The organism is Streptomyces olivaceus, assembly GCF_000721235.1.
GTDB lineage: Bacteria > Actinomycetota > Actinomycetes > Streptomycetales > Streptomycetaceae > Streptomyces > Streptomyces olivaceus.
In genome coordinates, this window is the sequence record NZ_JOFH01000010.1 from 1 (window position 1) to 112,902 (window position 112,902).

Below are 112,902 nucleotides of genomic sequence, written 5' to 3' on the forward strand. Positions count from 1 at the left end.
GGAAACGCCCGGTTACATTTCGAACCCGGAAGCTAAGCCTTACAGCGCCGATGGTACTGCAGGGGGGACCCTGTGGGAGAGTAGGACGCCGCCGAACAAATATTGCGAGAGAAGCCCTGTACCGGGAACGGTGCGGGGCTTTTCTGCGTTTAGGGTCGGGGTATGCGCTACGACCTGGTGATTTTCGACAACGACGGTGTGCTCGTCGACAGCGAGCCGATCTCCAATCGGCTGCTCGCCGGCTATCTGACCGAGCTGGGGCATCCCACGTCGTACGAGGACTCGCTCAGGGACTACATGGGGGCCGCGATGCACCGGGTGCACGACCTCGTCCTGGAGCGGACGGGGCGGCGGCTCCCCGGTGACTTCGACGCCGTGTTCCACGGGCGGGTGTTCGCTGCCTTCGCGCGTGAACTGGAGCCGGTGCCCGGGGCCGTCGGCGCGCTGGAGAAGCTCGCCGCGGACGGGGTGGCGTACTGCGTGGCGTCCTCGGGGAGTCACGAGCGGATCCGGGTGGGGCACCGGAAGACCGGCCTTGACCGGTGGTTCGACGACGGGCGGATCTTCAGTTCCCAGGACGTGGGACGGGGGAAGCCGGCCCCGGATCTGTTCCTGTACGCCGCCGAGCGGATGGGCGTCGCCCCGGCGCGGTGCGTCGTGGTCGAGGACAGTCCGCTCGGCGTGCGGGCCGCTGTAGCCGCCGGGATGGACGTGTACGGGTTCACCGGGATGACGCCGGCCGCCAGGCTCGCCGGTGCGACGCGGCTCTTCGGCGACATGGGAGACCTGGCCGGCCTACTGGTGCCGTGACTGGATCTACCCACGGGTAAGCCGGGGCCCTACGCTCGCCGCCATGACTGATGTGCTGCGGCGCGGTAGGGCTTCGCTCGCGTTCGGTTTCTTCGCCCAGGGGGTCGCGTTCGCGCTGCTGGTGACGCGTATCCCGGCCATTCAGGACCGGTACGGCGTCTCCGACGCGCTGCTGCCCGTCTTCCTCGCCGCCGTGCCGGTCCTGGCCGGTGTCGGGAGTGTGCTGAGCGAGCATCTGGTGCGGCGGGTGCGGCCGAGCCGGCTGCTGCGCTGGTCCCAGCCGGTGGTGCTGCTGGCGCTGCTCGGGGTGGGGACGGGGGACCGGGTCGCCCTGCTGGCCGTGGCACTGGCGGTGTTCGGGCTGGCCGTCGGCGCGCTGGACGCCTCGATGAACATGCTCGGGGTGAGCCTGCAACGGGCGTACGGGCGCAGCATCATGCTGGGCTTCCACGCGGCGTACAGCCTGGGCGGGATTCTGGGGGCCTCGCTGGCCTGGGCGGGGGCGCACTGGGACCTGGCGTTGTGGGTGTCGTACCTGCCGGTGGTCGTGGTGCTGGTGCCGGCCGCGCTGGTGGGGAGCCGGTGGTACGTCGACGGGGGCGGCGGTGGTGCCGCGGGGGAGGCGGGGACCGGAGGGGGTGCGGGCGGGGCCGAGGCCGGTGTCGGGGGCGGGGTCGGGTTCAGGGTGCTGCTGCCGCTGTGCCTCGTGATGACCTTCGCGTACATCGGGGACTCCACCGTCTCCAACTGGAGTGCCAAGTACCTCCAGGACGTGCTGGGGAGTTCGGAGCAGCTCGCCACCGTGCCGTACAACGTGTACATGGTGACCACGCTGGTCGGGCGGGCCGTCGGGGACTTCGGGGTGCGGCGGTTCGGGGCGGTGGCGGTGGTGCGGGGCGGGGCGGTCGTGGCCGCGGTCGGCTTCGCCGTGGTGGCGGGGGCGCCGGGGGCCTGGGTGGGGATGCTCGGGTTCACGCTGCTGGGGCTGGGGTTGTGCGTGCTGGTGCCGCAGACGTTCGCGGCGGCGGGACGGCTGGCCGCGGAGAGGGACGGGCGTCCGGGGGCGTCCGACGCCGCGGTGGCGCGGCTCAACGTCTTCAACTACGTCGGTTTCCTGATCGGTTCGCCGTTGGTGGGCGCGCTCGGGGGCGCCTGGAGCTACCGCGGGGCGATGCTCGTGCCGATGGTGTTGGTGCTGGTGACGGTCGTGTACGCCAGGTCGTTCGGGGACCGGCCGGACCGATACGGTGGCGGGCATGAGCGGTCGCGCACAGCTGATGTGGGACGAGGCAGTAACGGCCTATGACTTTGGTCCCGAGCATCCGATGGACCCGGTCCGGCTGGCCCTGACGCGAAGTCTGGTCGGTGCCCTGGGGCTCGACCGGGAGGTGGAGGTCGTCGCGGCGCGGCCGGCCGGGGAGTCGACGTTGCGGCTCGTGCACCGCGGGGACTACGTCGACGCGGTGAAGGCGGTGTCGGCGGATCCGGGCGCGGCGGACGGGTCGTACGGTCTCGGGACGGTCGACGATCCGGCCTTCGCGGGGATGCACGAGGTGTCGGCGCTGATCGCCGGGCAGTCGGTGGGGGCGGCGGAGGCGGTGTGGCGCGGGGAGGCGTTGCACGCGGTGAACTTCACGGGCGGGCTGCACCACGCGATGCCGGGAGCGGCGTCGGGGTTCTGCGTGTACAACGACGCGGCGCTGGCGATCGCGCGCCTCCTGGAGCTGGGGGCCGAGCGGGTCGCGTACGTGGATGTGGACGTGCACCACGGGGACGGGGTGCAGGCGGCGTTCTGGGGGGACCCGCGGGTTCTGACGGTGTCCTTGCACGAGCATCCGAGCACGCTGTTCCCGCAGACCGGCTGGCCCGAGGAGACGGGTGCGGACGGTGCGGAGGGGACAGCGGTGAACATCGCGCTGCCGGCGGGGACGGGCGACGCGGGATGGGTGCGGGCGTTCCACGCGGTGGTGCCGGAGGTGCTGGCGGACTTCCGGCCGCAGGTCCTGGTGACGCAGCACGGGGCCGACACGCATTTCGAGGACCCGCTGGCGCATCTGGCGGTGTCGCTGGACGCGCAGCGGGCGGTGCAGGTGGCGTGCCACGAGTTCGCGCACGAGTACGCCGGGGGGCGGTGGGTGGCGCTGGGGGGTGGGGGATACGCCGTGGTGGATGTGGTGCCGCGCTCGTGGGCGCACCTGGTGGGGATCGCGGCGGGGCGGCCGGTGGATCCGGAGACGGTGATCCCGGAGGGGTGGCGGCAGGAGGTGTTCGCGCGGACGCGGCAGCTCGGGCCGATGCGGATGACCGACGGGCGGTGGCCGGTGTCGTGGGCGGGGTGGGAGGCGGGGTACGACCCTGCGGATCGGGTGGATCAGGCGGTGCGGGCGGCTCGGCGGGCGGTGTTTCCACTGCGGGGGTTGTTGGCGTAGGGCGCGGGATCCCTCTCGGGGTTGCTTCTCCGCCGTTGCCGGGGGCCTCTGCGCTGGGGCTGGCCGGGGGCGGGGTGCGCGGCCCGGCGCTTACGGGGTGCCGCTGCGCCCACCCGTGCCGCCCCAGCGGCACGACCGCCCGCAGCTGGCGGGCGGGTGGGGCGTTGTGTCGTCCGTGCGTAGGTTGGGGAAATCGGGGGGTTGGGGGGTTGGGGAGCGGCAGGATGCGTGGGGTGGTGGATCGTGGAGGGCTTCGGGCTCATCTCTTGGATGCGCGGCTGGCCGGTGTGGTGGCGACTGCCCGGGAGGTGAGTCTGCGGAGTTACCGGTTGTTCGCCGCGCGGGATCCCCGGGTGCTGATCGGGATCGATCCGCAAGGGGAGTGGGGGCAGCGGGACCTGCTCGGGCTGATGGCCGAGAGGTGTGGTGTTTCGGCCGATCCGCGGGACACTTCCGGTCAGGACGTGATCGACCCCGATCGCACCCTCGCGGCCCTCGACTCCTTCGCCGACCGGCTCGCGGCCGTCGCCGAGCGTCGCGCTCCGGTGTTCCTCGGCACCGGGCACCCGCACCGGCTGCTCGGTTTCTACGTCGCCTTGGCCGAGGCGCTGTCGGCGGCGGGGTGTGCTGTCCTCACCCCGGCGCAGGGTCGCTCTGTCGACATAACGACCCGGTTCGGTCTACGCACCCACAACCTCGACTACGTCCGGGGCGTCGCGCTGGTACGGGAGCCCGCGGCCGGGCACGCCGGTGGTGAGCCCGGCGCGCACACGCACTCGCCACTGCCGGTTCGGGCGGCGCTGGCGGCCGCGGCCGAGGCGGGCGGGCCGCTTCCGGAGCTGGTGATCGGGGATCACGGCTGGCTCTGCGGGGCAGGTCAGCTGGGGTTCGCGGCCATCGGGCCGGCCGATACGGATGATCCCGCGCCCTTCGTGGGGGAGGCCGAGGGGTCGGTGTCCGTCGCCGTTCCACTTGATGACGCTGTGCGGTCTGAGTACTACCGGCCGCTTACCCGCTACGTACTCAATCGGGCGTGTCTGTCACGGTAGGGAAGTGATGGGTGCACCTCTTCCCCATTCGCATCACCCGCCCCTACATTGGGGAGTGAGCACGCAGCGACGAAGAGTCACCGGAAGGGGAAGCCGGTGGCCGGTCGAGTGCGGAAGGTTCAGGTGTGTCATGGCTGAAGCTGGCGAAAGGCCTCTGAACGAGGTTCAGTTCCTTACCGTGGCGGAGGTTGCCGCGGTGATGCGCGTGTCCAAGATGACCGTGTACCGGTTGGTGCACAGCGGTCATCTGCCCGCGATCCGGGTGGGACGGTCGTTCCGCGTCCCGGAGCAAGCGGTTCACGAGTACCTCCGCGAGAGCTACGTGGGGGTGGAAACGGCCTGACGAACCTCGATTACGGACTCAGCGCTCGGGCGGGTAGGCTGGCCCCTCGTAGGTCGTGTGGGCCCATGGCGCTCACCAACCGAGTGATGAGAAGTGAGCGAGGATAGTCGTGGGCTCTGTTATCAAGAAGCGGCGCAAGCGGATGGCCAAGAAGAAGCACCGCAAGCTGCTCAAGCGCACGCGCGTGCAGCGTCGCAACAAGAAGTAGGCGACGCCGCGCCGTCAGCGTGGCTCGTGGCCCCTCACCGCATCCGGTGGGGGGCCACAGTCGTTGGCGGCGGTCCTTTTTCCGTCACCCGCCGCGTCCCGTGGTCGCCACGGCGCGACACCGACCGGCTAAGTTGGCCCGCAGAACCGGTACCGGCGTGAGAAAGGCGCGGATCTTGGGCAAGGTCGTGCTCGTGACCGGAGTGGCCCGGCCGCTCGGGGGCCGGTTCGTCCGGCGCGTCCAGCGTGATCCCGACGTCGAACGGGTCGTCGGTGTGGACGCCGTCGTGCCGGAGCACCACCTGGGCGGCGCCGACTTCGTGCAGGCCGACATCCGGCAGTCGGCCATCGGGCGGGTGCTCGCCGAGACGCGGGCGGACACGGTCGTCCACCTGGACGTGACGGGCACGCCGCTGGGCAGCGGCAGCCGTACGTCGGTCAAGGAGACCAACGTCATCGGCACGATGCAGCTGCTCGGCGCCTGCCAGAAGTCGCCGACAGTGCGGCGGCTGGTGGTGAAGTCCAGTACCAACGTCTACGGTTCGGCGCCGCGCGACCCGGCCGTGTGCACCGAGACCACCGCGCCCAAGTCCCTGCCCAGCGGCGGCTTCGCCAAGGACGCGGTCGAGGTCGAGGGATACGTGCGGGGCTTCGCGCGCCGCCGGCCGGACGTCTCGGTGACCGTCCTGCGGTTCGCCAACATCCTGGGCCCGGCCGCGGACACGCCGCTCGCCTCGTACTTCGGGCTGCCGGTGCTGCCGACGGTCTTCGGCTACGACCCCCGGCTGCAGTTCGTGCACGAGGACGACGTGATCGAGGTGCTGCGCCTCTCCTCGCACGAGCCGCGGCGGTCCACGCTGAACAGCGGGACCTTCAACATCGCCGGGGACGGAGTCCTGCTGCTGTCCCAGTGCTCGCGCCGCCTGGGCCGCCCCACGGTGCCGCTGCTGCTGCCCGCGGTCACCTGGGCGGGCTCGCTCGTGCGTACGCTGGGGATGACGGACTTCTCCCCCGAGCAGATCCGACTGCTCACTCACGGGCGGGTGGTGGACACCACGCAGATGCGCGAGACCCTGGGTTTCCGGCCGACGTACACGACGGCCGGGGCGTTCACGGACTTCGCGCGCGCGAGCGGTGCCGGGCTGCTGCCGCCCGAGGCCCTCGCGGGGGCCGTCGACCGGATCGCGGAGCTGTCCCGGCGGGGCAGCGGTCACCTCCCGACGCAGAGCGCCAACTGAGGAGCGCATCAACGATGGCGGACGCCAAGGTCATTCCGTTCGACGACGACCGGTCGCGGGGGAACGGTGCGAGCGGTACCGGGAGCGGTGAGAACGGCGGGAGCGCGGCTCCGCGCCCGTCGCGGCGCCGTGGCGGGGCGGCCCGGCGCAAGGGCGCGACGGGTGCCGCGGGCGCGGCACCGGCGGGCGAGGTGCAACCGCTGCCGGTGCGCGGGGGCGCCGCGCGGGAGGACGACGGCACCGCGCCGCACGGCCCCTCCGGGACCGCCTCCGGCCGGCCGGCCGGCGACGACGGCGTCCCCGGTGACGACGGTGCCGCCGGGGGCGACGGCGGCCTGGAGCGGCGGATCGCGGGGGGCCTGGCATTCCTGCGCCGCCGGCTCACCGGGAACTACGAGATCGACGACTTCGGCTACGACGCCGAACTGACCGACCAGGTCCTGATGTCGATGCTGCGCCCGTTGTACGAGAACTACTTCCGGGTCGAGGTGAAGGGCGTCGAGAACATCCCCGCGGAGGGCGGTGCGCTGATCGTCGCCAACCACTCGGGGACGCTGCCGCTCGACGGGCTGATGATGCAGGTCGCCGTACACGACCACCACCCGGCCGACCGGCACCTGCGGCTGCTGGCGGCGGACCTGGTGTTCGTGCTGCCGGTGGTCAACGAGCTGGCCCGCAAGCTGGGCCACACCCTGGCCTGCGCGGAGGACGCCGAACGGCTGCTGGCGCAGGGCGAGCTGGTCGGAGTGATGCCGGAGGGCTTCAAGGGCATCGGCAAGCCGTTCGGCGAGCGCTACAAGCTCCAGCGCTTCGGGCGGGGCGGGTTCGTGTCCACGGCGCTGCGGCAGGGGGCACCGATCATCCCGTGCTCGATCGTCGGGGCCGAGGAGATCTACCCGATGATCGGCAACTCCAAGACGCTGGCGCGGCTGCTGGGCTTCCCGTACTTCCCGCTCACGCCGACCTTCCCGTGGCTGGGGCCGTTGGGCGCGGTGCCGCTGCCGACGAAGTGGACGATCCAGTTCGGCGAGCCGATCCGGACGGACGGCTACGCGCCGGAGGCCGCCGAGGATCCCGTGCTGATGTTCAACCTGACCGACCAGGTGCGGGAGCAGATCCAGCACACGCTCTACAAGCTGCTCGTGCAGCGGCGGTCGGTGTTCTTCTGAGTCGCGGACGGGGGTGAGCCGCGGACGCGTACGGCGGTGGGGTGCGCCCCCACCGCCGTACCCGTGCCGCGTCGGCTCAGTCCGCGTCCTCCGCCTCGATGCCCAGGCCGGGCAGGAGGCCCGGGAGGAGGGGCGGGAGGGTGACGTCCGGCTTGACGGGCGGGGTGTTGTCGCCCGTCGACGGGGACGAGGGGGTGGTGTCGTCCTTCGGCGGGTCGAACAGGCCGCCCGTACCGCCGCCGAGGAGGCCGTCGTTCTCCTGGCCGGAGTCGGCGGACTCGCTGGGACCGCGGCTGTCGGAGCGCCCGCGGTCGGACGTGCCGTCGTCGCCGGTGCTCGGTGCCGAGGAGTGGCCGGAGCCGGGGGTGTCGCCGGTCGCCGGGCCGGAACCGCCGGGACTGCCGCCGTCGCCGCTCTCCTCGTCCTCGGCCGGTGGCTGCGGCAGCATGGACTGGAGCGGGGCCACGTCGTCGTCTATGGCGTCGAACACCGACGACACCTGCTCACTGACGTCCCCGAGCTGCACGGGCAGCCGGTCGCGCAGCGCTCCCCAGCTCTCCCGGTGGGACTCGGAGAAGGCGGAGAGGGCCTGCATGGGGGCGAGCGAGTCGGGGTCGCGGGCGTAGAGCGCGCTGAGCAGGCGGTGGCCCTCGGAGGCGTCGTGCCGCATGCCGGAGAGGGCGCGGCGGACCTCGCCGAGGGACTCGTGGTCGAGGGAACCGCTGCGGCCGCGCTCCATCAGCCGGCGGGCCTCGTTCATCCGGGTGGACGCCAGGTCCAGATAGGCGCGGCCCCGCTCGTCGTTGCCGTCGGCGAGGCCGAGGCGGAAGTCCTCCATGCCGCGCTTGAGGCCGTAGAGCGAATCGCCGGGCAGGGCGTCCGAACTGGCCGCTGCGACTCCGCCGAAGGCACCGGCGGCCACGCTCACGCTCAGCCCGCCCGCGGTGAGGCCCTTGGCCAGCCGCGACCGGGGCCGGAACCTGCTCAGCGGGGCCGCCCGGTGGGCGCCGCGCGCCCGGCGCTGCTCGGGTACCGCGGTGTCCGCCGCCCCGCCGCCCGCGGTGCCCTCCTGCAGCATGGCCTCGAAAGCGGCCACGAGCCGGGCCCGCTGGACGACCTTGACCTCGGGGTCCAGCTCGGGCCGGGGCAGCGTCTCCAGACCGTGGGCGAGGGTCACCAGCTGACCCTGCTCGGTCGGGTCCGCGGTGGCCCCGGTGGTCGCCGGTCCTTCGGACTGCTCGGCCGCCGGCCCGGGTTCGGACTGCTCCTCCACGGCCTGGGCGAAGGCGTTCGCCCGCCGGTGTGCCGATACGTTCGCGATCACTGGCGGCACCTCCTCTCGTCATGACGGTCGACTCCCCAGGGGGTCCTGAGGGTTCCACACCCGGACCGGAACCGCCCGATCGAGTGATCGGAGTCGGCCAGGGGGTGACCACAGGGAGCCTGCATCCCGCACAACGAGCGGCGCGGCACTTGGGTTACGGACGCTGGACGATCGGACGGCTGTCTCAACGGACTCTCACCGGTGGTGACTTGGGAAACGCGGAGAGTGGTGGCACCGGCGCGGGCTCTCGGGGAGCCCGGCCGGCGCCGGCGGATCAGCGGGCGTCGTCGGGGAGCAGGCGGGCGAGGGTGCGTACGGCCCGGTACTGGAGCGTCTTGATGGCGCCCTCGTTCTTGCCCATGACCCGGGCGGTCTCGGCGACCGAGAGGCCCTGGAGGAAGCGCAGGGTCACGCACTCCTGCTGCTGCGGATTGAGCCGCCGCACGGCCTCCAGCAGGGCCGCGTTGGAGAGGGACTCGAGGACGGAGTCCTCGGGGGAGCGCTCGACCTCGTTGGCGTCGAGCATCTCGCCGGTGGTGACCTCGAGGCGGAAGCGGCTGGACTTGAAGTGGTCGGCGACCAGGTTGCGGGCGATGGTCACGAGCCAGGCGCCGAAGTCGCGGCCCTGCCAGGTGAAGGTGCCGATGCGCCTGAGGGCCCGCAGAAAGGTCTCACTGGTGAGGTCCTCGGCGGTCGCCTTGCCGCCCACGCGGTAGTAGATGTAGCGGTACACGGTGTCGCTGTACTGGTCGTAGAGCCGGCCGAAGGCGTCGGCCTCGCCGGCCTGGGCCCGCTCGACCAGCTCCATCATGCGGGCGCTGTCGCTGTCCGCCGCGGGGCGGCGGTGGGTGGTGGCGGCCCCGGACGACGAGGACCGCGCGCGTCTGCCGACGGCGGCGCTTCCTTCGGCCAGTGCGTAGCACGGGCCGGCGGGCACGGCGGCCGCGGCGAGGGCGGGGACGGCGTACGCGGTGGGGACGAGGCCGCGCAACAGATCGTGGGCTGATTTGACCGTTGCGCGCAGCGTAGCCAGGCCCGAGGCGTCAACCCCGACGTGTGGGTACACGGGACTCCCAGAGGCAGAGCTTCCATCACGTGCAGTACGGAACCATTCACCCGTCGTAGCGAAGGTGGGGCACCGGAATGCGTCTGAGGAGAATAACGCTTCGTACAGGTGCTGCTACGCCCAGTTGCTCAAATCATCGATTACGTCGCTTCTGTGCCCGATTGGCGCTCGATCGCTTGCCGCAGAGTGATCAGTGAGTGACCGGAACCGATCGAATTCGGTGTGACTACAGAGCGTGTTGTGGTCGAAGTGAAGAAAAGCGCGAGGAGTGGACTGGGGTGGGCGCCGCCGGGGTACGTCACTTCGGCTGGTTCACCGGCGGCGGCGGTGCAGCGCGATGGCCGCCGCGGTACCGCCGGCCACCGCGCCGACGCCCGCGGCCGCGGGGATGCCGACCTTGGCCGCCTTGCGGCCGGTGCGGTAGTCGCGCAGCCGCCATTCCAGGTTGCGGGCGTGCTTGCGCAGCTTGGAGTCCGGGTTGATCGCGTAGGGGTGTCCGACCAGCGACAGCATCGGGATGTCGTTGTGCGAGTCGCTGTAGGCGGCGCAGCGGGACAGGTCCAGGCTCTCCGCGATCGCCAGCGCCCGTACCGCCTCGGCCTTGGCTGGGCCGTGCAGCGGCTCGCCGACCAGCTTGCCCGTGTAGACGCCGCCGATCGACTCGGCCACCGTGCCGAGCGCCCCGGTCAGACCGAGGCGGCGGGCGATCACCTGGGCGATCTCCACCGGGGCCGCCGTGACCAGCCAGACCCGCTGGCCCGCGTCCAGGTGGGCCTGGGCGAGGGCGCGGGTGCCGGGCCAGATCCGCTCGGCCATGTACTCGTCGTAGATCTCCTCGCCGATCGACCTCAGCTCGGAGACGCGGTGGCCCTTGACGATCGACAGCGCGGAGTCGCGCGCGTCCTGCATGTGCTCGGGGTCCTCGGAACCGGCCAGCCGGAACCACGCCTGCTGCCAGGCGAACCGGGCGAGGTCGCGGGTCTCGAAGAACTTCCGCTTGTACAGGCCGCGGCCGAAGTGGAAGATCGAGGCGCCCTGCATCACGGTGTTGTCGAGGTCGAAGAAGGCCGCGGCCTGCTCGTCGCCGTGGACCGGGAAATCCGCCTCGGCGCCCTTGTCCGCGTCGGCGGCGCTCTCCTGCGCGGCCTGGGCGGACTTGCGGGCGGCCTCCGCGGAGGCTTCGCCTGCCAACACGCTCCGCGCCGTGGCGGAGCGCCTACGGGGAGTGAGCCATCGAAGAGCGGCCATGCCCGTGAGCATAGCCAGTTTGTTCGGGGGCTTCGGAGTCGAGAGGTTCGGAGGCCGTGAACTCTGGGCGACCGCGCCGTTAAGGGGCCGCCTGCCGCCCCGGGGCCGCCTGTCCGCGGACCGCTCGCCGGACCACCTGCCGGGCCGCTCGCCGGCCCGTCCGTCCGCGCGAGAATGGCCGGCATGAGTCCCCTCTTCCGCCGGAAGCCCGAGCAGTCCCCTGAGTCCTCCGAACCCGCCGAGGCCCATCTCGTCACCCTCATCCGCAAACCCGGCTGCCACCTGTGCGACGACGCACAGCTCGTCGTCGAGAAGGTCTGCGCCGAACTCGGCGTCCCCTGGGAGGGGAAGGACATCACCGAGGACCGCGGGCTCCACGACCAGTACTGGGAGCAGATCCCGGTCGTGCTGGTCGACGGCCGGCAGCACACCTTCTGGCGTGTGAACGAGGAACGGCTGCGCAAGGCACTGACCGATCAGTACAAGTAGTCCGTATGGTCGCTTAGGATCGATGGTGACCAGGTCTCGGGGGCGTTGATCGTGAGGAGTGTGTGCGGCTTTGCCCCCGATGAGTGAGGAGCGCGGGTGCGTGTGCGCCGGTTCCCGTTCCGTGCGCCGGGGGCGCGTGACCCCGGTCACGTTGGCCGGGCAAATCGGACACCATCTTTGTGCACGCGTTCACAAAGACATAGCCTGCATTCGACGGGGCGGTCATGTAGGGACGTATGACCGCCTACAGCCCCGCTCTACCCGCAGGAGCACCGTGGCAACTGGCCGAACACACCGACCGGCGACCCGCAGCCGAGGGATTCCCGAGGCCACCGTCGCCAGGCTTCCGCTGTACCTCCGCGCCCTCACCGCGCTCTCCGAGCGTTCGGTGCCCACGGTCTCCTCGGAGGAGCTGGCGGCCGCGGCGGGCGTCAACTCCGCGAAGCTGCGCAAGGACTTCTCCTACCTCGGCTCCTACGGGACCCGGGGCGTCGGCTACGACGTCGAGTATCTCGTCTACCAGATCTCGCGCGAACTCGGCCTCACCCAGGACTGGCCGGTTGTGATCGTCGGTATCGGCAACCTGGGCGCCGCGCTCGCCAACTACGGCGGCTTCGCCTCCCGCGGGTTCCGGGTCGCCGCGCTCATAGACGCCGACGCGGGAATGGCCGGAAAGCCCGTCGCGGGCATCCCGGTGCAGCACACCGACGAGCTGGAGAAGATCATCCAGGACGACGGTGTCTCGATCGGTGTGATCGCGACCCCCGCCGGTGCCGCCCAGCAGGTCTGCGACCGCCTCGTGGCCGCCGGCGTCACGTCCATCCTGAACTTCGCGCCGACGGTGCTGAACGTCCCCGAGGGCGTCGACGTGCGCAAGGTCGACCTCTCCATCGAGCTGCAGATCCTCGCCTTCCACGAGCAGCGCAAGGCCGGCGAGGAGGCCGCGGCCGACACCGTCGTGCCGCCCGTCGCCGCCCGCAAGCAGCCGCACTCCACCGACCAGGGACCCGACGGGGACGTACCCGCCGTGATGCAGGCATGAGCCTCCTCGTCGTCGGGCTGAGCCACCGCAGCGCCCCCGTCAGCGTGCTGGAGCGGGCGTCGCTGAGCGTGGACGCGCAGCTCAAGCTGGTCCAGGACACGGTCGCCGCCGAACCGGCCGCCGAGGCCGCGGTGCTCGCCACCTGCAACCGCATCGAGCTCTACGCCGACGTGGACAAGTTCCACGCCGGTGTCGCCGAGCTGTCCACGCTGCTCGCCCAGCACAGCGGGGTCGGCCTGGAGGAGCTCACCCCCCACCTCTATGTGCACTACGAGGACCGGGCCGTCCACCACCTGTTCTCGGTGGCCTGCGGACTCGACTCGATGGTGGTCGGCGAGGGGCAGATCCTCGGCCAGATCAAGGACTCCCTGGCCCGCGCCCAGGAACTGCACACCGCCGGGCGGCTGCTGAACGACCTGTTCCAGCAGGCCCTGCGCGTCGGCAAGCGCGCCCACCACGAGACCGGCATCGACCGCGCGGGTCAGTCCCTGGTCACCTTCGGCCTGGAGCAGCTGTCCGCCGGGGCCGACGTCCAGCAGTGGGCGCGGGGCAAGAAGGCCCTGGTGATCGGCGCCGGTTCGATGTCCTCGCTGGCCGCCGCGACGCTGGCCCGGGCCGGGGTCACCGAGATAGTGGTCGCCAACCGCACCTTCGAGCGCGCCGAGCGCCTCGCGCAGATCCTCTCCGAGGGCGACGACACGGACGTGCTGGCCCGCGCGGTACCGATGGACTCGGTGCCGGGCGAGCTGACACGTGCCGACGTGGCCGTCTCCTGCACGGGTGCGACCGGCCTCGTCCTCACGGCCGACGCCGTGGCGGCGACGGTGGAGGCCCGCACGGGTGAGCCCGCCGCCGGCGTCGCCGGGGGCCCCGCCGACGAGGCCGGTGCCACCGGCGTACGGGACGGGCGTCCGAGTGCGGAAACGCCACTGCCGGGCGCCGGCACCGCCGCCGACGGCGACGAGAACTGCCCGCTGGACCTCTCCTCCGTGTCCTCCGTACCGTCCGGCTTCTCCGTCATGGGCGACGCCGCCGTGGCCGGCCTGGACGCGGCGACGCTGGAGCAGCACGGGGCCTGGGCCGCGGGCGGTACGGCGGTGGAGCGCACGCGCGAGCCGGGCCGCCCCGGTCCCGAGGCGGACGCCGAGCTGATCACCGCGCTCGCCGCGACGGCGACCCGGTCCGGCCGGATCCCCGAGCGGCGCCGCCCCGAGCCGGTGGCCGAGGTGCCGCGCCCGCAGCCGGTCCTCTTCCTCCTCGACCTGGCGATGCCCCGCGACGTCGACGCCGCCGTGCACCGGCTGGCCGGCGTACGCCTGGTGGACATCGAGTCGCTCGCCGACGCCTCCGCGGACGCGCCCATGGCGGCCGACGTCGACATGGTCCGCCGGATCGTCGCCGACGAGGTCGCGGCCTTCGGTGCCGCCCAGCGGGCCGCGCACATCACGCCGACCGTGGTCGCGCTGCGCAGCATGGCCGCGGAGGTGGTGGCGGGGGAGATCGCCCGCCTCGAAGGACGGCTGCCGGGGCTCGACGACAAGCACCGCGCCGAGATCACCCAGACCGTCAAGCGTGTGGTCGACAAGCTGCTGCACGCACCGACGGTGCGGGTCAAGCAGCTCGCGGCCGAGCCCGGCGGTGCCGGGTACGCGGACGCGCTGCGCACCCTGTTCGACCTCGACCAGGAGACGGTGGCCTCCGTCTCCCGCGCCGGGAACAGCACTGAGAAGAACCGAGGGCCGGCATGACTGAGAAGGCACTGAGGCTGGGGACCAGGCGGAGCAAGCTCGCCATGGCCCAGTCCGGGCAGGTGGCGGACGCCGTGAGCCAGGTGACCGGTCGGCCCGTTGAGCTGGTCGAGATCACCACGTACGGCGACACGTCGCGCGAGCACCTGGCGCAGATCGGCGGTACGGGCGTGTTCGTCGCCGCGCTGCGCGACGCGCTGCTGCGGGGGGAGGTGGACTTCGCGGTTCACTCGCTCAAGGACCTCCCCACCGCGCAGCACGAGGGCCTGGTGGTGGCGGCCGTACCCGAGCGCGAGGACCCGCGCGACGTGGTCGTCGCCCGGGACACGCGCAAGCTGACCGACCTGCCGGACGGGGCGCGCATCGGTACGGGTGCCCCGCGCCGCATGGCGCAGCTGAACGCGTACGCCCGCGCCCACGGCGTGGAGATCGAGACGGTCCCGATCCGGGGCAACGTCGACACCCGCATCGGATACGTCCGCAGCGGTGAACTGGACGCCGTCGTCCTGGCCGCCGCCGGACTGAACCGGGTGGGCCGCATCGACGAGGTGACCGACTTCCTGTCGGTCGACACGGTTCTGCCGGCCCCCGGCCAGGGGGCACTGGCGGTCGAGTGCGCGGCGGACAACGCCTCGCTGATCGCCGCGCTCGCCGAACTCGACGACCCGTTCACGCGGGTCGCCGTAACGGCCGAGCGGTCACTGCTCGCCGCCCTGGAGGCCGGCTGCAGCGCACCCGTGGGGGCGCTGGCCGACATCCTGGCCGACGGGCAGACTGTCAAGGAAATGCGCCTGCGCGGCGTCGTCGGCACGACCGACGGCTCGACGCTGGTGCAGCTGTCCACCACCGGTCCCGTGCCCGAGACGCACGAGGCGGCGCTGGCTCTCGGCCGCGAACTCGCCACCGAGATGCTCGCCCAGGGCGCGGCCGGTCTGATGGGGGAGCGAGCACATTGAGCCCCACCACCTTTCCCGCCGGTCCGGAACAAGGGCACGTCACCTTCCTCGGTGCCGGCCCCGGAGATCCGGGACTGCTGACTCTGCGCGCCGTGGAGGCGCTGGCGCACGCGGACGTCCTCGTCGCCGAGCACGAGGTGCTCGACGTCGTACGCACGCATGCGCGGCAGGGCGTGTCGGAAGTGCACACGGACGCCGATTCCTCGGATCCGGGCACGGGCGCGCCCCAGCTGACGATCGTTGACGGTGCGTCAAAAACCGTCGGTGTTCCCGCCGTGCGGGATGCCGCACATCTTGTCATGGAGGCCGCGCGGGGCGGCAGGCGGGTCGTGCGTGCGGTGACCGGGGACCCCGGGCTCGACACGTACGCCGCCGAGGAGATGCTGGCCTGCGCCGCCGCCGGGGTGCCCTTCGAGGTCGTACCCGGCATCGCGAACGCCGTCGGCGTGCCCGCGTACGCCGGTGTGCCGCTGCGGGACGCCGAGGGCGCCGACGTGCGGTTCGTGGACGCCCGTACGGCGTCGGCGCGCTGCTGGACCGAGGTGGGCGCCTCGGACGGCACGGTGGTCGTGTCGACGACGCTCGACTCGGTCGCCGCGGCCGCCGGCGAGCTGGTCTCGGCCGGCCGCAAGCCGGACACCCCGCTCACGGTCACGATCGCCGGTACGACGACGCGGCAGCGCACCTGGGCCGCGACGCTGGGCACGGTCGCCCAGACCCTGAAGCAGGCCAAGGTCCTGCCGTCCCCGGACGGCGGCCGCCCGGTGATAGCCGTGGTCGGCGAGCGCAGCGCCTCCGCCCGGCGCGACCAGCTGTCGTGGTTCGAGTCCAAGCCGCTGTTCGGCTGGAAGGTCCTCGTCCCGCGGACGAAGGAGCAGGCGGCGTCGCTCTCCGACCAGCTCAGGTCCTACGGGGCCGTGCCGAGCGAGGTCCCGACCATCGCGGTGGAACCGCCCCGCACCCCGCAGCAGATGGAGCGGGCGGTCAAGGGCCTGGTCGTGGGCCGCTACGAGTGGATCGCGTTCACGTCGGTCAACGCGGTGAAGGCGGTCCGTGAGAAGTTCGAGGAGTACGGCCTGGACGCCCGCGCCTTCGCGGGCATCAAGGTCGCGGCGGTGGGCGAGCAGACGGCGAACGCCCTGATCGCGTTCGGCGTGAAGCCGGACCTGGTCCCGAGCGGCGAGCAGTCGGCCGCGGGCCTGCTGGAGGACTGGCCGCCGTACGACCCGGTCTTCGACCCGATCGACCGCGTCTTCCTGCCCCGGGCCGACATCGCCACGGAGACCCTGGTCGCCGGGCTGATCGAGCTGGGCTGGGAGGTCGACGACGTCACGGCCTACCGCACGGTCCGCGCCTCGCCGCCGCCGGCCACGACCCGGGAGGCCATCAAGGGCGGCGGCTTCGACGCGGTGCTCTTCACGTCGTCGTCCACGGTCCGCAACCTGGTCGGCATCGCGGGCAAGCCGCACAACGTCACGGTGATCGCGTGTATCGGCCCGGCGACGGCCAAGACGGCCGAGGAGCACGGGCTGCGGGTCGACGTCATGGCCCCGGAACCGTCGGTCCTGAAGCTGGCGGAGGCCCTGGCCGACTTCGGCGCCCACCGCCGCACGGCAGCCCTGGAGGCGGGGGACCCGGTGACCCGGCCGAGCGAACGGCGGCCTGGGGCGCGGAGGCGGCGGTCTTCGACCTGAGGCGGAACGGGGGCGCTTCCTGTTCGGGGGCGCCCCCGTCGAATCGAGGATTGGGCACTTTGTCCCGCCCCAGCGATCGAAAGAGCCTGATCACAGGCATGGGGAGCTGGGACGAACTGTCCAATCCCATGGGCCTCTGCGATCGCGGAGACGTTGCAGCAGGCACGCGGCGGGGACTCGGAGCCCAAGGTGACTCCGGCCACCGAACTGAAACGCACGTAACGGCCCGCACCCACCCCACGAACTCGGGTGCAGGCCGGCGGGGTAGCTTCCGTCAGTGCCCGGACGCGTACGGCAGGAAGGTCGCCCAGGCGCCTGAGGTGAGGTCGAGGCGGGGGCCTGCGGGGTTCTTGGAGTCGCGGACGAGGACGTGACTCTCGTCCGGGGTGGCCACCTCGACGCAGTCGGGGCCGCTGGACGTGCTGTAACTGCTCTTTATCCACTCCAGCTTCATGTCTCTCCAAGCACTTTCTCGATGAGGGCCTTGGACTCCCGTGGGCTGAGAGCCTGTGCCCGGATGATTCCATACTGGATGTCCAGGAGCTGCACCTCCTTCGGCTCCGCGATCACGCGGCTGATGTGCGCCACCTCGACATGACCGACCGCCGTGCCGTCCCCCAGCCTGAGTAGCCTGAACGGGCCGTCGAGCCCCGAGTTCTCCTCGCGGCTCAGGGGAAGCACCTGAAGGTCGACGTTGTGGAACGCGGAGGCTTCTAGAAGCCGTTCGAGTTGTTCGCGCATCACCATCTTGCCGCCGATGGGCCGACGAAGAGTCGACTCACACTGGACGAAACTGAAGACGGCCTGGGCCGACGGGTCGTTGACGATGTCTTGACGAGCAACGCGGGCCGACACCTGCTGGTCCAACTGGTCGGCGGTGAAGGGCGGACGGCGAGCGCCGAGCACGGCCCGTGCGTACTCCTCGGTCTGCAACAAGCCGTGAATGACGGAGTTGTTGTAGGCGCACAGCTCCGTGGCCCCCGCCTCCAGCTTCTTCAAGTCCCGAACCTTCTTCGGGTACCGGACCTCCGTCACATCCTGTTTGAGGGCTGCGATCTTGCCGCCCGCATCCAAGACCTCGTCCGCACGGTCCAGGTACTCCGGCCGGGGAATCCGCCGCCCCCGCTCCACCGAGGACACCAGCTCTTCCCCGTACCCGATGGCCGCCCCGAACTCCGCCTGGGTGAGGCCTGCCGACTCTCGCCACAGTTTCAGTTGCCGTACGACGGTGCGCATCACCGCCCCGGCCTCTTCGTCGTCCAGCCCCGCTTCCCACTCGCTCATGTCGCTGCCCTCCCGCCGTGCCCTTCCCCGGACCAACCTCCGCCCCTCGCGGCCGGTCACCCCGTGCAGCCCGGACGGAACCGGGACGTGCCACGGACAGCCACCGACCGCACGGGCCAGCCGTCTTCACAGCGTAAGCACGCTTGAACACGCTGGGTGACATGAATCAGGGAATCTCCACCCGCAGTGTTCCGCTGCACCACTTCTCGGTGCCTCTCTCGGCCACGCGTCGCGGGGCCCGGCTTGCCCGGCTGCTCGCGGCCGAGAAGTTGCTGGCGTGGGAGCTGCCGTTGGATCCGGCCCGGCTGATCGTGGCCGAGCTGGCGACGAACGCCGCCTTGCACGGCCATGTGCCCGGCCGGAGTTTCCGCCTCGCCCTTTCCGTCGTCGCACCGGTCACGCTTCGTATCGAGCTGACCGACACTCGGGGCGACCAGCTCCCGGTCAGCCCTCGAACCACCGTCGCCGCGCATGCGGAGTCGGGGTACGGGCTGCTCCTCGTCGAGGAGTTGGCCGACCGGTGGGGCGTGCGGTGCGGGCCGGTGCCGTCGAAGACGGTGTGGGCGGAGCTGGATCTCGGCGGTGGGCCCTCAGCCTCGCGGTACGAGACCACGCAACGCATCGACCAGGGAAGCCGCACGGACGTCGTCTGAGCCTGCCACCACGTGATTCATCACGTACCCGAATGCGATGCCGTGCTCCGGGCCGGCGAAGGCGAGTGATCCGCCTCGGCCGGTGTGGCCGAAGGACTTCGGACCCAGCATCGGGTTGGTCTCGGTGGGGAGCATGTAGCCCGTGCTGAAGCGGCTGGGGATCAGCATCACCTGGTCCTTTCCGCCCGCCTGCTCCTCGGTCGCCCAGGTCAGGGTTTCGGGAGTGAGCAGACGGACGCCGTCCACTTCGCCGATCAGCGCCGCGTACATGCGCGCAAGCGCGTGTGCGGTGCCGATGCCGTTGGACGCCGGTAGTTCCGCGGCCTGCACCTCGGGTGAGTCGAAGTCGATCCCGGGTGGGTCCGTCACCGCGTAGGCCCTGTTGCTGAGCGAGCCGGGGTCGCGCCAGGCGGCGACCTGTTCGCGGAGGTCTTCGGGCAGCGATTCGTCGGGCACGGTGGTGAGGTCGACGTCCGGGCGCCGGTACGCCATGCGGCTGACCCGGCCGCGCTCGCCCGGCGGCAGGCCGATGTAGAAGTCCAGGCCGAGAGGGGAAGCGATCTGCTCGGCGAAGAAGGTGCCCGGTGAGCGGCCGGATACTCGGCGGATTACCTCGCCGACCAGCCAGCCCCACGTCCGGCCGTGGTACCCGTGTGCCGTGCCCGGGGTCCATTGGGGGCGTTGGGCTGCCAGTGCCGCTGCCATCGGGTGCCAGGTCAACGCGTCCCGCAGAGGCACTGGTCGGTCCAGCGCGACCAAGCCGGCTCGATGGGACAGGAGCCAGCGCACTGGGATGTCCGCCTTGCCGTTCGCGGCGAACTCCGGCCAGTACTTCGCCACCGGCGCGTCAAGGTCCAGCGCGCCGCGTTCGGCCAGCATGTGGGCCAGGGTGGCGGTCGCTCCCTTGGTGGCCGAGTAGACCAGTTGGATCGTGTTCCGGGTCCACGGACGGCCGGTTGCAGGGCCGGCCACGCCGCCCCACAGGTCCACCACCGGCCGGCCGTACTGGTACACGCAGACCGCCGCGCCGATGTCCCCGTGTCGGGCGAAGTTCGCCTCGAACGCCTCGCGGACCGGTTCGAAGCCGGCCGCCACCTCGCCGCCGATCGTCGTCATGCCGTTCATCCTGGCAGGGGCCGGACTTCCAGACTCGCCCGCATACCACAGTGGTTGGGCGGTCTTGGCGGCAATCACTGTATTTACCCTGTTGAGGCGAAAAGCGTCTGTTCGAGTATTCAATCCGATGAGCGTGTGAAGAATCAGGCTCGTGACTTCTTCATCGGGGCGGGTTCAGCGGGTCTATCCGGTCCTGATGGCCGGCGCCCTCGAGGACGGCGAGAGCTGGGTGCACTGGCCCAGCAGCAGCGCGATGCTGTTCGACACCTACGAGGTGGTGGCGCTCAAGGCGCGTCTCGACCACGGCCGCGCCGCACCGGAGGACCACGATGATCCGCGACTGGTTGGCAGGGTGGCGCGTTCCACCGCCGCCCAGGCGGACGCCGCGCTCGCCGCGGCCCGTGCGGCGCAGCCGTTCTGGGCGCGCGTTCCGCTCGACAGCCGGCTGGACTTCGTCCGCGATTTCCACCAGCTGCTGCGCGAACGGGCCGAGGAGATGCTGTCGGTCCTCGTCGCCGAAGGGCACCCGCCGGCCGTGGGGCGGTGGGAGTTGTCCGCCGCGCTGGACGTCACCCACCCCGACACGGTGGCGTACGCCCGTGACGCGATGGTGTGGGAGGGCCGCCAGGCCGGCCGACTGGTACGGCTGGTGCGCAAGCCCGACGGAGTGGTGTGCCTCGACCCGGCGCGCAACGCCCCCATGATCACCGCGCTGTCGGGGGTGCCGGCGCTGGCGGCGGGCAACGCGGTGGTGGTCAACGTGCCGCCGACGATCCCGCTGAGCACCGCGTACCTCTACCACGAGCTGGTCGCTCCCCTGCTAGCCGGGTACGGGGCGCCGCCCGGCACGTTGAGCGTGCTGTGCGCGCCGGCCCGGCCGATGCTGCGGGCCTGGCTCGCCTCGCCGCACTGCGACGACGTCTTCTTCTTCGGCGGTTCGGCCCAGGGCGCCGAACTCACCCGTTCCTGCCTGGAACACGGCAAGAAGCCCATCATGGAGCTGGCCGGCAACGACGCCCTCGTGGTCTGGCGGGACGCCGACCTCGACGGGGCCGTCGACGCGGCGCTGGAACGCTACCTCGGCTCGGGCCAGCTCTGTGTGGCGCCGAAGTTCGCCGTCGTGCACCCCGAGGTGGCGGACGACTTCACGGAACGCCTGCACCGGAAGGTGGCCGCCCTGCGCGTGGGGCCGCCGGACGATCCGGAGGTCGTACTCACCCCGGTGATCAAGCGGAACCAGTGCAAGGAGGTGCTGGACGACGCCGTGGCGCGCGGCGCCGAACTCCTCTGCGGCGGCGACATGGTCGACGTGCACGGCCGTCCCTCGCTGCGGGGGCCGTTCCTGCGTCCCGCGTTGCTGCGGGTGCGCGGGCTGGAGCGGGCGTCGACGATGAGCGCCGTCACCGAGGAGACCTTCTTCCCGCTCATGTGCGTGGTCGTGCCGGAGAACGAGCCGACGGCGGCGTCGGACGAAGCGCTGCTCGACACCGTCCTGGCGTACGTCGACGCCAACCGCTACGGACTGCGCAACTCGCTGTGGTCGCGCGACCCGCACGTCATCCACCGGTTCGCCGCCGAGGTCACCAACGGCGGCGTGCTGAAGGTGAACGACAGCCACGTCGGGACACTGCCCGTCCTGCCCGTCGCCGGCGGCACGGGACTGTCGGGCGGCGTCTTCGGCGAGGCCAACATCCCCTTCCTGCGCACCACCCGGCTCCAGGGCATCAGCTTCGGCGGCCCAGGGGGCGCCGCTCGACCCGACGACCACGGCACCACCTCCGACGGGACGCTTCCGGCTCCCCCGACCGCCCCCTCCACCCCGATCCCCGTACCGGAACAGTCCGGCACCGGCAGAAAGGCCGACGCATGACCACTCTCTCCGGCGGTACGCCCCTGCTCCACCGCAAGATCGACGTGTGCTTCCGGCACTTCGACACCGACGACAACGGCAGCATCGACCGCGAGGACCTGCTGACCCTGGGGGCCCAGCTGCTGTCGAAGTTCGGCGAGCCCGTCACCTCGCCCAAGGGCGTCGCGCTCATGGACGGGATGACCCGGTTCTGGGACGCCCTGGTCGCCGCCGCGGACCAGGACGGCGACCAGCGGCTGAGCCTCGACGAGTACCGGGCCTGTATGACCGGCGCCTTCGTGGAGTCCCCCGAGGGCTTCGACACCTCGTTCCGGCCGCTGGCGGAGGCGGTGTGCGCCCTGCTCGACACCGACGGGGACGGACAGGTGGACGAGCGGGAGTTCCAGGCGTGGCAGGAGGTGTTCCGCACCGCGCCCGAACACCGGGCCGAGGCCTTCCGCAAGCTCGACACCGACGGCAGCGGCAAGCTGACGGTGGACGAACTGCTGGCGGCCGTACGCGAGTACTACCTCAGCCCGGACGCCGACGCGACCGGCAACTGGCTCTACGGGCCCGTCGCCTGAGCACCTGAGCCGTCTGCCCGGGCACACGGTCCGGCCACACGGCCACACGGCCCGGACACCCCGGTCGCCGCCGCGACTGCTGTGCGTGGCGACCGGGGTGCCGGTGCGTGCCCCACCGGTCAAGGGGTGCGGACCGGATCAGTAGGCGAGGGCGTCCGCGAGGTCGTACTGCCACCAGGTGACCGCGGCGGTGCTGTCGAGGTAGACGCCGTCGCCCGGGAGGTCGAGGGTGGCCCAGTCGTTGGTGTCCTCGTCGGCGCGGTCCTTGAAGTGGACCTCCAGGGTGGTGGCGGTGCGGCCGTTCGTGCCCTCGCCGGAGGGCAGGGAGGTGCGGATGCCGGCGTAGCCGGACTCGCCGGGGTTCAGGGTGACCACGGCCTGGGGCTGGCTGCTCTCCAGGACGGGGGTGGCCGCCTGGGCGTCGTCGAAGCGGAGGGCGGGGGCGTAGTAGGCGTTGCAGGGGGTGTCGCCGGTGTTGGTGACGGTGAGGAGGAGGTGGTTGACGGGGCGGGAGACCTCGCTGACCGTCGTGCTGGAGTTGGCGGCGGTGCAGGCCTGGGTGACGGGCTCGTCGCTCGACGCGGAGGCGGTGGCCGCGGTGGTCAGGCCGAGGACGGCGACGGCCGCGGCGGCGGCGGAGGCGGCGAGGCGGGTGGTGAAGGTGAAAGCGGGCATGGCTTCTTCCTCACGTGGTGCGGAGATGCGGTGTCGCCCGGCCCGGTGCCGGGGACTGATCACAGCTTGTGCCGTGATCCGTCCCAGCTGCCAGCACCGCCCGGCAGGTCGGGACGGTGGGACGCTGGAATGCCCCTGACCAGCGGATATGGCGGAGGTCTGGGACGCGTCGCGGGGACGGGGAAGGCGGGCGGCGTCACGCCGGGAGGTTCAGCCCCGTCAGGTCCAGGGGCGGAGCCGGGGGGAGCGGGCCGGGGGTGGCCGGAGGGTGGGCCTGGAAGGACTGGAAGAGGTAGGTGAGGAGGCGGCGGGCGGCCGGGAGGGCGGTGTCCGGGGGCTGGGAGGCCAGGCCGGTCACCGCGAGGAGGAGCAGGGGGATGTCGGACGGGGCGAAGTCCTCGCGGAGTTGGCCGGCGTCGCGGGCGCGTCGGATCAGGCGGGCGAGGCCCTCCTCGGCCCAGGCGCGTTCGCGGTCGTAGTCCAGTGCGCCGGGGAAGCCGGTCATGAGGACCGTGTCGAAGCCGCGGTCGGTGACCAGGGTGGTGCACACCTTCTCCAGGAGGGTGTAGAGCCCGTGCCCCGGGTCGGGGTCGGCCAGCGCCGTCTCGAAGAAGACCGCGCACTCGGCGAGCTGGTCGTCGAAGGCGGCGGTGAGGAGTTCGGTGCGGGTCGGGAAGCGGCGGTAGAGGGTGGCCACGCCGACCCCCGCCCGGCGGGCGACCGCGCTCATCGGGGCGTCCGTGCCGTGGGCGGCGAAGACCTCGCGGGCCGCCTCCAGGACGCGTTCGCGGTTGCGTCGGGCGTCGGCGCGCAGGTCGTCGTGACGAGGGCCCTGGCCGGTGTTCCCGGAGGGCTTGTGAGAGGGCTGGGCAGGCATGTTTCTCACTTTCGGGCCAAGTGGAGGGGGTCGTCCACTTACCGGCTTAGCGTGAGCGTAACAGCGGGCGTGCGCCACGTGCCGCGACTCCCGGACACGCAAAGGAACACCTGATCATGAGTGAGATGAACGCGGTTCTCTTCGACCGGTACGGCCCTCCCGAGGTGCTCCACGTCGCCCGGCGTCCGGTGCCCGCCGTCGGTCCCGACGAGGTGCTGGTGCGGGTGCGTGCCGTGGGCGTCAACGGGGGCGACCTGCTGGACCGGAAGGGGAAGGTGGGGCTGGTGACCGGCCGGGCCTTCCCCAAGGCCACCGGCATCGACTTCGCGGGCGAGGTGGCCCGGGTCGGTTCGTCGGTCGGCGGGGTGCGGGAGGGCGAGCGGGTGTGGGGGCTGCTGGGGCGGAAGACCGGCAGCATGGCCGAGTACGTCGCCGTCGGCCCGCGGCGGATCGCCGCCGCGCCGGAGGGCCTCACCCCGGAGGAGGCCGTCTCGCTGCTCGCGGGTGCGAGTACGGCGGTGACCGCGCTGCGGGACAAGGCCGGCCTGCAGCCCGGCGAGCGGCTTCTGGTGCGGGGCGGGAGCGGGGGCGTGGGCAGCGTCGCCGTGCAGGTGGGCAAGGTGCTGGGCGCGCACGTCGTGGCGCTGGCGGGCGGGGGCAACCTCGACTTCGTGCGGGGGCTGGGGGCCGACGAGGCGGTGGACTACCGGGGCGCTCCGCTGTCCGGGCTGGGACGGTTCGACGTCGTCCTCGACACGGTCGGGACCGGGCAGGCCCGGCTGCGGCGGCTGCTCGCGCCGGGCGGGCGCATGGTCGCCGTCACCGTCGACTTCGACCGGCCCCTCGCCGGGATCGCCGTCGTGCTCGGCTCCACCGTGCACGGCAGGGGCCGGATCCGCGCCTTCAGCGGCAATCCGGACAGCGCCCTGATCAGGGAGGTCGCGCGGCTCGCCGAGCACGGTGACCTCGTGCCGGTGGTCGACACCGTCCACGACCTGGACCGTGCCGCCGACGCCCACCGGGCACTGGAGGCCGGGGGAGTGCGCGGGAAGCACGTCGTCCGGATCGGGTGACCGGGGAGGGGGAGGACGGGAGGGGCGGGGCAGGGAGGGGGAGCAGGGTGTTCAGGGAGGCGGGCCGGGGCGTCCGGGCCGACTGGCCGTCGGCAAAGGCACGGGTGGGGCGGGCGTAGCGTAGGTGGTATGACGACGTACGGATCCTTCCCCGGCACCCGGCCCCGGCGGCTGCGGACCACCCCCGTGATGCGTCGGATGGTCGCCGAGACCCGGCTGCACCCCGCCGACCTCATCCTCCCCGCCTTCGTCCGCGAGGGCGTGCGCGAGCCGGTGCCGATCGCGGCGATGCCCGGCGTCTTCCAGCACACGCGGGACACGCTGAAGAAGGCCGCCGCGGAGGCGGTGGAGGCCGGCGTCTCCGGGATCATGCTCTTCGGCGTGCCGGAGGAGGGGAAGAAGGACGCCGCGGGGACGGCGGGCACCGACCCCGACGGGATCCTCCAGGTCGCGCTGCGCGACGTGCGGGCCGAGGTCGGGGACGAGCTGCTCGTCATGTCCGACCTGTGCCTCGACGAGTTCACCGACCACGGGCACTGCGGCGTGCTGGACGAACAGGGGCGGGTCGACAACGACGCCACCCTTGAGCGGTACGCCGAGATGGCGCAGGTCCAGGCCGACGCGGGCGCGCACATCGTCGGGCCCAGCGGGATGATGGACGGGCAGATCGGCGTCGTCCGGGACGCGCTCGACCAGATCGGGCGGGAAGACGTCGCGATCCTGGCGTACACCGTCAAGTACGCCTCGGCCTTCTTCGGGCCCTTCCGGGAGGCGGTCGGGTCCTCGCTCAAGGGCGACCGCAGCACCTACCAGCAGGACTACGCCAACGCGCGCGAGTCGATGCGCGAGTTGGCGCTGGACCTGGCGGAGGGGGCCGACATGGTGATGGTCAAGCCGGCCGGGCCCTACCTCGACATCCTCGCCAAGGTCGCCGACGCCGTGGACGTGCCCGTCGCCGCCTACCAGATCTCCGGCGAGTACTCGATGATCGAGGCCGCCGCCGAGAAGGGCTGGATCGACCGCGACCGGGCCATCCTGGAGGCACTCACCGGGATCAAGCGGGCGGGCGCGCGCAACATCCTGACGTACTGGGCGACCGAGGTCGCCCGCACGCTGCGCTGACCGACCTGTGCCGGCCCGCCGCGCACGGGGTGCGACGGGCCCGTGGACCCCTTCAGTACTCGAGCGCGTTCGCGGCGCTGGTCTGCCAGTAGGTGACCGTCAGGTCGTTGTCGACGTGCACGCCGCCGGAGGGAAGCTCGGCCCGGGCGATGGAGCCGTCCTCGAAGGGGATGGTCAGGGTGCTCACCTCGTGGCCGCCCTCCGCGCTGCCGTCGCCGGACGACAGCCGCACGCCCGCGTAGCCGGACTCGCCCGAGGCGAGCGTCGTCAGCGCCTGCGGCTTGCTGGACTCCGCGACCGGCGGCACCGACTGGGCCTCGCCGAACCGGGCCGCCGGGTACTGCGGCAGCGTGCACGTCTTCGAGCCGGTGTTGGTGGCGGTCAGCAGCAGGTGGTTGATCGGGCGGGGCGCGTTCTTCGCGGTGATCCGGACGTCGGACGCGGAGCACTTGCCGGGCAGGTCCGAGTCGGAGTCCGAACCGAAGCCGGAGTTCGAGTCCTTGCCACCGCCGGTGTTCTTGCCGGAACCCTCGCCCGAGCCGGAACCCGTCCCGGACCCCGACGCGTCGTCCTTACCGGCGGAACCGCTCGACCCCGCGCTGCCGGTGTCGTCCTTCGCGTCGTCCGAGGGCCCGGTGCTCTCGTCCGCCGACGCGGAGGACGAGGCCGGCTTCGGGGAGCCCGTGTTGAGCCCGTCGCCCTCGCAGGCCGTCAGGGAGAGCGCGGCCAGCGCGACCGTGGCGGCGGCGAACAGACGGGTACGGGTGGTGCGTGCGGACATGAAAGTTCCCCCTGGGAAGTGGAGTTCGGGTGAGCCGCTCGACCGTTCGCCGGGAGCGGCTGCTTGGATGGCCCTAGCTTGCGGCCGTGTCCGTCCCGGCCGCCAGCGACGGGGGAACATGCGGGACGATGGAACGCCGGGAACGCTCTGACCTGCGGGAACGGCGCCTTCCTGGGACACGGTACGGGGATGCGACAGGGTGCGAGGAGAGGGAGGAACGGTGGCGGGGGACGACTTCGCGGGCCTGCTGCGGGAGTTGAAGGAGCGGTCCGGACTCAGCTACGGGGCGCTCGGCAAGCGGCTGCACATGAGCGGTTCGACCCTGCACCGGTACGTCAACGGGGAGGTGGTGCCGGTGGAGTTCGCCCCCGTCGAGCGCCTCGCCCGCGCGTGCCGGGCGACACCCGGGGAACTGCTCGAACTCCACCGCCGCTGGATCCGCGCGGACGCGCTGCGCGGCGTCAAGAAGGGGGAGGAGAGCGAGGAGGGGGCCGGCAAGGACGGGACCGTCACGGACGGCACCGTCAAGGAGGAGGCCGTCGCGGAGAATGAGGGGGACTGCCCCGGCGGGGAGGAGGGCAACGAGCCCGCCGCGCCCGCCCCGCCCGCCGCGCCCGCCGTCCCGGACGCCCCGCTCGTACGGGACGCACCCGTCGCAGCCACCGCGCCCGCCGTATCCGTCCCGCCCCGCCGCCGCGTCCCGCGCGTCGCGCTGTACGCCGCGACCGGCGTCGTCGCCGTCAGTGCCGCCGTCGCGCTCGCGCTGAACCTCCTGGCCGACCCGGACGAGAAGGAGCACCACGGTCCGGCCGGGGCGGTCGCACAGAACTCCGCGCCGGAGTCCGAAGCCGCCACCGGATCGCCGTCCCCGAGCGGCAGCGAGACCTCGTCGCCGTCCGCGTCCGCGTCGGCCTCCGTGTCCGCGTCCGGCTCCGTCTCCGCGGCCCCGTCGGGCCCCGGCGCCGCCGGGCCGAGCCGCGAGGCACCCGACGACGGGCCCCTGTTCACCGTGTCGACCACCCCGTACCACTGGGACGTGCCCTGCGACCACGCCTTCCTGGTCGACCGCAGCCCGAAGAACGTGCCGAAGCCGCCTCCGCTGCAGGGCGCCGTCGGCTGGGCCGTCCCCCTCAAGGCGGTCTCCGCGAACCGGCAGATGGCCGTCCTCACCGTGCAGGGCACCGGAGCGGACACGGTCGTCCTGAACGACCTGCACGTCCGCGTGGTGAGCAGCGGACCGCCGCTGGACTGGAACCAGTACGTGATGGGCAACGGCTGCGGCGGCCAGGTCGACACCAAGGCCTTCGACGTCTCGCTCGACCTGGGCACCCCGCTGGCGACGCCGATCGGGGGGCAGCGGGACTTCCCGTACAGCGTCACCAAGAACGACCCCGAGGTCTTCTTCGTCAACGCGCACACCAGCGGCCACGACGTCAGCTGGTACCTGGAGCTGGAGTGGTCCAGCGGCGGCCGGCACGGCATCATGCGGGTCGACGACCACGGCCGGCCGTTCCGCACCAGCGCCTCCCGGGACGACTCCTACTACGCCTACCCCCTCGGCGGCAAAGGCTGGGAGCTGGTGGAGGGCGGCTGACGCGAGTGATGGCAGGGCGAGGGCGGGGCGGGCCCGTAGCACGGTGTCCGAATCGCGGAAAGTCTGTTGTAGGTGGCACGCACTTCCCTACGCTGCGGACATGACCGCGACCGAGACCCCGCCCATCGCCGCCACCGCCCCGCTGCCGCCGCTCGCCGCGCGGGCCCGGTCGATCGGCGGTTCGCCCGTACGGGACATCCTCGCCGTCACCGCCCGGCCCGAGGTGATCAACTTCGCGGGCGGGCTGCCGGCGCCCGAGCTGTTCGACGCCGACGGCATCGCCGAGGCGTACCGGGCCGTCCTCGCCGAGGAGCCCGCGCGGGCCCTGCAGTACTCCACCACCGAGGGCGAGCCCGCCCTGCGGGCCGCGCTCGCCGCCCGCACCTCGGCCCGCGGGCTCGGCACCGACGCCGACGACATCCTCGTCACCACCGGTTCCCAGCAGGCCCTGTCGCTCCTCGCCACCGCCCTGCTCGAACCCGGCGACACCGTCCTCGTCGAGAGCCCCTGCTACCTGGCCGCGCTCCAGGCGTTCGGCCTCGCGGGCGCCCGGGTGGTGGCCGTGCCCGGCGACGAGGACGGGATCGACCCGGAGGCACTGGAGGAACTGGTGGTGCGCGAGCGCCCCAAGCTGCTCTACACGGTCCCCACCTTCTCCAACCCCACCGGCCGCACCATGCCGGCCGCGCGCCGTGCCGCCGTGGCCGAGGTCGCCGGACGGTGCGGGCTGTGGATCGTCGAGGACGACCCGTACGGGGAACTGCGCTTCGAGGGCGAGCGGGTGCCGTGGATCGCCTCCCACGAGGGGGCCCGCGACCGGACCGTGCTGCTGGGCTCCTTCTCCAAGGTCATGGCGCCCGGCCTGCGCCTGGGCTGGCTGCGGGCGCCCGCCGAGCTGAGCCGGGCCTGCGCGGTCGCCAAGCAGGCCGCCGACCTGCACACGCCGACCGTCAACCAGCTCGCCGCCGCCCGCTACCTCGCCGACCGCGACCTGGACGCCCACGTCGCGCGCGTCGCCGCCGCCTACTCGACCCGGCGGGACGCCATGCTCGCGGGCCTCGCGGACGCCCTCCCGGCGGGGTCGGCGTGGACCCGGCCCGAGGGCGGCATGTTCCTGTGGGTCCGGCTGCCGGGCTCGTACGACACCACCGCCCTTCTGGCCGACGTCGTCCGGCACGACGTGGCGTACGTCCCCGGCGCCCCCTTCTACGCGGGCGAGCCCGACCGCGCCACACTGCGGCTGTGCTACGTCACCCAGACGCCGGACGAGATCGCCGAGGGGCTGCGGAGGCTGGGCGAGGCGTTGCGGTAGGCGCTGCGCTCCCCGCCGTACTCCGCTGCTCCGCGGGCGGGTCCGCGGTCTCGCGCCCGCCCACGCGGGCGTCCACGCACTCCCGTCCGGCGTCGGCCGCCGCGGGCCGGAAGCAGGCCCGGACGACGGTTCCGGGGCGGGCGGCGGTCATGACCGTATAGACGTAGGACTCGGTGTCGACCTGCCCCTCGACCTCCGCGCGGTGGGTCGGGCCGCCCGCCGCGATCTCCAGCCGGTCGCCGGTGCGCGTCCGCCACATCCGGGCCCAACTCGCCTCGCACCGGGGGCTGTAGCGCAGTTCCACCCGGGCTCCGGTGCTGGTGCGCTCCGTGGTGAGGGTGTCGGGTCCCGCCCCGCAGAACATGTGGATCGGGTCCTGGCCCTCGCAGGAGGCGCCCCGGCAGCGGGGGCCGGGGGCGGACGGTGCGGTGGGCGGGGGGTCCGAGGCACCCTGCCGGTCCGACAGCATGACGACTACCGCGGTGACGCCGCCGAGGGTGACGGCGCACACGGACGTCAGCACCGTCAGCAGGCGCTTCCGGTCCGGGCGCTCGGGGCGCTCCGGGCGGTCCGGGCGCTCATGGCGGTCCTGGGTCGGCTTCCGCGGCGGCTCGGGAGAAGGCGGTCCGGGCGACGACGGCGGTGGTCCGGACGAGGGCTGCGGGGTGGCGGGCGCCTCCGCCGCGCGTCCGCTCCACTGCGACTCCGCGATCTCCCACAGCGCCAGCAGCCGCCCCTCCGGCTCCCCGGCCAGCCGGCACAGGTCCTGCACCGCCCGGCGCGGGGGCAGGTTCCTGCCGTTGAGATAGCGCTCCCAGGACGACTTGCTGTACGGGGTGCGCTCAGCCAGCGCCGCCAGGCTCAGTCCCGTGCGTGTGCGCAGCTCCCGCAGCGCCGTGGCCAGGCGGGAGTGCTCCGGCGTCGCTTGGGGCGTCAATGCGGTGCCGCTCCCCGCAGCGCCCTCCAGGTGTGCGGGCCGACGATGCCGTCCACGACCAGACCGTCGCGCTGCTGGACGCGCTTGACCGCGCGCTGCGTCAGCGGTCCGAAGATCCCGTCGACCTCGCCCGGCGAGAGGCCCGCCCGGTCGAGCAGGCACTGGACCTCGGCCACCTCGGGACCGGCCTCGCCGAAGGCCACGAGGGCTTCCTGGGTACGGCTGTTGCCGGCGTACCAGTGGCCGTCCTCCCGCCGGACCCGGCACGTGTAAACGGGCTTGGAGCCGGAGGCCGACGCGGTGACCGGCGCGGCCGAGGCCGCCGCGGGGTGCCCGTCGGAGTCTTCGTCGCCGGAGCCGGAGGCGCCGGTGAACCGCACCGCCAGCAGGACGGCCGCGGCCACGGCCAGTACGAAGGCCACCGCGCCCGTGATCCGGACGGTGCGCGACCTGCGCGATACGGTCACCTCGTCGTGGTACCCGGCCTCGGAGGCCCCCGGGTGCTCCGGCCTGCCGGACTCCGCGGCCTCCTCGGGTGCCCCGGGCAGGGCGCCGCGCGTGCGCGGCCAGTGCTCGGAGGCGACCTCGTGCAGCGCGAGCAGCCGGGTCGGGTCCTCACCGGCGATCCCGGCCATCGCCTCGACGGCGTCCCGGGGCGGCAGGGACCGGCCGCCCAGATAGCGCTCCCACGACTTCGCGCTGTACCCCGTCTTGGCGGCCAGCTGCCGCATGCTCAGCCCGCCGTGATCCTTCAGCCGCCGTAATCGCACCACCAACTGGCGCACCCGCGGATCCAGTTCAGCGGGCAGCTCTTTCCAGCGCGACATGATCCCCCACTCGCGTCCGGGCTTGCTCGTCCGGTTCCCGTTCCCCCGGCCCCCATTCTGCCCCAGCGCCCACGACACGCACCGGACCGAGGTTCTCCCACCCTCCGGAATCGGCCATCCCGCCGTCCCGCCGTACGGACTTGGCGGACGGTGTCCCCGCAGGTCAGCGGGTGGGACGTCCCACGAGGGCGTCAGTTCGACGGCACCTGTGGCGGCTCCCGCCCCACGTCTCGCATGCTCATTGCCGAGCCGGTCCGCGGGGCCGGCCCGCTCAGACTGCGAAGGGGGAACCGCATGAACATCACGAGGAAGCTCGCCGTCGCGGCCACCGGTGTCGCGATGACCGGTGGCCTGCTGGCCGGGACCGCGGGCGCCGCCCAGGCCGCGCCGGCCGCGCCGACGGCCGCGAGCGACTGTCCGTCGGGCTGGTTCTGCGTCTGGTCCGGGAAGAACTACACCGGCCGGATGCAGAAGGTCGCGGGGGACAACGCGAACCTGACCCAGTTCGCGGTCTTCCAGGGCTTCAAGTCCTGGTACAACCACGGTGCGTCCTGTGACTACCGGTGGTACGGCGAGACCAACTACCGCGGCAACACCGCGGTCCTCAAGAGGGGCGTCAAGGGAACCGGCGACAAGGTCTGGCACCAGAAGTCCAACAAGTGGGTCAACTGCCGCTGAGGCACGGCCCCGAGCGGCCAAGCGGCCACCACACCAGCGCGGCCCGTCCTCCCACGGGGGAGGAGGACGGGCCGCGCGCTGTCGCAGGCGTTCAGAGCCGCTCGGGCGTCCTGATGCCCAGCAGGGCCATGCCCCGGTGCAGGGTGCGGGCCGTGACGTCGCACAGGAAGAGGCGGTTCTCCACCTGAGCCGGCGTCTCGGCCTTCAGGACCGGGCACTTGTCGTAGAACGACGTGTACAGCGACGCCAGTTGGTACAGGTACGCGGCCAGCTTGTGCGGGGCGTACTCCGCGGCCGCCTCGAAGACCGTGTTCCCGAACGCGTCCAGGTGCAGACCCAGCGCGCGCTCCGCCTCGTGCAGGGCCAGCTCCGGGTGGGCGGCGGGGCGGGCCTCGCCGGCCTTGCGCAGGATGGACCGGATACGGGCGTAGGCGTACTGCAGGTACACGCTGGTGTCGCCGTTGAGCGAGACCATCTGGTCCAGGTCGAACTTGTAGTCGCGGTTCGGCGACGTCGACAGGTCCGCGTACTTCACGGCCCCGATGCCGACCTGCGCGGCCCGCTCCTGGATCTCGTCCTCGGTGAGGTCCCGCGCCTTCTCCCGCACGACCTCCGCCGCCCGCTGCACCGCCTCGTCCAGCAGGTCCTCCAGGCGCACGGTCTCACCCGCACGCGTCTTGAAGGGCTTGCCGTCCGCGCCGAGCACCGTGCCGTAGCCCATGTTGTGCGCGGTGACGTCGTCGTTCAGCCAGCCCGCCCGGCGGGCCGTCTCGAAGACCATCCTGAAGTGCAGCGACTGGCGTACGTCGACCACGTACAGCAGCGTCGTCGCGTGCAGGTCCCGGACGCGGTTGCGGATCGCGGTGAGGTCGGAGGCCGCGTAGCCGAAGCCGCCGTCGGCCTTCTGCACGATCAGCGGGACCGGCTGGTCGTCCTTGCCGCGGATCTCGTCGAAGAACACCACGAGCGCGCCCTCGGAGCGCACCGCGACGCCCGTCTCCTCCAGGATGCGGGCGGTCTCGGGCATGCCCTCGTTGTACGCGGACTCGCCGACGATCTCGTCGTCGCGGATCTCCATGTCGAGCTTCTCGAAGACGGAGTTGAAGTAGACCTTCGACTCGTCCACGAACTGCTGCCACAGTCCGAGCGTCTCCTTGTCGCCGGACTGGAGCGCGACGACCCGCCTGCGGGCCCGCTCCTTGAACTCCTCGTCCGCGTCGAAGACCGCACGCGAGGCCTTGTAGACCCGGTTCAGGTTCGACATGGCCTGCTCGCCGTCGACGTCGCCGGCCGGGGCCAGCTCGCCGGGGTGCTCGAACAGGTACTGGATGAGCATGCCGAACTGGGTGCCCCAGTCGCCGATGTGGTGCCGGCCGATCGTCTTCTCGCCGGTGAAGTCGAGCATGGCGCGCAGGGCGTCGCCGATGACCGCGGAGCGCAGGTGGCCGACGTGCATCTCCTTGGCCACGTTCGGCTGGGCGTAGTCGACGACCGTGACGCCCGGGTCCTGCTTCGGCGGCACGCCGAGGCGCTCGCCGTCCGCGTGCCGTGCGGCGAGGTTCTGGACGATCGCGCGGTCGCCGAGGGTGATGTTGAGGAAGCCGGGCCCGGAGACCTCGACGTCCTTGATCAGCTCGTCGCCGGTGGTGATCCGCGCGACGACCTCGGCGGCCAGCTCCCGCGGATTCTCCTTGGCCTTCTTGGCCAGGGCGAGGATGCCGTTGGCCTGGTAGTCCGCCCGGTCGCTTCGTCGCAGCAGCGGGTCGGCGCCGGCGGCCTCCGGCCGGGTGGCCGTGAGGGCGGACGCGAGCTGCTGCTGGACGGAGTCGCTGAGGGACGTGACCGAGGCCATGGAGTGGATGCCGTTCTGCTCGGGTTCCGGAGTAGTACAGGAACCGAGTATCCCATGCGGTGAAAAGCGGTTTTCGCGGATGCGGGCCGGGCTGGGAGAATGGAGCGGTCAGCCGTGCGACCGCGCCGGCTGCCTCCGGGCCGGTTCCGGAGGGGTTTCAGGAAGTTTCAGTATTTTCAGGGAAGAGGACGTGCCGATCGTGGCCCAGAGCACCGAGACCACCGACTGGGTCTCCCGTTTCGCGGACGAGGTCATCGCCGAGGCGGAGCGCCGTGCCCCGGCCAAACCTGCTGTCGTCGTCGCGTCCGGACTCTCCCCCTCCGGCCCCATCCACCTGGGCAACCTGCGCGAGGTCATGACCCCGCACCTGGTCGCCGACGAGATCCGCCGCCGCGGCCACCGGGTGCGGCACCTGATCTCCTGGGACGACTACGACCGCTACCGCAAGGTGCCCGCCGGTGTCGCCGGCGTCGACGAGTCCTGGGCCGAGCACATCGGCAAGCCGCTGACCTCCGTCCCGGCCCCCGAGGGCTCCCCGCACCCGAACTGGGCCGAGCACTTCAAGGCCGCCATGGTCGACGCGCTCGCCGAGATGGGCGTCGAGTTCGACGGGATCAGCCAGACCGAGCGGTACACCTCCGGTGCCTACCGCGAGCAGGTCCTGCACGCCATGAGGCACCGGCAGGACATCGACGCGATCCTCGCCCAGTACCGGACCAGGCCGAAGGCCGCCGGCAAGAAGTCGCAGAAGCCCGTCGACGAGGCCGAGCTGGAGGCCGCCGAGGGCTCGGGCGCCGCCGCCGAGGACGACGGCAGCTCCGGCTCCGCCGGGTATTACCCGTACAAGCCGTACTGCGGCAACTGCGAGAAGGACCTGACGACCGTCACCGCCTACGACGACGACTCGACCGAGCTGACGTACGCCTGCACCGCGTGCGGCTTCTCCGAGACCGTCCGGCTGAGCGAGTTCAACCGCGGCAAGCTGGTCTGGAAGGTCGACTGGCCGATGCGCTGGGCGTACGAGGGCGTGGTGTTCGAGCCCAGCGGGGTCGACCACTCCTCGCCCGGCTCGTCGTTCGTGGTCGGCGGGCAGATCGTCGGCATCTTCGGCGGCGAGCAGCCCATCGGGCCGATGTACGCGTTCGTCGGCATCAGCGGCATGGCGAAGATGTCCTCGTCCAAGGGCGGGGTGCCCACCCCGGCCGACGCGCTGCAGATCATGGAGCCGCAGCTGCTGCGCTGGCTGTACGCCCGGCGCCGCCCGAACCAGTCCTTCAAGATCGCCTTCGACCAGGAGATCCAGCGGCTGTACGACGAGTGGGACCGCCTCGACGCCAAGGTGGCCGACGGCAGCGCCCTGCCCGGTGACGTCGCCGCCCACGCGCGCGCCGTCGGCACGGCCGCCGGTGAGCTGCCGAGGACGCCCAGGCCGCTGCCGTACCGCACGCTCGCCTCCGTCGCCGACATCACCGCCGGCCACGAGGACCAGGCGCTGCGCATCCTCGGCGAGCTGGACCCGGCCGACCCGATCACCTCCCTCGACCGGGCCCGGCCGCGCTACGACAAGGCCGAGGCGTGGATCAACACCCACGTCCCCGCCGACCAGCGCACCGTCGTACGCGGCGAGCCGGACGCCGAGCTGCTGAAGTCGCTGGACGAGCCGAGCCGGCAGTCCCTGCGGCTGCTGCTCGACGGGCTCGCCGACCAGTGGTCCCTGGACGGGCTCACCCACCTCGTCTACGGCGTCCCCAAGGTCCAGGCCGGGTTCTCCGCCGACGCCACGCCCAAGGAGCTGCCGCCGGAGATCAAGACCGCCCAGCGGACGTTCTTCGCGCTCCTCTACCACCTGCTCGTCGGCCGCGACACCGGCCCGCGCCTGCCCACGCTGCTCCTCGCGGTGGGACAGGAGCGGGTGCGGACCCTGCTCGGGGAGTGAGCGGGCGGCGGTGATCCGCCGCCACGGCGAACGAGCAGCCGCCTCTACGGCGAAGGGGGCGCCCGGCGAACACCGGGCGCCCCCTTCGCCGTACGCGGTGCCCTCGGGCGACGTCGCCGTACGCGGTGCCCTCAGGCGATGTGCTCGTCCTCCAGCTCCGCCGTGTGGCGCTCCTGGAAGCGCAGGACCATGCGCTTGGCCTCGGCGTCCGGGACGGAGACGCTGTAGGTCGCCTCGACGTCGTAGCTGAACTCGCGCGGGGTGGGGTAGCCGCTGCCGTTGTTGAGCGACTGCTTGAAGACCTGGTAGTAGTCGTCCTCGCTCGGGCCCTCGGGCTCCGCCGCGCCGCCGCCTTCGCCCAGCTCGCGGGTGCGGTGGGCGCTGACCGGTATCGGGAAGCTGCCGGTCTCCTCGGGGGAGGGCTCCTGCACGGGAGGCTCCTCCTCGAACTGCTGCCGGTACTGCTCGGCCCGCCGCTGCTCCGCTTCCCACAGGGCGTACTGGTCCGGGTCGTACGTGGGGTCGTAGCCGCCGTGGTACTCGACCGACTGCGGATCCCGGGCGTGCAGCCAGAGGTTCTGGTCCGGGCCCGGCTCGTTCCACTCCGGACCGGGCTGGGTCTCCTGCGGCCCCCGGGCCTCCAGTGGCCCCGCTTCAGGTCCCCCGCCGCCGGTCAGCTCGGGACGCTGCTCGGGTACGGGCGACGCCTGCTGATCCGCCGGCTCCGGCCGGGGCGCCGGCGGCAGCAGGGCCGGTTCGATGCCCGCCGCTGCCAGGCCCGACGGGGCGGTCTCGGCCAGCGGGACGCCGTAGCGGGCCAGACGCAGCGGCATCAGCGACTCCACGGGGGCCTTGCGGCGCCAGGCCCGGCCGAACCGGGAACGCAGCCGCGCCTGGTACACCAGCCGCTCCTGCTCCAGCTTGATGACCTGCTCGTAGGAGCGCAGCTCCCACAGCTTCATGCGGCGCCACAGCAGGAACGTCGGCACCGGGGAGAGCATCCAGCGGGTGAGGCGGACGCCCTCCATGTGCTTGTCGGCGGTGATGTCGGCGATCCGGCCGATCGCGTGCCGGGCGGCCTCCACGGAGACCACGAACAGGATCGGGATCACCCCGTGCATGCCCACGCCCAGCGGGTCGGGCCAGGCCGCCGCGCCGTTGAAGGCGATCGTCGCCGCCGTCAGCAGCCAGGCCGTCTGCCGCAGCAGCGGGAAGGGGATGCGGATCCAGGTCAGCAGCAGGTCCAGGGCCAGCAGCACGCAGATGCCCGCGTCGATGCCGATCGGGAAGACGTAACTGAAGTTCCCGAAGCCCTTCTTCAGCGCCAGTTCCCGCACCGCCGCGTACGAACCCGCGAAACCGATGCCGGCGATGATGACGGCGCCGAAGACGACCATGCCGATGAGAACGCGATGCGTCCGGGTCAGCTCTAGTGGCGCGGCCACCCGTACTCCCCTCCCAGTGCCTGTTGTTGCGCGCAACAGAGTGGCACATGTGTACGGGGAACGGGTGGCCGGTAGGTCGATACGGTCCGTCAGCTCGACTTCGACGCGGACGCGGAGGCCGACTCGGAACCCGCGCCGGAGGGCGCCGGCGAACCGCTCGACGCGCCACCGCCGCCCTCGGCCGGGCCGTTGGCCTTGGTCACCGCGGCCACGGCCTCCTTGGCCGCCTTCTGCGCGTCCTTGACCATGTCGTCGGCGTCCGGCGCCTTCTCGCCCGCGAGACCGGCACCGTTGTAGTCGAGGGTGACGACGACGTTCTCGACCCGCGCCACCACCGTCTGCTGCTTGAAGGTGCCTTCCTTCTTCTTCAGCTCGTAGCGCACCACCGAGGCCTCGTCGCCCGTGCCCTCGACCTGCTCGGTCTTGAGGCTCTTCGCGTCCTTCGTGGCCTGGGCGTCCTGCAGCTGCTTCTGGAAGTTGTCGTGCGCCAGCTTGTCGCCCGCGCCACGCGTCGCGTCCGACTCGAAGCGCAGCATCGACACGCTCAGCCAGCGGAACTGGGAGCCGTCCACACCGTTGTCGTCGAGGCTGTCCCAGGAGCAACCGGCACGGGTGGCGGTGTCGTTGGAGCCGCCCTCCTTGCCGGAGTCCGCCTTGGGCACCAGGTCCTTCAGCGACTTCTTCGCCAGCACCGAGCACGGCTCCGGAAGTTTTCCGTACGCCGCGGCCTGCACCGTCGGCGACGGGCTCGCGGACTCGGACGCGGCGGACTCCTTCGCGGCCTTGTCCTTGGCGTCGTCGGAGCCGGAGTCCGAGGAGCAGCCGGCTGCCACCAGCACGGCGGGGACGACGGCCGCGCAGACGAGGAGGCGGGTACGCCCCGCCGCTCGCCGCTCTCGCTTCTCTCGCTGGTCACGCTGGGCTCGAAGCTGCATGGTTCCTTCACTCGTGGTACTCGGCACACTCGTATCGACTCAAGCCGACCGGAGCCGACTCGTGTGACTTGTGTGACTCGTGTGACTCGTGGTTCTGCGTTCGGAACGGGTCCGAGGGGCCACGGTACGCGGTGAAGAAATCGTGCGGACGCCCTTCCGGCGCCCCGCGCCCGGACGCCCGGGAGCCCCGGGCGGGTTCAGCCGCCGAGCGAATCCGCCAGCTGGGAGGCGAGTTTCCGGGCCATGTCCTGCATTTCCTCGCTGTCCGGCACGACTCCGAGCGTCGCCGACTGCTCCGCGTACTCGATGGTCACCACGACGTTCGACGTGCGGAACGCCACAGTCACCGTGCGCCGCTTCGCCGTCGAACCGGACGCGCTCAGCTCGTCGTCCACGAACGCCTCGTCGCCCAGGTCGTCGAGGAGCCGGGGCTGCAGTTCGGCCGACGGGCCGGACGACGCGTCACCCGTGGCGGACCCGGACGCGGACCCCGACGCCGACCCCGACGCCGATCCGGACGGCGGCCCGGAGGACGCGCCGGGTGAGGCGGTCGCGGACGGCGCCCCGGACTCGGACGCGGCACCGGACTCCGGCGCGAAACCCGACTCCGACTCGGGAGCCGACTCCGAGCCCGACTCCGAGACGACCGGCTCGGGCAGGTCGGCCGCCTCCACCTGCTGTGCGAAGAGCTGCTCCGCCTGGTCGTCGTCGCTCACCGCGTTGTCGTACGACACCACCCGCTCGAAGTCGACGGAGAGGTGGTCGGTGGCGTCGGCCGACTCGACCTTCCAGCTGCAGCCGACCTTGCGGTCCGTGTCGTACGCGAGCGTCGGCTCACCCGCGTACGCCTTCTCGCGCTGCTCCTCGTCGGTGATCTCCTCGATGCCGGGCAGGAGCGCGTCGAGCGTCTTGTCCCCGACCACGCCGCACGGCTCCGGGAGGGTGCGGTACCTGCCGGGCTCGGCCGCCTCGGTGGTGACCCCGGGCTGCCCGGGGTTGGAGTCGTCCGCGGTGGCGCCGTCGCCCGAGCCGCCGGTGCAGCCGGCCAGCACCGCCGCGAGGAGGGCGGCGATGCCGGGTACGTAGGCCTTCCGCTGCACGGTGCGGCTCCTCTCGCCGGGTGGCTGTGGTTCGGGACTCCAGTGTCCCCGCTGGTTATTCGCTTGCCGCACGGGGTCGCCCCCTGCAGACAATGTGTATCGCACGCGCTGCCGTGAACGCCGGTCGGCCATCCGTTTCACCGCCATTGGTGCCGGTTTTGCGTTGTGCCGCTTATGCCTGCCTTGCGGGTAACTGTCTTACGGGGAAATGGGGGACGTCATGTCGTACGTGGAGATGCCGGGTGCGAAGGTGCCGATCCGGATGTGGACCGACCCGGCGGGGGTCGAGGAAGGCGCGCTGCAGCAGCTGCGCAACGTCGCGACCCTGCCGTGGATCAAGGGCCTGGCGGTCATGCCGGACGTCCACTACGGCAAGGGCGCGACCGTCGGCTGCTCACTGCTTGCTGGGCAAGGGGACTTGGCCGGAGCGGAGGCGCCACATACGAAGGTTGCAGCTCTGCGGCGTCCTGTCGAGCACGTCGGCGGCCGCAGTGGGGCTGTTCAGCTTCAGCAGGATTCGGTCCTCGGTCTCGTTCCAGCGGCGCGCAGTGTGTGCGGCTCTCATGCCAGCTGGACGGACCCAGGTGGCGAGTGAGCCGGCAGCCGAGCGCTTGCGTTCCAGGGACAGGCAGCCGGGGTAGTACAGGTCAGCTGCCAGGTGTTGAGCCGCTTCCATGGTGTACAGGACGTTGTAAATGCCGTCCCGTGTGTTGCGCTTAATGGTTCGTTGGGTTCCGGTCACCTTCTTGGCGTAGTCGCACAGGTAGTGTCCGATGGCCGTACTGGTCGTCGTGAGGGAAATGAAGGGCAATCCCTTGCCGGTGTAGCCCACCGATCCGTCGGCGTCGATGACTCCTCGGAGATAGTCACGTCCGGAGAAGCTGCTCCGCGGCGGTGCGATCAGCGCTGACTTCCGCCCATGGGGAAGCCCAAGGTCGTGCAAAGTCGTCCTGGCCGCGAGGGAGTACAGCGTCCAGGTGGCCGAGGTGTATGCCGCGGCGAAGTTCGTAGATCTGGTGCGCTCGGTAATGGTGCTGTTGTACGGCGTGAGCGCGCGGAACTGGTGCAGAAGTTCGACATCCCGCGCGGAGAGTTCAACTCTCAGCTTGCCTTTCTGCCCAGCACCTTGCTCGAGATGCCCGTCGGCTTGCAGGAAGCCGAACATGTACGAGTACTCCGGGACCCTCAGGTCCATGAACTGTCGACCGCTAGGCTTGCGTTCAGCCACAGGGAAGCCCTACTTCCTTGTTGGTCAGGTCCTCGGCCAGGACAGGCATCCCGGCCGTGGACCGTCACGTTGAGCGTTGTGGCGCGAGCCTAGATCTCCAGTTCCATCGCTGTTCGCGTAATCGAAGGTGCGTCACCCCTGCGAGTTACCTACCGTCTCAGCCCTCCCGGTGCACCTTCGTGTTCGAGGCCTGGGCGCGGGGGCGGACGACCAGGAGGTCGATGTTGACGTGGGCGGGGCGGGTGATCGCCCACGTGATGGTGTCGGCGACGTCGTCGGCGGTCAGGGGCTCGGCGACGCCCTGGTAGACCTTGGCCGCCTTCTCCGTGTCGCCGCCGAAGCGGGTCAGGGCGAACTCGTCGGTCCTGACCATGCCGGGCGCGACCTCGACGACGCGCACCGGGCGGCCCACGATCTCCAGGCGCAGGGTCTCGGCGAGGACGTGTTCGGCGTGCTTGGCGGCGACGTAGCCGGCGCCGCCCTCGTAGGTGCCGTGGCCGGCGGTGGAGGAGACGACCACGACCGTGCCGTCGCCGCTCGCCTCGAGGCGGGGGAGCAGGGCCTGGGTGAGGTTGAGGGTGCCGAGGACGTTCGTCTCGTACATGCGGCGCCAGTCCTCGGGGTCGCCGGTGGCCACCGGGTCGGCGCCGAGCGCGCCGCCGGCGTTGTTGACCAGGACGCCGATCGTTTTGAACGCCGTGGCGAACTCGTCGACGGCCGCGCGGTCGGTGACGTCCAGCGGATAGGCCGTCGCCTGGTGGCCGGCCGCCTGGATCTCCTCGGCCAGTGCCTCGATGCGGTCCTTGCGGCGGGCGGTGAGGACGACGCGGTAGCCGGCGGCGGCGAGCTGCCGGGCCGTGGCGGCGCCGATGCCGCTGCTCGCGCCGGTGACGACGGCGATGCGGGAGGCGGCGGACGGGGCGGCTGCGGGGGCCATGGACTGCTCCTGGGTGCTCACGGGGGCGGTGTGGCGGTCGCCGCCCAGGGTAGTCAGCCGCCGTTGCGCGGCGCCCACATGATCACGGCCATCCCGGCGAGGCAGACCAGGGCCCCGGTGACGTCCCAGCGGTCGGGGCGGTAGCCGTCGGCCACCATGCCCCAGAGGATCGAGCCGGCCACGAAGATCCCGCCGTACGCGGCGAGGATGCGGCCGAAGTGGGCGTCGGGCTGGAAGGTGGCGACGAATCCGTAGGCGCCGAGGGCGAGGACGCCGCCCGCCGCCCACAGCCAGCCGCGCTGTTCGCGCACCCCCTGCCAGACCAGCCAGGCGCCGCCGATCTCGAACAGGGCGGCGACGACGAACAGGGCGGCGGAGCGGAGGACGAGCATGCGGGCAGCTTCGCACGGGCCGCCGGGCGGGGCCGGGCCGCGGGTCGGAATAACGGTCGGGGGGCTTTCGTTTGCCGGTATAGTTGAACCGTAAACAACTTGGAGGTTGAGCGATCATGCAGTTCGGCATCTTCAGCGTCGGCGACGTCACGCCCGACCCGACCACGGGGCGCACGCCGACCGAGCGTGAGCGCATCAAGGCCATGGTCGCCATCGCGCTCAAGGCCGAGGAGGTCGGGCTCGACGTCTTCGCGACCGGCGAGCACCACAACCCGCCCTTCGTGCCCTCGTCGCCGACGACCATGCTCGGCTACATCGCGGCCCGCACCGAGCGGCTGGTCCTGTCCACCTCCACCACCCTGATCACCACCAACGACCCGGTGAAGATCGCCGAGGACTTCGCGATGCTCCAGCACCTGGCCGACGGCCGGGTGGACCTGATGATGGGGCGCGGCAACACCGGGCCGGTCTACCCCTGGTTCGGCAAGGACATCCGCGAGGGCATCAACCTCGCCGTCGAGAACTACAACCTGCTGCACCGCCTGTGGCGCGAGGACGTCGTGAACTGGGAGGGCACGTTCCGTACGCCTCTCCAGGGCTTCACCTCCACCCCGCGTCCGCTGGACGGCGTCGCGCCCTTCGTCTGGCACGGCTCCATCCGCTCCCCGGAGATCGCCGAGCAGGCCGCGTTCTACGGCGACGGCTTCTTCCACAACAACATCTTCTGGCCCGCCGACCACACCAAGCGCATGGTCGAGCTGTACCGGGCCCGGTACGCCCACTACGGCCACGGCACGCCCGAGCAGGCGGTCGTCGGCCTCGGCGGCCAGGTGTTCATGCGGCGGAACAGCCAGGACGCGGTGCGCGAGTTCCGCCCGTACTTCGACGTCGCGCCGGTCTACGGGCACGGGCCGTCACTGGAGGACTTCACCGAGCAGACGCCGCTGACCGTCGGCTCGCCGCAGCAGGTGATCGAGAAGACCCTCGCCTTCCGCGACTACGCCGGTGACTACCAGCGCCAGCTGTTCCTGATGGACCACGCCGGGCTGCCCCTGAAGACCGTCCTGGAGCAGCTCGACCTGCTGGGCGAAGAGGTCGTGCCGGTGCTGCGCGAGGAGTTCGCCAAGGGCCGCCCGGCGACCGTGCCGGACGCCCCGACCCACGCGTCGCTGCTGGCCGGGAAGGCCGGGAAGGGTGCGAAGGCCGCGACGGCCGCCGACGAGGAAGGAGTGCGGGTATGAGGCTCGTCGTCGTCTCCGCGGGGCTGAGCGTGCCGTCCTCCACCCGGCTGCTCGCCGACCGGCTCGCGGCCGTCGCCGCAGCCGACCGCGCCGCCGGGGAGCCGGCGGCCGAGGTCCGGGTGATCGAGCTGCGGGACCTCGCCGTCGACATCGCGCACACCTTCACCACCGGCTTCCCCGCGCCGCCGCTCGCCGACGCGTTCGCGGCGGTTGCCGGGGCGGACGGCGTGATCGCGGTGACGCCGGTGTTCTCGGCGTCGTACAGCGGACTGTTCAAGTCGTTCTTCGACGCGCTGAGCGTCACCGACGAGGACGCCCTGACCGGGACGCCCGTGCTGATCGGCGCGACCGGCGGCACCGCCCGGCACTCCCTGGTGCTGGACCACGCGCTGCGGCCGCTCTTCGCCCACCTGAAGGCCGTCGTCGTCCCGACCGGCGTCTACGCCGCCTCCGAGGACTGGGGCGCCGAGGGCCTCGACGCCCGGATCGAGCGGGCCGCGGGGGAGCTGGCGGCGCTCGCGGCGGGGCTCTCCACGGCGCGTGCGCCGCGGCCGGCGCGGGACTCCTTCGAGGAGGTCACGCCGTTCGCGGAGCGCCTGGCGGCGCTGCGGCCCGGCGGGTGAGACCACGGTGAGACGGGTGAGACCACGGTGAGACGGGTGAGACGGGTGAGACGGGTGAGACCACGGTAAGAAGCGGGGCCCTCCGGCCGCCGGGCCGTCGGCCTTGGCAGACTGGGCGGGTGCCCCGGACTGTTCTGCTCGCCGAAGACGACCGCGCCATCCGGCACGCCCTGGAGCGCGCCCTGACCCTGGAGGGGTACCGGGTCACCGCGGTCGCCGACGGCGTCGAGGCGCTGGCGCAGGCGCACCGCGGGCGGCCGGACGTCCTGGTCCTCGACGTGATGATGCCGGGCGCCGACGGCCTCCAGGTCTGCCGGGCGCTGCGCGCCGAGGGCGACTCCACGCCGATCCTGATGCTGACGGCACTGGTGGAGACCGCCGACCGGATCGCGGGCCTGGACGCGGGCGCCGACGACTACGTCGTGAAGCCCTTCGACGTCGAGGAGGTCTTCGCCCGGCTGCGCGCCCTGCTGCGCCGCACCGACCGCACGGAACCCGACGCCGCGGCCGGCGCCCCGGGCTCCGACGCGGCGGACGCCGAGCGGGCCGCCCCGGAGCTGACCGCCGAGGGGCTGCGCGTGGACCCGCAGGCCCGCCGCGCCTGGCGGGGCGGACGCGAGCTGGAACTGACCCGCACCGAGTTCGAGCTCCTGGAACTGCTGGTCCGCAACGCGGGCATCGTGCTCGACCACTCCACGATCTACGACCGCATCTGGGGCTACGACTTCGGGCCCGGCTCCAAGAACCTCGCCGTCTACGTCGGGTACCTGCGCCGCAAGCTCGACCAGCCGGGCGCCCCGCAGCTGATCCAGACGGTGCGCGGCGTCGGTTACGTGCTGCGGGCGGACTGAGTGGGCGCCGCCCCGTACGGGCACCGGCCCCGGCTGCTGTCCCTGCGGACGACGTTCGCGGTGTCCTTCGCGACGATCACCGCCGTGGTCACGGTCCTGGTGGGAGGGCTGTCGTACAACGCGGCGGCGCGGCTGGTCCGGGTGGACCAGGAGTCCGTCTTCGAGGGGGCCGTCCAGGACCTGCGGGCCGAGGTGCGCCGGCAGCGGCTGACGCCCGACGACTTCACCTCCTCCGCGCCCGGCCACGACATCGTGCGCCCCGCCCGCACCGACGTGCAGATCCTCGGTCCCGGCGGCGCGGTCCTGGACCCGGCGCGGCCCCGGCTGCCGGTGACCGACGCGGACCGGCGGACGGCGGGCGCGGACCCGGCGGGGCGGGTGGTGCAGCACGACGACGTCGGCGTGGGCCGCGACGTCTTCCGGGTCGGGACCGTCTCCCTGGGCGGCGGCCGGGGCGCGGTGCAGGTGGCGCAGGAGTTCAGCGACACCGAGGACCTGCTGCGGGCCCTGCAGCAGCGGACGCTGCTCCTGATGGCGGCGGTGGTGCTCGCCGCGGGCCTGTTCGGCTGGTGGCTGGCCCGGCGCATCACCCGGCGCCTGGTGGTCCTCACCTCCGCCGCCGAGAAGGTCGCCCGCACCCGCAGGCTCGGCGTCCAGGTCCCGGTCACCGGCCCCGACGAGGTGGGCCGCCTCGGCCGCGCCTTCGACCTGATGCTGGGCCGCCTCGCCCAGTCGGAGGAGGACCAGCGGCGCCTGGTCCAGGACGCGGGCCACGAGCTGCGGACGCCGCTGACCTCGCTGCGCACCAACATCTCCCTGCTGCGCCGGATCGACGAACTCCCGCCCGGCGCCCGCGAGGAACTCGTCGCGGACCTGGGCCAGGAGGCCCGGGAGCTGACCGACCTGGTCAACGAACTGGTCGAGCTGGCGGCCGGCCAGGCCGAGGGCGAGCCCGCCCAGCCGGTCGACCTGGCCCGCATCGCACGGGACGTGGCGGCGCTGGCCCGGCGCCGCACCGGCCGCGAGATCGGCGTACGGGCCTGCGGCGAGACCACGGCGGACGGGCGGCCCGCCCTGCTCACCCGGGCGATCTCCAACCTGGTCGAGAACGCCGCGAAGTTCGACCCCGGCGGCACCGGCCCCATCGAGGTCGCCGTCGCCGGGCCCGCCGTACGGGGCACCGTCCGCGTCGAGGTCCTCGACCGCGGACCCGGCATCGGCGACGCCGACCTGAACCGCGTCTTCGACCGCTTCTACCGCACCGCCGACGCCCGCTCCCGGCCCGGTTCGGGCCTCGGCCTGTCCATCGTGCGCGAGGTGGCCCTGGCCCACGGCGGCGCGCCCTTCGCCCGCCGGCGGGACGGGGGCGGCTCGGTGATCGGCTTCACGGTGGGCGCGGTCCCGGCCGACGACGAAACGGAGCCCACCGGGGACGACGGCCCCGGGTACGGGCACGAGGGCGGGGACGCGGGCCGGGCATGACGCCGTAGGGACCGGATGCGGTGGGCCGGGCGGGACCTCGTAGGGCCCGGAAGCGGTTCGGAAGCGGTGGGCCGGTGGTGCCGGAAGCGGCGGCGCCGGTGGGCTGGGGGCATGTCTGCGTCACCGGCGTCCGTGCGCCCCACCGCCCTCGCCGGCGCCGGCACCGGTGTCCTGGCCCCCGGTGCCGGCGCCGACGTCGGTGCTGGTGCCGGTGAGGGCGCGGGCGGGCGGGGAGGTGCGCAGGTAGGTGCCCAGCGCCGACAGGTCGGTGCGCTCCAGGTCGGCCGGGCGGATCACGACCCGCAGCTCGGGCGCGGTCGTCGGCTCCCGGCGGCAGTGCGCGGCGAAGCTCTCCACGATCATCAGCAGCAGCTGCGTACGGTCGAGTTCCACGATCCGGGCCAGCCCCGAGCCGACGAGGGCGACCGCGACCGGCTTGTACATGCCGTACCGGGCGACGGCCGGCCAGAGGGCGTCCAGGCTCGCCCGCAGGTCGGCCGGTGCCGAACGGGCGACGAGGTCGTTGCCGAGCCGGGAGTAGGCGACGGCGAAGACCCGGCGGCCGTCCACCGCCAGCGGGACGGTGGTGCCGAGGGGATAGCGGACCCGGCGGCCCCGCGGCTTGTCCTGGGGACGTTCCGTGCGCAGCGGCGTGAAGGCCCGCAGCCCGGCCTGGATCCGGTCGTCCAGCAGCCGGCGTTCGCCGCCGAACAGCCGCTGGACCAGCTGCCCCTGCACGCTCTCCCGGCTGATCACCAGGTCCTGCTCGGTCGCCGTGTCGAAGGTGTCGGTGAACCCGACCACGAGATTGGCGTCGGCCTGGTCGAACAGGTCGCCCCGCACGACCACGAGGTCCGTGCCGCCGGGGAACGGCTGCCGCAGCAGCTCCCGGCCGTGCCGCTCGCGCAGCCGGGCCCGCAGGGCGCCGAGCAGGTCGGCGACGTCCTGGTCGTCCGGCCGCTCCCGGGCCATGCGTTCGGCGACCGGCAGGGCGAGGTCGTGGCGGCCCAGCTCCATGCGGCTGCGGATCAGCTGCCGGCGGGCCGTCTCGTGCAGGGCGGCGAGCCGGCGGACCAGCGGGCGGGCGAAGTCCTCGTCGCCCGCCTCCACCAGCGGCCGGCCGCGGACCAGGGCGAGCGCCGCCGCCAGCCGGTCGGCGGCCGACGCGGGGGCGGCGAGCAGCGCGGAGTTGACGAGGTCGGTGAACTCCGAGCTGTCCAGCTCCTCGGGCCCGAGCACCAGCCGGTACGCCGTCTCGGGCACCGGTGCGGCCAGGGACTGCTCGGTGCGCAGCACCCGGGCCGCGTCACCGCGCTGGGCGGGATCGAGGGCGCGGCGCAGTTCCAGGACGCGCTTCTGCACCTCGTTGCGGCGGCGCTGCGACTGGCGCGGCCCGTCGTCGTCGAGGGCCCACACGTCCCGGTGCAGCCGGCGGACCGGTACGGGCTCGCCCTCCGCCGCCACCAGGCGCACCAGCAGCCGTGTCGTCAAGGGGGTCAACCGGGCGGGCACGCCGTCCACTTCGAGCCTGGCCGGACCCAGGACGCTGACACGGATGCGCGCCATACAAGTGGTCTCCACTCGTTTCACCCTGCCCCGCCCGATGGTCGCGGGGGAGGTTCCGGCAGCGTATCAATTGTCCGTTTGGGGGAGTTGTGGATTCGGCTGGTTCGCGTGGGGCCGGTCCGGTGGTCCGTCCGGCGCGGGGGAGCGGGCGGCTGAGGGCCGGGAGCGGGCGCGGTGCGCGACGGTGGCGGCGTACGGCCGGGCGGCGGGCTCCGTTCGGCGGGGCGCGGAGCCGCAGGCTGTTCGCCGGCAGTGTGATGGCGGCCTTCGGCGGGGTGTCCGCGGTGCTCCAGTTCGTGGGGCAGCTGTGGCCCGAGGCGATCCCGGGCCCGGCGCCGGTGGCGGCGGCCTCGGTGCTGCTCTGCCTCGCCTGGGCCGTGGCGCGCAGCCGCCCGACGGTCTCCGTGCACCAGGAGTTCACCCGGCCGCGGATGACGGTGGGTGTGGCGCCGGGCGACCTCTTCGAGGAGTCCGCGCACCTGGTCGTCGGGTTCTGCGACACCTTCGACACGGACGTCAGCGACGGCGTCGTCATCAGCGGCGAGAGCGTGCAGGGGCAGCTCCTGGAGCGCCGGTACGAGGGCGACGTACGGCGGCTGGACGAGGAGCTGTACGCCGCGCTGGGCGGGGCCGTGCCGGTGGCGACGGAGGCTCGGCGGGACAAGCCGTACGGCAAGCTCGACCGCTATCCCGTCGGCACGGTGGCGGTGCTCGGCAGCCGGCCCCGGCTGGTCTTCGGCGTGGCCTACAGCCGGCTCGGCAACGACTGCGTGGCACGGTCGGGCACGGAGGAGCTGTGGCTGAGCCTGGGCCGCGTGTGGGACGCCGTGTACCGGCACGGGCAGCTGGACCGGGTGGCGGTGCCGCTGATCGGCTCGGGGCTGTCCCGGCTGCACGGTCTCGACGAGGAGAGCCTGCTGCGCCTGATCCTGCTCTCGTTCATCACGCACTCCCGGGAGCGGGTGATCTGCCGCGAGCTGCGCGTCGTGCTGCGCCCCGCCGAGCTGGAGCGGGTGGACCTGGCGGAGGTCGCGGCCTTCCTCCGGGTGCTGGCGGCGGCGGACGGCGGCGGTGCCGGGTAGGGCCGCCGGGCCGCGGCGGTGCAGGGCCGTGGCGGTGCCGGGTGGCGCCGAGGGGCCGCGGCGGTGCCGGGTGGCGCTGACGGGCTGTGGCGGTGCGGACCGGCCCCCGGGGCGCGTCCCTGGTGACGGGACGTGCCCCGGGGGCCGGGTGCGCCGGTCCCCCGAGCGGCGCGGGATCCGCCGGGCGTCACGGCCGGCGGTGGTATGCGGACAGGTGCTGGTACGGGTAGGTGTGGCGCCAGTCCGAGCCGGTGTCGTCGACCGCGCAGCCCGCCGACTTGAGGCGTTCCACGATCTTGCCGAGTGCGGTCTCGGAGCCGTCGAAGCGGATGACGTTGCGGCCCGTGATGTCGGCGATCGGCCGCACGCCGCCGACCTCGACGATCAGCGTGCGCTCGGGATAGGCCATCAGCACCATGCCCAGCTCGATCAGGACGTTCGGGCGCGGCTGGCACACCGGCCCGGTCTCGTGGGCCGGTTCGGTGCGGCCGTGCAGCTCCGGATGGAGGTGCACGACGTCGTCCGGGGTGAGCAGCACGAGTGCCGCCTGCCCGTGCGTGACGGCGACGGGCAGCACGTCGCCGAGGAAGGGCGCGGACTGGCCGGTCTCCTTGACCAGTTGCTCCCACTCCAGGGGGCGCAGGTCGAGTCGGCGCAGGAGTTCGAACATCTCGCGGCGCACCTGGTCGTCGCGGCCGTGCACGACGAAGACGCTGCGTGCGAGCTCGGCCGCGTCGGGCGGCGCGCCCCCGTTGCGCCGCTGGGCGCCCGAGTACGGGTGAGCGGACGGGCCGCCGGGCCCCGGCACGGTGGCGGGGGCGTCCGAGGTCCCGGTGCTCTGGGTGTTGTTGTTGCCGACGCTCTGGTTGGTGCCGTAGTTGATGTTGCTGTTGGGGCCGAAACCGCCGCCGGGGTAGTGCTGGTCCGTCATGCCGGTCGTGCCTCCCTGGTGCCGCCGGAACGAGGCCCCGCGGTCTGGGTGTTGTTGTCGCCGACGCTCTGGTTGATGCCGAAGTTGACGTTGTTGTTCGCGCCGAAGTTCTGCTGGAGGATGTTGGTCTGGTTGGCCTCGTGGTCCCGGGTGTCGACGTCGTGCTCGCGCAGGAAGTCGCCGACGATCTGCAGCAGATGACGTTCCACGATCTGCGTGTACTTGAGGGCGTCGGTCTCCTGGAAGAAGTGGTGGAACTCGTCGTGGGTCGCCATCTCCCGGACGCTGGTGAGGGCGCCGCTGTTCACGTCGGTCCGGGCGTACCGGCCGATCCAGAACCCGTGCCGTTCGGGCGCCGGTGACGCCACGGCCGTCCCCACCGCGACCGAGCCGCGCCGCCGGGGCAGCCGGCTGCGCACCGCACCGGTGGCCCGGCCCAGCACCGCGCCGGGCGCACCGCGGGTCACGTCCCACGCCACCCGCCGCACCAGGTGGCCGTCGATGACGTCGGGCAGCCGGTCGACCAGGTGGAAGCTCTCGATCACCGGGGCGAGGACGTAGGTGTAGAACTCGGTGTGCAGGGTGGCGCCCCTGATGTCGAACCCGACGAACACCGTGGTCACGATCTCCTGGTCCCAGGAGCCGACCCGGATGCGCAGGTACTCGCGGTCGGCGTCGTAGCCGTCCCGCCAGTGCTCGGCCCGCCCGTCCCCGGGGCGTGGGGGGTGGGGGCCGTTCGCGGGCTCCCGGTCGTCGCTCCGGCCGCCCGTGGGGGCGGCGGCGGTGAACCGTCGCCGGTCGACGGAGAGCAGCCGGACGCGGTCGGTCTCGGGCGGCCGGGTGGACAGCTCGGCGAGCATCCGGTCGCTCACCTCTGCGGTGATCTCCTCGGGCGTGAACCCTCTGACGGGCTTCCGCCGCGGGGGCGCGGCCGGGTCCGCGGCCCCGGACCCGTCGCCGGCCGCGTGCCGGGCGTTGGTCCCGCCGCCGTGCGTGCCGCCGCCGTGCGTGCCGGTGCCGTGGGTGCCGGTGCTCGGGCCGTCGCCGTTGGTCCCGTCGCCGTTGGTCCCGCCGTTCGGGCGGGGGAGCAGGCCGCCCAGCGGGCCGTCGGCGAACGACGCCGCGGCGCGGACCGGGGCGCCGATCAGCAGCTCAGCGTTGGACCACCGGCGGACGAGTTCGCCCGCGCCGACGAAGGGCTTGTACCCGCCGTAGCGCACCGTGTCGCAGGACTGCTCGGTGTCGATCTTCCGGACGAGCTCCTCGGTCAGGCGCGCGGTCCGCGGGTAGCGCCGTCCGTCGAAGCCGGCGTGGTCGCGCGACGGGCGGAACTCGGCCGCCAGGATCCTCAGCACGGCGATCCGGCGCAGGACCACGGTGGCCCAGCCGAGCCAGACGAGCGTGAGCAGGCCGACCAGCCCGTTCAGCACGTCGGCGTACACGAGGGGGACGACGAGGGCGGTGCCGGCCGCCAGCGTCCACTGCTGCTGCATCCGCAGCCGGTCGGCGGCCAGCGCGTGGGCCAGCACGGGCACCGTGTCGTAGCCGTACGAGGGGGCGACGAACCGGAACCGGTCGGTGAGCAGTTCCCGGATCACGTCCTTGCGGTAGGTCGGGTCGAGGTAGGCGCCGGCGGACAGCAGGCGCGTCACGTTGCTCTTCGCGTCGGGGCGCTGAGGCTCAAGGTGGCCGGTCATGCGGGTCCTCAGTTTCTTTCCTGGACGGCCGCGTCGACGATGACCCCGTCCCGCACGGTGTAGGTGCCGTCGAATGCCTGCTGGGAGCCGTCGGTCTGCCGGGCCACGAACGTGACGGACACGTCCTCGCCCGTGGTGCCGACGACGGTGAGCTCGTCGCTCTCGGTGGTGTCGAAGCCCGCGACGAAGTGGTCGTAGTCCTCGTCGAGGTTCCTGCCGCCCAGGTCCCAGGCGGTCGGGAAGTCGCGTTCGTTGATGGCGTCGAAGTACGCCGTCACCGTCGCCGCGGGTCCGTCCTCGTCCGCGTACGCGTCGTCGTTCGGGTCCGCGTAGGGGGAGTCGGCCGGGTCCTCGGCTGGGGTGTCCTCTCCGGAGGCCTCCGGGGAGTCCCCGGCGGTCGGGTCGTCCGTGCCGGTGCCGTCCGTGGTGCCGTCGTCGGGCCAGGTGCCCTCGCCGGTCAGGCCGCCGGAGCCGTCGGGGACCGTGCCGTCGCCGGTGCCGTCGTCCGTGGTGCCGTCGTCGGTGGTGCCGTCGTCCGTGCCGGAGTCCCAGCCCGGCAGGGAGCTGTTCCCGTAGAGCCCACCGGTGCCCGGCGCCTCGTCGTCGCCGGCCGTGGCGAGTACCACGGCCAGCACGACTATGAGGACGAACGGGATCGCGACGACGGTCATGGCCTGGTTGCGTACGTGGCCGGGTGTGAGTGCCAGTCCCGGCGCCGGATAGGAATGCCGGGCGCCGGTCGGAACGCGTGTATTACTCATCTGTCACCTCGCTGCCGCCGGTGTCAGAACCGGCGGATACGGCACGCGCCCCGAGTGGGCCGATGTGCCTCGTGCATCGACCGATCCGACCAGGGCGGCCGCTTCCGGAGCCAGATTCCGGCGGTTCCGATGCGCTTCCGATCGGCTTCCGGCAGGGCGGCGGGCGGGCGCGGGAATATACCCCCTAGGGGTATTGTTGCCGTACGGTGGAAGACGTGAGCGAGGTGGAGGGAAGACACCCATGCACGCACACACCCATACGCCCGCGCATGCTCCGGCGCCCTGGTCGACGGCGGCCCGCGCGACGCTGCACTGCCTGACCGGCTGTGCCGTCGGCGAGATCCTCGGCATGGTCGTGGGAACAGCCCTGGCCTGGGGCAACGCCCCGACCATGGTGCTGGCGATCGCGCTCGCGTTCGTCTTCGGCTACTCCTTCACGCTGTTCGGCGTGGTCCGCGCCGGCCTCGACCTCAAGTCCGCGCTCAAGGTCGCGCTGGCCGCCGACACCGTCTCCATCGCGGTGATGGAGCTGGTCGACAACGGCATCGTCGCCCTCACGCCGGGCGCGATGGACGCCCAGCTGTCGGACGGCCTGTTCTGGGGCACGCTCCTCGGCGGCCTCGCCGTCGCCTTCGTCCTCACCACGCCGGTCAACAAGTGGATGATCGGCCGGGGCAAGGGGCACGCCGTGGCCCACGCCCACCACTGACCCGCTCGCACAACCGGTCCGTCCTGACGCGTACTTGGCGGCCCACCCGGCATCGAAGCCCTGGTGAACGCTTCCGGAAACCGGCAATGCGGATCGGTGGCCCCCTCACGCATCATGGAGGCAACGGGGAGCACAACGGAGAAAGAGGGGGCGGACGATGACGACGAACAGCTGCTTCGTCCGCCCGCTCCACCGGCTCCGCCCCGACGAACCCGGCCGAGTCGTGCGCGCCGCCGCTGCCGCGGCCCACGACCGCCGCGCCGTTCGCGCCGCCGACGCCGCCATCGCCGCCTACGCCGTCTGAGACCACGCCGGAACCCACGCCTCGCCCCGCCGGGCCGGCGCGACGGCGGTCTGCCCGACGACGGCCCGAAGGCCTGAAAGCCGGAAAGCCGGAAGGCTCGACGGCCTGGAAGCCCGAAGGCCCGAAGGCAACCGCATCCTGCAACCCGACGGCCCGACCCGCCCGCCGGTCCGACCGTCCGACCCGCCCTCGCCCGCCCGCACGGGCCACCACACCCGCGGCTGTCCACATCCGCAGCTGCCGCGACCGGCCCGGTCGCGGTCCGGCTCCGGCCCGGCCGCCTCATGCCGTAAGGACGTATGCCTCATGGAAGTCATCGGTGTCCTCGCCGCCGTCTGCCTGCTCCTCGTCGCCTTCGTGCTGTTCGTCGTCTCGCGGCTCTTCCGCAAGGTGGAGCAGGGCAAGGCGCTGATCGTCTCGAAGATGCGCAAGGTGGACGTGACCTTCACCGGTCAGGTGGTGCTGCCGGTGCTGCACAAGGCCGAGGTCATGGACATCTCGGTGAAGACGATCGAGATCACGCGGGCCGGCAAGGAGGGGCTGATCTGCCGGGACAACATCCGCGCGGACATCCGCATCTCGTTCTTCGTCAAGGTCAACAAGACCGTCGAGGACGTCGTCAAGGTCGCCCAGGCGGTCGGCACCGCCCGCGCCAGCGACCGGGACACGCTGCAGGAGCTGTTCCACGCGAAGTTCTCCGAGGCCCTGAAGACCGTCGGCAAGCAGCTGGACTTCACCGACCTCTACACCAAGCGCGAGGAGCTGCGGTACCGGATCATCGAGGTCATCGGCGTCGACCTCAGCGGATACCACCTGGAGGACGCGGCGATCGACTACCTGGAGCAGACGCCGCTGACCCAGCTGGACCCGGCGAACGTCCTCGACGCCCAGGGCATCCGGAAGATCACCGAGCTGACGGCCGTGGAGCACGTGCGCACCAACGAGGCGCGGCGCACCGAGGAGAAGGAGATCACCCGGCAGAACGTCGACGCCCGCGAGGCCGTACTGGAGCTGGAGCGCCGGCAGGCGGACGCCGAGATCAAGCAGAAGCGCGAGATCGACACCACCCGGGCCCGCGAGGAGGCCGAGACGGCGCGGGTCGTGGAGGAGGAGCGGCTGCGCGCGCAGGGGGCGTTCCTGCGCACGGAGGAACAGCTCGGCGTGCAGCGCGAGAACCAGGCCCGCGAGGTGGCCGTCGCCGCGAAGAACCGCGAGCGGGTCATCGCCGTCGAGAACGAGCGCATCGAGAAGGACCGCATGCTGGAGGCGATCGGCCGCGAGCGGGAGACCGAACTGACGCGGATCGCCGCCGAGAAGGAGGTCGAGGCGGAGAAGCGGGACATCGCCGAGGTCATCCGCGAGCGCGTCGCCGTGGACCGCACGGTCGCCGAGCAGGAGGAGTCCATCAAGAAGCTGCGTGCCGTGGAGGAGGCCGAGCGGGACCGGCAGACCGTCGTCATCGCGGCCGAGGCCCAGGCGCAGGAGCAGCTGGTCAAGGACATCAAGGCCGCCGAGGCGGCCGAGGCGGCGGCCACCCACCGCGCCGCCGAGGAACTCACCCTGGCCGAGGCCCGGTTGAAGAGCGCCGATCTGGACGCGCAGGCCAAGCTGCGGATGGCCGAGGGACTCCAGGCGGAGGCCGCAGCGTCGGGCCTGGCCGCGGTCCAGGTGCGCGACAAGGAGGCCGACGTCATCGAGAAGGCCGGCCGTGCCGAGGCGGAGGCGACCGGAGCCCGGATGCGTGCCGAGGCCGAGGGCGCGCGGGCCAAGGCGCTCGCCGAGGCCGAGGCGATCGGCGGCAAGCTCAAGGCGGAGGCCGCCGGACTGACCGAGAAGGCCGCGGCGATGGCCGCCCTGGACGACGCCTCGCGCGGTCACGAGGAGTACCGGCTGCGCCTGGAGGCCGAGAAGGACATCCGGCTGGCCGGGCTCGACGTGCAGCGGCAGGTCGCCGAGGCGCAGGCCACGGTCCTGGCCACCGGCCTGGAGAACGCCGACATCGACATCGTGGGCGGCGACACGGTCTTCTTCGACCGGCTGATGTCCTCGGTGGCGCTCGGCAAGGGCGTCGACGGGTTCGTCAAGCACTCGGAGACGGCCCAGGCCCTCGCCGGGCCCTGGCTGGACGGCTCGTCGAGCTTCACCGACGACCTGACCCGCGTCCTCGGCTCGGTCTCCACGGCCGACGTGCAGAACCTGACGGTCTCCGCGCTGCTGATGCAGCTGATGAAGTCGGGCGGCTCCGACGCCGGCCAGGTGCAGCGGCTCCTGGAGCGCGCCGGTGAACTCGGCCTCGCCGACACCCCGCTCACCGCGCTGAACGGCGCGACCCGGGGCTGACCGCCCCCACCGACCGGGTGCCGGGGCCGCCGTACGGGGGTCGGCGGCTTCGGCACCCCCTCGCACGCCCGCACCTCGACCCCGGGCTCCTCCACCCGCCTCCTCGAAGGGATCAACCACGCATGGCCACCGCCCCGGAGACGGACACCACGCGGCGACCGGGGACACCGGACGAGCCCGGCCCGCGCCCCGCCGCCGACACCGCCGGCCCGCGCCCCGCCGACACCGCCGACGCCGGTGCCTACGAGGTGCTGCGCGACCGCCTCGCCGCACAGGCCGCCGAGCTGACCCGGCGGGCCGAACTCCTCAACGCCCGCCGGGTGGAGGAGTTCGGCTCGGCACGCCTCGAACTGGCCGGCACCGAGCGGCTGCGCACGGGGCGTCCTGGCGTGCCGCGGGACATCGCCGCCGTCGGCGAGGGCGTGCTGCTCCTCGGCTCCGCCGGCCGCCCGGGCGCGGGCATCCCGGCGGCGGTGGCCGACGTCTTCACCCTCTACGACCGCGACCTGAACCCGCTGCCCGAGCCGGCCGTCCCGGGACTGCTCGACGACCCGGCCTTCGTACGGGAGTTCGCGGACCTGCACCGCTACTACCGCGGCGCCCGCCTGCTGCGGCTGCGCGTCGTCGACGGCAGGCTGCTGGCCGTCTTCCGCACCGGCGACAAGGCCGACGACATCCGCGTCCTGCGCTGGAACCTCGCGGCGGACGGCCCGGCCGCCTTCCTGGACGCGCGCGGCGAACGCGACGACGTCTTCCCGCCGGCCCACGACTTCACCTGGACGCCGACGGCCCGCGAGGACCACGTCCAGGGCCGGCACCCGCACATCGCCGTCCCCGGCGGGTTCTACGTCGGCGCGGTCGGCGGCGCGCTCACCGTCAAGTCGGACAACGACACCGAGACCGACCGGGGCGTCTTCACCGAGCCCGTCGACGAGCCCCTCCAGGCCCTCGCCGACGCGGACGTCGCACACGCCCGGGTCGGCCCGCTGGTCCTGCTGCGCGTGCGGCCCTACAAGGAGGACACCGACCGCTACCTGGTCTGCAACACCCTCACCGGGTCGGTGGTCCGCCTGGACGGCATCGGCACGGCCTGCCGCCGCCTGCCCGACGACCAGGGCATCGTCTTCCCCGGCGGCTACTGCCTGGCCACGGGCGTCCACAAGACGTACGAACTCGACGCCGACGGACTGGAGTTCGAGCGGGAGGTGCGCTCGCCGAACGGCGAGGACGTGCTGTACGCGTTCCACGCGCGCGGCCGGAGCCGGGGCCTGCTGCTCTCGTACAACACCATCCGCAAGGAGGTCGCGAACCCGCTGCCCTGCCGGGGCTGGGCCCTGGCCGAGGACGGCACCTTCACCGTGCTGCGCGCGGACGGCGACGAGCCCGCCCAGGTGCACCCGGTGCAGCTGTGGAACTCGCCGTACGTCTCCGACACGTACGCCGCCGCCGCGCCCGCCGGGAGCGGTCCGCTGGCCCGCGTCGGCAACGCCGACCTCGTGCGGGGGATCTCCGCCGCCCTGTCCGTCGCCGGCGCCGTCGCCGACGGGATCACCACCGCCGAGGGGTACCGCGCGCTCGCCGCCGACTGCGTGCGCGCGGCCGACGGCCACCACTGGCTCGGCGAGGACGAGTTGGGCGACCTGGCCGGCGCCCTGGCGGCGGTGCGGGACACCGCCGGGCAGGTGCTCGCCGAGTTCGAGACGGTGCGCGAGCTGACCCGGCGGGCGGCCGAGGCCCGCGACGAGGCCGCCGAGCGGATCGCGGCGGTGGTCCGGCGGCTGCGCGGCGAGGCGCCGAAGGAGGCCGCCGCCTGGGTGCGCGGCCTCACCGAACTGCGGCACGCCCACGGGCATCTGCTGAGCGTCGGGGAACTGCGGTACGCCGACGGCCCCGCGGTCGCCGCCCTCGCCGAGGAGGCCGAGGCGTCCCTCGCCGACCTCGGCCGTCGCGCCGTGGCCTTCCTCGCCCGCGAGGACGCCTTCGACGCCCAACGCGCCGACGTGGAACGGCTCGTGGCCGACGCCGAGGCCGTCAGCACCGTCGCCGGAGCCGCGCCCGTCGCCGCCCGGCTCGACGAACTCGCCGACGGACTGCGCACGGTCACCGACGTCGTCGCCGAACTCGACATGGGCGACGCCACGGTCCGTACCGCCCTCCTGGAGCGCGTCGCCGCCGTCCTCGGCGGGGTCAACCGCGCCCGCGCCACCCTCGACGCCCGCCGCCGCGCCCTCCTCGACCACGAGGGCCGCGCCGAGTTCGCCGCCGAGACGGCCCTGCTCGGCCAGGCGGTCACCGCGGCGCTCGCCGCCGCCGACACCCCCGAGCGCTGCGACGACCAACTCGCCCGCCTCCTGGCCCGCCTGGAGGACCTGGAGTCGCGCTTCGCCGAGTTCGACGTCTTCCTCGGCGAACTCGCCGACCGGCGCACCGAGATCTACGAGGCGCTCGCCGCCCGCAAGCAGGCGCTCTCCGACGCCCGCGCCCGCCGCGCCGAACAGCTCGCCGCCTCCGCCGCCCGCGTCCTGGAGACCGTGACCAGGCGCTGCGCGACCCTCCCCGACGCCGACGCGGTCAGCACCTACTTCGCCTCCGACCCCATGGTCGGCAAGGTCCGCCGCACCGCCGGCGAACTGCGCGCCCTCGGCGACACCGTCCGCGCCGAGGAACTGGACGGCCGCCTCAAGTCGGCCCGCCAGGAGGCCGCCCGCGCCCTGCGCGACCGCACCGACCTGTACGCCGACGACGGCCGCACCCTGCGCCTGGGCACCCACCGCTTCGCCGTCAACAGCCAGCCCCTCGACCTCACCCTCGTCCCCGACGGCGACGACGGCATCGCCTTCGCCCTCACCGGCACCGACTACCGCACGCCGGTCACCGACCCGGACTTCGCGGCCACCCGCCCGTACTGGAACCGCTCCCTGCCGTCGGAGTCGCCGGAGGTTTACCGCGCCGAGCACCTCGCCGCCCGCCTGCTGCGCGCGCACGGAGCCGCGTCCCTGGCCGCCGCCGACGACCTGCCCGCGCTGGTCCGCGACGCGGCCCGGGAGGCGTACGACGAGGGCCACGAGCGGGGCGTCCACGACCACGACGCCACGGCCGTGCTCACCGCCCTGCTGCCGCTGTACGAGACGGCGGGCACCCTGCGCCACGAACCGGCCGCCCGCGCCGCCGCCCAGCTCTTCTGGTCCCACGGCACCACCGACGAGCACCGCAGGACCTGGACCCGGCGCGCGGTGTCCCTGGCCCGGGCCCGCGACACGTTCGGCCTCACCGGTGCGATCGAGGACCTGGAACGGGAACTGGCGGAGGAGATCGCCGCGTGGACCGCCCCGCTCGACGCGGAGCGGGCGGGCGCGGCGGCCGGGTACCTCTTCCACGAACTGACCAGCGGCCCCGAGGGCTTCGTCCTCGGCGCGGACACCCGCACCCTCCTGGACAAGTTCCGCCGCACGGCGGGCGGCCCGGCCTACGCCGAGGACCTGGCCGCACTCACGGAACCGGCCGCGCTCACCGGCCCGGCTGCGCTCACGGAACCGGCCGGGCCCACCGACCCGGCCGGGCCCACCGAATCAGCTGGGCCCGCCGGACCGGGCACCGGGGGCCGGTCCGCCGGGTCCGGTGCCCTGGCCGCCCGTCGCCAACTCGTCGAGGCGTGGCTCTCGTCGTACGCGTCCGCCACCGGCACCGACCTCGCCCCCGGCGACCTGGCCGAGGCGGTGGCCGCCGAGCTCTGCCCCGGGCTGCCCCGCTACGACGGCGGCGCCCCGCCGGCGGCCACGGCCGAGGGCCTCCTCGGCGCCCACCCGCGCATCACCGGCGGCCGCCTCGACCTGCGCCTGGACGACTTCCTCACCCGCACCGCGCGCTTCGCCGCGCACGAGGTCCCCGCGTTCCGCGCCTACCAGCGCCGCCGCACCGCCCTGGTGGGCGCCGAACGCGAGCGGCTGCGCCTGGACGACCACCGCCCGCGCGTCATGTCCGCCTTCGTCCGCAACCGGCTCGTCGACGAGGTCTACCTGCCGCTCATCGGCGACAGCCTGGCCAAGCAGCTCGGCACCACCGGCGCGGACAAGCGCACCGACACCGGCGGCCTCCTGCTGCTCCTCTCCCCGCCCGGCTACGGCAAGACGACCCTGGTCGAGTACGTCGCCGACCGCCTCGGCCTGATGCTGGTGCGGATCAGCGGCCCCGCGCTCGGCCACACCGTCACCTCGCTCGACCCGGCCGACGCCCCGAACGCCACCGCCCGCCAGGAGATCGAGAAGGTCAACTTCGCGCTGGCGTCCGCGAACAACACGCTCCTCTACCTGGACGACATCCAGCACACGTCCCCCGAACTCCTCCAGAAGTTCATCCCGCTGTGCGACGCCACCCGCCGCGTCGACGGCGTGTGGCAGGGCCGCCCGCGCACCTACGACCTGCGCGGCAAGCGCTTCGCCGTCTGCATGGCCGGCAACCCCTACACCGAGTCCGGCGCCCGCTTCCACGTCCCCGACATGCTCGCCAACCGGGCCGACGTCTGGAACCTGGGAGACGTACTGACCGGCAAGGAGGACGCCTTCGAGCTGAGCTTCCTGGAGAACGCGCTCACCGCGAACCCGGTCCTCGCCCCGCTCGCCGGCCGCGACCGCGCCGACCTGGAACTGCTCGTCCGCCTCGCCGGCGGCGACCCGACCGCCCACGCCGACCGCCTCGTCCACGCCCTCCCGCCCGCCGAGCTGGAGCGCGTCCTCGCCGTCCTGCGCCACCTCCTCGCCGCCCGCGGGACGGTGCTGGCCGTCAACGCCGCGTACATCGCCTCCGCGGCCCGGTCGGACGCGACGCGCACGGAGCCGGCGTTCCGGCTGCAGGGCTCGTACCGGAACATGAACAAGATCGCCCAGCGGCTGCGCCCGGTCATGAACGACGCCGAGCGCGCCGCCGTCCTCGACGACCACTACACCGCCGAGGCCCACTCCCTCGCCCAGGGCGCCGAGGCCAACCTCCTCAAGCTCGCCGAGCTGCGCGGCACGCTCACCCCGGAGCAGGCCGACCGCTGGGCCGAGGTGCGGGCCGCCCACGTCCGCGCCCGCACCCTGGGCGGCCCCGACGACGACCCCCTCGCGCGCGCCGTCGCCGCCCTGGGCCTCCTCGCGGACCGCGTCGCCGCCGTCGAGTCGGCCATCACCCGGGCCCACCGGCGCGGGTGACGCCCGGGCTTGGGACCGACACCTGATCACCATCCGCCCCAACTACTGTTAGCGTGCAGTTGCGCATGATTGGCAATAACAACCTGGACGCTGAACGTCGGAGGATGTTGGACATGGCGGTGTACTCGCTCCCGGAGCTCCCCTACGACTACTCGGAGCTCGAACCGGTCATCAACCCGCAGATCATCGAGCTGCACCACGACAAGCACCACGCGGCGTACGTCAAGGGCGCCAACGACACGCTGGAGCAGCTCGCCGAGGCGCGGGACAAGGAGCAGTGGGGCTCGATCAACGGCCTGGAGAAGAACCTGGCCTTCCACCTCTCCGGCCACATCCTGCACTCCATCTACTGGCACAACATGACCGGCGACGGCGGCGGCGAGCCCCTGGCCGCCGACGGCGTGGGCGACCTCGCCGACGCGATCGCCGAGTCCTTCGGCTCCTTCGCCGGCTTCAAGGCGCAGCTCACCAAGGCCGCCGCGACCACGCAGGGTTCGGGCTGGGGCGTCCTGGCGTACGAGCCGCTGAGCGGCCGGCTGATCGTCGAGCAGGTCTACGACCACCAGGGCAACGTCGGCCAGGGCGCCACCCCGATCCTGGTCTTCGACGCCTGGGAGCACGCCTTCTACCTGCAGTACAAGAACCAGAAGGTCGACTTCATCGACGCCATGTGGGCCGTCGTCAACTGGCAGGACGTGGCCAAGCGCTACGAGGCCGCCAAGTCCCGCGCGAACGTGCTGCTGCTGGCCCCGTGACGCACGCGCTCCGTCCCGTCCTGTGATCGTCTCCCTCCCGGCGGCTTGACCCTGACACCGTGACAAGGTCTTCACTGCTCGTCAGGAGGTGGTCCTGATGGCGATCACGGGACAGGACACGGCGGACACGCGGCACACCGCGCGAGCGCTGCGCGCGCTGGAGTACGACGACCCGTCGGTCCGGCTCGCCGCGGCGCTGGCCGTCGGCACGGAACCGGACCCGCGCTACGTCGACCGGCTGATCGAGCGCTGCGCGACGGAACCGGAGTTCCACGTACGGGACATGCTGACCTGGGCCCTCACCCGCCACCCGGTGGACCTGACGCTGCCCCGGCTGCTCGGCGAACTCGGCTCGGAGCACGCCCAGGCCCGGAGCCAGGCACTGCACACCCTCTCCAAGACCGGCGACCCCCGGGCCTGGCCGGCGATCACGCGGGCCCACCTGTGCGACCCCGACGACGAGGTGGCGCGGGCCGCGTGGCGGACGGCGGTCGTCCTGGTGCCGGAGGGCGAGGAGCCCGCCCTGGCCGCGGTGCTGGCGACACAGCTGGGCCGCGGCGGACGGGACACGCGGCTGAGCCTCAGCAGGGCACTGGTGGACCTCGGCGACGTGACGGCACCCGCCCTGCACGCCGCGGCGCGCGCCGCCGACCCGCGCGTACGCACCCACGCGCTCGCCACCGACCGCCTGCGGCGCGACCCGGACGCGGGGTTCGAGGCGGCGGTCGAGGAGGCGAAGCGCGTCGTGGCGCTGGGGGACTGAGCACCCGGTGCACGATGGTGGCGGTGCCGGCGGGCGGAGGGACGCGATGCTGATCGGTGAGGTGGCGCGGAGGTCCGGGATCAGCGCCCGCATGCTCCGGCACTACGAGTCCCTCGGCCTGGTGCGCCCCTCCTCCCGCACCGGCTCGGGCTACCGGGAGTACTCCGGGGCCGACATCCGGCGCATCTTCCACATCGAGAGCCTCCGCTCGCTGGGACTGTCCCTCAAGGAGACCGCCCGCGCCCTCGACGACCCCGCCTTCGCGCCCACGGTGCTGGTCGGCGACCTCATCGACCGCACCCGGGAGCGCATGGCCGCCGAGGAGAGGCTGCTGACCCGCCTGAGCCGCATCGACGCGGCGGGTCCGGCCGACTGGGAGGACGTCCTCCAGGCCGTGGCCCTCCTGCAGGCGCTGGCCTCGAAGAGCGCCGGCGCACGTCAGCGCGCCGCCCTCGCCGCCACCGGCGAGACCGCCCCGGTGCCGGCGGACGCCCTCGCCGAGGCGGCCCTGAACGAGGCGGACCCGAACGTCGCCGGCGCGCTGCGCTGGGCCCTGGCGAGATCGGACGACGACGTACCGCCCCTCCTGGCGCAGGGCCTGGACTCCCCCCTGCCCGCCGTACGTGAGCGCGCCGTCCGCACCCTCGCCGCACTGCCCGGCGACCGGGCCACCCCGCACCTGCGGGACGCCCTGGCCCACCCCGACGAGGCGGTCCGCGGCTGCGCGGCCCTGGCGCTGGGCGCCCGCGGCCACACCGAGGCGGTCCCGGAGCTCGTCGGCATGATCGTGGCGGGCCGCAACGACACCGACGCGGCCGACGCGCTGAGTGTCCTCTGCGACGCCCCCGGGACGGCGGACGAGATCACGGACGCCCTGGTCACCCACCTCACCGCCGACGCCACCCGCCCCCCGGCCCGCGGCCGCCTGACCCAGGCCCTGGGCGACATCCCCGGCCCGCGCGCGGCACGGGCCCTGGCGTCCCTCACCGAGGACGGCGACCCCGCCGTCGCCCTGACGGCGACCTACCTGCTGCGGCTGCGCGGTACGGAGTGAGGACGGCATGACACCGACGACCGGAGCGGTCTACCTGCCGGACTCGGGCAGCCTCCCCCCGTGGGCGGGGATCGCCGTCGGCGCGGTGGTGCTGCCGCTGCTGGCTTTCCGCCTGCACCGCCTGTACCGCCGGTGGCGCGCCCACCGGCGCCGGCGCTGAGCGCGGAGGAGCTGACCGCGCCGGCGCTGACCGCGGAGGCGCTGCTGACCGCGGAGGCGCCGACCGAGGAGGTCAGGCGCCGGCCCCGCCGTCTACCGGCAGGATCGCGCCGGTCACGTACGAGGCGCGGTCGCTGAGCAGCCAGGCGGCGGCCTCGGCGACCTCCCGCGGCGCGGCCATCCGGCCCAGCGGGACGCTCGCGGTGATCCCCTCGACGATGCCGGGAGTCGCCGCCTCCCACTCGTCGATCATCCGGGTCGCGGTGCCGCCGGGGGCGATGCCGTTCACGCGGACGCCGGCGGGGCCCAGGTCGACGGCGGCGGTCTCGGTGAGGCTGTTGAGCGCCCGCTTCATGGCGCCGTAGGCGGGCAGGGCGGGGTTGGCGCGGCGGCTGCCGATGCTGGAGGTGTTGACGATCGCCCCGCCGCCGCCCCGCCGCATGAGCGCGACCTCGGCGTTCATGGCGGTCCAGTGGGCGCGGAAGTTCACGGTGAACTGCCGGTCGATGTCCTCGTCGCTGGTGCTGCCGACCGGGCCGGGCTGCTGGATCGCCGCCCCGTTGTTGAAGGCGCCGTCGAGCCGTCCGTGCAGCTCGTCGACGCGGCCGACGGCGGCGCGGATGCTCGCCGGGTCGGCGAGGTCGAGGGCGACGGCGTCGGCGACGCCGCCGTCGGCGCGGATCTCCCGCACGACGCGGTCGAGGGCGTCGGTGGAGCGGGCGGCGAGCACGACGGAGGCGCCCTCGGCGGCGAAGAGCCGGGCCGCGGCCTCCCCGATGCCCCGGCTGGCGCCGGTGATGAAGACGACCTTGCCGCCGAGCAGGCCGACGCCCGCGTCCCCGGTGGCGTCCGAGGAGGTCTTCGCGTTGTTCGTGTCGTTCGAGTCGCTGGTCATGGCACCAGCGTCCGGCCGGCCGCCGACCGCATACAGGCACAGGCTGTACCAGGCTCCGGCACCGCGCCGCGCGCACACTTGGCCCATGGACAGACGGGAACTGGGCGCATTCCTCCGCAGCCGCCGCGAACGGCTCCGCCCGCAGGACGTCGGCCTCGCGTCCGGCCCGCGGCGCCGCACGCCGGGGCTGCGCCGGGAGGAGGTGGCGGTCCTCGCGCACATCTCCACGGAGTACTACGTCCGGCTGGAGCAGGGCAGGGCGCCGCGCCCCTCGGCCGACGTCCTGGCCGCGATCGCGGGGGCGCTGCGGCTGACCGACACCGAGTCCGACCACCTCCACGTCCTCGCGGGCACCGCGCCGAACCGGACGGGGGTGCACCGGCGCGACGTCCGCCCCAGCATCCTCGCGCTCCTGGAGCGGCTGCCGCAGACGGCCGGCATCGTGGTGTCCGCCGCCTTCGAGGTCCTCGCCTGGAACGACCTCGCGGCCGCCCTCATGGAGGACTTCGCCCCGCTCGCCCCCGCGGACCGCAACCTCGCCCGCCGTGCCTTCGCCGGGCCGCGGGCCCCCGGGAAGCCGCTCTACGGGGTCTCCGACGCCGCCGAGTTCCGGCTGAGCGTCGTGATGCGGCTCCGCACGACCCTCGCCCGCTACCCCACCGACCCCGCGGTGACCGGCCTGATCGACGAACTCCGCGACACCGACCCCGACTTCGCCCGGCTCTGGGAGCGGCACGACGTACAGGTCCCGCCGATGCTCACCAAGACCTTCCACCACCCGTCCGTCGGCAGCGTCACCGTCGACTGCGACACCCTCGCCCTCCCGGACCGCGACCAGCACCTCGTCCTCTACAGCGCCCCGCCGAACTCCCCCGACGCCGAGGCCCTGGCCCTGCTGAGCGTCCTGGGAAGGGAAGCCTCCGCGATGTGACCTGCATCACTATCGATCCGCTCTCCTTGCATGTCACTTAGCGCCATGGTGTCGTTAAGTGACAGGCCGAGCCGCCGGTTCGCGGAGTCGCCGCGAACCCGTCCCCAGGCGAGAACGGAAGAGCTGATCACCATGACGAACCTGTACGCCGAGAAACCGGTCACCGACATGCCGCAGGCCCCCGCGGGCACCGGCTCCCGGAAGCCGTCCGTCCTGGAGCAGGCGGGCGGTACCAAGGGCCTGGCCTACACGGCGCTGCCCGCCCTCGTCTTCGTGGTGGCCAACAACTTCCGCGGGCTGCGCTTCGCGGTCATCGCCTCCATCGCCCTCGCCGTCGGCATCGCCGCCGAGCGCATCGCGAAGAAGGAGTCCCTCCAGCCCGCCCTCGGCGGCCTCTTCGGCGTCGCGGTCGCCGCCGGCATCTCCTGGTACACCGGCTCCGCCAAGGACTACTTCCTCATCGGCATCTGGGCGAGCCTCGGCGGAGCCGTGCTCTTCCTGGCCTCCGTACTGGTCCGCCGACCCCTGGCCGGCGTCCTGTGGAACTCCGCCACCGGCAAGGGCAACGCCTGGCGCGACGACAAGCGCTCCCGCCGCGCCTACGACATCGCCACCCTGACCCTCGCCGCGATCTTCGCCGCCCGCTTCGCCGTCCAGCAGTACTTCTACGAGACGGACGCCGTCGAATCCCTCGGCGCCGCCAAGATCATCATGGGCTACCCGCTGCTCGCCGTCGGCCTCCTCGCCGTCGCCTGGGCCGCCCGCACCTCCGACAAGCGCCTCAAGGCCGCCGCCCCGCGCCCGGCGAACCAGGCCTGACGGCCCACCGGGCACGTGGACGCCACGGAACGAAGCAGGGAGCCGGACATGGACGGCACGACCGCGGACAAGCGCAGAGGGATGAGTGACCTCAGGCGTCACCGTCTGCGCCTGGAGATCTCGCGGGAGGCGTCCCGTCTCTTCTGGGAGCAGGGCGTGGCCGCCACCACCGGCGACCAGATCGCCCGGGCCGTCGGCCTGTCGACCCGCACCCTGTGGCGCCACTTCCGCAACAAGGAGAGCTGCGCCGAACCCGTCCTCCTGCGCGGTGTCGAGTGGGAGACGTCCATGCTGCGCGACTGGCCCCGCCACGTGTCGCTGGAGGACCACTTCACCTCGCACGTCCGGCACTACACACTCACGGCCACCCGGACCGACCACCTGGACGACCTGCTCGCCGTGCAGATGTCCGTGCTGGCCCGCACCGAACCGGCCATCCGCGCCGCGTGGCTGATGGCCTGCGACCAGACGCAGCGCGAGCTGGCCGAGATCATCGCCGCGCGGGTGGACCTCCCGGCCGACGGGCTGCTGGTCCGGATGCACGCCGCGGCCGCCTCCGCCGTCATACGCGCCCACAGCGAGTACATCGGCGCCGCGCTGCTCACCGGCGCCGATCCCCTGCAGTTCGCCGACGCGCCGCGACGCATCGCCCGCGCGGTGCACGCCGCCACCGGCGGTGCGGTGGGCGGCGTGCCGGCGGCCTGACGCGCCCTCTGCTCAGGCGACCTGGAGCTGCTGGAGCATGTGCAGGCCGTCGGCGTTGAGCCAGTACTCGACGAACCGGCCGTCCTGGATGCGGAGCGTGTCGGTTCCGGTGAAGGCGACCACGGTTCCGGCCGGGGCCTTGGCGCCGGGGAAGCCGCCGTCGTAGGTGCCGGTGGCGGTCCAGCGCACGGACAGGTGGTCGCCGTCGTACAGCGGCGGCACCTCGACGGCGAACGTGAGGTCCGGGGTGTGCGAGCGCCCGGCGCGGACCATCTCCCGCAGGCCCTCGGCGCCCCGGATGTCGCTGCTGTCGCTGCCGTCGATCAGGTGGCTGTGGACCCGGAACTCGTCCGAGGCGACCTCGGACGCGAGGGTCAGTTCGCCGTTCCAGAGCCGCAGCCAGGCCTCGAACAGGGCCTTGGACTCCGCGGTGCGGTCAGTGGTCATGGTGGTGCCTTTCGGGTTCGCCAGGAGGAGCGGAGCCCCCGTTGGCCGGGGCCCGCCGTTCCGTATTTACGACTGTAAGGCTACGCCCGTAAACCTCGCTTGAGCAAGAGGCTGCGCCCATAAGGTTTCAGTTGTAAGGCTGCGTGTGTGCCTGCTGGGCGAAGTCGGTCAGGCCGTGTGCGGCCGCTGCCGGCCTCACCCCGGCCAGCTCGTTCACCCTGCGGTAGACGTGCACGAACCCCGGGACCGGCAGGTAGCCGAGCTGCCCGGTGATGCCGGTCCCGGCGTACGGCCGCGCGTAGTCGCACACGCCGTTCAGCACGAGCCGGCCGAAGCCCAGCAGGACGGAGGCGACCTCGGTGCGGATCTCCTCCGCGTCCGAGAGGCGGCTGACGACGGGTGCCGGGCCCGTCGCGGCCGTCCCGGCGTCGCGCAGCGTCTGGTGGCCGCGGCGTACCAGGTACAGGTGGGTGAACTCGTGCGCGAGCACCGCCTTCACCGCGGCGAGCGAGTGGTACAGGCCGTTGTCGATGTACAGCGAGAAGCGCCCCTGCTGCCCCTGCTGCCCCTGCTGCCCCTGCTGCCCCTTCAGCCCTTCCTGGCCCTGCGGCGTCCTGCGTTCGAGCCGCCCCGGCTCCGGGAGCCCGGCGTGGATGAGGACCCGTTCCGGCGGCAGGACCTCCTCGTCCAGGCCCAGCCACCTCAGGTACTCGGCGCAGTAGTGCCGGGTCGACCCCACGAGGGCCGCGGGGTCCAGGAGGAAGTCGTCGCCTCGTCGCGGCCGTTCCTCGCGGATGACGGGGAAGAGCTCGCCGATGACGGCGTCCAGCTCGTTCGGGTCGTACTCCGGCACGATGCGCTGCGCGGGTTCCATGCGGGCAGGGTGCGGGGGTCTCGTGGGGAGGGGTCCCGGGCCCGGGGCCGCGCGGTCACCGGCCCGGCGCCGTCTCGCTCGGAGCGCCGTGTCCGGGGAAGGGTGGGGGGAGTGAACTGCCCGTTCGCGGCGCGCGGTTCAGTCGTCGGCGGAGGTCGGCAGGAGTCGGGTTGCGAGTGACCGGGCTGTGGCCGTGAGTGTGGCCGTGTCCATCCCGGTCCGGCTCATGAACACGAGCCCCTGCTGTGCGGCCAGCAGGGCCCGCGCCAGGGCGACAGGATCCGCCTCGGCCGGCAGGTCGCCCTCGCGCTGGGCGCGGGCGACGCAGTCGCCGATCAGTGCGGTGGACGTCTCGTAGGTGCGGTGGGCGTGGGCGAGGACTTCCGGGTCGGCGTTGCCGAGTTCGCTGGCGCTGTTGGCCATCAGGCAGCCGCGCCGCGTGCCGGCCGGGTCGTCGACCGGCGCCTCGATGAGCATGCGCAGTGCGTCCAGGGCCCGTGGGGCTCCGGCGAGAGCCTCTCGGAGGCGGCCGTGGTTGGCCTCGGTGTAGCTGTTCAGCACCCGGAGGAAGAGCTGGCGCTTGTCGCCGAACGCCGCGTACAGGCTGCCTTTGCCCAGCCCGCTGACCCGCATCAGGTCTTCCAGCGAGGTGGCCGCGTAGCCGGCGTCCCAGAACTGGTCGCGGACGGCGTTCAGTACCTGCTTCTCGTCAAAGGTTCGCGGACGTGCCATGTGTACAGCATACGAATTCTTGACCGTTCGGTCCACCATGCTTATGGTGGACCGAACGGTCAAGAACTACGGGGTGCCGCGCCGCACGTGCTGCGCCGCGCCCGGGGAAGCGGGCACCACATGGGAAAGCTGGACAACAAGGTGGCGATCGTCACCGGAGGGTCGCGGGGGATCGGGGCGGCGTCGGCGTTGGCGCTGGCCGACGAGGGGGCCGACGTCGCGATCAGCTACTCGTCCTCCGCCGATCGGGCCGAGGCCGTGGTCGCGGAACTGGAGGCGAGGGGGGTGCGCGCGGCGGCGTTCCAGGCCGACCAGGCGGACGCGGCGCAGGCGGCGGGTCTGGTCCGGCGGGTGGCCGAGCGGTTCGGGAGGCTGGACATCCTGGTCAACAACGCGGCCGCGGGCGGCGGCGACCTCGTCGACAGCGAGTCCGTCGACCAGGCGGCCGTCGAGCGGCAGCTCGCCGTCAACTACACCAGCGTGGTGGCCGGGATCCGTGCGGCGGTGCCGCTGCTGCCCGAGGGCGGGCGGATCGTCAGCATCAGCTCGGGTGTCGCCGCCCGGGCGGGGTTCCAGGGGATGGCGTACTACACGGGCACGAAGTCGGCCCTCGAAGGCTTCAGCCGGGGCGCGGCCCGCGATCTGGCGCACCGGGGCATCACGGTCAACGTCGTCCAGCCGGGATTCATCGACACCGAGGGGAACCCCGCCGACAGCCCGGCCGCGCCCGTGTTCCTTCCGACCACGGCGATGGGGCGGTACGGCAGGCCGGAGGAGGTCGCCGCGGGCGTCGTCTTCCTCGCCGGTCCGCAGGCCTCCTACGTCACCGGTGCGGTGCTGAGGATCGACGGCGGATACGGCGCCTAGCCCGACCGTTCGGCCGTCGCCCCTGCGGCAGGACCGGACCTGCCGGCGCAGCCGCTCACGCCAGTGGCAGCGGCTCGTAGGTTGACCCAGATCGCCTTGTACGGGTGGCGGCCCTGCCGGCGCTTGATGAGGTCGACCGCCCGGGCATGGTGAAGGTCGCGTTCAGGGCGTCGAGGTCGGTCAGGCGCAGTTGCAGGACGGCACTGGCGACGGCCACCGGGGCGTGGCCGCCGCCGGACGATCCGCGGCCGCTCTCCCCGCGGCGTGCCGTACCCGGCCGCTCGCCCCTCCCGCGGCGGGGCCGTGCTCCGGCGCACCCGAACGGCTCCCCGCAGGTGGCCGCCCCGTAGAGTGCCTCCCCGACGCCCACCGCGACGCCCACCCGACCCCGAGGTACCGAGCCGTGACCGCCGCCCGATCCGCACCGACCGCCGCAGTACCGACCGCCGCAGTACTCGTCGTCGGGATCGGCGCCGACGGCTGGGAAGGACTGCCGGACGCGGCGCGACGGGCACTGCTCGACGCGGAGGTCGTCCTCGGCGGCCCGCGTCAGCTCGACCTGCTGCCGCCGGAGTGCGCCGCCGAGCGGGTGCCCTGGCCCTCCCCGCTGCGGCCGGCCGTCCCCGGCCTGCTCGCCGCGCACGCGGATCGCCGTATCGCCGTCCTGGCCAGCGGCGACCCCATGTTCCACGGCATCGGACGCACCCTCACCGAGGTGCTCGGCCCCGGCGCGGTGCACGTCCTGCCGCACCCCTCCTCGGTCTCCCACGCCTGTGCCCGCCTCGGCTGGCCCGTGGAGGACGTCCAGGTCGTCACACTCGTCGGCCGTCCCACCGCACGCCTCGCCGCGGCCCTGCACGACGGCCGCCGCCTGCTCGTGCTCAGCGCGGACGCCGGCACGCCCGGCGAGATCGCCGCCCTGCTGCGGGACCGGGGTTTCGGCCCCAGCCGGATGCGGGTGCTGGAACAGCTCGGCGGCGTGAAGGAGCGGACGGGCGAGGCAGGCACCGCCGACGGCTGGCCGGAGCACCCGGCGCCCGACCCCCTCAACATCGTCGCCGTCGAGTGCCGCCGTGCCCCCGGCACCCTGCGCCTGGGTGCCGTCCCCGGACTGCCGGACGAGGCGTACGAGCACGACGGGCAGCTCACCAAGCGGCACGTGCGCGCCGCCACGCTCGGCGCGCTCGCCCCGGCCCCCGGCGAACTGCTGTGGGACGTCGGCGGCGGCTCCGGCTCGATCGCCGCCGAGTGGATGCGCACCCACCCCTCCTGCCGGGCCGTCACCGTCGAACGCGACCCCGTACGCGCCGAGCGCATCGTCCGCAACGCCGACCGGCTGGGCGTGCCCGGCCTGCGCGTCGTCACCGGCGCCGCGCCCGGGGCCCTCACCGGGCTGCCCCGGCCGGACGCCGTGTTCGTCGGCGGTGGGCTCACCGCACCCGGCCTGCTCGAGGCGTGCTGGGACGCACTCCCCGTCGGCGGCCGGCTGGTCGCCAACACCGTGACGCTGGAGTCCGAAGCACTGCTGGCCGACGCCCGCAGACGCCATGGGGGCGAGCTGGTGCGCCTCGCGGTGGCGCACGCCGTGCCCGTGGGCGGCTTCACCGGGTGGCGGCAGGCGATGCCGGTGACCCAGTGGGCCGTGGAGAAGACCCCCGAGAAGTCCCCAGGAGCAGACAGATGACCGTGTACTTCATCGGCGCCGGCCCCGGAGCCGCCGACCTGATCACGGTGCGGGGCGCCCGGACGCTCGCCGCCTGCCGGGTGTGCCTGTACGCGGGCAGCCTGGTCCCGCGCGAGCTGCTGGCCGAGTGCCCGCCGGACGCCCGGCTGGTCGACACGGCGCAGCTCACCCTGGACGAGATCACCGCCGAGCTGGTCCGCGCGCACGAGCAGGGCCACGACGTGGCCCGCCTGCACTCCGGCGACCCGTCCGTCTTCAGCGCGGTCGCGGAGCAGATGCGGCGCCTCGACGCGGCCGGGGTGCCGTACGAGGTCGTCCCCGGTGTCCCGGCCTTCGCCGCGGCGGCGGCCTCCCTCAAGCGGGAGCTGACCGTGCCGACGGTCGGGCAGACCGTCGTGCTCACACGGGTCGCCGAGCAGGCCACCGCCATGCCGGAGGGCGAGGACCTGGCCACCCTCGGCCGCAGCGGCGCGCTGATCGTCCTGCACCTGGCCGCCAGGTACGTGGACCGCGTGGCCGGCGAGCTGCTGCCGCACTACGGCGCGGACTGCCCCGCGGCCGTCGTCGCCTACGCCTCCCGCCCCGAGGAGCTGATCATCCGGGGGACCCTCGACGGGATCGCCCAGCAGGTGAAGGACGCCGGGGTGCTGCGCACCGCGGTGATCATGGTCGGCCGCACGCTGGGAGCGGAGCAGTTCGGCGACAGCCACCTGTACTCCCCGGAGCGGGAGCGGCACGTCTGCTGAGGACGCGCGGACGCGAGGTCGCGCTCCCGTGGTTCACGCCACGGTACTGCGGCCCACCACCGTGCCCGCGCGGTCGACGCAGATCACGTCGACCGCGACGGGCGCCCCCCGCAGTACGGCAAGGGCCTCGTCGCGGGCCGCGAACGCCACCAGGTCCCCGAGCGGCACCCCGGCCGCCCGGCACATCTGGAGCGCGGCGAGACCTGTGTTGGCCCCGGACACCTCGCGGGCCAGGGCGTCGTCCGCGCCGCCCCGCCTGGCCAGTCGGGCGAGGAATCCCTTGTCGACCTGGGAGCGGGCCGAGTGCAGGTCGAGGTGGCCCGCGGCGAGCTTGGACAGCTTGGCGAACCCGCCGCAGACGGTGAGCCGCTCCACCGGGTGACGGCGCACGTACTTCAGTACGGCGCCCGCGAAGTCGCCCATGTCCAGCAGGGCGTCCTCGGGCAGCCCGTACTCGGCGACGACCGTCTTCTCCGAGGTGGACCCGGTGCAGCCGGCCACGTGCGTCCGTCCGGCGGCCCTCGCGACGTCCACCCCGCGCCGGATCGAGTCGATCCAGGCCGAGCAGGAGTAGGGGACGACGATGCCGGTGGTGCCGAGGACGGAGAGGCCGCCGAGGATGCCGAGGCGGGGGTTCCAGGTGGACCGGGCGATCTCCTCGCCGTCGTCGACGGAGAGGGTGATCTCCACGTCGCCGCTGCCGCCGTGCCGCTCGGCGACGCGTGCGACGTGCTCGCGCATCAGCTGCCGGGGGACCGGGTTGACGGCCGGCTCGCCGACGGGCAGGGGCAGGCCGGGCCGGGTGACGGTGCCCACGCCCGGCCCCGCCCGGAAGACGACGCCGGAGCCCGCGGGCAGCCGCCGTACCGTCGCCCGGATCAGCGCACCGTGGGTGACGTCCGGGTCGTCACCGGCGTCCTTCACGATCCCTGCCATCGCGTACGCGTCCGTCAGCTCCTCGGCCGCGAGCGCGAAGGACGGCGTCTGCCCCTTGGGCAGCGTGATCGTCACCGGGTCGGGGAAGTCACCGGCCAGCAGCGCGGTGTACGCGGCCGTCGTCGCGGCGGTCGCGCAGGCACCGGTGGTCCAGCCGTGGCGCAGACCGGTGTGCTTGAGTTGGGCGCTGCGACCGCCCCTGGCCTCGCCGCTCATGCCTCACTTCCAGGAAGGGAACCGGATGAAGGACCTGTCGTGCACGTGCTGATCCTCGGCGGCACCACGGAGGCCCGCCGGCTCGCCGAACGGCTGGCGGCCGAGCCGCTGCCGGGGCTGCGGGTGACGAACTCCCTGGCGGGACGGGTCTCCGCGCCCAGGACGCCGCCCGGCGAGGTGCGCGTCGGCGGCTTCGGGGGAGCCGATGGGCTCGCCGCCTGGCTCCGCGAGCACACGGTCGACCTGCTCATCGACGCCACCCACCCCTTCGCCGCCACGATCAGCTTCAACGCGGCCCGCGCCGCCGCCACCGCCCATGTTCCCCTGCTCGCGCTGCGCCGCCCCGGGTGGGCCCCGGTCGAGGGAGACGCCTGGCACGAGACCGGCTCCCTGGCGGAGGCCGCCGAGCTGCTGCCCTCCCTCGGACGCCGTGTCTTCCTGACCACGGGGCGCATGGGCCTGGCCGCCTTCGCCGGCCTGGACGGTCTCTGGTTCCTCGTCCGGTCCGTCGACCCGCCCGAGGCGCCGTGTCCGTCGCGCATGGAGGTGCTCTTGGAGCGCGGCCCCTTCACCCTCGACGGGGAGCGCGCGCTGCTGCGCCGGCACCGGATCGACGTCCTGGTCACCAAGGACAGCGGCGGCGCGGCCACCGCGCCGAAGCTGACGGCCGCCCGCGAGGCGGGCCTGCCCGTGGTCGTGGTGCGCAGACCCCCGGTGCCAGAAGGGGTGCCGGTGGTGACCGAACCCGATCAGGCGGCGCTGCGGGTGCGAGAGGCCCTCGCACGCCACCCGTCCGCGGGGCGGTTCGGCTCCCACGACTCCGGACCGTCCGCGGGGCGGTTCGGCTCTCACGGCTCCGGACCGTCCGCGGGGCGGCTTGGCTCTCACGACTCCGGACCGTCTGCGGGGCGGTTCGGCTCTCACGGCTCCGGACCGTCCGCAGGGCGGCGCGGCCCTCACGGCTCCGGATAGCGGCGGGGCGTCCAGACGACCTCCTCGCCGTCCCCGCGCCGTACGGCCCGGGTCTGGGACGAGCCGACCAGCAGGATCGTGCGCATGTCGACCTCGGCCGGGTCCAGCTCCGCCAGCGGAACCACCCGCACCCGTTCGTCCGCGCCGCCCACGTCCCGGGCGACCACGACCGGTGTGTCCGGAGCCCGGTGTCCGAGGAGCAGTTCGCGGGCCTTGCCCACCTGCCAGGTCCGGCTGCGCGACCCGGGGTTGTACAGGGCCAGCACCAGGTCGGCGGCAGCGGCGGCGCGCAGGCGCTCGGCGATGACCTCCCAGGGCTTGAGCCGGTCGGACAGGGAGATCGCGGCGTAGTCGTGGCCGAGCGGAGCACCCGCGCGCGCGGCCGCCGCGTTGGCGGCCGTCACTCCGGGCAGCACCCGCACCGGCACGTCCGCGTACCCGTCCTCCGACGCGGCCTCCAGCACGGCGGTGGCCATGGCGAAGACGCCCGGGTCACCGCCGGACACGACGGCCACGCGCCGCCCCCGCAGGGCGAGCCGCAGGGCGAACTCGGCACGCTCGGCCTCGACCCGGTTGTCGGAGCCGTGCCGGCGCTGGCCGGGGCGTACGGGCACCCGGTCGAGGTAGGTGGTGTAGCCGACCAGGTCGTCCGCCGCGGCGAGGGCACCGCGCGTCTCGGGCGTCAGCCACAGCGGGCCGGCCGGGCCCGTGCCCACGACGACGACCTCGCCCGTCGCCCCCGCTTCCGGCGCGGCCGGTTCGGCGTCGGCCCGGCTCGGCAGCACCGCCACCGAGAAGTACGGCACCGAGCCGGCGTCCACGTCCGCCAGTTCCGCGAGGCGCTCTCCCGCCATGGTGGCGCGCTCCACGTACCGGGCGGCACCGAGCCGCCCGGAGCCCTCCAGCGCCCGGCGCACCTTGGGGAAGGTGCGCCCCAGCTTCATCACGACCGCGGCGTCGGTCGAGGCGAGCCGTGCGGTCAGCTCCTCCTCGGGAAGGGTGCCGGGCAGGATGGTGAGCACCTCCTCGCCCTCGGCGAGCGGGGTGCCCAGGCGGGCCGCGGCGGCGGAGACGGAGGTGACGCCGGGGATCACCTCGGTCTCGAAGCGGTCGGCGAGCCGCTTGTGCATGTGCATGTAGGAGCCGTAGAAGAGCGGGTCGCCCTCCGCCAGGACCGCGACCGTCCGGCCCGCCTCCAGGTGGGCGGCGAGCCGGGCCGACGCCTCGGCGTAGAAGTCGTCGATGGCGCCCTGGTAGCCGCCGGGATGGTCGGTGGTCTCGGTGGTGACCGGGTAGACCAGCGCCTCCTCGACGTGGTCGTCCCGCAGGTGCTTCGCCGCGATCGAACGGGCGATGGACCGGCCGTGCCGGGCGCTGTGGTACGCGATCACGTCGGCCTCGGCGATGGCCTCGACGGCCCGCACGGTCATCAGGGATGGGTCGCCGGGTCCGAGCCCGACTCCGTACAGCTTGCCGCTCATTCTTCCTCGCTCGCGATCGCGTTGAGCGCGGCGGCGGCGATCGCGCTGCCCCCGCGACGGCCCCGTACGACCAGGTGTTCCAGGCCCGAGGGGTGGGCGGCCAGGGCGTCCTTGGACTCGGCGGCGCCGACGAAGCCGACGGGTACGCCGATCACGGCGGCCGGGCGGGGCGCCCCCTCCTCGATCATCTCCAGGAGCCGGAAGAGCGCGGTCGGCGCGTTGCCGACGGCGACCACGGCACCCTCCAGACGGTCCCGCCACAGCTCCAGGGCGGCGGCGCTGCGCGTGGTGCCGAGCTTCGCCGCCAGCTCCGGGACGGCCGGGTCGGACAGGGTGCACAGGACGTCGTTGTCCGCGGGCAGCCGCTTGCGGGTCACGCCGCTGGCCACCATCTGCACGTCACAGAGGATCGGCGCGCCGGCGTGCAGGGCCTCGCGGGCGCGTTCCACCACGGCGGGGGTGTACGAGAGGTCGCGGACGAGGTCGACCATGCCGCAGGCGTGGATCATCCGGACCGCGACCCGGCTGACGTCCGCGGGCAGCCCCGCGAGGTCCGCCTCCGCGCGAATGGTCGCGAAGGACCGGCGGTAGATGGCCGCGCCGTCCTTCTCGTAGTCGTAGGGAGTCACGGTGCTGTTCTCGCTGCTCTCGGTCGTGGTGGTACGGCTCATGGGGTGATCGCCGCCAGGGCGGCGGGGAGGTGGGAGACGTCGTCGAGTCCGGTGGTGCGGGGCGGTCCGTCCCCGTCCGGTGCGGTCAGGCGGTAGCCGCCGTCCGGGGCGGCGAGCACGTCGACGTGGCTGCCGCCGGGGTGGCCGCAGCGCCGCTCGCAGCCGGACCAGTACAGGGGGAGGTGCGATGCGCCCGCGGCGGCGAGGGTGCGGGCGGCGTCGGCGCGTACGTCCGCCCGGGACTTGCCGCAGCCCGGCCGGCCGACGCACGCGCCGACGCGCAGCCAGGGCGAGGAAGGATCCGTGACCAGGCCCGCGGCGGCCAGCCGGGACAGGGCCGCGCCCCGGTCGGACGCGGTCGTGTCCGGGGCGGGTACGACGATGCCGCGCCACGGGGTGAGGCGCAGTTCGACGGGGGCGGCGTCGGTCAGCTCCCGCCACTGAACGGCGGTCAGGCGCCCCAGCGGGGCGTGGACGCAGAGCGCGGACCCGTGGACGCCGGGAGTCGGTCCGCCGACGGCCGCCGCGTCCTTCGGGACCTCGTCCGTCGGGGACCCGTACGTCAGAACCCCGTCAGTCGAGACCCCGTCGTCCGTCGGGACCCCGTCGTACGTCGGAGCCCCGTCGTCCTTGGGGGCACAGCCGATCCCCGACTCCGCCACGCGGCGCCGTACGGCAACGGACAGCTCCGCCGACCGCGGGCCCAGTTCGTCGACCCGCCAGACCCGTTCACCGGCGTCCCGCGCGAACTCCAGGAACACCTCTGCGGCCAGCAGCGCCGCTCCCGGCGCGTCGTCCGCGGCGACCCGCAGCGACTCCCGCGCCGAGCCGAGGGAGATCAGCGCACCGTCGCCGGCCGTGGCCCGCACGGTCACGTCGGCGCCGAGCGAGGCCACGTCCCCGCGCCCGTCGTCGAGAGCGAACAGGAACCGTCCCGACAGCCCGCGCGCCGCCGTACTCGCGCACAGCGCCGCGTCCAGGGCGGTGAGCCAGGGCCGCACCTCCCGCGCCCCGCGCCCGTCCAGCCCGGACAGCGGTGAGGCGACGACGTTGCGCACCCGCTCGTGCTCCGGCGACGGCAGGAGCCCGACCTCCTCGAGCAGCCCGGCCAGCTCCCCGCCGCACGCGTCGCGGAGCCCGCGCAGCTGCACGTTGCCGCGTGAGGTCAGATGCAGCTCCCCGTCGCCCAGCCGCAGGGCCGCGTCCGCGAGGACGCGCGCCTGCCGGACGGTGAGGACGCCGCCGGGCACGCGGACCCTGGCCAGGGCGCCGTCGTCGGCGGCGTGCAGCCGCAGCGCACCCGGGCAGGCGTCACCGCGGTCCCGCAGAGCCGGTGTGGCCTGGGGCGATGAAGGCGGGGGAGCTGTGGGCACGGCGGCGAGCATACCGACCATCACACCGGCTGTATGCCGTGCCCTCTTGTGGTGCCCCTTACTATGCTGACCAGGTGGATCATCCGGTCCACCGCCGCCACGACGGCGACAGGGGAGGAAGCCCGGTGCGAACCCGGCGCGGTCCCGCCACTGTGAGTCCGGCCACTACGGGGCCGGGCGAGCCAGGAACTCCCGCCGTCCTTCACCGCCCGGGGCGCGGACCCCGAGGAAGGCCAGACGCCGCATGCTGCCATCGTCCGGGGGTCCCCTCACCTCCCCCCGCATCCTGCTCCTGTCGACGTCCGACACCGACCTGCTCAGCGCCCGCGCGGCCGGCGGCCCGGTGCCCTACCGCTTCGCCAACCCCTCCCGCCTCCCGCTGGACGACCTGCCCGCCCTCCTCGACGGCGTCGGGCTCGTCGTCGTCCGCCTCCTCGGCGGGCTGCGTGCCTGGGAGGAGGGCCTGGACCTGCTGCTCGCCGACGGCCGCCCGGTCGTCGTCCTCACCGGCGAACAGGCCCCCGACGCCCAGCTGATGGCCGCCTCCACCGTCCCCGTCGGCCTCGCGGCCGAGGCGCACGCCTACCTCGCCCACGGCGGACCGGCCAACCTGGAGCAGCTCGCCCGCTTCCTGTCCGACACGGTCCTGCTCACCGGCCACGGCTTCGAGGCGCCCGCACCCGCGCCGACCTGGGGCCCGCTGGAGCGCGAGCCGGAGCGTGATGCCGAGCCCGAGCCCGAGCCGGAGCGCGGTCCTGAGCGCGAGCCGGTCGGGGCGGCCGGCCCGACGGTGGCCGTGCTCTACTACCGCGCCCACCACATGAGCGGCAACACCGCCTTCGTACACGCCCTGTGCGACGCCGTGGAGGCCGCCGGCGGCCGGCCCCTGCCCCTCTACGTGGCCTCCCTGCGCGCCCCCGAGCCCGAGCTGGTCGCCGAGCTGCGCGCCGCCGACGCCATCGTCACCACGGTCCTCGCGGCCGGCGGCACCAAGCCCGCCGAAGCCTCCGCCGGCGGCGACGACGAGTCCTGGGACGCGGGCGCGCTCACCGCCCTGGACGTACCCATCCTCCAGGCCCTCTGCCTGACCGGCTCCCGCAGCGCCTGGGAGGAGAACGACGAGGGCGTCTCCCCGCTCGACGCGGCCAGCCAGATCGCCGTACCCGAGTTCGACGGCCGCCTGATCACCGTCCCGTTCTCCTTCAAGGAGATCGACGCCGACGGCCTCCCGGCCTACGTCGCCGACCCCGAGCGCGCCGCCCGCGTCGCGGGCATCGCCGTACGCCACGCCCGCCTGCGGCACATCCCGGCCGCCGACAAGCGCCTGGCCCTCGTCCTGTCCGCCTACCCGACCAAGCACTCCCGCATCGGCAACGCGGTCGGCCTCGACACCCCCGCCAGCGCCGTCGCCCTGCTGCGCCGGCTGGGCGAGGAGGGGTACGACTTCGGCACCGGCGGCGAGGTCCCGGGCCTGGTCTCCGGCGACGGCGACGAGCTGATCCGCGCGCTGATCGACGCCGGCGGCCACGACCAGGACTGGCTGACGGAGGAGCAGCTCGCCCGCAACCCGGTGCGCGTGCCGGCCGCCGACTACCAGCGCTGGTACGCGACCCTCCCGGCGGACCTGCGCGCCTCCGTCGAGGAGCACTGGGGCCCGCCGCCGGGCGAGATGTTCGTCGACCGCAGCCGCAACCCCGAGGGCGACATCGTCCTGGCCGCCCTGCGCCACGGGAACCTGCTGATCCTCATCCAGCCCCCGCGCGGCTTCGGCGAGAACCCCATCGCGATCTACCACGATCCCGACCTGCCGCCCTCCCACCACTACCTCGCGGCCTACCGCTGGATCGCCGCCCGCGCGGAGGACGGCGGCTTCGGCGCGGACGCCATGATCCACCTGGGCAAGCACGGCAACCTGGAGTGGCTGCCGGGCAAGAACGCCGGCCTGTCCGCCGCCTGCGGCCCCGACGCCGCCCTCGGCGACCTGCCGCTGATCTACCCGTTCCTCGTCAACGACCCCGGCGAGGGCACCCAGGCCAAGCGCCGCGTCCACGCCACGCTCATCGACCACCTCGTCCCGCCGATGGCCCGCGCCGACTCCTACGGCGACATCGCGCGCCTGGAGCAACTCCTCGACGAGTACGCCCAGATCGCGGCCATGGACCCGGCCAAGCTGCCGGCGATCCGCGCCCAGATCTGGACCCTCATCCAGGCCGCCAAGCTCGACCACGACCTCGGCCTGGACGACCGCCCCGACGACGAGGGCTTCGACGACATGATCCTCCATGTCGACGGCTGGCTCTGCGAGGTCAAGGACGCCCAGATCCGCGACGGCCTGCACGTCCTGGGCACCCCGCCCGCCGGCGCCGACCGCGTCAACCTCGTCCTCGCCATTCTGCGCGCCCGCCAGATCTGGGGCGGCGCCACCGCCCTGCCCGGCCTGCGCGAGGCCCTCGGCCTCGACGAGTCCGCCGCCACCCGCACCACCGCCGACGAGGCGGAGGAGCGGGCCCGCGCCCTGGTCCAGGCGATGGAGGACGCCGACTGGGACCCGGCCGCCGTACCCACCGACCACGGCGAACAGGTCGCCGCCATCCTGGAGTTCGCGGCCCGCGAGGTCGTCCCGCGCCTCGCCGCCACCAGCGCCGAGATCGACCACGCCGTCCACGCCCTGAACGGCGGCTTCGTCCCCGCCGGCCCCTCCGGTTCCCCGCTGCGCGGCCTGGTGAACGTCCTCCCGACCGGCCGCAACTTCTACTCCGTCGACCCCAAGGCCGTCCCCTCCCGCCTCGCCTGGGAGACCGGACAGGCCCTCGCCGAGAGCCTCCTGGAGCGCTACCGCACCGACAACGGCGACTGGCCCACGTCCGTCGGCCTCTCCCTGTGGGGCACGAGCGCGATGCGCACGGCGGGCGACGACGTGGCCGAGGCCCTGGCCCTGCTCGGCGTCCGCCCCGTCTGGGACGACGCCTCCCGCCGTGTCACCGGCCTCGAAGCCGTCCCGTACGAGGAACTGGGCCGCCCCCGCATCGACGTCACCCTGCGCATCTCGGGCTTCTTCCGCGACGCGTTCCCGCACACCATCGGCCTCCTCGACGACGCCGTACGCCTCGCCGCCTCCCTGGAGGAACCCGCCGAGGCCAACCGCGTCCGCGCCCACGTCCAGGCCGACCTCGCCGACCACGGCGACGAACGCCGGGCCACCACCCGCATCTTCGGCTCCCGCCCCGGCACCTACGGAGCCGGGCTGCTCCAGCTCATCGACTCCCGCGACTGGCGCACCGACGCCGACCTCGCGGAGGTCTACACCGTCTGGGGCGGCTACGCCTACGGCCGCGGCCTCGACGGCCGCCCGGCCAGGGACGACATGGAAACGGCGTACAAGCGCATCGCGGTCGCCGCCAAGAACACCGACACCCGCGAACACGACATCGCCGACTCGGACGACTACTTCCAGTACCACGGCGGCATGGTGGCCACCGTCCGCGCCCTGCGCGGCACGGCACCCGAGGCGTACATCGGCGACTCCACCCGCCCCGAGACGGTCCGCACCCGCACGCTGGTCGAGGAGACCTCCCGGGTCTTCCGCGCCCGCGTGGTCAACCCCAAGTGGATCGAGGCGATGCGCCGCCACGGCTACAAGGGCGCCTTCGAACTCGCCGCCACCGTCGACTACCTCTTCGGCTACGACGCCACCACGGGCGTCCTGGCCGACTGGATGTACGACAAGCTCACCGAGACCTACGTCCTGGACCCGGCCAACCGCGAGTTCCTCCAGGAAGCCAACCCCTGGGCCCTGCACGGCATCGCCGAGCGCCTGCTGGAGGCGGAGTCCCGGGGCATGTGGGAGAAGCCGGACCCGTCCATCCTGGCCGCCCTCCGCCAGGCATACCTGGAGACGGAGGGCAACCTGGAGGGCGACGACTGAGCCCCGCCCTGCCGCCAGGGGAGCGCCGGCCAGGCGATCACAGGACGAGCATGAGCTTGCCGCCGGGGCGACGGGACCGGCTGAGCTCGGCCGCTTCCCGGATCCGGTCGAGGGTGTAGGTGCGGGCGACCGGTACGGCCAGGACGCCTTCGCCGGCGAGCCTGGCGAACTCGTTCATCCGGTCGTAGCGGATCTCGGTGGTGATTCTGACGCCCAGTTCGGCTGCGGCGGCGAAGTCCGAGACGGTGAGGACGCGGTCGGGATCCCCGGTGAGCCCGATCAGGGCCGGTAGCGAGCCGCCGTCCGGACTGGGCCGGTCGGCGCGGTCGATCCGGCCCCCGGCCGGCGTGGCGTCCAGCGCGCGGTCCACGGGGCCTCGGGCCAGTGCGCCGACGCGTCCGGCCATGCCCTCGCCGTAGGCGGTCACCTGGGCGCCGATCTCTTCGAGGGCGGCGGCCCGGGTCGGCCCGGCGGTGGCGATCACCCGAATTCCCCGGTGCAGCGCGAAGCGCACCGCCGCCTCACCCACGGTGGTGCCCGCGCCGTGGACGAGCAGCAGCTCGCCCGGCTGGACGCCGAGGTCGTCGAGCGCGCGCCACGCCGTCTCGGCCGCCATCGGCAGCGCGGCGGCCTGCTCGGCGGTCACGCCCTCGGGGATGCGGGCCCAGGCCGGCATCAGCGCGTACTCGGCGGCGCCGGCCGTCGGGCCGTCGAAGGCGGCCGGGCCGAAGACGCGGTCGCCGACCTGGACGCCGGTGACGCCCTCGCCGAGCGCGTCGACGGTGCCCGCGACCTCCAGGCCGAGCCCGCGCGGCAGCGGCGGCAGATGGTCGGCGAGGAGACCGTCGACGACGTGCCAGTCGGCCGGTGTCAGGCCGCACGCCCGCACGGCGACGCGGATCTGGCCGGGTCCCGGATCCGGCTGGGGGACATCGCGGAGCTCGATCACGTCCGGGGAACCGAACCGGTCGAATTGCAGAGCCTTCATGACGATCTCCCTGCTGATGACAGCATCTGTTGTCATCGACCGTACCAGCCGACCAACAGCTGACAACAGCTCCTGTTGTCGTACGCTGGTGGGCATGCCGCGATGGGAATCCGACGCACAGGGCCGGCTCGAACGCGCGGCGCTCGATCTGTTCGAGACACAGGGGTTCGAGCGCACCTCGGTCGCGCAGATCGCGGGCGCCGCCGGTCTGAAGGAGCGCTCCTTCTACCGCTACTTTCCCGACAAACGGGAAGTCCTCTTCGCCGGCAACGAACTCGAAGCCCACCTCGTCGCCCAGGTCGAGGCGGCCGCCCCGGGCCTCACCCCGATCGAGGTGCTGCTGACCGCGCTGGGAACCGCCGAGGGGATCTTCCGCCCACGCGAGTTCCTGCTGCGCCGGGGACGAGTGATCGCCGCCAACCCTGCACTGGCCGAGCGCGATCTGATCAAGCTCGCCGACATCGCCGACGCGCTGGCACCGGCGCTCGAACGCCGCGGTGTCGAGCCCGGCCAGGCACGCTTCGTCATCGACGTGGTGCTGGCGATCCACCGACGCGCCATGCCCCGCTGGCTGACCGAGCCCGACACCACCCTCGCTCAGCTCATGACCCAGGCCGCCACCGAACTGCGCGAGGCGGTCATGCCACCGGCTCCAACACCCCGCTGAGCCGACGGTCGCCTGGGCACAACGATCTGCGATCGCGGCCACCCCGGCCACCTTCCACACGGCCAACAAGTGGGCCGCTGGGATCTCGGACAACCTCGCGCTGGGCATCCTGTGCGAGGCGCCCGCCATGGGCTGCCGGTCACCGTGCTGCCGTACCTGAACTCTGCGCAGGCCGCCCATCCTGCATACCGCCGCAGCTTGAACCTGCTAGGCGAGATGGGTGTCTTGGTCGGCTCCTACGAGCCTCACCGACCCAAGGCGGGCGGCGGAGCCGACCGCTACCGCTGGGAGGAAGTGCTGGAGCTGCTTGCCCCGAGGCTGTGCGCGCGGTCGTGATCAGCGCCGATGTGCTCGCGGCCAAAGGCCGTGCCCCTTACGAATCAACCCGACCCCTACGAAACCCCAGCTCAGGGCCACACGAGGCAATACGGCTGATGCCCCGCCTCATGGAGCCGGTGGCTGAAGTCCTGCCACTCGTGGAGCAGTTGGTACACGTTGAACGCGTCCCTCGGGCCGCCCCGGTCCGGGACCGTGGACCAGATGAAGGCGGCCGCGCCGACCGCCTCCTCGCCGATGCCGCGCAGGGGGTCGACGACGGTCATCGGGAGTTTCACGACGGCGTAGTCGGGGTGCAGGACGACCAGTTCCAGCGGGGGGACCTTGTGCAGGGGGACGCCCTCTATGCCGGTGAGGACCATGGCGGCCATGGTCTCCGGCTTGATCTTGGTGAACATGCCGTTCATCCCGAGCTCGTCCCCGCCGAGTTCCTCGGGGCGCATCGAGATCGGGACGCGGGCCGCGGTCGCGCCGTCGGGCGCGCCGAAGTACTTGTAGGTCACCCCCACCCGACCACCCTTCCCGCTCCCCGCCCCCGGCCGGTCGGCCCGCCCGGAGAGCCGGTCGGGCTCGCTCGGTGTGCCGTGTGCCTGACGTGCTTCGGACGCTTCCTCCGCCTCGCGTCGGTGCTTTCCCCGCCGGGCACGTCGAGGACCCAGGTCGTCGGTCCCCTCGCCCAGTCCGCCACCGCGATGCATATCTCCACCCGACTGCTTTTCTAGGACGCGTGGCCCCCGCCGCGCAACCCGATCATCGTGTCAGTGACCTCCCCCACGGCCGCTTGCCGAAACGTGCGGTGAAACATATGTCCTTCATCTCAACGTCATATGTACGCCGGGGCGTCGGCAGCCCCTTCCCCGCTGCCCCGGTGAGCTGCGTGGACGGTCTCCAGTCTGGCAGACGGCACGGCGATCGGGGCGGTTGTCTACCCTTAACGAGGTCACCCTGGGCAACCAGAGGCCGAGGGGAGCCCGAAACGTCGGAGAAGGTCGAGAAGGTCGGAGAAGTCGCAGGTCATGAGCGAACTGGCATACCCATACGAAGCACCGGCCTCGCAGGCTCTGTTCGACCGCGCGGCGGCCGTCACGCCCGGCGGGGTGAACTCCCCGGTGCGCGCCTTCCGCGCCGTCGGCGGCACGCCCCGGTTCATGGTGTCCGGCACCGGGCCGTACCTGACCGACGCCGACGGGCGTGAGTACGTCGACCTCGTCTGCTCCTGGGGACCGATGATCCTCGGGCACGCGCACCCCGAGGTGATCGCCGCCGTGCAGGAGGCCGTGGCGCGCGGCACGTCCTTCGGTACGCCCGCCGAGGGCGAGGTCGCGCTCGCCGAGGCGATGGTCGAGCGCGTCGCGCCGCTGGAGGAGGTGCGGCTCGTGTCGAGCGGGACCGAGGCCACCATGTCGGCCATCCGGCTCGCGCGCGGGTTCACGCAGCGGACCAAGGTGATCAAGTTCGCCGGGTGCTACCACGGTCACGTCGACTCGCTCCTCGCCGCCGCCGGTTCCGGCGTCGCCACCTTCGCGCTGCCCGACACCCCCGGCGTCACCGGTGCCCAGGCGAGCGACACGATCGTGCTGCCGTACAACGACCTGGACGCCGTGCAGGCCGCCTTCGCCGCCCACCCCGGCGAGATCGCCTGCGTGATCACCGAGGCCTCTCCCGGCAACATGGGCGTCGTGCCGCCGCTGCCCGGGTTCAACCAGGGACTCAAGGACGCCTGCGCGGCGAACGGCGCGCTGTTCGTGTCCGACGAGGTCATGACCGGGTTCCGGACCAGCCGCGCCGGGTGGTACGGGGTGGAGGGCGTCGTACCCGATCTGATGACCTTCGGGAAGGTGATGGGGGGCGGGTTCCCCGCGGCCGCGTTCGGCGGGCGGGCGGACGTCATGGCGCACCTCGCGCCGGCCGGGCCCGTCTACCAGGCCGGCACCCTCTCCGGGAACCCGGTCGCCACCGCCGCCGGACTCGCCCAGCTGCGGCTCCTCGACGACGCCGCCTACGCGACCGTCGACGCCGTGTCCGCGCAGATCCAGGGGCTCGTGACCGAGGCGCTCGCCAAGGAGGGCGTCGCGCACACGGTGCAGACCGCCTCCAACATGTTCTCCGTCTTCTTCACCGACCGGCCGGTCAACGACTACGAGGGCGCCAAGGCGCAGGAGTCCTTCCGCTTCACCGCCTTCTTCCACTCCCTCCTCGCCCACGGCGTCTACCTGCCGCCGTCCTCCTTCGAGTCCTGGTTCGTGTCCACCGCCCACGACGAGCGGGCCGTCCAGCGCATCGCCGACGCCCTCCCGGCGGCGGCCCGCGCGGCTGCGGAGGCGACGGCATGAGCAACGCGAACCACGAGAACAACGCGAACGACGTGAACAACATGAATCACGCGAACGACGAAGAGCTGACCGTCGTCCACGTCATGCGGCACGGCGAGGTCGAGAACCCGACCGGCGTCCTCTACGGGCGGCTCCCCGGCTACCACCTCTCCGAGCTGGGCCGACGCATGGCCGAGCGGGTCGCCGAGCACCTGGAGCCCCGTGACGTGACGTATGTCGTCGCCTCCCCGCTGGAGCGGGCGCAGGAGACGGCGACGCCGATCGCGAAGACGCACGGGCTCGACCTCGGCACCGACCGGCGCCTCATCGAGGCCGCCAACGTCTTCCAGGGCAAGACCTTCGGCATCGGCGACGGCGCGCTGCGCCGGCCCGCGAACTGGAAGCACGTGGTCAACCCGTTCAAGCCGTCCTGGGGCGAGCCGTACGTCGACCAGGTCGTGCGGATGAAGGGCGCGATCGACGCCGCCCGGGACCGGGCGCGCGGGCACGAGGCCGTGGTCGTCAGCCACCAGCTGCCGATCTGGATCCTGCGGTCCTACGTCGAGCGGCGGCGGCTGTGGCACGACCCGCGCAAGCGGCAGTGCACGCTGGCGTCCCTGACGACGTTCACCTACCGGGGCGACCGGATCGTCTCCGTCGGCTACACCGAGCCCGCCCGCGACCTCGTCCCGGCCCACCTGCTCGCGGGCGCCAAGCCCGTGAAGGGGCAGGGGAAGGCGTACGGCGCCTGAGCGGTCGCAGGCCGAGCACGGCGAGCGGCGGGGCGGGGGACGGAGCGCGCCCCCCGCCCCGCCGCTCGCCCGTTCCTGTCAGTCCGCTGTTACCCAACCCGCACAAATTTCCGGAACCCGTTCGTTCGTCGTGTCCTCTCACCCAGTGACCACGAAGAACGCGACGAACGAGGTTGCGATGCGCACTTCCAACCGCACTCTCACCCGCAGGGGCATGCTCGGGCTCGGCGCGGGGGCCGCCGCGGCGGTCGGGCTCGCGGGCTGCGGCACCGGCACCGGCTCCGGGTCGGACGGCTCGCACCAGGCCGGCGACGGGAAGCCGTCGCCCTCCGGCAGCGGCAAGGCCCCCGCGAAGCCCATCGGCGACGGCTCCACGTCGTACACCGGCAAGCAGCCGCACCAGCCGGACGCGCCCGTGCCGCTGGAGCCCGGTCAGACGCCGCCGCAGTTCGTCGTCTTCTCGTGGGACGGTGCGGGCGAGGTCGGCAACGGCCTCTTCCCGCGCTTCCTGGACCTCGCCCAGGAGCACGGCGCGCACATGACGTTCTTCCTCTCGGGCCTGTACCTGCTGCCCGAGTCGAAGAAGCGCCTCTACGACCCGCCGAACAACCCGCGCGGCGCCTCCGACATCGGCTACCTCACCGACGCGCACATCAAGGACACACTGAAGAACGTCCGCCGCGCCTGGCTGGACGGGCACGAGATCGGCACCCACTTCAACGGCCACTTCTGCGGCGGCAGCGGCACGGTCGGCAACTGGACGCCCGCGCAGTGGCGCAGCGAGATCGACCAGGCGAAATCCTTCGTCAAGGAGTGGAAGACCAACAGCGGCTGGACCGACCTGCCCGCCCTGCCCTTCGACTACGACAAGGAACTCGTCGGCGGCCGCACGCCCTGCCTCCTCGGCCAGGACAACCTGCTGTCCACCGCCCGCGAGCTGGGCTGGCGCTACGACGCCTCCTCGCCCGGCGGCCGGCAGGTGTGGCCGGTGAAGAAGGACGGGATCTGGGACTTCCCGCTGCAGCAGATACCGTTCCCCGGCCACTCCTTCGAGGTCCTCTCGATGGACTACAACATCCTCGCCAACCAGTCGGTCAACTCGACCAAGGCCCCCGCCCACAACTACCCGGGCTGGCGCGAACAGGCCACGAACGCGTACATATCGGGCTTCAAGCGGGCGTACGAGTCGAACCGGGCACCCTTCTTCATAGGCAACCACTTCGAGGAGTGGAACGGCGGCATCTACATGGACGCCGTCGAGAACGCCCTCACGCACATCGCGCGGGAGAAGGAGAAGGGCGAGGACATACGGCTCGTCTCCTTCCGCCAGTTCACCGACTGGCTGGACGCGCAGAAGCCGGAGGTGCTCGAGAAGCTGCGGACCGTCGAGGTCGGGCAGCAGCCGGCGGGCGGCTGGAAGACCCTCCTCAAGGACGCCCCGGCCTCCTCCCCGGCCTCCCCTCCGGCCACCTCGGGAGCGCCCGCGAACGGCGCCTGAAATGGGGGTTTCCGGCCGTGAGGGGGGTGCGCAAGATCCTCGGAACGGACATGCGAAACTTTTCACATGAGTGCCGCCAGCCGCGCCCCCCTGCGCTCGGACCGCAACACAGCCCGCGCCCGTAGCCGCGCCCTCCTCGCCGCCGGTGCGGCCGCCGCGGCGCTGCTCGTCTCCGCGTGCGGCTCGGGCGGCACCTCGGGCGGCGGCGGCCAGACGGGCTTCGTCACCGGCTCGGACGGCATCGCCACCGCCAAGGAGGGGGAGCGCGCCGCCGCCCCCGAGCTGTCCGGCGAGACCGTCGACGGCGGACAGGCCGACGTCGCCGACTACCGGGGCAAGATCGTCGTACTCAACGTCTGGGGCTCCTGGTGCGGGCCCTGCCGGGCCGAGGCGAAGAACCTGGAGAAGGTCTACACCGACACCAAGGACCAGGGCGTCCAGTTCGTCGGCATCAACACCCGCGACACCTCCACCGGCCCCGCCCGCTCCTTCGAGCAGGACTACGGGATCAGCTACCCGAGCCTGTACGACCCGAGCGGCAAGCTGCTCCTCCGCTTCGAGAAGGGCACCCTGAACCCGCAGGCCATCCCCTCGACGCTCGTCATCGACCGGGAGGGCAAGGTCGCCGCGCGCACCCTCCAGGCGCTCAGCGAGGAGAAGCTGCGCAAGATGCTCGACCCCTTCCTCCAGTCGGAGAAGTGACGTGTCCGCGGTGATCACCCTCGCCGAGGAGGCGGGCTACAACGGCACGGTGCTCAACGGCGCCCTGCTGGTCGCCCTGCCCATCGCCCTGCTCGGCGGCCTCGTCTCCTTCTTCTCCCCCTGCGTCCTGCCCCTCGTCCCCGGCTACCTCTCCTACGTGACCGGTGTCACCGGCACCGACCTCGGCGAGGCCCGGCGCGGGCGGATGGTGGCCGGCGCCTCCCTCTTCGTCCTCGGCTTCACCGCCGTCTTCGTCTCCAGCGGCGCGCTGTTCGGCTACTTCGGCCAGACGCTGCAGGAGAACCGGGGCGTCCTGACCGACATCCTGGGCGCGTTCATGATCGTCATGGGCGTCTTCTTCATGGGCCTGCTGCCCTGGTTCACCCAGCGCGAGTTCCGCTTCCACCGGAAGCCCGTGAACGGCCTGGTCGGCGCCCCGATACTCGGCGCGCTGTTCGGCATCGGCTGGACGCCCTGCATCGGCCCGACCCTCGCCTCGGTCCTGGCCCTCTCCGCCGACCAGGGCACCGCCGGCCGCGGCGCCGTCCTGACCGTCGCCTACTGCCTCGGCCTCGGCGTCCCCTTCGTCCTCGCCGCGGTCGCCTTCCGCAAGGCGCTCGGCGCCTTCGGCTGGGTCAAGCGGCACTATGTCTGGGTGATGCGCGTCGGCGGCGTCATGATGATCGCGACCGGCCTGCTGCTGCTGACCGGCGTGTGGGACGGCATCGTGCAGTCCATGCAGACCTGGTCCAACGGCTTCATTGTGGGGATCTGACCGATGAGCACCACTTCGACAACCGGTCCCGGCAAGCAGCCCGGGACCGACGGCGACGACCAGGACCTCGGCGCCGCCGGCTCCCAGCTGTCCACCGCGCCCAAGGAGGAGGCCCCGAACCTCCCCTCCCTCGGCGTGATCGGCTGGGCCCGCTGGTTCTGGCGCCAGCTCACCTCGATGCGCGTCGCCCTGCTCCTGCTCCTGCTCCTCTCGCTGGGCGCGATCCCGGGGTCCCTGATCCCGCAGGACGGCGTCGACGCCATGAAGGTCGAGGAGTTCCGCGACAACCACGACCTGCTCGCCCCGGTCTACGACAAGCTCGGCCTCTTCCACGTCTACAGCTCGGTGTGGTTCTCCGCGATCTACCTCCTGCTGTTCGTCTCCCTCATCGGCTGCATCGTCCCGCGCACCTGGCAGTTCGTGGGCCAGCTCCGCGGCCGCCCGCCCCGCGCCCCCCGGCGCCTGGACCGGCTGCCGGCCTACACCACCTGGCGCACCGCGGCCGAACCCGAGGAGGTCCGCGGGGCGGCGCTGACGCTGCTGAAGAAGCGCCGCTTCCGCGCGGACGCCGCCGGGGACGCCGTCGCCGCCGAGAAGGGCTACCTGCGGGAGGTCGGCAACCTCGCCTTCCACATCGCCCTGATCGTGATGCTGATCGCCTTCGCCTGGGGCCAGCTCTTCAAGTACGAGGGCAACAAGCTGATCCTGGAGGGCGGCGGCTTCTCCAACACCCTCACCCAGTACGACGACTTCAAGTCCGGCAACCTCTTCGACCCGGACCACGACCTGACCCCCTTCAGCTTCTCCCTGAAGGACTTCCACGGCACCTACGAGCCGACCGGCCCCAACCGCGGCACCCCGCGCGTCTACGAGGCCGAGGTCACCTACAGCGAGGGCGCCTACGGCGCGGAGAAGACGAAGACCGTCGAGGTCAACAAGCCGCTGGAGATCGACGGCTCCAAGGTCTACCTCGTCAGCCACGGCTACGCGCCGATCCTCACCGTCAAGGACGCCAAGGGCGACGTCGTGATGGACAAGGAGGCCACGGCTCTGCTGCCGCTGGACTCCAACGCCACCTCCTCCGGCGCCGTCAAGGTCATGGACGGCTACCGCAACGCCGAGGGAACCAAGGAGCAGCTCGGCTTCAACGCGTTCTTCCTGCCGACCTACGGCGGCCAGGGCAGCACGATGCTCTCCACGTTCCCCGCGCCGATGAACCCGATGCTCGCGCTCTCCGCCTACCACGGGGACCTCGGCGTCGACGCGGGCTTCCCGCAGAGCATCTACCAGCTCGACAAGTCCAACCTGAAGGAGTTCAAGGACTCCGACGGCGAGCTGTTCAAGAAGCAGCTCAAGGTCGGCGACACCATGACCCTTCCGAACGGCGCCGGCACGGTCACCTTCGACGGCATCCAGGAGTGGGCCGGCTTCCAGGTCACCCAGCAGCCCGGCAGCGGCTGGGCGCTCGGCGGCGCCGTCGCCGCCATCCTCGGCCTGGCCGGCTCCCTGTTCATCCAGCGCCGCCGCGTCTGGGTCCGGGCCGTGCGCGGCGCCGACGGCGTCACCGTCGTGGAGATGGCGGGCCTCGGCCGCAGCGAGTCCGCGAAGGTCCCCGAGGAGCTGGGCGACCTCGCCGGAGTCCTGTACGACCGGGCGCCGGAGCCCGCCGCCCCCGACGCGTCCGGGCCGCCCGCCCCCGACGCGTCCGAGAACGACGACACCCCCGATTCCCCCGACACCCACGTCGTACCTGCCGAAGGGGCTGAGAAGTGACTCTCGCCGCCGCAACCGAGCTGGCCGCCGCGACCAACGAGAACCTCGCGAACGTCAGCAACACGCTGATCTACTCATCGATGGCCGTCTACACGCTGGCCTTCTTCGCGTACATCGCCGAGTGGCTCTTCGGCAGCCGCAGCAAGGTCGGCCGCACCGCCGCCGCGCTCACCGCCACCGGCGGGGCGAAGGCCGAGGCGAAGTCCGGCCCGGCCGTCACCGTGAACAAGGCCGGCGGCACCGCCGTACTGGAGCGCCCCGCGGTCGTCGTACGCAGCGCGTCCGGCTCGCGCGACGTGCCCGACGGGCCCGGCGCGCACGGCGGCACCGAGCAGGGCGACCTGTACGGGCGGATCGCCGTCTCGCTCACCCTGCTCGCCTTCGCCGTCGAGGCGGGCGGCGTCCTCACCCGCGCCCTGTCGGTGAGGCGGGCGCCGTGGGGCAACATGTACGAGTTCAACATCACGTTCACGACGGTCGCCGTCGGCGTGTACCTCGCGCTGCTCCTGCTGAAGAAGAAGGTCCGCTGGCTGGGCCTGCCCCTGATCATCACGGTCCTGCTCGACCTCGGCCTCGCCGTCACGGTCCTCTACACCGCCAGCGACCAGCTCGTCCCGGCCCTGCACTCGTACTGGCTGTACATCCACGTCTCCACCGCGATCTTCTGCGGCGCGGTCTTCTACGTCGGCGCGGTCGCCACGATCCTGTACCTCTTCAAGGACAGCTTCGAGAACAAGCTCGCCTCCGGCGGCACGCCCGGCCGCTTCGCCAACTCCGTCCTGGACCGGCTGCCCGCCGCCGCCTCCCTCGACAAGTTCGCCTACCGCGTCAACGCCGCCGTCTTCCCGCTGTGGACGTTCACGATCATCGCGGGCGCGATCTGGGCGGGCGACGCCTGGGGCCGCTACTGGGGCTGGGACCCCAAGGAGACCTGGTCCTTCATCACCTGGGTCGCCTACGCCGGCTACCTGCACGCCCGCGCCACCGCAGGCTGGAAGGGCCGCAAGGCGGCCTACCTGGCCCTGGTCGCCTTCGGCTGCTGGCTCTTCAACTACTACGGCGTCAACATCTTCGTCTCCGGCAAGCACTCCTACGCGGACGTGGGTCTCGGCGCCCTTCAGTCGGTGGGCTTCTGACCGATGCCGGTGATGACGTCCCGCAGCCGCTCGACGTACAGCCGCAGGTTCTTGTGGGCGATGTCGGTGTCCGGGTAGCGGCTCGCGAACCACAGCCCCTCCGGCAGCCGGGTCACCCAGGCACACACCTGGTCGCCGTACGAGACGCGGAGCATCGCGTACGCCGTCTGCTCCGCCCAGTCGCCGGCGCCCGGGACGTCGCGGGCGTCGACGTACGACACGATCGAGTACAGGTCGGGCGAGCCCGGCCGGAAGTCCGTGCCGAGCAGCCGCAGCACGCGGTCGATCGGCATGCGGGACATCCGCCGGTTGGCCTGGAGCTCGGCCCGTACGGTGCGCAGGGCGGCGGGGAAGTCGTGGGCCCGGTCCACCGGGACCTCGATCGGCGCGCCGCCCACGTACCAGCCCACGGACTCGGACCACTGGGACCGCGACCGGGTGTGGAAGGGCACGACCGTGCGGTAGACGCTCTCGCCGCCGATCTCGTGGACGATCAGCGCGGTCGCGGCCAGGACACCGACCAGGCTGCCGCCGTAGGGCCGGCAGTACGCCTCGAAGGCGGCGGCGTCGGCCGCGTCCACCAGCGGCTCGCGCAGCAGCCGCTGCTCGGGCAGCGCCCCGCCGGGCCGCAGGCCGAGGTCGACGGGGAAGGACGGCAGACGTCCGTCGCAGCGCCGGATGAACTCCCGCCAGCGGGCGACGATGTCGTGGTCGGCGTCGATCCGGTCCGCGTCCGCCCGCTCGGCCTCGCAGAAGTCGACGTAGGAGCCCACCCGGGGCTGCGGCACGGTCCGCCCCGCGATCCCGGCGGCGTACAGCTCGCCCACCTCGGCGGGGATGCGGTAGATGGAGTAGGCGTCGACGTTGCTGTGGTCGAAGGCCATGTAGACGCTCACGCCGTCGTCGCGGACGACCGCCGTGTAGATGAGGTTGGGCCAGCGCAGCGCGTCCGCGACCCGGTCGAAGCGGTCCTGGAGGTGGCCGGCGAGGTCCGCGGCGTCGGGGAAGTCGCCGACGTCCTCGCGGTGCAGCGACACGGCGTCCGGTTCGAGCGTGAACCGCCGCATCGTGTCACCGCTCTCCCCGCTCCACCGGAACCCGCTGCGCAGCGTCTCGTGCCGCAGGGTCCAGGAGCGCAGGGCCTCCTGGAGCACGTCCAGGTCGACCGCGCCCGGGATGTCGAAGGCCGCGCCGAGCCAGGTCGGCACGAACAGGCCGCCCTCGCGCACCGACCGGGCCGTGCGGATGTGCGACTCCTGGATGTACGCCGGCGGGCGCGCGTCCTCGGGCAGGCCCGCCGCGATGTCGAGCGTCCTCGGACTGAGCGTCCACTCGACGAGGCGTCCGGGCCGGATCTCGCAGCGCTGGATGTCGGTCATTCGCACGAGAGGGTCTCCGTTCGCAGATGTACAGACCCGACCAAGGGAATGCCGTCTTCGCGGCCCCGCACCTGGTGTGTCGGCACTGTTCAACGGAACGGATGGCCCCTCGAACGCCGATGCGGACGCGTACCCGGCGCCCCCTTCACCCTTCCCCCTCGCACCCTTCACTCCCCGGGTACGCGTCCAGCCGTACGACCCCGGGCCGTGGCGGGGGAAGCCACGGCCCGGGGCCGGTCCTGGGGGTCCTTGATCTCTTGACGGAGCGGGGACCTACTCGGCCTTCGCGGCGCGGGCGGTGACGTCCTGGACGGTCTTGACGGCGATGTCGGGGCTGTCGGTGTGGATGTAGTGGCCGGTGCCCTCGGCCATGGTGACCTTGCTGTCGGTGGACAGCTTCAGCCACTCCTGCTGGCCGTCGGCCCACATCTTCTCCAGGGCGGTCTCGTGCTCGGGGACGATGGAGTACTGGGACTCGTGCCGGAGGATCTCGACCGGGATGTCGCCGGCCGAGTGGACCGGGCCGTCGGCGATGACGAACTGCTCCGGGTTCTGGCCCTCGTTGGCGGCGATCGCGCCGTCCCGCACCTGGGCGGACGCGCCGGTGGCGTCGGCGGGGATGGTGGCCTTCATGTCGCGGGTGAGGTGGGGGATGGTGGCGTCGAGGAGGACCAGGCCCTTGACGCGGTCGGTGTGGTCGGGGGTGTAGCGGGCGGCGATGTTGCCGCCGAGGGAGTGTCCGGCCAGGACGACGGGGCGGTCGCCGGCGAGCTGGTCGAGGACGCCGGTGAGCAGGACCGCGGCGTCGTTGATGTGCTGCGGGGTGCCCGCCTCGGGCTTGTCGCTCTTGCCCTCGCCGAGGCGGTCGTAGGAGCAGACCCGGTTGCTGCCGCTCAGCGACTTCTGCAGCGCGGCCATGTTGTCCAGGCCCTCGCCGCCGCCGGCCATCAGCAGCACCAGGGGCTGGTCGGCGTCCGAGTCGCCGGAGCAGGAGACGTTGACCGAGTGGCCGTCGACGCGGATCTTCTTCGTACCCGTGAACGAGGGACCCGCGTCGGCGGCGGTGTCCTTGCCGTCGTCCTTGCCGAACTCCTCGTTGAGGACGAGTCCCGCTCCGGCCACGGTGCAGACGACGGCGATCGCGGCGACCGCCTTGGCGAGGGTGCGGAACATGGGGGCCTCCAGCAGGCAAGGGTGGGGTACGGATCAGGTGACGGGGGGCTTTCTCGGTCGGCCTGTCGTGCTCGGCGACTGATGAAGACTCTATGGATCCGGCGCTCCGGCATCGTCCCCCCGCGGTGGACACCTGGGCGTAGCTCCCCCGGGGGACAGCGGCGGTTCCGGTGTCGCCCGACGCCCCGTCCGCCCGACTCCGTGCGGAGGCGAAGCGCGGCGTCGAGGAGGAGATCGGCGGTAACCTCGCCGCGGTGCTGTTTGAGGGGCCGCGGGCCCCGGTCGTCATCGCAACGGGGAGACAGAGCAGACGTGTTGGAGCTGAACGGCAGCGGAGCCGGGCCACTGGAGGACGAGGACCCGCGGTGGATCGGGCCGATCCCGCTGGTCGGGCGCCTCGGCGCCGGCGGAATGGGGCGCGTCTATCTCGGAGTCCACGAGGGCCGGTACGCGGCCGTCAAGCAGCTCCTGCCCTCGGTCGTCGCGGAGGACAAGGACTTCCTGCGCCGCTTCGGACACGAGCTGGACAACCTCGCGCGCCTGCCCGAGGAGGCGACCGCGCCGCTGCTCGCGGGGGACCGGGAGGCGCGGCCGCCCTGGTTCGCGACCGCCTACGTGCCGGGCCTCACGCTGAGCGAGGCGCTGGAGGCGCACGGCGGCCCGCTGCCCGCCGAGGCGCTGTGGCTGATCCTGCGGGAGGCTGCCAAGGGGCTGGCGGCGGTGCACGGCCTGGACATGGTGCACCGCGATCTCAAGCCGTCCAACGTGATGCTGACCCTGGACGGGCTCACGCTCATCGACTTCGGTGTCGCGCGGGCGGCCGAGCAGAGCCAGCTGACCCGGACCGGCATGGTGGTGGGCACGCCCGCCTACATGTCTCCCGAGCAGGCTTCGGGGAGCCGGGCGTCCAGTGGTGTCGTGGACGTGTTCGCGCTGGGCTCGGTGCTGGCGTACGCGGCGTCCGGGCGGCCGCCCTTCGGTGACGAGTCGGGGCACGCGGTGCTGTACCGGATCGTGCACGAGGCTCCCGACCTGGACGTCCTGCGGGACCTGGACCCCGAACTCGCGGACGTCGTCGCGTCCTGCCTCGACAAGGACCACGAAGGCCGGCCGACCGCCGCCGAACTCCTCGACATCGCCGAGCGGCACGGACCGTACGAGCCCCCGCTGTGGCCGGAGGCCGTCACCGGGCTGCTGTCCGAACGGGCCGCCTTCGCCGGTACGTTGCCGGACGCCGCGGACCTGCCCGAGCCGGACGCGGAGCCGGGCGGCGGGACCACCGAGCCCGGCGAGGCGAAGCAGAAGGACCAGAAGGAGCAGAAGGAGCAGGAGGACCAGAAGGGGCGGAAGGAGCGGGGCGAGCGGCGCGGGCGCAGGCGGGTGCTGTTCGCCCTCGTCCCGGTCGTGGTGGTGGCCGGAAGCACGCTGGCCATCCAACTCCTGCCCTTCTCCGCCGACTCGGACGCGGAGGCGGGCACGGGCCCCACCTCCTCCGTGTCGGCCCCGCCCGCCCCGCAGGGGTCGCCGTCGGCCTCGGCGTCGGGCACGGGCAGCCCGACTGCGAGTGCGTCGTCCTCCGCCTCGTCCTCCTCCTCGCCCGGGGCGCAGGGGCCCGGCAGCGACAACGGCACTGCGGACGGGGGGAGTTCGGGGTCCGGAAGCGGTGGGGACGCGAACGGCTCGGCCGGATCAGCGGGTTCGAACGGCTCGGACGGCTCGGACGGTTCGAAGGACTCGGACGGCGGTGCCGGCGGCGGGGGTTCGAGCGGCTCGGACGGTTCGGACGGCTCGGCGGGGTCCGGCGATGCCGGTGCCCCCTCCTCCGGCTGGTTCGTCCTGAAGAACGGTGAGGACGGCACATGCCTCACCCAGGCCTTCAGCGCCGCGGACACCGGGTCCTGCACGGGCGCGGCGGCCCGCTGGACCTTCCGGAGCGGGGCGAACGGCGCGGTCAAGGTCGTCAACGAGTCCGGCTCCTGCCTGAGCGCCAACATGAAGGGGCAGGCCGTCTTCACCGCCGACTGCGCCTCCGACGGCACCGCGGTCCTGTGGCGGTCCGGGGCCGGCGGCACCCTGCGCAGTGTCTTCAACGACGGCTGCCTCGACCTGGCCTTCGGCTCCGGCGTCGACGCCCAGACCTGCGAGTCCGGGCAGTCGTCGCAGCAGTGGAAGCGGACCTGAGGGATCAGGAGGCGCCGTACGCCGTGACCGCGGTCCGCACGAACGAGCGGACCAGCGGGTTCGGGTCGGTCCGGGGCCAGGCCAGCAGCAAGGGGCTCGGCGGCAGGCCGGCCAGCGGGACCACGGTGAGGCCCTCGCCGGGCACGTGACCGGCGAGGGTCATGCCGACCGTGCCGTTCCAGAGGACGGCCTGCCGGCATTCCCGTACGGTGCGCACCACCGGCCCCCGCCGCGGCTCGCCGCCGTTCCAGTACGCCTGCCACGCGGGGTCCGTGCCCGCCGGGAAGCGGAACCAGCGGCGGTCGGCCAGCTCGGACGGCGTCAGGCTCGCGCGGCCGGCCAGGGGGTCGTCGGCACGCAGCAGCGCCCCCACCGGATCGGCGCGCAGCTCGTGCGTGCTCAGACCGGTCGGGTCGAAGGGGCCGCGGGTCAGCGCCACGTCGACCAGCCCGGCGTGCAGCCCGCACGTGGGGTCGGTCAGGTCGGTCTCGCGGACGGTGACCTCGACGTGCGGGTACCGCCGGCGGTAGGCGTCGGCCAGCCGGACCACGTCCGGGTCGGCGCTGTCGCCGAGGATGCCGACGGTGAGCGCCGTCGCGCCCGCGGCGGCGGCGACGCGGGCGCGTACCCGGTCGGCCCGGTCGAGCAGGCCGCGCGCCTCGTCGAGCAGTACCGCGCCCGCCTCGGTGAGCGTGACGCCGGCGGACGTCCGGTGCAGGAGCGCGGCACCGAGTTCCGTCTCCAGCGCCTTGATCGCGCGGCTCAGCGGCGGCTGGCTCATGTGCAGCCGGGCGGCCGCGCGGCCGAAGTGGAGCTCCTCGGCGACCGCGACGAAGTAGCGCAGCGTACGCAGCTCCATCCGGTTCACCCGCTCCTCACCGCTCCCTCTCCGCTGTCTCTCCTCTGCCCCTGCCTCTGCTTCCTGCGACGATACCCGTACGGTATCGAGTGCGCGGAACAGGTCTTGGACGCCCCCGGCGCCCCGGCGGTGGAATCGACGCATGAACGTCGCGTACTGGATCGTCGCCGGACTCCTCGCCGCCTTCTACCTCTACGGGGGCGGGGTGAAGGTGCTCCACAGCCGGGACCGGCTCCGGCCGATGATGGCCTGGGTGGACAGCACACCGATGCCCGCCGTCCGCGCCATCGGGCTGGTCGAGGTGCTCGGCGCGGCCGGGCTGGTCCTTCCGCCGCTGACCGGCGTCGCGCCCGGGCTGGCCGTGGCGGCAGCCGTCGGCTTCGCCGTCCTGCAGATCGGCGCGACCGCGGTGCACCTGCGCCTCGGGGACCGCCGGGTCGCCCTCAACCTCACCCTCCTGGTCGCCGCCGCCGGCACCGCGTGGCTCGCCACGGCTTCCCTATAGGCCGGGACCTGTCCCACATCCCTCCTAGCGTGGGGCCGCAGGCATCGACCGAAGGCGTCGAGCCGTGTTCACGAGCACCGACCGGCCGGGAGGCCCCCATGAACCTCGTCTCGATCCGCGTCATCACGGGCGACGTCGCCCGCCTCGTCGACTTCTACGAGCGCGCCACCGGACTGCGCGCGACCTGGGCGACCGAGGACTTCGCGGAACTGCCCACCGCCTCGGGCACCCTGGCGATCGGCAGCACCCGCACCGTGCCGCTCTTCGCCCCCGGCTCCGCCCGGCCGGCCGACAACCGCAGCGTCATCATCGAGTTCCTCGTCGAGGACGTGGACGCCGTGCACCGCAACCTGACCGGATACGTCACCGAGTTCGTCAAGGAGCCCACGACCATGCCCTGGGGCAACCGGGCGCTCCTCTTCCGCGACCCCGACGGCAACCTGGTCAACTTCTTCACACCGGTGAGCCCGGCCGCCGTCGAGAAGTTCGCCGGCGTCGCCCGCTGAGGGCCGCGGGCACGCGGCGGCGGCCCCTACTCCTTGTCCTTGTCCTTCTTGTCGTCCCGCTCCTCGTCGTTGTCGAGGGACTTCAGGAAGTCGGGGTTGTCGTCCGGCGCCACCCACTGCCGCCGGCCGCCGCCCTGCCAGGGGGACGTGCCGGCCGGCTGCCGCTTCTTGCCGGCGATGATCCAGGAGATCGAGCCGACCAGCGGGAAGACCAGCACGAGGATCGCCCACAGCGGCTTGGGCATGTGGCGGATGTCCGAGTCCTTCGTGCTGATGCAGTCGATGAACGCGTAGACGCTCAGGGCCAGGGGGACGAGGAACATCAGCACCCGGAGCATGGGCCTCTCCAGCTCAAGCGAGGGGTGGGGACGCGTCACGGGCCCCCAGGTACAGGGCCAGGGTAACCGCTCGGGGATACTGGGCGGCATGGCTTACGACGATCTTCGCTCCCTGCTCAGGGCCCTGGAGCGCGAGGGCGACCTCAAGCGCATCAAGGCCGAGGTCGACCCGCACCTGGAGGTCGGGGAGATCGTCGACCGGGTGAACAAGGCGGGCGGCCCGGCGTTGCTCTTCGAGAACGTGAAGGGCTCCGACATGCCCCTCGCGATGAACGTCTTCGGCACCGACCGCCGCCTGCTCAAGGCCCTCGGACTCAAGGCGTACTCCGACATCTCGGACAAGATCGGCGGCCTGCTCCGCCCCGAGCTGCCGCAGGGCTTCGTCGGCGTGCGCGAGGCCTTCGGGAAGCTCGGCGCGATGACGCACGTACCGCCGAAGAAGGTGAAGGCGGACAGCGCGCCCGTCCAGGAGGTGGTCCTCACCGGCGACGACGTGGACCTCGACCGCCTCCCGGCCCTCTTCACCTGGCCGGACGACGGCGGCTCCTTCTTCAACCTGGGCCTGACCCACACCAAGGACCCGGAGACGGGCATCCGGAACCTGGGCCTGTACCGGCTCCAGCGCCACGACAGGCGCACCATCGGCATGCACTGGCAGATCCACAAGGACAGCCGCAACCACTACCAGGTCGCCGCCCGGCGCGGTGAGCGGCTGCCGGTCGCGATCGCCTTCGGCTGCCCGCCCGCTGTGACGTACGCCTCCACCGCCCCGCTCCCCGGCGACATCGACGAGTACCTGTTCGCCGGGTTCCTCCAGGGCAAGCGGATCGAGATGGTCGACTGCAGGACGGTCCCGCTCCAGGTCCCCGCGCAGGCCGAGGTCGTCATCGAGGGCTGGCTGGAGCCGGGCGAGATGCTCCCCGAGGGGCCCTTCGGCGACCACACCGGCTTCTACACCCCGCAGGAGCCGTTCCCCGCCCTGAAGATCGACTGCGTGACGATGCGGAAGCGCCCGCTGCTCCAGTCGATCGTGGTCGGCCGCCCGCCGACGGAGGACGGCCCCCTCGGGCGGGCCACGGAGCGCTTCTTCCTCCCGCTCCTCAAGATCATCGTCCCGGACATCGTGGACTACCACCTCCCCGAGGCCGGCGGCTTCCACAACTGCGCGATCGTCTCGATCGACAAGAAGTACCCCAAGCACGCCCAGAAGGTGATGCACGCCGTCTGGGGCGCGCACATGATGTCCCTGACCAAGCTGATCGTGGTCGTCGACTCCGACTGCGACGTCCACGACCTGCACGAGGTCGCCTGGCGGGCGCTCGGCAACACCGACTACGGCCGTGACCTCACCGTCGTGGAAGGCCCGGTGGACCACCTCGACCACGCCTCCTACCAGCAGTTCTGGGGCGGCAAGGCGGGCATCGACGCGACGCGGAAGCTGCCCGAGGAGGGGTACACCCGCGACGGGGGCTGGCCGGACATGGTGCTGTCCGACCCGGATACGGCGGCGAAGGTCGACCGCCGCTGGAAGGAGTACGGACTGTGACGTCGGCTTCCGCCGCCCTGCCGCAGCAGCCGGGGCGCACCAAAGCGTTCCTGCGCCTGGTGATGATCGAGCACTCGGTGTTCGCGCTGCCCTTCGCCTACATCGCCGCGCTGACCGCGATGTACCGGTGGGACGAGAACATCCACTGGGGCAGGCTGCTCCTGGTCACCGTCGCCATGGTGGGCCTGCGCACCTTCGCGATGGCGGTCAACCGGATCATCGACCGCGAGATCGACGCCCGCAACCCGCGCACCGCCCACCGCGAACTGGTCACCGGCGCCATGTCGGTCAAGCACGCCTGGACCGGCGCGCTGGTCGCCCTCGTCGTCTTCCTCGGCGCGGCGGCCCTGCTCAACCCGCTCTGCCTGGCCCTCGCCCCCGTGGCCGTCGTGCCGATGGTGCTCTACCCGTACGGCAAGCGGTTCACGAACTTCCCGCAGGCCATCCTGGGCCTCGCGCAGGCCATGGGCCCGATCGGCGGCTGGCTGGCGATCAGCGGCGAGTGGTCCTGGGAGGCCGTGATCCTCGGCCTGGCGGTCGGCATCTGGATCGGCGGCTTCGACCTGATCTACGCCTGCCAGGACGTCGAGACCGACCGGCAGGTCGGAGTGAAGTCCGTCCCCGCCCGCTTCGGCGTCCCGGCCGCGATCTGGGGCGCCCGCGCCTGCCACACGGTCACCACCGCCCTGTTCGCCTGGTACGCCGTCGCCACCGACGCAGGCGTGTTTTTCTGGCTCGGCCTGCTGATCGTCGCGGGCGCCTTCGGCTACGAGCACACCATCGTCCGCCCCCACGACCTGACCCGCCTCAACAGGGCGTTCTTCTCGGTCAACGGCTTCATCGGCATCGCCCTCTTCGTGTGCGCGCTGCTGGACCTGCTGGTTCGGGGCCTGACCGTCTGAGTTCCGGCCCGCTGCGCGGCCACGTCCCGTGGACCCCGAGGGGCCGGACCGGTCCTGAGGACTGCCCCGTCCCCCGGTAGGCTCGACATGTGAACCCAGGACAGACGCACCGCGTGCCTTGGATCGTGGGGGTGTCCGGAGCGTCCGGCACCCCGTACGCCGCCGCCGTGCTGCGCGCGCTGATCGCCGCAGGCGAGAGCGTCGACCTGGTGGTCAGCCGGGCCTCGCGGCTCACCCTGCTCGACGAGACCGGCATCTCCTTCCGCGACGCCCACTGGCAGCAGGACCTGCGCGCATGGCTGGACCGCGGAGCCGACGGCAAGCCGGGCACGTTCGACACGGACGTCTCCGGCGTACGGCACTGGAGCGCGGGCGACCTCGCGGCCGGGCCGTCCTCGGGGTCGTACCCGACGAAGGGCATGCTGATCGTGCCCGCGTCGACGGCCTGCGTGGCCGGTGTCGCGCTCGGGCTGTCGAAGGACCTGCTCCAGCGGACCGCGAGCGTCACCCTCAAGGAACGCCGGCGGCTCGTCGTCGCCGTACGGGAGAGCCCGCTGGACGGCCGCACCCTGCGGCACCTGGTGGCGCTGGACGACGCGGGCGCGGCCGTGGTGCCCGCCTCCCCGGCCTTCTACGCGGGGGCGACGCACATCCAGGACCTGGTGGACTTCGTCGCCGGACGCGTCCTCGACGCGGCGGGCGTCGAGCACGGTCTCTACCGCCGCTGGCGCGGCGAGCTGGGCGCGGCCCGCCCGCCGGGCACCTGAGCACCATCCCCCCCCACGCACCATCCCCCACGCACCTTTGTTACCCACATCTTCAGAATTCTTCAGTGGAAGGCTTCGATCGCATGGACGCGGTGGACAGGCAGCTCATCCAGGCCCTGAGGGAGAACGGCCGGGCCTCCTACGCCGAGCTGGGGCGCCTCGTCGGGCTCTCGGGACCCAGCGTCACCGACCGCATCAACCGGCTGGAGGCGGCCGGCGTCATCACCGGCTACCGGGCCACCGTCGACGCCGCCTCGCTCGGCCTCGGCGTCACCGCCCTGATCGGCGTCTCGCTCTCCGACGCGGCCGACCACGACGACGTCGCCCAGCGGCTCAAGGAGCTGCGGGAGATCGAGGACTGCTGGTTCATCGCCGGCGACGACTCCTACATGCTCAAGGCGCGCGCGGCGGACGTGGACGCCCTGGAGAGCATCATCCGGCGGCTGTCGGGCACCAAGGGCGTGTCCAGGACCCGCACCACCATCGTCCTCTCCACGAAGTGGGAGAACAGGGTGGGCGAACTGCCCGAAGAGGTCCAGTAGCAGGCGCGTACTGTTGACCAGTCTGTCTCAGAAAGAGGTATCGCATGGACGCCGGGCTCAAGCGCGAGCTGGAGCAGAAGGTCCGTTCCGGTGAGCGGCTGTCCCGTGAGGACGGCATCGCGCTGTACGAGTCGGACGACCTCGCCTGGCTCGGCGGTCTCGCGCACGAGGTGCGGACGCGGAAGAACGGCGACGTCGTCCACTTCAACGTCAACCGCCACCTGAACATGACCAACGTGTGCACCGCCTCCTGCGCGTACTGCTCCTTCCAGCGCAAGCCGGGGGAGAAGGACGCGTACACGATGCGCATCGAGGAGGCGGTGAAGCTCGCCAAGGCGATGGAGGGCGAGAACCTCACCGAGCTGCACATCGTCAACGGCCTGCACCCCAATCTGCCGTGGCGCTACTACCCGCGCTCGCTGCGCGAACTGAAGGCCGCGCTGCCCGACGTGTCGCTCAAGGCCTTCACGGCCACCGAGATCCACCACTTCGAGACGATCTCCGGGATGTCCGCCTCCGACATCCTGGACGAGCTGATCGACGCCGGTCTGGAGTCGCTCACCGGCGGCGGCGCCGAGATCTTCGACTGGGAGGTGCGGCAGCACATCGTCGACCACCGCACCCACTGGGAGGACTGGTCCCGCATCCACCGCCTGGCGCACGAGAAGGGCCTGAAGACCCCGTGCACCATGCTCTACGGCCACATCGAGGAGCCCCGCCACCGCGTGGACCACGTGCTGCGCCTGCGTGAGCTGCAGGACGAGACGAACGGCTTCCAGGTCTTCATCCCGCTGCGCTACCAGCACGACTTCGTGGACATGAAGGACGGCAAGGTCCGCAACCGGCTCCAGGCGCGGACGCAGATGGCGACCGGCGCGGAGGCCCTGAAGACCTTCGCCGTCTCCCGCCTCCTGTTCGACAACGTCCCGCACGTGAAGGTCTTCTGGGTCATGCACGGCGTGCAGACGGCCCAGCTGGCCCTCCAGCACGGCGCGGACGACATGGACGGCTCGGTGGTCGAGTACAAGATCACCCACGACGCGGACGACTTCGGCACGCCGAACAAGCTGACCCGCGAGGACCTGCTCGACCTGATCCGCGACGCCGGGTTCCGCCCGGTCGAGCGGAACACGCGGTACGAGATCCTCCGGGAGTACGACGGAGCCGACCCGGCGCGTCGGGAGTCGCCGCAGCCGATGCGGGTCTGATGCTCCGCGGCAGTTCCTCGGCTGCGGGCCGGTGGGGGCCGGTCGCGCAGTTCCCCGCGCCCCTTTGGGCATGTCCTCACGCCTGCCGACAGGGGCCGGGACTGTCCCGACTCTGGGGCGCGGGGCTGAACGGGTCCTTGCGTAATGGTTACCATGGCGACGTGTCCCTTACCTTCACTCTCGACCCGGCAGTCACCCCCGACCTCCGCGACGGCGTGCTCGACCTGTGGACCGACGTGTCCAACGCGGGCGGCGCCGTGGCCTTCGTGCCGCCCGTGACGCGCGAGGAGGTCCGCCCGGCGCTGGTCAAGCACCTGGTCGGCATGGCCGAGGGCGGCACCCGCCTGCTCGTCGGCCACGACGAGGAGGGCAGGGTCGCCGCCACCGCGTTCCTCGTACTGAACACGCACCGGCTGATGACCCACTGGCTGTGGCTCTACACGGTCATGGTCCACCCCCGCCACCAGGGCCGCGGCTACGGCCGGGATCTGATGGCCGCCGCCGCGGACGCGGCCCGCACCGTCGACGGCGTCGAGGCGATCCGCCTCACCTGCCGCGGCGGACTCGGTCTGGAGCGGTTCTACGAGTCCTGCGGCTACAAGGAGGTCGGCCGGGTCCCCGCCGCGATCCGGGTGGCGCCGGGCGACGACCGCGACGACGTCTTCATGCTCCTGCCGCTGACCTGACTCCCGCCGCCGATCGCGACCCTCCCGCGACGGGCCCTGACCCCCCTGCGGGACCGGCACCCCGGCATGTTTCACTGGACGGTGCCCCTTTGTGCCGGAAACGGAAGAGTGGATTGAGATGCTCCGCTACACGCTGATGCGCCTCGGGATCTTCGTGGGCTGCCTCGTGGCCGTCTGGGGTCTCGTCTACGCCGGAGTCTTCCCGCGCGGCCTCGGCGACTCCAACGGCATGTGGATCCTCCTGCTCGCCCTGCTGATCTCCGCCCCCATCAGCTACGTCGCCCTGCGCAAGGAGCGCGACCGCGCCTCGGTGCGGGTCGTGCGGCGCGTCGACCGCATGAAGGCGAACCTGGACGCCAACCGCGGCCAGGAGGACCTCGCCGACGACGCGGCGCGCACCCAGGGCCAGGCCTCGGCCTCGTAACACCCGTCACACACCGCCCGCCCCGGCTTCCTCATCCACAGGGAAACCGGGGCGCTTTGCGTTGTGCGGGCGGTGGTCCACCCCTGCCTCTCAAAGTGAGGCTTTGAGTGTCCCAAAGTGCCGGTGTTAAAGTCGTGTGCATGAACCAAGCAGCCGCGCCGACCTCACCGCAGCGCCCGGCGCTCGTGGCGCGCCTGCACGTGGACCTCTGCCGGTGCGCGTCCGCGAACTGTCGCCCCTGACGTTCCCCCTCATTCCGCCGTCCTCCACGTCCCCCAGCGTCGATCCGCGTCTCACCACGTCAGCTCAGCGCAACCCCCGCGTCCCGTCCCCTTACGGAGCATGTCCGTGTCCTCTTCCTCGTCTCCCTCTTCCTCACCGGTGTCCTCGGTCACGAAGTACCTCAAGATCCCTTTCTGGGCGCAGATACTCGCCGGTCTCGTGCTCGGCGTGCTGCTGGGCTGGCTGGCCCGCAGCCAGGACATATCCTGGCTGGTCACCACCTTGGAGAAGGTCGGTGACACCTTCATCGGCCTGCTGAAGCTGGCCGTCGCCCCGCTCGTCTTCTTCGCGATCCTGGTGTCGATCACCAACCTGCGGAAGGTCAACAACGCGGCCCGCCTGGCGTCCCGCACCCTCCTCTGGTTCATGGTCACGTCGCTGATCGCGGTGGCCATCGGCCTCGTCATCGGCCTCGTCACCAACCCCGGCTCCGGCACCGGCCTCACCCCGGCCGACGGCGCCAAGCCCGAACACACCGGTTCCTGGATCGACTTCCTGACCGGCATCGTGCCGACCGACGTCATCACGCCGTTCACCGAGCTGAACGTCCTCCAGATCGTCTTCATGGCCGCCGTCGCCGGTATCGCCGCCCTCCAGCTCGGCGAGAAGGCCCAGCCGATCCTGAACCTGAGCGAGTCCGTCCTCGAACTCCTCCAGAAGGCCCTGTGGTGGGTCATCCGCCTCGCCCCGCTCGGCACCGTCGGCCTCATCGGCAAGGCCATCGCCACCTACGGCTGGGACCTCCTCGGCAAGTACGCGACCTTCACCGCCGACATCTACGTCGGCTGCGCGATCGTCATGTTCGTGGTCTACCCGACGCTGCTGGCCACCGTCGCCAAGGCGAGCCCGCTCCAGTTCTTCAAGGGCGCCTGGCCCGCCATCCAGCTCGGCTTCGTCTCCCGCTCCTCCGTCGGCACCATGCCGCTCACCCAGAAGGTCACCGAGCGCCTCGGCGTGCCGAAGGAGTACGCGTCCTTCGCCGTCCCCTTCGGCGCGACGACCAAGATGGACGGCTGCGCCGCGGTCTACCCGGCGATCGCCGCGATCTTCGTCGCCCAGATCTTCGGCATCGACCTGGGGGTCGGCGACTACCTGCTGATCGCCTTCGTCTCCGTGGTCGGTTCCGCCGCCACGGCCGGTCTCACCGGCGCCACGGTCATGCTCACCCTGACCCTCTCCACCCTGGGCCTGCCCATGGAGGGCGTCGGCCTCCTCCTCGCCATCGACCCGATCCTGGACATGATGCGCACGGCCACGAACGTCGCCGGCCAGGCGCTGGTCCCGGTGATCGTCTCCGCCCGCGAGGGACTGCTCGACCGCAAGGCCTACGACGAGGCCCACGCCTCGCCGATCGACGAGCCGGAGCGGAAGCGGGAGCAGGAGCCGGAGCCGGTTCCGGCAGCCGCCTGACCGCCGGCCGGCCCGACAGGACCCGACGCCCCGCACCGGCACCCGGTGCGGGGCGTCCGTCACGTGCCGGGCCGCAGCTCCTCGGCCAGCCCGACGATGACCCCCGCCGGGCCCCGCAGGTAGCAGAGCAGGTAGCTGTCCTCGAACCGGGCGATCTCACCGACGAGTTCACCGCCGTGCGGGCGCAGCCGGGCCACGGTGTCCCCGAGGTCGTCGACGGCGAACATGACGCGGTGCGTGCCCAGGACGTTGTGCGGCCGCTCACGGGGCCCGTCGCTGATCGCGGTGGGGTTGTGGTATTCGGACAGCTCCAGCCGTCCGTGGCCGTCCGGCGTCCGGAGCATCGCGATGTCGCAGCGGACGCCGTCGAGGCCGGTGCACTGGTCGGCGAAGAGGCCCTCGACCTGGCTCCTGCCCTCCAGTTCCATACCGAGTTCCTCGAAGAACGCGACCGCGGCGTCCATGTCGTCGACGACGATGCCGACGTTGTCCATCCGCTGAACCGCCATGCCGGTCTCCTCTTCCCGTCCGGTGCGGCCGGGTGCGGCCGCTCAGCCCGACGATCCCACCAAAGCCACTGCGCCGCGGGCCGTCGGCGCCGAACGGACCGTACGCTGATGCGCATGGGTGCCCAGAAGACCACCAAGCGGATGCCGCGCGCGGTCCGCGAGCAGCAGATGCTGGACGCGGCCGTGAGCGTCTTCGGACAGCGCGGTTACATGGCGGCGTCGATGGACGAGATCGCCGAACTCGCCGGCGTCTCCAAGCCGCTGGTCTACCTCTACCTGAACTCGAAGGACGACCTCTTCACCGCCTGCATCCGCCGCGAGGCCCGCGCCCTCACCGACGCGGTGCGGGCCGGGGTACGGCCGGGGCTCTCGGCCGACGGGCAACTCTGGTCGGGTCTGCGGGCGTTCTTCACCCACACCGCCCGGCACCCGGACGCCTGGCGGATGCTGCACCTGCACGCCCGTACGCACGGCGAGCGGTTCGCGGCCGAGGTCGCGGCGATGCGCGCGGACATCGTCGCGTTCGTGACGCAGCTCATCGCGGCGGCGGCCCGGGACGCGCACCAGGACCCGCACCTGCCCGAGGGCGAGGTCGCGGGGCTGGCCGAGGCGCTGGTCGGGGCCGCCGAGTCGCTGGCCGACTGGGCGGGCGCCACCGAGGGCGTCGGCGCGAAGCAGGCGGCGGCGACCCTGATGAACTTCGCCTGGGCGGGCCTGGGCGACCTGATGGCGGGGCGGCCGTGGTCGCCGCCGGAGGAGGACCCCGACCCGGTCACCGAACCGGTCACCGACCCGGTCACCGAACCGGTCACCGACCCGGCTCCGGATGCCGCGCCGAAGCTCCGCCCCGTGGTTCAGGCTGCCGGATAGGGCGCCACCTCGCCGGACACGTGCAGCCGTCGGCCGTCTCCGCCGCGCATCTCGAAGCGGCCGTCCCCGGCCCCGTACGTCACGGTCCCCGGCAGCAGCACCGGCGCCCGGAACCGCGCCCGGACCGCGGCCGCGTCCGGTGTCCCGTGCTCGGCCAGGCACCGGGCCACGGTCCACATGCCGTGCGCGATGGCCCGCGGGAAGCCGAACAGGCGGGCGGTGAGCGGGTGCAGGTGGATGGGGTTGCGGTCACCGGACGCGGCCGCGTAGCGCCGCCCGACGTCACCGCCGAGGGGCCACTCGGCGAGGGCGGGCAGGGGTGCGGGCGGCTCGGCGGAGGGCTCCTCGGGAGCGTGCGCGGCGGTGGTGCGGTGCCGGGCGAGATAGGTGCTGCGGGACTCCCACACGGGGTCCGCGCCGGCCACCCCGGTCACCCCAGCCGTCCCGGCCACCCCAGCCGTCCCCGTCGCGCCCCGCGCGGACGCCGCGCCCCTTCCGGCCGCCGCGCCGGGGCGCACCTCCGTGACCACCGACGCCTCGGTCCCGCGCCGGTGGGCGGCCAGGCCCTCGACGTACACGCTGAGTTCGTACGTGCCGGTCGCGGGCATCGGGGCGCGCCGGGTGACGGTGATCGACGTGTGGACGAGGCCGAGCAGGGGCAGTGGGAAGTCCCGGCCGCTCATCAGGCGCATGGCCAGCGGGAAGCCGAGGACGTGCGGGTACGTGACCGGGAGGGCGTCCGCGCCGGTCGCGAAACCGCAGACCCGCTCGTAGGCCGCCAGCTTCGCCAGGTCGATGCGCAGGCCGGGCAGGACGAGGCGGGTGCGGGGGAAGTCCGCGTCGGAGCGGGGGCGTTTGAGGGGCGAGAGCAGGGCGCCGCGGGCGAGGAGCGGGGCGAGGGCGGGCGCGCCGGTGAGGGTGGCGGCGGGCGTCGTCGTGGTCATCACGCCCCCAGCAGGCTCTGGCCGCAGACCCGGACGACCTGGCCGTTGACGGCGCCGGAGGCCGGGTGGGCGAGCCAGGCGATGGTGCGGGCGACGTCGACGGGGAGGCCGCCCTGGGCGAGGGAGCTCATGCGGCGGCCGGCCTCGCGGATGAGGAGGGGGACCGCCGCGGTCATCCTGGTCTCGATGAAGCCCGGCGCCACCGCGTTCACCGTCACCCCGTGCCCGGCGAGCGCGCGCGGCGCGAGGGAGCGGACCAGGCCGACGACGCCGGCCTTGCTGGCGCCGTAGTTGGTCTGGCCCGCGTTGCCCGCGAGCCCGGCGATCGAGGCCGTGGCCACGATCCGCCCGCCCCGGTTGACCGCGCCCGCCGCGAGCAGCGCGTCGGTGGTGCGCAGGACGCCGGCGAGGTTGACGTCGAGGACGGAACTCCAGCGGTCGGCGTCCATGTTGACCAGGCGCCGGTCGCGGGTGATGCCGGCGTTGTGGACCAGGACGTCGAGCCCGCCGGGGACGGCGGCGGCGATGCGCTCGCCCGCGTCGGCCGCCGTGATGTCGAGGGCGAGGGCGGTGCCGCCGAGGCGTTCGGCGGCCCGGCGTGCCTCGTCCTCCGCCTGCGGCACGTCGAGGACGACGACCTGGGCGCCCTGCCCGGCCAGCGTCTCGGCGACCGCCGCGCCGATGCCGCGCGCGGCGCCGGTGACGAGGGCGGTGCGTCCGGCGAGGGGGAGTTCCCAGTCGTCCGGGGCGGTGATGCCGCCGTCGGCCGCCGCGTCCGTCGCCTCCCCCGCCGCCGTCCCGACCTCGATCACCTGCCCGCTGACGAAGGCGGAGGCGGGGGAGAGGAGGAAGCGGAGGGTGGACTCGGCGGCGACCGCGTCGGCACCGGTGACCCGGACGAGGTTGACGGTCCTGCCCCGCCCGATCTCCTTGCCGAGCGAGCGGGTGAAGCCCTCCAACGCCTGCTGGGCGGCGGCCTGGTGGTGGTCGGCGGCCTCGGGCGGGGTGCCGAGCACCACGACGCGCCCGCCGGTCGTGACGGACCGCACGACGGGATGCAGGGCGGCGTGCACCTCGGCGAGCGCGTCGACGTCCCGTACGCCGGTGGCGTCGAGGACGACGGCGGCGGGCCGGCCGTTCTCGTCGGCGGCGAGGCCGGTGCGGGCCAGGACGGGGGCGAGGCCGAGGTCGCTCTTCCCGGCCGTGAGGTGCAGCAGGCCGCCGTCGAGGGCGTCGCGCCGCAGCGGCGCGGGCTGCGGCAGGCCGAGCCGGCGGGTGAGGAAACGGCCCGGTGCGGTGCCGGTGAAGCTGAGATAGCGGTCGGCCATGTCCTGATCTCCCCAACGGTTGCCGCGCTCTACTTACTCTGGAGTAAGGTTACCGGAGGTAATCCTATGGCACGGGTGAGGAGCAGGTCGAGATGAGCCCATCGGCACCGGGGTCGACGCGCCGCGTCGCGGTCATCGGCGGAGCACGCGTCCCCTTCGCCCGTTCCGACGGGCCGTACGCCACCGCCTCCAACCAGGAGATGCTCACCGCCGCCCTCGGCGGCCTGGTCGAGCGGTACGGCCTCGAAGGGCCGGGCGCCGTCGGCGAGTTCGTGGCCGGCGCGGTCCTCAAGCACAGCCGCGACTTCAACCTCGCCCGCGAGACGGTGCTCGGCTCCGCCCTGGACCCGCGCACGCCCGCGTACGACATCCAGCAGGCCTGCGGCACCGGCCTCCAGGCCGTGATCGCCGCCGCCAACAAGATCGCCCTGGGGCAGACGGAGTCGGCGGTCGCGGGCGGTGCCGACACCGCGAGCGACGCCCCGCTCGGCGTCAACGACCGCCTGCGCCGCATCCTCCTGGAGGCCCGCCGGGCGAAGTCCCTCGGCGGCCGGGCCAAGGCCCTGGCCGGGATCCGCCCGGGCCACCTGGTCCCCGACATCCCGCGCAACGCCGAACCGCGCACCGGCCTGTCGATGGGCGAGCACGCCGCGGTGACCGCCCGGGCCTGGGGCATCGCCCGCGAGGACCAGGACGCGCTGGCGGCGACGAGCCACCGGCGGCTGGCGGCGGCCTACGAACGCGGCCTGTTCCAGGACCTGGTGGTCCCCTTCCGGGACCTGGCCCGGGACCAGAACCTGCGCCCGGGCTCGACGGTGGAGAAACTGGCCGCCCTCAAGCCCGTGTTCGGACTCGACGCCCCCGGCCCCACGATGACCGCGGGGAACTCGACACCCCTGACGGACGGCGCGGCCACCGTGCTGCTGGCGAGCGAGGAGTGGGCCGAGGCCCGGGGCCTCGAACCGCTCGCGTACCTCACGGCGTACGAGACGGCGGCCGTGGACTTCGTCGGCGGCGACGTGGCGGGCGGCGAGGACGGGCTGCTGATGGCCCCGGCGTACGCCGTCCCGCGGATGCTGGAGCGGGCCGGCCTCGGCATCGAGGACTTCGACCTCGTCGAGATCCACGAGGCGTTCGCGTCCCAGGTCCTCGCGACGCTCTCCGCCTGGGAGAAGCGGGGCCTGGCGCCCGTGGACCGGGACCGGCTCAACGTGGCGGGCTCCTCCCTCGCCACCGGCCACCCCTTCGCCGCCACCGGCGCCCGGATCGTGGCGACGCTGGCCACGCTGCTCGCCGAGCGGGAGGGCCCGGGGCGCGGCCTGATCTCCGTCTGCGCGGCGGGCGGACAGGGCGTCACGGCCATACTGGAACGAACGTGACCTACCCTCAGGTAACCCCCGAGCTTGCACACACCCGACGCGGGACCGCCCCCGAACACGCACCAACTTTCCACTCCGGCGCCGTACGATCCCGAGACTGACCGCCGGTGACTCCCCCTGTCCGCGGAGCCCGGCGGTGGACGCCTCGGCGCACGGGACGGGGATGAACGCACCGGCGCGCGAGGCACGTACGTCATGCAGCAGAGCACAGCAGCGACAGCAGAAGCAGTCCTTGCTGGAAGCAGTGACCTTGCTGCACGTCCCAGGAGCCGCCCGTGTCCACCCCGCTTCCGTCCTTCGCCGCATCCGCCGCCTACGCCGACTCGCCCGGTCCCACCCTGGTGGCGCCCGAGACCCGGCGGCTGGACGGAGCGGTGCGGGAGGCCTACGTACCGCCGTTCGCCCCGCCGGTGCGCCGCGGGTCCCTCGCCGACCTGCCCTTCGA

104 protein-coding genes, 1 rRNA gene, 3 pseudogenes and 1 riboswitch (1 of these 109 only partly in view) are annotated in these 112,902 nt (G+C 72.8%); of the genes and pseudogenes, 69 read left to right on the forward strand and 39 right to left on the reverse strand.

The features are described 5' to 3' along the window. The 9 genes from rrf to IG94_RS0112770 all read left to right on the forward strand — a co-directional run. A 5S ribosomal RNA gene (gene rrf / locus IG94_RS39655) occupies positions 1-97 on the forward strand; the annotation flags it as partial. A gap of 65 nt (positions 98-162) precedes the next feature. Then, entirely contained in the window at positions 163-810 is a 648-nt protein-coding gene (locus IG94_RS0112735) for an HAD family hydrolase (RefSeq protein WP_031034777.1), read from the forward strand. A 43-nt stretch (positions 811-853) separates the two neighbouring features. Continuing rightward, complete coding sequence (locus tag IG94_RS0112740) at positions 854-2,116, forward strand: MFS transporter (RefSeq protein WP_031034778.1); 1,263 nt, start codon at positions 854-856, stop codon at positions 2,114-2,116. Beyond that, positions 2,067-3,239, forward strand: a complete 1,173-nt coding sequence (locus IG94_RS0112745; protein WP_052410668.1) for an acetoin utilization protein AcuC — start codon at positions 2,067-2,069, stop codon at positions 3,237-3,239. Before IG94_RS0112740 ends, IG94_RS0112745 begins: the two co-directional genes overlap by 50 nt. Before the next feature lie 224 nt (positions 3,240-3,463). After that, positions 3,464-4,288: a phosphatase gene (locus IG94_RS0112750; protein WP_031034784.1), complete on the forward strand. Its 825-nt coding sequence runs from the start codon at positions 3,464-3,466 to the stop codon at positions 4,286-4,288. A 130-nt stretch (positions 4,289-4,418) separates the two neighbouring features. Next, the gene (locus tag IG94_RS0112755; RefSeq protein WP_031034787.1) at positions 4,419-4,631 is read left to right on the forward strand and encodes a helix-turn-helix domain-containing protein; all 213 of its coding nucleotides are present in this window, start codon (positions 4,419-4,421) and stop codon (positions 4,629-4,631) included. 109 nt (positions 4,632-4,740) lie between these two features. Then, positions 4,741-4,839, forward strand: coding sequence for a 30S ribosomal protein bS22 (locus IG94_RS40395; RefSeq protein ID WP_003948845.1), 99 nt, complete (start codon positions 4,741-4,743; stop codon positions 4,837-4,839). A 175-nt stretch (positions 4,840-5,014) separates the two neighbouring features. Then, on the forward strand, positions 5,015-6,076 hold the full coding sequence (locus IG94_RS0112765; protein ID WP_031034790.1) for an NAD-dependent epimerase/dehydratase family protein: 1,062 nt from the start codon (positions 5,015-5,017) through the stop codon (positions 6,074-6,076). A gap of 14 nt (positions 6,077-6,090) precedes the next feature. Then, complete coding sequence (locus IG94_RS0112770) at positions 6,091-7,245, forward strand: lysophospholipid acyltransferase family protein (protein ID WP_031034792.1); 1,155 nt, start codon at positions 6,091-6,093, stop codon at positions 7,243-7,245. Between the two features lie 76 nt (positions 7,246-7,321). Here IG94_RS0112770 and IG94_RS0112775 read toward each other — a convergent pair whose 3' ends face one another. The 3 genes from IG94_RS0112775 to IG94_RS0112785 form a co-directional block, all read right to left on the reverse strand. Then, positions 7,322-8,569, reverse strand: coding sequence for a DUF5667 domain-containing protein (locus tag IG94_RS0112775; RefSeq protein WP_031034796.1), 1,248 nt, complete (start codon positions 8,567-8,569; stop codon positions 7,322-7,324). A gap of 274 nt (positions 8,570-8,843) precedes the next feature. Further along, positions 8,844-9,635, reverse strand: a complete 792-nt coding sequence (locus IG94_RS0112780; RefSeq protein WP_031034798.1) for an ECF subfamily RNA polymerase sigma factor, BldN family — start codon at positions 9,633-9,635, stop codon at positions 8,844-8,846. A gap of 312 nt (positions 9,636-9,947) precedes the next feature. Then, a complete protein-coding gene (locus tag IG94_RS0112785; RefSeq protein WP_078535695.1) occupies positions 9,948-10,883 on the reverse strand; it encodes an HAD family hydrolase in 936 nt (311 codons plus the stop codon). Positions 10,884-11,066: 183 nt separating this feature from the next. On the opposite strand from IG94_RS0112785, the gene IG94_RS0112790 reads away from it, so the two are divergent. The 5 genes from IG94_RS0112790 (at position 11,067) to IG94_RS0112810 (ending at position 16,812) form a co-directional block, all read left to right on the forward strand. Continuing rightward, positions 11,067-11,372, forward strand: coding sequence for a glutaredoxin family protein (locus IG94_RS0112790; RefSeq protein ID WP_031034801.1), 306 nt, complete (start codon positions 11,067-11,069; stop codon positions 11,370-11,372). 274 nt (positions 11,373-11,646) lie between these two features. After that, positions 11,647-12,414, forward strand: a complete 768-nt coding sequence (locus tag IG94_RS0112795; RefSeq protein ID WP_031034803.1) for a redox-sensing transcriptional repressor Rex — start codon at positions 11,647-11,649, stop codon at positions 12,412-12,414. Then, positions 12,411-14,162, forward strand: a complete 1,752-nt coding sequence (locus IG94_RS0112800) for a glutamyl-tRNA reductase (protein ID WP_031034806.1) — start codon at positions 12,411-12,413, stop codon at positions 14,160-14,162. The genes IG94_RS0112795 and IG94_RS0112800 overlap by 4 nt, the downstream gene beginning before the upstream one ends. After that, complete coding sequence (hemC, locus tag IG94_RS0112805) at positions 14,159-15,118, forward strand: hydroxymethylbilane synthase (RefSeq protein WP_031034808.1); 960 nt, start codon at positions 14,159-14,161, stop codon at positions 15,116-15,118. The genes IG94_RS0112800 and hemC overlap by 4 nt, the downstream gene beginning before the upstream one ends. Further along, positions 15,115-16,812, forward strand: a complete 1,698-nt coding sequence (locus IG94_RS0112810; protein WP_031034810.1) for a bifunctional uroporphyrinogen-III C-methyltransferase/uroporphyrinogen-III synthase — start codon at positions 15,115-15,117, stop codon at positions 16,810-16,812. The genes hemC and IG94_RS0112810 overlap by 4 nt, the downstream gene beginning before the upstream one ends. Positions 16,813-17,086: 274 nt before the next feature. Here the strand turns inward: IG94_RS0112810 and IG94_RS0112815 are convergent, their stop codons facing one another. Then, positions 17,087-17,266, reverse strand: a complete 180-nt coding sequence (locus IG94_RS0112815; RefSeq protein WP_031034812.1) for a DUF397 domain-containing protein — start codon at positions 17,264-17,266, stop codon at positions 17,087-17,089. Continuing rightward, the gene (locus tag IG94_RS0112820; RefSeq protein ID WP_031034815.1) at positions 17,263-18,096 is read right to left on the reverse strand and encodes a helix-turn-helix domain-containing protein; all 834 of its coding nucleotides are present in this window, start codon (positions 18,094-18,096) and stop codon (positions 17,263-17,265) included. Before IG94_RS0112820 ends, IG94_RS0112815 begins: the two co-directional genes overlap by 4 nt. Positions 18,097-18,257: 161 nt before the next feature. On the opposite strand from IG94_RS0112820, the gene IG94_RS0112825 reads away from it, so the two are divergent. Continuing rightward, complete coding sequence (locus IG94_RS0112825; protein WP_031034817.1) at positions 18,258-18,749, forward strand: ATP-binding protein; 492 nt, start codon at positions 18,258-18,260, stop codon at positions 18,747-18,749. On the opposite strand, the gene IG94_RS0112830 is transcribed toward IG94_RS0112825, so the two are convergent. Then, entirely contained in the window at positions 18,687-19,865 is a 1,179-nt protein-coding gene (locus IG94_RS0112830; protein WP_031034820.1) for a serine hydrolase domain-containing protein, read from the reverse strand. The genes IG94_RS0112825 and IG94_RS0112830 overlap by 63 nt on opposite strands. Before the next feature lie 151 nt (positions 19,866-20,016). Between IG94_RS0112830 and IG94_RS0112835 the strand changes: the two genes are divergently transcribed. Next, a complete protein-coding gene (locus IG94_RS0112835) occupies positions 20,017-21,735 on the forward strand; it encodes an aldehyde dehydrogenase family protein (RefSeq protein ID WP_224326540.1) in 1,719 nt (572 codons plus the stop codon). Beyond that, positions 21,732-22,298, forward strand: coding sequence for an EF-hand domain-containing protein (locus IG94_RS0112840; protein WP_031034825.1), 567 nt, complete (start codon positions 21,732-21,734; stop codon positions 22,296-22,298). The genes IG94_RS0112835 and IG94_RS0112840 overlap by 4 nt, the downstream gene beginning before the upstream one ends. A gap of 138 nt (positions 22,299-22,436) precedes the next feature. Here IG94_RS0112840 and IG94_RS0112845 read toward each other — a convergent pair whose 3' ends face one another. Both IG94_RS0112845 and IG94_RS0112850 read right to left on the reverse strand, forming a co-directional pair. Continuing rightward, positions 22,437-22,973, reverse strand: coding sequence for a DUF4232 domain-containing protein (locus IG94_RS0112845; protein WP_031034828.1), 537 nt, complete (start codon positions 22,971-22,973; stop codon positions 22,437-22,439). Between the two features lie 196 nt (positions 22,974-23,169). Then, positions 23,170-23,850: a TetR/AcrR family transcriptional regulator gene (locus IG94_RS0112850; protein ID WP_031034831.1), complete on the reverse strand. Its 681-nt coding sequence runs from the start codon at positions 23,848-23,850 to the stop codon at positions 23,170-23,172. Positions 23,851-23,966: 116 nt separating this feature from the next. On the opposite strand from IG94_RS0112850, the gene IG94_RS0112855 reads away from it, so the two are divergent. Next, a complete protein-coding gene (locus tag IG94_RS0112855) occupies positions 23,967-24,923 on the forward strand; it encodes an NAD(P)-dependent alcohol dehydrogenase (RefSeq protein WP_031034834.1) in 957 nt (318 codons plus the stop codon). Between the two features lie 129 nt (positions 24,924-25,052). Then, a complete protein-coding gene (gene hemB / locus IG94_RS0112860; protein WP_031034835.1) occupies positions 25,053-26,045 on the forward strand; it encodes a porphobilinogen synthase in 993 nt (330 codons plus the stop codon). A gap of 52 nt (positions 26,046-26,097) precedes the next feature. Here hemB and IG94_RS0112865 read toward each other — a convergent pair whose 3' ends face one another. Continuing rightward, positions 26,098-26,826, reverse strand: coding sequence for a DUF4232 domain-containing protein (locus IG94_RS0112865; RefSeq protein WP_031034838.1), 729 nt, complete (start codon positions 26,824-26,826; stop codon positions 26,098-26,100). A 220-nt stretch (positions 26,827-27,046) separates the two neighbouring features. Between IG94_RS0112865 and IG94_RS0112870 the strand changes: the two genes are divergently transcribed. Together IG94_RS0112870 and IG94_RS0112875 are read left to right on the forward strand one after the other, a co-directional pair. Beyond that, positions 27,047-28,420, forward strand: coding sequence for a helix-turn-helix domain-containing protein (locus IG94_RS0112870; protein ID WP_031034841.1), 1,374 nt, complete (start codon positions 27,047-27,049; stop codon positions 28,418-28,420). Positions 28,421-28,520: 100 nt separating this feature from the next. Continuing rightward, a complete protein-coding gene (locus IG94_RS0112875; protein WP_031034843.1) occupies positions 28,521-29,732 on the forward strand; it encodes an aminotransferase-like domain-containing protein in 1,212 nt (403 codons plus the stop codon). On the opposite strand, the gene IG94_RS0112880 is transcribed toward IG94_RS0112875, so the two are convergent. Next, a complete protein-coding gene (locus IG94_RS0112880; protein ID WP_063763383.1) occupies positions 29,671-30,669 on the reverse strand; it encodes a helix-turn-helix domain-containing protein in 999 nt (332 codons plus the stop codon). The genes IG94_RS0112875 and IG94_RS0112880 overlap by 62 nt on opposite strands. Next, positions 30,666-31,496, reverse strand: a complete 831-nt coding sequence (locus IG94_RS0112885; RefSeq protein WP_031034847.1) for a peptidoglycan-binding protein — start codon at positions 31,494-31,496, stop codon at positions 30,666-30,668. Before IG94_RS0112885 ends, IG94_RS0112880 begins: the two co-directional genes overlap by 4 nt. A gap of 294 nt (positions 31,497-31,790) precedes the next feature. Here IG94_RS0112885 and IG94_RS0112890 point away from each other — a divergent pair, with 294 nt between their 5' ends. Next, positions 31,791-32,174: a peptidase inhibitor family I36 protein gene (locus IG94_RS0112890; RefSeq protein WP_031034849.1), complete on the forward strand. Its 384-nt coding sequence runs from the start codon at positions 31,791-31,793 to the stop codon at positions 32,172-32,174. Positions 32,175-32,265: 91 nt separating this feature from the next. Here the strand turns inward: IG94_RS0112890 and argS are convergent, their stop codons facing one another. Continuing rightward, positions 32,266-34,026 (reverse strand): arginine--tRNA ligase, encoded by a 1,761-nt coding sequence (argS, locus tag IG94_RS0112895; protein ID WP_031034850.1) that lies wholly within the window; start codon positions 34,024-34,026, stop codon positions 32,266-32,268. Positions 34,027-34,216: 190 nt separating this feature from the next. Here argS and lysS point away from each other — a divergent pair, with 190 nt between their 5' ends. After that, complete coding sequence (gene lysS, locus IG94_RS0112900) at positions 34,217-35,962, forward strand: lysine--tRNA ligase (RefSeq protein WP_031034852.1); 1,746 nt, start codon at positions 34,217-34,219, stop codon at positions 35,960-35,962. A gap of 131 nt (positions 35,963-36,093) precedes the next feature. On the opposite strand, the gene IG94_RS0112905 is transcribed toward lysS, so the two are convergent. From IG94_RS0112905 to IG94_RS0112915, 3 genes are all read right to left on the reverse strand, one after another. Then, on the reverse strand, positions 36,094-37,407 hold the full coding sequence (locus IG94_RS0112905) for a DUF2637 domain-containing protein (protein WP_031034855.1): 1,314 nt from the start codon (positions 37,405-37,407) through the stop codon (positions 36,094-36,096). Between the two features lie 89 nt (positions 37,408-37,496). After that, positions 37,497-38,342: a DUF3558 family protein gene (locus tag IG94_RS0112910; RefSeq protein ID WP_031034857.1), complete on the reverse strand. Its 846-nt coding sequence runs from the start codon at positions 38,340-38,342 to the stop codon at positions 37,497-37,499. A gap of 197 nt (positions 38,343-38,539) precedes the next feature. Then, positions 38,540-39,442: a hypothetical protein gene (locus tag IG94_RS0112915; RefSeq protein ID WP_031034859.1), complete on the reverse strand. Its 903-nt coding sequence runs from the start codon at positions 39,440-39,442 to the stop codon at positions 38,540-38,542. 220 nt (positions 39,443-39,662) lie between these two features. Between IG94_RS0112915 and IG94_RS41675 the strand changes: the two are divergent. After that, positions 39,663-39,830 (forward strand): annotated as a pseudogene (locus IG94_RS41675) (RtcB family protein); the annotation flags it as partial. A gap of 6 nt (positions 39,831-39,836) precedes the next feature. On the opposite strand, the gene IG94_RS0112925 reads toward IG94_RS41675, so the two are convergent. The 3 genes from IG94_RS0112925 to IG94_RS0112935 all read right to left on the reverse strand — a co-directional run bounded on the left by IG94_RS0112925 (position 39,837) and on the right by IG94_RS0112935 (position 41,999). Beyond that, positions 39,837-40,670: an LAGLIDADG family homing endonuclease gene (locus IG94_RS0112925; protein ID WP_031034862.1), complete on the reverse strand. Its 834-nt coding sequence runs from the start codon at positions 40,668-40,670 to the stop codon at positions 39,837-39,839. Between the two features lie 157 nt (positions 40,671-40,827). Beyond that, the gene (locus tag IG94_RS0112930) at positions 40,828-41,607 is read right to left on the reverse strand and encodes an SDR family NAD(P)-dependent oxidoreductase (protein WP_031034864.1); all 780 of its coding nucleotides are present in this window, start codon (positions 41,605-41,607) and stop codon (positions 40,828-40,830) included. A 53-nt stretch (positions 41,608-41,660) separates the two neighbouring features. Then, complete coding sequence (locus IG94_RS0112935; protein WP_031034865.1) at positions 41,661-41,999, reverse strand: YnfA family protein; 339 nt, start codon at positions 41,997-41,999, stop codon at positions 41,661-41,663. A 116-nt stretch (positions 42,000-42,115) separates the two neighbouring features. Between IG94_RS0112935 and IG94_RS0112940 the strand changes: the two genes are divergently transcribed. The 4 genes from IG94_RS0112940 to IG94_RS0112955 all read left to right on the forward strand — a co-directional run bounded on the left by IG94_RS0112940 (position 42,116) and on the right by IG94_RS0112955 (position 46,196). Next, complete coding sequence (locus IG94_RS0112940) at positions 42,116-43,240, forward strand: LLM class flavin-dependent oxidoreductase (RefSeq protein WP_031034867.1); 1,125 nt, start codon at positions 42,116-42,118, stop codon at positions 43,238-43,240. Then, positions 43,237-43,863 (forward strand): CE1759 family FMN reductase, encoded by a 627-nt coding sequence (locus tag IG94_RS0112945; RefSeq protein ID WP_031034869.1) that lies wholly within the window; start codon positions 43,237-43,239, stop codon positions 43,861-43,863. The genes IG94_RS0112940 and IG94_RS0112945 overlap by 4 nt, the downstream gene beginning before the upstream one ends. 119 nt (positions 43,864-43,982) lie before the next feature. Continuing rightward, positions 43,983-44,714, forward strand: a complete 732-nt coding sequence (locus tag IG94_RS0112950) for a response regulator transcription factor (RefSeq protein WP_031034873.1) — start codon at positions 43,983-43,985, stop codon at positions 44,712-44,714. Beyond that, the gene (locus IG94_RS0112955; protein WP_078892284.1) at positions 44,715-46,196 is read left to right on the forward strand and encodes a sensor histidine kinase; all 1,482 of its coding nucleotides are present in this window, start codon (positions 44,715-44,717) and stop codon (positions 46,194-46,196) included. A 120-nt stretch (positions 46,197-46,316) separates the two neighbouring features. Here IG94_RS0112955 and IG94_RS0112960 read toward each other — a convergent pair whose 3' ends face one another. Further along, positions 46,317-47,762, reverse strand: coding sequence for an AfsR/SARP family transcriptional regulator (locus IG94_RS0112960; protein WP_031034878.1), 1,446 nt, complete (start codon positions 47,760-47,762; stop codon positions 46,317-46,319). Between the two features lie 284 nt (positions 47,763-48,046). Between IG94_RS0112960 and IG94_RS0112965 the strand changes: the two genes are divergently transcribed. Then, the gene (locus IG94_RS0112965; RefSeq protein WP_224326542.1) at positions 48,047-48,844 is read left to right on the forward strand and encodes a macro domain-containing protein; all 798 of its coding nucleotides are present in this window, start codon (positions 48,047-48,049) and stop codon (positions 48,842-48,844) included. Between the two features lie 187 nt (positions 48,845-49,031). Here IG94_RS0112965 and IG94_RS0112970 read toward each other — a convergent pair whose 3' ends face one another. Genes IG94_RS0112970 through IG94_RS43115 form a run of 3 tightly spaced genes read right to left on the reverse strand, consistent with a single transcriptional unit; the run spans position 49,032 to position 52,233 of the window. Next, the gene (locus IG94_RS0112970; protein WP_031034881.1) at positions 49,032-49,775 is read right to left on the reverse strand and encodes a TIR domain-containing protein; all 744 of its coding nucleotides are present in this window, start codon (positions 49,773-49,775) and stop codon (positions 49,032-49,034) included. Beyond that, on the reverse strand, positions 49,772-51,472 hold the full coding sequence (locus tag IG94_RS0112975; RefSeq protein WP_031034884.1) for a hypothetical protein: 1,701 nt from the start codon (positions 51,470-51,472) through the stop codon (positions 49,772-49,774). The genes IG94_RS0112970 and IG94_RS0112975 overlap by 4 nt, the downstream gene beginning before the upstream one ends. Before the next feature lie 8 nt (positions 51,473-51,480). Beyond that, positions 51,481-52,233: a hypothetical protein gene (locus IG94_RS43115; protein ID WP_031034886.1), complete on the reverse strand. Its 753-nt coding sequence runs from the start codon at positions 52,231-52,233 to the stop codon at positions 51,481-51,483. Between the two features lie 241 nt (positions 52,234-52,474). Here IG94_RS43115 and IG94_RS0112985 point away from each other — a divergent pair, with 241 nt between their 5' ends. The 8 genes from IG94_RS0112985 (at position 52,475) to IG94_RS42580 (ending at position 63,507) form a co-directional block, all read left to right on the forward strand. Then, a complete protein-coding gene (locus tag IG94_RS0112985; RefSeq protein ID WP_031034887.1) occupies positions 52,475-52,942 on the forward strand; it encodes a DUF4396 domain-containing protein in 468 nt (155 codons plus the stop codon). Positions 52,943-53,099: 157 nt separating this feature from the next. Then, positions 53,100-53,246, forward strand: a complete 147-nt coding sequence (locus IG94_RS42575) for a hypothetical protein (RefSeq protein ID WP_157852247.1) — start codon at positions 53,100-53,102, stop codon at positions 53,244-53,246. A 306-nt stretch (positions 53,247-53,552) separates the two neighbouring features. Then, positions 53,553-55,586 carry a flotillin family protein gene (locus IG94_RS0112995; RefSeq protein WP_031034889.1) on the forward strand — a complete coding sequence of 678 codons (2,034 nt, stop codon included), beginning with the start codon at positions 53,553-53,555 and terminating at the stop codon, positions 55,584-55,586. Positions 55,587-55,708: 122 nt separating this feature from the next. Next, positions 55,709-60,775 (forward strand): DNA repair ATPase, encoded by a 5,067-nt coding sequence (locus IG94_RS38560; protein WP_052410670.1) that lies wholly within the window; start codon positions 55,709-55,711, stop codon positions 60,773-60,775. 113 nt (positions 60,776-60,888) lie between these two features. Beyond that, on the forward strand, positions 60,889-61,530 hold the full coding sequence (locus IG94_RS0113005) for a superoxide dismutase (RefSeq protein ID WP_031034895.1): 642 nt from the start codon (positions 60,889-60,891) through the stop codon (positions 61,528-61,530). Positions 61,531-61,627: 97 nt separating this feature from the next. Beyond that, positions 61,628-62,293, forward strand: coding sequence for a HEAT repeat domain-containing protein (locus tag IG94_RS0113010; protein WP_031034897.1), 666 nt, complete (start codon positions 61,628-61,630; stop codon positions 62,291-62,293). A 46-nt stretch (positions 62,294-62,339) separates the two neighbouring features. Next, positions 62,340-63,347 (forward strand): HEAT repeat domain-containing protein, encoded by a 1,008-nt coding sequence (locus IG94_RS0113015; protein ID WP_031034899.1) that lies wholly within the window; start codon positions 62,340-62,342, stop codon positions 63,345-63,347. A 7-nt stretch (positions 63,348-63,354) separates the two neighbouring features. Then, positions 63,355-63,507: a hypothetical protein gene (locus IG94_RS42580; RefSeq protein ID WP_157852249.1), complete on the forward strand. Its 153-nt coding sequence runs from the start codon at positions 63,355-63,357 to the stop codon at positions 63,505-63,507. A gap of 72 nt (positions 63,508-63,579) precedes the next feature. Here IG94_RS42580 and IG94_RS0113025 read toward each other — a convergent pair whose 3' ends face one another. Beyond that, positions 63,580-64,401: an SDR family NAD(P)-dependent oxidoreductase gene (locus tag IG94_RS0113025; protein ID WP_031034901.1), complete on the reverse strand. Its 822-nt coding sequence runs from the start codon at positions 64,399-64,401 to the stop codon at positions 63,580-63,582. Positions 64,402-64,486: 85 nt separating this feature from the next. Between IG94_RS0113025 and IG94_RS0113030 the strand changes: the two genes are divergently transcribed. The 3 genes from IG94_RS0113030 to IG94_RS0113040 all read left to right on the forward strand — a co-directional run bounded on the left by IG94_RS0113030 (position 64,487) and on the right by IG94_RS0113040 (position 66,856). After that, complete coding sequence (locus tag IG94_RS0113030) at positions 64,487-65,332, forward strand: helix-turn-helix transcriptional regulator (RefSeq protein ID WP_031034904.1); 846 nt, start codon at positions 64,487-64,489, stop codon at positions 65,330-65,332. Between the two features lie 132 nt (positions 65,333-65,464). After that, positions 65,465-66,151: a DUF3159 domain-containing protein gene (locus IG94_RS0113035; RefSeq protein ID WP_031034906.1), complete on the forward strand. Its 687-nt coding sequence runs from the start codon at positions 65,465-65,467 to the stop codon at positions 66,149-66,151. Positions 66,152-66,199: 48 nt separating this feature from the next. Further along, on the forward strand, positions 66,200-66,856 hold the full coding sequence (locus IG94_RS0113040) for a TetR/AcrR family transcriptional regulator (RefSeq protein WP_031034909.1): 657 nt from the start codon (positions 66,200-66,202) through the stop codon (positions 66,854-66,856). A gap of 12 nt (positions 66,857-66,868) precedes the next feature. Here IG94_RS0113040 and IG94_RS0113045 read toward each other — a convergent pair whose 3' ends face one another. The 3 genes from IG94_RS0113045 to IG94_RS0113055 all read right to left on the reverse strand — a co-directional run bounded on the left by IG94_RS0113045 (position 66,869) and on the right by IG94_RS0113055 (position 68,909). Beyond that, complete coding sequence (locus IG94_RS0113045) at positions 66,869-67,303, reverse strand: ester cyclase (RefSeq protein ID WP_031034912.1); 435 nt, start codon at positions 67,301-67,303, stop codon at positions 66,869-66,871. 127 nt (positions 67,304-67,430) lie between these two features. Then, positions 67,431-68,177: a hypothetical protein gene (locus IG94_RS0113050; RefSeq protein WP_031034915.1), complete on the reverse strand. Its 747-nt coding sequence runs from the start codon at positions 68,175-68,177 to the stop codon at positions 67,431-67,433. 138 nt (positions 68,178-68,315) lie between these two features. Beyond that, complete coding sequence (locus IG94_RS0113055) at positions 68,316-68,909, reverse strand: TetR/AcrR family transcriptional regulator (RefSeq protein ID WP_031034916.1); 594 nt, start codon at positions 68,907-68,909, stop codon at positions 68,316-68,318. Positions 68,910-69,029: 120 nt separating this feature from the next. Between IG94_RS0113055 and IG94_RS0113060 the strand changes: the two genes are divergently transcribed. The 3 genes from IG94_RS0113060 (at position 69,030) to cobM (ending at position 72,206) form a co-directional block, all read left to right on the forward strand. Next, positions 69,030-69,776 carry an SDR family NAD(P)-dependent oxidoreductase gene (locus tag IG94_RS0113060; RefSeq protein ID WP_031034919.1) on the forward strand — a complete coding sequence of 249 codons (747 nt, stop codon included), beginning with the start codon at positions 69,030-69,032 and terminating at the stop codon, positions 69,774-69,776. Positions 69,777-70,179: 403 nt separating this feature from the next. Continuing rightward, positions 70,180-71,460, forward strand: coding sequence for a bifunctional cobalt-precorrin-7 (C(5))-methyltransferase/cobalt-precorrin-6B (C(15))-methyltransferase (locus tag IG94_RS0113065; protein WP_031034921.1), 1,281 nt, complete (start codon positions 70,180-70,182; stop codon positions 71,458-71,460). After that, positions 71,457-72,206, forward strand: coding sequence for a precorrin-4 C(11)-methyltransferase (gene cobM / locus IG94_RS0113070; RefSeq protein ID WP_031034922.1), 750 nt, complete (start codon positions 71,457-71,459; stop codon positions 72,204-72,206). The genes IG94_RS0113065 and cobM overlap by 4 nt, the downstream gene beginning before the upstream one ends. A gap of 33 nt (positions 72,207-72,239) precedes the next feature. Here cobM and IG94_RS0113075 read toward each other — a convergent pair whose 3' ends face one another. Continuing rightward, positions 72,240-73,358 carry a cobalt-precorrin-5B (C(1))-methyltransferase gene (locus IG94_RS0113075; protein ID WP_031034924.1) on the reverse strand — a complete coding sequence of 373 codons (1,119 nt, stop codon included), beginning with the start codon at positions 73,356-73,358 and terminating at the stop codon, positions 72,240-72,242. 39 nt (positions 73,359-73,397) lie between these two features. Between IG94_RS0113075 and IG94_RS0113080 the strand changes: the two are divergent. Then, positions 73,398-74,144: pseudogene (locus IG94_RS0113080) on the forward strand (cobalt-precorrin-6A reductase); the annotation flags it as partial. Positions 74,145-74,314: 170 nt separating this feature from the next. Here the strand turns inward: IG94_RS0113080 and IG94_RS0113085 are convergent. The 3 genes from IG94_RS0113085 to cobG are packed head-to-tail and all read right to left on the reverse strand — an operon-like array spanning position 74,315 to position 77,867. Next, entirely contained in the window at positions 74,315-75,811 is a 1,497-nt protein-coding gene (locus IG94_RS0113085) for a precorrin-2 C(20)-methyltransferase (protein ID WP_031034928.1), read from the reverse strand. Beyond that, on the reverse strand, positions 75,808-76,482 hold the full coding sequence (locus IG94_RS0113090) for a precorrin-8X methylmutase (protein ID WP_107060541.1): 675 nt from the start codon (positions 76,480-76,482) through the stop codon (positions 75,808-75,810). The genes IG94_RS0113085 and IG94_RS0113090 overlap by 4 nt, the downstream gene beginning before the upstream one ends. Further along, positions 76,479-77,867 (reverse strand): precorrin-3B synthase, encoded by a 1,389-nt coding sequence (cobG, locus tag IG94_RS0113095; protein WP_211269667.1) that lies wholly within the window; start codon positions 77,865-77,867, stop codon positions 76,479-76,481. Before cobG ends, IG94_RS0113090 begins: the two co-directional genes overlap by 4 nt. A gap of 102 nt (positions 77,868-77,969) precedes the next feature. Beyond that, positions 77,970-78,047: riboswitch (cobalamin riboswitch) on the forward strand. A 52-nt stretch (positions 78,048-78,099) separates the two neighbouring features. Here cobG and cobN point away from each other — a divergent pair. Beyond that, positions 78,100-81,780, forward strand: coding sequence for a cobaltochelatase subunit CobN (cobN, locus tag IG94_RS0113100; protein ID WP_031034936.1), 3,681 nt, complete (start codon positions 78,100-78,102; stop codon positions 81,778-81,780). Between the two features lie 37 nt (positions 81,781-81,817). Here the strand turns inward: cobN and IG94_RS0113105 are convergent, their stop codons facing one another. After that, a complete protein-coding gene (locus IG94_RS0113105) occupies positions 81,818-82,768 on the reverse strand; it encodes an NADP-dependent oxidoreductase (RefSeq protein ID WP_031034939.1) in 951 nt (316 codons plus the stop codon). Between the two features lie 94 nt (positions 82,769-82,862). Between IG94_RS0113105 and IG94_RS0113110 the strand changes: the two genes are divergently transcribed. Together IG94_RS0113110 and IG94_RS43460 are read left to right on the forward strand one after the other, a co-directional pair. Continuing rightward, a complete protein-coding gene (locus IG94_RS0113110) occupies positions 82,863-83,435 on the forward strand; it encodes a TetR/AcrR family transcriptional regulator (RefSeq protein ID WP_031034941.1) in 573 nt (190 codons plus the stop codon). A 25-nt stretch (positions 83,436-83,460) separates the two neighbouring features. Then, positions 83,461-83,771 (forward strand): annotated as a pseudogene (locus IG94_RS43460) (flavoprotein); the annotation flags it as partial. Between the two features lie 71 nt (positions 83,772-83,842). On the opposite strand, the gene IG94_RS0113115 reads toward IG94_RS43460, so the two are convergent. Next, positions 83,843-84,280 (reverse strand): hypothetical protein, encoded by a 438-nt coding sequence (locus IG94_RS0113115; RefSeq protein ID WP_003974483.1) that lies wholly within the window; start codon positions 84,278-84,280, stop codon positions 83,843-83,845. A 507-nt stretch (positions 84,281-84,787) separates the two neighbouring features. Here IG94_RS0113115 and hemL point away from each other — a divergent pair. The 7 genes from hemL to ccsB all read left to right on the forward strand — a co-directional run bounded on the left by hemL (position 84,788) and on the right by ccsB (position 92,719). After that, on the forward strand, positions 84,788-86,104 hold the full coding sequence (gene hemL, locus IG94_RS0113130) for a glutamate-1-semialdehyde 2,1-aminomutase (protein ID WP_031034945.1): 1,317 nt from the start codon (positions 84,788-84,790) through the stop codon (positions 86,102-86,104). 41 nt (positions 86,105-86,145) lie between these two features. Further along, positions 86,146-86,835 carry a histidine phosphatase family protein gene (locus IG94_RS0113135; RefSeq protein WP_031034947.1) on the forward strand — a complete coding sequence of 230 codons (690 nt, stop codon included), beginning with the start codon at positions 86,146-86,148 and terminating at the stop codon, positions 86,833-86,835. A 178-nt stretch (positions 86,836-87,013) separates the two neighbouring features. Next, positions 87,014-88,333, forward strand: a complete 1,320-nt coding sequence (locus IG94_RS0113140) for a polysaccharide deacetylase family protein (RefSeq protein ID WP_031034950.1) — start codon at positions 87,014-87,016, stop codon at positions 88,331-88,333. A gap of 66 nt (positions 88,334-88,399) precedes the next feature. Then, a complete protein-coding gene (locus IG94_RS0113145) occupies positions 88,400-89,035 on the forward strand; it encodes a TlpA family protein disulfide reductase (protein WP_031034952.1) in 636 nt (211 codons plus the stop codon). Between the two features lies 1 nt (position 89,036). Then, positions 89,037-89,810: a cytochrome c biogenesis CcdA family protein gene (locus IG94_RS0113150; RefSeq protein WP_031034954.1), complete on the forward strand. Its 774-nt coding sequence runs from the start codon at positions 89,037-89,039 to the stop codon at positions 89,808-89,810. Positions 89,811-89,813: 3 nt separating this feature from the next. Next, positions 89,814-91,583 (forward strand): cytochrome c biogenesis protein ResB, encoded by a 1,770-nt coding sequence (resB, locus tag IG94_RS0113155; RefSeq protein WP_031034957.1) that lies wholly within the window; start codon positions 89,814-89,816, stop codon positions 91,581-91,583. Next, complete coding sequence (gene ccsB / locus IG94_RS0113160; protein ID WP_031034959.1) at positions 91,580-92,719, forward strand: c-type cytochrome biogenesis protein CcsB; 1,140 nt, start codon at positions 91,580-91,582, stop codon at positions 92,717-92,719. Before resB ends, ccsB begins: the two co-directional genes overlap by 4 nt. Here ccsB and IG94_RS0113165 read toward each other — a convergent pair. Further along, on the reverse strand, positions 92,701-94,104 hold the full coding sequence (locus IG94_RS0113165) for a condensation domain-containing protein (protein WP_031034963.1): 1,404 nt from the start codon (positions 94,102-94,104) through the stop codon (positions 92,701-92,703). The two genes, ccsB and IG94_RS0113165, sit on opposite strands and share 19 nt — an antisense overlap. A gap of 267 nt (positions 94,105-94,371) precedes the next feature. Then, complete coding sequence (locus tag IG94_RS0113170) at positions 94,372-95,271, reverse strand: alpha/beta fold hydrolase (RefSeq protein ID WP_031034965.1); 900 nt, start codon at positions 95,269-95,271, stop codon at positions 94,372-94,374. A gap of 312 nt (positions 95,272-95,583) precedes the next feature. Between IG94_RS0113170 and IG94_RS0113175 the strand changes: the two genes are divergently transcribed. Further along, positions 95,584-97,452, forward strand: coding sequence for a serine/threonine-protein kinase (locus IG94_RS0113175; protein WP_031034966.1), 1,869 nt, complete (start codon positions 95,584-95,586; stop codon positions 97,450-97,452). A gap of 4 nt (positions 97,453-97,456) precedes the next feature. Here the strand turns inward: IG94_RS0113175 and IG94_RS0113180 are convergent, their stop codons facing one another. Beyond that, entirely contained in the window at positions 97,457-98,311 is an 855-nt protein-coding gene (locus IG94_RS0113180) for a LysR family transcriptional regulator (RefSeq protein ID WP_031034970.1), read from the reverse strand. Positions 98,312-98,453: 142 nt separating this feature from the next. On the opposite strand from IG94_RS0113180, the gene IG94_RS0113185 reads away from it, so the two are divergent. Further along, the gene (locus IG94_RS0113185; RefSeq protein WP_031034980.1) at positions 98,454-98,816 is read left to right on the forward strand and encodes a DoxX family protein; all 363 of its coding nucleotides are present in this window, start codon (positions 98,454-98,456) and stop codon (positions 98,814-98,816) included. A gap of 98 nt (positions 98,817-98,914) precedes the next feature. Next, complete coding sequence (locus IG94_RS0113190) at positions 98,915-99,322, forward strand: VOC family protein (RefSeq protein WP_031034982.1); 408 nt, start codon at positions 98,915-98,917, stop codon at positions 99,320-99,322. Positions 99,323-99,348: 26 nt separating this feature from the next. Here the strand turns inward: IG94_RS0113190 and IG94_RS0113195 are convergent, their stop codons facing one another. Further along, a complete protein-coding gene (locus tag IG94_RS0113195) occupies positions 99,349-99,660 on the reverse strand; it encodes a PLD nuclease N-terminal domain-containing protein (RefSeq protein ID WP_031034985.1) in 312 nt (103 codons plus the stop codon). A gap of 88 nt (positions 99,661-99,748) precedes the next feature. Here IG94_RS0113195 and IG94_RS0113200 point away from each other — a divergent pair, with 88 nt between their 5' ends. The 9 genes from IG94_RS0113200 to IG94_RS0113235 all read left to right on the forward strand — a co-directional run bounded on the left by IG94_RS0113200 (position 99,749) and on the right by IG94_RS0113235 (position 107,427). Continuing rightward, on the forward strand, positions 99,749-101,206 hold the full coding sequence (locus IG94_RS0113200; RefSeq protein WP_031034987.1) for a menaquinone biosynthesis decarboxylase: 1,458 nt from the start codon (positions 99,749-99,751) through the stop codon (positions 101,204-101,206). Further along, positions 101,203-102,108, forward strand: a complete 906-nt coding sequence (mqnP, locus tag IG94_RS0113205; RefSeq protein WP_031034990.1) for a menaquinone biosynthesis prenyltransferase MqnP — start codon at positions 101,203-101,205, stop codon at positions 102,106-102,108. Before IG94_RS0113200 ends, mqnP begins: the two co-directional genes overlap by 4 nt. A 113-nt stretch (positions 102,109-102,221) precedes the next feature. Beyond that, positions 102,222-102,875: a UbiX family flavin prenyltransferase gene (locus IG94_RS0113210; RefSeq protein WP_031034992.1), complete on the forward strand. Its 654-nt coding sequence runs from the start codon at positions 102,222-102,224 to the stop codon at positions 102,873-102,875. Between the two features lie 83 nt (positions 102,876-102,958). Then, positions 102,959-103,417 (forward strand): Lrp/AsnC family transcriptional regulator, encoded by a 459-nt coding sequence (locus tag IG94_RS0113215; RefSeq protein WP_031034994.1) that lies wholly within the window; start codon positions 102,959-102,961, stop codon positions 103,415-103,417. Positions 103,418-103,461: 44 nt separating this feature from the next. Further along, positions 103,462-104,625, forward strand: a complete 1,164-nt coding sequence (mqnE, locus tag IG94_RS0113220) for an aminofutalosine synthase MqnE (protein WP_031034996.1) — start codon at positions 103,462-103,464, stop codon at positions 104,623-104,625. A gap of 161 nt (positions 104,626-104,786) precedes the next feature. After that, on the forward strand, positions 104,787-105,311 hold the full coding sequence (locus IG94_RS0113225; protein WP_031034999.1) for a GNAT family N-acetyltransferase: 525 nt from the start codon (positions 104,787-104,789) through the stop codon (positions 105,309-105,311). A gap of 118 nt (positions 105,312-105,429) precedes the next feature. Beyond that, positions 105,430-105,735 carry a DUF4229 domain-containing protein gene (locus tag IG94_RS0113230; RefSeq protein WP_031035001.1) on the forward strand — a complete coding sequence of 102 codons (306 nt, stop codon included), beginning with the start codon at positions 105,430-105,432 and terminating at the stop codon, positions 105,733-105,735. A gap of 140 nt (positions 105,736-105,875) precedes the next feature. After that, on the forward strand, positions 105,876-105,977 hold the full coding sequence (locus tag IG94_RS44185) for a putative leader peptide (protein ID WP_317633923.1): 102 nt from the start codon (positions 105,876-105,878) through the stop codon (positions 105,975-105,977). 100 nt (positions 105,978-106,077) lie between these two features. Then, on the forward strand, positions 106,078-107,427 hold the full coding sequence (locus tag IG94_RS0113235) for a dicarboxylate/amino acid:cation symporter (protein ID WP_031035003.1): 1,350 nt from the start codon (positions 106,078-106,080) through the stop codon (positions 107,425-107,427). A 59-nt stretch (positions 107,428-107,486) separates the two neighbouring features. Here IG94_RS0113235 and IG94_RS0113240 read toward each other — a convergent pair whose 3' ends face one another. Next, a complete protein-coding gene (locus IG94_RS0113240) occupies positions 107,487-107,936 on the reverse strand; it encodes a VOC family protein (protein ID WP_031035006.1) in 450 nt (149 codons plus the stop codon). A 114-nt stretch (positions 107,937-108,050) separates the two neighbouring features. On the opposite strand from IG94_RS0113240, the gene IG94_RS0113245 reads away from it, so the two are divergent. Further along, complete coding sequence (locus IG94_RS0113245) at positions 108,051-108,806, forward strand: TetR/AcrR family transcriptional regulator (protein WP_031035008.1); 756 nt, start codon at positions 108,051-108,053, stop codon at positions 108,804-108,806. Here the strand turns inward: IG94_RS0113245 and IG94_RS0113250 are convergent. After that, positions 108,791-109,750, reverse strand: a complete 960-nt coding sequence (locus IG94_RS0113250; RefSeq protein WP_031035010.1) for a MaoC/PaaZ C-terminal domain-containing protein — start codon at positions 109,748-109,750, stop codon at positions 108,791-108,793. The two genes, IG94_RS0113245 and IG94_RS0113250, sit on opposite strands and share 16 nt — an antisense overlap. Next, complete coding sequence (locus IG94_RS0113255) at positions 109,750-111,078, reverse strand: 3-oxoacyl-ACP reductase (RefSeq protein WP_031035013.1); 1,329 nt, start codon at positions 111,076-111,078, stop codon at positions 109,750-109,752. Before IG94_RS0113255 ends, IG94_RS0113250 begins: the two co-directional genes overlap by 1 nt. Positions 111,079-111,170: 92 nt before the next feature. Between IG94_RS0113255 and IG94_RS0113260 the strand changes: the two genes are divergently transcribed. Together IG94_RS0113260 and IG94_RS0113265 are read left to right on the forward strand one after the other, a co-directional pair. Beyond that, positions 111,171-112,457, forward strand: a complete 1,287-nt coding sequence (locus IG94_RS0113260; protein WP_031035015.1) for an acetyl-CoA C-acetyltransferase — start codon at positions 111,171-111,173, stop codon at positions 112,455-112,457. A gap of 275 nt (positions 112,458-112,732) precedes the next feature. Next, on the forward strand, positions 112,733-112,902 hold the start of the coding sequence (locus IG94_RS0113265; RefSeq protein WP_031035017.1) for an AMP-dependent synthetase/ligase. Its footprint extends 1,756 nt past the window's final position; only the first 170 of its 1,926 coding nucleotides appear in the window; its start codon is at positions 112,733-112,735; its stop codon lies beyond the right edge, outside the window.

Coding starts and splice junctions, on each gene's coding strand:
- IG94_RS0112735 (WP_031034777.1), top strand. CDS start 163: ATGCGCTACGACCTGGTGATTTTCGACAACGACGGTGTGCTCGTCGAC.
- IG94_RS0112740 (WP_031034778.1), top strand. CDS start 854: ATGACTGATGTGCTGCGGCGCGGTAGGGCTTCGCTCGCGTTCGGTTTC.
- IG94_RS0112745 (WP_052410668.1), top strand. CDS start 2,067: ATGAGCGGTCGCGCACAGCTGATGTGGGACGAGGCAGTAACGGCCTAT.
- IG94_RS0112750 (WP_031034784.1), top strand. CDS start 3,464: ATGCGTGGGGTGGTGGATCGTGGAGGGCTTCGGGCTCATCTCTTGGAT.
- IG94_RS0112755 (WP_031034787.1), top strand. CDS start 4,419: ATGGCTGAAGCTGGCGAAAGGCCTCTGAACGAGGTTCAGTTCCTTACC.
- IG94_RS0112770 (WP_031034792.1), top strand. CDS start 6,091: ATGGCGGACGCCAAGGTCATTCCGTTCGACGACGACCGGTCGCGGGGG.
- IG94_RS0112785 (WP_078535695.1), bottom strand. CDS start 10,883: ATGGCCGCTCTTCGATGGCTCACTCCCCGTAGGCGCTCCGCCACGGCG.
- IG94_RS0112790 (WP_031034801.1), top strand. CDS start 11,067: ATGAGTCCCCTCTTCCGCCGGAAGCCCGAGCAGTCCCCTGAGTCCTCC.
- IG94_RS0112800 (WP_031034806.1), top strand. CDS start 12,411: ATGAGCCTCCTCGTCGTCGGGCTGAGCCACCGCAGCGCCCCCGTCAGC.
- hemC (WP_031034808.1), top strand. CDS start 14,159: ATGACTGAGAAGGCACTGAGGCTGGGGACCAGGCGGAGCAAGCTCGCC.
- IG94_RS0112815 (WP_031034812.1), bottom strand. CDS start 17,266: ATGAAGCTGGAGTGGATAAAGAGCAGTTACAGCACGTCCAGCGGCCCC.
- IG94_RS0112820 (WP_031034815.1), bottom strand. CDS start 18,096: ATGAGCGAGTGGGAAGCGGGGCTGGACGACGAAGAGGCCGGGGCGGTG.
- IG94_RS0112825 (WP_031034817.1), top strand. CDS start 18,258: ATGAATCAGGGAATCTCCACCCGCAGTGTTCCGCTGCACCACTTCTCG.
- IG94_RS0112830 (WP_031034820.1), bottom strand. CDS start 19,865: ATGACGACGATCGGCGGCGAGGTGGCGGCCGGCTTCGAACCGGTCCGC.
- IG94_RS0112840 (WP_031034825.1), top strand. CDS start 21,732: ATGACCACTCTCTCCGGCGGTACGCCCCTGCTCCACCGCAAGATCGAC.
- IG94_RS0112845 (WP_031034828.1), bottom strand. CDS start 22,973: ATGCCCGCTTTCACCTTCACCACCCGCCTCGCCGCCTCCGCCGCCGCC.
- IG94_RS0112850 (WP_031034831.1), bottom strand. CDS start 23,850: ATGCCTGCCCAGCCCTCTCACAAGCCCTCCGGGAACACCGGCCAGGGC.
- IG94_RS0112855 (WP_031034834.1), top strand. CDS start 23,967: ATGAGTGAGATGAACGCGGTTCTCTTCGACCGGTACGGCCCTCCCGAG.
- hemB (WP_031034835.1), top strand. CDS start 25,053: ATGACGACGTACGGATCCTTCCCCGGCACCCGGCCCCGGCGGCTGCGG.
- IG94_RS0112865 (WP_031034838.1), bottom strand. CDS start 26,826: ATGTCCGCACGCACCACCCGTACCCGTCTGTTCGCCGCCGCCACGGTC.
- IG94_RS0112875 (WP_031034843.1), top strand. CDS start 28,521: ATGACCGCGACCGAGACCCCGCCCATCGCCGCCACCGCCCCGCTGCCG.
- IG94_RS0112885 (WP_031034847.1), bottom strand. CDS start 31,496: ATGTCGCGCTGGAAAGAGCTGCCCGCTGAACTGGATCCGCGGGTGCGC.
- IG94_RS0112890 (WP_031034849.1), top strand. CDS start 31,791: ATGAACATCACGAGGAAGCTCGCCGTCGCGGCCACCGGTGTCGCGATG.
- argS (WP_031034850.1), bottom strand. CDS start 34,026: ATGGCCTCGGTCACGTCCCTCAGCGACTCCGTCCAGCAGCAGCTCGCG.
- IG94_RS0112910 (WP_031034857.1), bottom strand. CDS start 38,342: ATGCAGCTTCGAGCCCAGCGTGACCAGCGAGAGAAGCGAGAGCGGCGA.
- IG94_RS0112930 (WP_031034864.1), bottom strand. CDS start 41,607: ATGGCCCCCGCAGCCGCCCCGTCCGCCGCCTCCCGCATCGCCGTCGTC.
- IG94_RS0112935 (WP_031034865.1), bottom strand. CDS start 41,999: ATGCTCGTCCTCCGCTCCGCCGCCCTGTTCGTCGTCGCCGCCCTGTTC.
- IG94_RS0112940 (WP_031034867.1), top strand. CDS start 42,116: ATGCAGTTCGGCATCTTCAGCGTCGGCGACGTCACGCCCGACCCGACC.
- IG94_RS0112945 (WP_031034869.1), top strand. CDS start 43,237: ATGAGGCTCGTCGTCGTCTCCGCGGGGCTGAGCGTGCCGTCCTCCACC.
- IG94_RS0112960 (WP_031034878.1), bottom strand. CDS start 47,762: ATGGCGCGCATCCGTGTCAGCGTCCTGGGTCCGGCCAGGCTCGAAGTG.
- IG94_RS0112970 (WP_031034881.1), bottom strand. CDS start 49,775: ATGACGGACCAGCACTACCCCGGCGGCGGTTTCGGCCCCAACAGCAAC.
- IG94_RS0112975 (WP_031034884.1), bottom strand. CDS start 51,472: ATGACCGGCCACCTTGAGCCTCAGCGCCCCGACGCGAAGAGCAACGTG.
- IG94_RS43115 (WP_031034886.1), bottom strand. CDS start 52,233: ATGAGTAATACACGCGTTCCGACCGGCGCCCGGCATTCCTATCCGGCG.
- IG94_RS0112985 (WP_031034887.1), top strand. CDS start 52,475: ATGCACGCACACACCCATACGCCCGCGCATGCTCCGGCGCCCTGGTCG.
- IG94_RS42575 (WP_157852247.1), top strand. CDS start 53,100: ATGACGACGAACAGCTGCTTCGTCCGCCCGCTCCACCGGCTCCGCCCC.
- IG94_RS0112995 (WP_031034889.1), top strand. CDS start 53,553: ATGGAAGTCATCGGTGTCCTCGCCGCCGTCTGCCTGCTCCTCGTCGCC.
- IG94_RS38560 (WP_052410670.1), top strand. CDS start 55,709: ATGGCCACCGCCCCGGAGACGGACACCACGCGGCGACCGGGGACACCG.
- IG94_RS0113005 (WP_031034895.1), top strand. CDS start 60,889: ATGGCGGTGTACTCGCTCCCGGAGCTCCCCTACGACTACTCGGAGCTC.
- IG94_RS0113010 (WP_031034897.1), top strand. CDS start 61,628: ATGGCGATCACGGGACAGGACACGGCGGACACGCGGCACACCGCGCGA.
- IG94_RS0113015 (WP_031034899.1), top strand. CDS start 62,340: ATGCTGATCGGTGAGGTGGCGCGGAGGTCCGGGATCAGCGCCCGCATG.
- IG94_RS42580 (WP_157852249.1), top strand. CDS start 63,355: ATGACACCGACGACCGGAGCGGTCTACCTGCCGGACTCGGGCAGCCTC.
- IG94_RS0113025 (WP_031034901.1), bottom strand. CDS start 64,401: ATGACCAGCGACTCGAACGACACGAACAACGCGAAGACCTCCTCGGAC.
- IG94_RS0113030 (WP_031034904.1), top strand. CDS start 64,487: ATGGACAGACGGGAACTGGGCGCATTCCTCCGCAGCCGCCGCGAACGG.
- IG94_RS0113035 (WP_031034906.1), top strand. CDS start 65,465: ATGACGAACCTGTACGCCGAGAAACCGGTCACCGACATGCCGCAGGCC.
- IG94_RS0113040 (WP_031034909.1), top strand. CDS start 66,200: ATGGACGGCACGACCGCGGACAAGCGCAGAGGGATGAGTGACCTCAGG.
- IG94_RS0113045 (WP_031034912.1), bottom strand. CDS start 67,303: ATGACCACTGACCGCACCGCGGAGTCCAAGGCCCTGTTCGAGGCCTGG.
- IG94_RS0113050 (WP_031034915.1), bottom strand. CDS start 68,177: ATGGAACCCGCGCAGCGCATCGTGCCGGAGTACGACCCGAACGAGCTG.
- IG94_RS0113055 (WP_031034916.1), bottom strand. CDS start 68,909: ATGGCACGTCCGCGAACCTTTGACGAGAAGCAGGTACTGAACGCCGTC.
- IG94_RS0113060 (WP_031034919.1), top strand. CDS start 69,030: ATGGGAAAGCTGGACAACAAGGTGGCGATCGTCACCGGAGGGTCGCGG.
- cobM (WP_031034922.1), top strand. CDS start 71,457: ATGACCGTGTACTTCATCGGCGCCGGCCCCGGAGCCGCCGACCTGATC.
- IG94_RS0113075 (WP_031034924.1), bottom strand. CDS start 73,358: ATGAGCGGCGAGGCCAGGGGCGGTCGCAGCGCCCAACTCAAGCACACC.
- IG94_RS0113085 (WP_031034928.1), bottom strand. CDS start 75,811: ATGAGCGGCAAGCTGTACGGAGTCGGGCTCGGACCCGGCGACCCATCC.
- IG94_RS0113090 (WP_107060541.1), bottom strand. CDS start 76,482: ATGAGCCGTACCACCACGACCGAGAGCAGCGAGAACAGCACCGTGACT.
- cobG (WP_211269667.1), bottom strand. CDS start 77,867: ATGCTCGCCGCCGTGCCCACAGCTCCCCCGCCTTCATCGCCCCAGGCC.
- cobN (WP_031034936.1), top strand. CDS start 78,100: ATGCTGCCATCGTCCGGGGGTCCCCTCACCTCCCCCCGCATCCTGCTC.
- IG94_RS0113105 (WP_031034939.1), bottom strand. CDS start 82,768: ATGAAGGCTCTGCAATTCGACCGGTTCGGTTCCCCGGACGTGATCGAG.
- IG94_RS0113110 (WP_031034941.1), top strand. CDS start 82,863: ATGCCGCGATGGGAATCCGACGCACAGGGCCGGCTCGAACGCGCGGCG.
- hemL (WP_031034945.1), top strand. CDS start 84,788: ATGAGCGAACTGGCATACCCATACGAAGCACCGGCCTCGCAGGCTCTG.
- IG94_RS0113135 (WP_031034947.1), top strand. CDS start 86,146: ATGAATCACGCGAACGACGAAGAGCTGACCGTCGTCCACGTCATGCGG.
- IG94_RS0113140 (WP_031034950.1), top strand. CDS start 87,014: ATGCGCACTTCCAACCGCACTCTCACCCGCAGGGGCATGCTCGGGCTC.
- IG94_RS0113145 (WP_031034952.1), top strand. CDS start 88,400: ATGAGTGCCGCCAGCCGCGCCCCCCTGCGCTCGGACCGCAACACAGCC.
- resB (WP_031034957.1), top strand. CDS start 89,814: ATGAGCACCACTTCGACAACCGGTCCCGGCAAGCAGCCCGGGACCGAC.
- IG94_RS0113170 (WP_031034965.1), bottom strand. CDS start 95,271: ATGTTCCGCACCCTCGCCAAGGCGGTCGCCGCGATCGCCGTCGTCTGC.
- IG94_RS0113180 (WP_031034970.1), bottom strand. CDS start 98,311: ATGGAGCTGCGTACGCTGCGCTACTTCGTCGCGGTCGCCGAGGAGCTC.
- IG94_RS0113185 (WP_031034980.1), top strand. CDS start 98,454: ATGAACGTCGCGTACTGGATCGTCGCCGGACTCCTCGCCGCCTTCTAC.
- IG94_RS0113190 (WP_031034982.1), top strand. CDS start 98,915: ATGAACCTCGTCTCGATCCGCGTCATCACGGGCGACGTCGCCCGCCTC.
- IG94_RS0113195 (WP_031034985.1), bottom strand. CDS start 99,660: ATGCTCCGGGTGCTGATGTTCCTCGTCCCCCTGGCCCTGAGCGTCTAC.
- IG94_RS0113200 (WP_031034987.1), top strand. CDS start 99,749: ATGGCTTACGACGATCTTCGCTCCCTGCTCAGGGCCCTGGAGCGCGAG.
- IG94_RS0113215 (WP_031034994.1), top strand. CDS start 102,959: ATGGACGCGGTGGACAGGCAGCTCATCCAGGCCCTGAGGGAGAACGGC.
- mqnE (WP_031034996.1), top strand. CDS start 103,462: ATGGACGCCGGGCTCAAGCGCGAGCTGGAGCAGAAGGTCCGTTCCGGT.
- IG94_RS0113230 (WP_031035001.1), top strand. CDS start 105,430: ATGCTCCGCTACACGCTGATGCGCCTCGGGATCTTCGTGGGCTGCCTC.
- IG94_RS44185 (WP_317633923.1), top strand. CDS start 105,876: ATGAACCAAGCAGCCGCGCCGACCTCACCGCAGCGCCCGGCGCTCGTG.
- IG94_RS0113235 (WP_031035003.1), top strand. CDS start 106,078: ATGTCCGTGTCCTCTTCCTCGTCTCCCTCTTCCTCACCGGTGTCCTCG.
- IG94_RS0113240 (WP_031035006.1), bottom strand. CDS start 107,936: ATGGCGGTTCAGCGGATGGACAACGTCGGCATCGTCGTCGACGACATG.
- IG94_RS0113245 (WP_031035008.1), top strand. CDS start 108,051: ATGGGTGCCCAGAAGACCACCAAGCGGATGCCGCGCGCGGTCCGCGAG.
- IG94_RS0113250 (WP_031035010.1), bottom strand. CDS start 109,750: ATGACCACGACGACGCCCGCCGCCACCCTCACCGGCGCGCCCGCCCTC.
- IG94_RS0113255 (WP_031035013.1), bottom strand. CDS start 111,078: ATGGCCGACCGCTATCTCAGCTTCACCGGCACCGCACCGGGCCGTTTC.
- IG94_RS0113260 (WP_031035015.1), top strand. CDS start 111,171: ATGAGCCCATCGGCACCGGGGTCGACGCGCCGCGTCGCGGTCATCGGC.